The following is a 115343-nucleotide window of genomic DNA, read 5'->3' as shown; positions in this document are numbered from 1 at the left end:
CTCGACAAGCTGGTTTTCTCAGGATGGATGTCGCAGGTTGCGTGAAGCGCCGCATGAGTTGTTATGATGACCGGCTTCGTGGGCTTGTCCCATCGATAAACGCATGACGCCCCGCGAGGGGCATTTTTATTGATCGGTTACTGTTGCGTTCAAGCCCCGGCCGGCCGCCGGTCCACCCGCCGAACGTATCGCCCCTGTCGTGGTCTCACCGGGTTACGGTGAAATCGTTCCACCGTCCACCCTCCCACTCGAATCCCGATGCGCGCAACTTTCACCAAATGGCTGTTCATTGTCTATCTGCTCGGTAGCGGGACGCTGTATTCAATGATCATCCTGCCGTTGTTTCCGTTCGTCGGACGCGCCGGGCGATACTGGCTCGCCAAACAATGGTGCCGTGCGCTGGTGGGTGTGATGCGTTGGCTGCCCGGCGTGTCATGTTCGATCGAAGGGCTTGAACATCTTCCGGCAGGACCCGCGATCATCTTGTGCCGTCATGAATCGACGTGGGAAACCCTCACGTTCATGGCGCTCTTTCCGCGCCGCGTCAGTTTCGTGTTCAAGGAAGATCTGCTGCGCATTCCGTTTTTCGGCTGGGTGTTGCGGGGCCTCGACATGGTTAGTCTGAACCGTGGCTCCGCACGCCAGGCGCATCAGGCGGTAACGCAGGAAAGCGCCGAGAAACTGGCGAAGGGCGACGTCATCGTGATCTTTCCGGAAGGCACGCGTGTGGCGCACGACGCGCCGTTGCGCCTGACCTCGGGTGGCGTTCGCCTCGCATGCGCGACCGGCGTGCCGGCGGTTCCCGTGGTGTTGAATGCGGGCAAAGTGTGGCCGGCAAAAGGCTGGCCTACCGGCGGCGGACACATCCGCGTGGTGGTCGGACCCGCGTTCTCATCGCAAGAAATGTCGCAACAGGATTTGAGTCGCGCCGTTCACGAGTGGATGAAAACCGAATTGCAACAACTGTGACGATTTTCAGACGGGATCAACCGCACACCGACAGTCGCGACGCCGGCCGCAATTAATTTGCGGCGTCCGGCGTTCGCGTTCTGTCCGACACTCATTGCGCGGCTTTGGCGGTCTTCGTGGTGTCGTTGGCCGGCATGCTGGACATACCGGTATCCGTCATGCCCATATCGCTTTTCATGCCGCCGCCCGGCACGGTGCTCCACGGGCTGTTGACCGGCTCGCCGTGATACGTCATGCCGGCGGTCGCCGCGCCATGCGCGCCGCCGCTGCCATTGCCGCCGTTTCCATTGCCGCCCGCTTGCGCGACTGTCGCGGCGCACGCACAGAGTGAAACGACGGCGACACGGGCCAACAGGACTTTCAACGTGCTCTTTTCCATGATGATTCTCCGGCGATTTCGACGCGTGCAGGTGTACGCGTCGAGTTTTCATAGACCGCTAAAGGCTGACTGATTGCACAGCGGCTAAGCGCAAGCAGTTGCTCGAAGCTGGACAGGACGAACGTTGCTACTTCCAGATTCGTGGCATAGGGTTAAGTCGTGGTGCGCCACCGAAAATGACACTTCGTGGCATCCGGCTTTTTCGCGCCCAACGCCTGTCTCGTCACTTCGGCATCAACACCTTGTCGACCACCATGATCACGCCGTTGCTCTGCGTCACGTCGTAGGTCGAAATGTCCGCTGTGTGGCCGCCGGCATCCATCACGACGATGTTGTGCGGGCCGTTCTCGGTGAATGTCAGCGCTTCGCCGTTGACCGTTTTCAACTCGGCCTTGCCGCCGCCGGCTTTGATCGCCGCGTCGAGTTTGCGGAAGTCATAGCGGCCCGGAATCACGTGGTACGTGAGGATGCTGGTGAGCATCGCCTTGTTTTCCGGCTTGACGAGCGTATCGACCGTCCCGGCGGGCAACGCCGCAAAGGCCTCATTCGTCGGTGCGAACACGGTGAACGGGCCTGGGCTCTTCAATGTGTCGACCAGCCCCGCGGCTTTGACTGCGGCAACCAGCGTGGTGTGATCCGCCGAGTTAACCGCGTTGTCGACGATGTCCTTACTCGGATACATCGCCTGACCGCCCACCATGACCGTATCGCTAGCGGCAAAGGCGCCCGATACTGCAGTCGACAGTGCAACGGCGGCAAACATAGTCTTGTAGTTCATTGCCTACTCCCCCTGAGTCGCCATGCTTGATTGCCTGGCACGAACTCATATACGAGGATCCGCCGCGATTGGATTCGACTCGCCGCATGTCACGCTTTGTCACAATCGCTTGCTATACAGGTGAGGCAACCTGCGTAGGAGATCGATTTGTCCATGCGAAAGTCAGCCTTGCACATCGAAAGTCCGGCGAAACATCCGTTCGAAAGCTGTTTCGTCGACCTTGGCGGCCACTCGGCGGAACGGGCGCTGTCGGCGCTCACCGCGGCGGTACATGCGGCGCAGCGAGAGATGAACGCGTTCGTCTGGCTCGAAGAAGCCCTGCCCGGTGCAACCCTGAAGCCCGCGCTGGCGTTCGGAACGGTCGGTGAGCTCTACCGGTCGTACACGCGGCCAGCCGAATTCGGGCGACTGAAACAGGTCTGGCGAGCCTGATCCGGGGCGCGACCCGCGCGGACCAGTCCGCGCGGTGCAACGATGAGGTACCGGTTTTCGCATCGGCGCGCGATAACGTTTGCGCCCGATTTGCACGCGCTCACCCCGGCGCGGTCGGCGCCTCGTATTTCTTCGTAATCTTCGTAATACTCAAGAACTTCGCTCCGCAGGCCGTTATCCCGTCGACAGACGGACTCGAGGCCATCCATGGTAAAGCCGCATCCCAACCGCACACATAGCGGACCGTCGAGACGGCGCGACACCGCCAGCTTTGCAGGACTGGCATTGCATCGCGATCTCATCGGCAAGGCCTTTACGGCCATTGTCGTTGCGTTCATTCTCTGCGCGATCGGCCTGAATACCTTTCTGGCGCGCCGCCAGACGCACGAGCAGGAGAATTCCGTCGGCACGCTCCACGAGTGGGGCCGCCTGAAGCGCGACCTCGATCAGGTCCAGCAGATCATGCTGGACGAGCACGGCGAACTGAACACGCTGATCGGCACGCGCGCGTTTTATAAACGTGCGCCGTACTACTTTCCGATGGCGACGTTGCTCGACCTGACCAACGACGCCCGCTCCGGTTGCCGCGATCGTCAGGACTGCCTGTCACGGCTGGACGAACTCGACGATCTGATGCGTAAGCTCGGCGAACACAGCCAGGCGCTGGCGATACGCGTCAACGAGCGGCCCGGTAGCGTCAGTCTCGGCGATCCGGAACTCAACGAAATCGACGCGTATTTCTATAGCGTGCTCGAACACGTGGTCGACGTGCGGATGGAAGCGGACGCCACGCTCGATTCCGTCGTGAGCAAATCGTCGTCGGACTCGAAGTGGGTGTCCAACGCGCTGCTGGTCAGCGGCTTCACGGCCGCGGCGTTGTTGCTGGTGCTGCTGCGCTGGAACGCCCGCATCGCGCGACGGCTGCGCGCCGCGCTGCGTCTCGCCGACTCCGCGCGCGCCCGCTACCAGCGCTTCTTCGACGAACATCCGTTGCCGATCTGGATCTACGACAATGCGTCGCTTGGACTCGTCGCGGCCAATGGCGCCGCGCAGCGAAGCTTCGGCTATCAGGAAGAAGAACTGCTCGACATGTCGCTCGAAGACGTCCATTCGGCGGATGAGTTCAAGCGCCTCAAGACGTTCTTCGAATCGAGTGCCGGTGCCAGCTTCGGCGAAACTCGCGCGGCCGGCGTATGGCGCTACCGGACCCGCGCCGGCGAGCAGAAGTCGATGGACGTGCATCACCTGAACGTCGCATTCGAAGGCCGCGCGTCCACCATGGCCGTCATGGTGGACGTCACGCTCGAACTGGTGGCGCGGGCCGAACTGTTCGAATCGAAGCAGACGCTCGAATACGTGCTCGACCATATTCCGCAAGGCATCGCGTGGAAGAACGCGAAGCATAGCTACGTCGGCGGCAACGAGATCTACGCGCGCGACGCAGGCTTGCCGTCGCGAGAAGCGTTGATCGGCCTGAGCGATCACGATCTGCTGTGGGGCACCGACCCCAACGTCGCGCAGGACGAAGACGTCCGCGTCATGTCCGGCGAATTGACCCGCCGCCATTTCGAACGCAGCGCCATTGCGGTGAACGGCTCCGAAGTGTGGATTTCCGAAACCAAGCTGCCGCTCAAGGATCAGAACGGCAACATCGTCGGCGTGCTGATCGCCTATGACAACATCACCGCCCGGCGCAATGCCGAACTGGTGCTGCGCCTGCAGGGCCGTGCGATCGACGCCAGCATCAACGGCATCGTGATCGCGGAAGTGCGGGCCGAGCGCAACGTCGTGATGTTCGCCAATGCGGCGTTCGAGCGCATTACCGGCTATTCGTCCGCCGACGTGACCGGCTCGGACTGCAATGCGTTGTTCCAGCTAACCGGCGATCCGCAGAAATGGGCCGAGGTGCGCGCCGCGCTGGATCACCACACCGAGGCTAACGTCACACTCTCGTGTTTCCGCAAGAACGGCGAACGATTCTGGAACAACGTGCTGGTGGCGCCGGTGCGCGACGAGCAGGGACACGTCACGCACCATGTGGGTGTGATGAGCGACGTCACCGCGCTCGTCGAATATCAGGCCCGTCTGGAACACCAGGCGAAATACGACGTGTTGACCGAACTGCCTAATCGCACGCTGCTCGACGAGCGTCTGAGCGAAGCGATCAAACGCGCGTCGGACGCGAACAGTCAGGTCTCGGTCATGTTCCTCGACCTCGATCGCTTCAAGGAGGTCAACGATTCGCTCGGTCACCGGGTGGGCGACATGTTGCTGGCCAGCGTGGCAAGGCGGCTGCAACGGCTGGTGCGTTCCACCGATCTGGTGGCCCGCTACGGCGGCGACGAGTTCATTATCGTGGCCGCGCGTGCCAGCAGCGAACAACTGGTGCCCATGCTCGAACGCCTGATCGCCGCGATGACGGAGGCGTTTTACGTCGGTGAACGGGAGCTGTATGTGGAGGCCAGCATCGGCGTCAGCACCTTTCCGCAAGACGGCGCGGACGCCGACACCCTGATCCGCAATGCCGACGCGGCGATGTACCTCGCGAAGTCACGCGGCCGCAACGGCTACCAGTTCTACCGGCCCGAACTGAATCGCGCGGCGGCCGAACGCCTGCAACTGTCGACCCGGCTGCGCCGCGCCGCGAAAACGAAGTCGCTGCAGGTCGCCTACCAGCCGCAAATCGACATGGTGACGGGCCGCATCTTCGGCGCCGAAGCGCTGCTGCGCTGGCATGACGCGGAGCTGGGCGTGGTCTCGCCCGCGGTGTTCATTCCGATCGCCGAGGAAACCGGCCTGATTCAAGGCATTGGGGAGTGGGTATTGCGAACCGCGTGCGAACAGGCGAGCCAATGGCGGGCGCAGGGCCTGCCGCCGATCCGCGTGTCGGTGAATGTCTCGCCGGTTCAACTGGAGCGCTCCGATCTGGTCGGCGTGGTGCGCGCCGCGTTGCACGACAGCGGCTGCGACGCGGACATGCTCGAACTCGAAGTAACGGAAGGCGCGCTGATGCGCAACGCCGACGACGCCGCGCGCGTGCTGCACGATCTGCGCGAGCTCGGCGTGAAAATCGCGATCGACGACTTCGGCACCGGCTATTCCAGTCTGAGCTATCTGCAACGCTTCAGCGTGGACCGGATCAAGATCGACAAGGTGTTCGTCCAGGAGATCGGCAGGGGAACGGAATATGAAGCGCTGACGCTGGCGGTGATCGCGATTGCCGAAGCGCTGAAGTTCGACGTGATTGCCGAAGGCGTCGAAACGGATGTGCAGCGCGGCTTTCTGGTCGAGCACGGGTGCAGCGAAGGACAGGGCTTTCTGTACAGCGCCGCAGTGCCGGGCAACGCTATCGCGGGCATGCTGCGCTCCGCGGCAACCGAGGCGGATCTTCGAGAGGAAGGGGAATATGCGGACTGACTGGTAACGCTTTGCCCTGGGGACACACCAGATAACCGTATATACTGTTTATACCATTATTACCGTGGAGGCCCCATGAACGCACCGATCACCGCAAAACCGACCAAGAAAGCTTTTCATTTCCCGAAGACTGCGGACACTCAAAACGCGGTTAGCGCCGAGCCGGCAGAAGCCGCGGTTGCGGCAAAGCCCGCAGCGACCAAACCGTTTGCGGCACGAAAGGCCGCGAAGACCAAGCGTGCTTCGGCAAGCGCTGCGCCGGTGGCAGCCGCTGAGAAAGCAGTGAGCACCAAGTCGGCCAAACCGGCTTCGGCAAAGAAGGGGTCTAAAGCAAAACGCGCGGCGGCTCCGGTCAGCGCCGCACCGGTCACGGCAGCTGAAAAGCCAGCCGCAACCAAACCGGCCGCGACGAAGAAAGCCGCCAAAGCCAAGCGCGCCGTTGAACCGAAGGTGGAAAAAGTCGCCGCGCCGGTCGAAGCCAAACCGAGGCGCGCGAAGAAGGACAAGGTCGTGCGCGACAGCTTCACGATGCCCAAATCCGACTATGACAAGATCGCTTCATTGAAGCAGAAATGCCTCGACGCCGGCGTCTCCGTCAAGAAAAGCGAATTGCTGCGCGCCGGTCTGCTGATGCTCGAAGCCGCTGCACCCAAGCGTTTGCTGGCCGCGGTGGCGGCGGTCGAAGCGGTGAAGACCGGTCGACCCGTCAACGAATAAAAACGCGCCACTCTCGCAACTTTCGCGAGCCGCGTAGGGCTTGCGAACAGCGTGACACTTCACTCAGGTCCGCTGCTTCGTCAGCCCTATGAGCTGAAACACCGAATCGCTTCAGACCGCGGCTTCCGCAATAGCCTGGACCTGCGCGGAGCGCATCAAGCCTTCGATCATCCGCGCTTCCGCGCTCGCGATCTCGCTTAGCGACGCCACGGCCAGTTGCCCGTCCAGAATCGCCAGCGCCGTGCAAAGACGCGCATAGTCGCTCTCTTCGAGCGCCCAGCTACCCGTCTCGTGTTCGCGGGCGTCGAGCCGCACCATCGCCGCATGGGCGCTTTCAATTTCGGCGATCACGTCTTCGCCCAGACCGAGCCGCGCCAACTCTTGCGACACCAGCAAATGCCGGCTCAACGTCAGATGCAGATCGCGCGAACCGTGACCGCGCCGGAACGCGTCGAGAGCGGTATAGCACTGCATCAGCATCGCCGCCGTCACCGGCTCGTGGGCCGTACGGCTGAAGGTCAATGCACGCAGCAGCGGCGACATGGCCGGTTGGTGGTGCTTGCGGACTCGCGACTTATTGGGCATAACGGTTCAACCTCCATCACTCACTCTCGGCTTCGCCACCGAACGATCCAGCTCTCCGGTGGCAAACGCCGCCGGTTTCTCCGGCGGCCTGACAGGCCCTTCATGCGACTCTGTGAAGCCATCATGGCAAGCAACTATTAAGACAGACTTAAACACCTGAAAGGCGGGTCGAGGTGCGGCATGCTGCCGCCCTACCCGCTCGCGGCCGGCAATCGGGTGCGCAGTAAATTCAACGCTCGCATATCGGTGCAAACACGCTGAATACAAGTCAGGCCGCGGGTCGTCGACGAAAAAAAACCCTGTTCCCGCGAAGGAACAGGGCCGGACAGGATGGAACAGTCGCACATGCGCGTGGATGCTTGCCGACCTCTAACCATCAAAGCTAAAACGCTGTTGCTACTTGAACTGCTACTACAGAAGCGGTTGCTGCATCACATCAACATTTATTGCCTGAACTGCCACTACGTGAAAATCTGCTGCAAAAATCTTCGTTACCGACCTACCACTCCCTACCACTCAATCGCAGCCGGGTCCTTCGCCTTCAACATCAGCTAGCCGCAACCCCGTGCTACTTCGCGCGCTTATCGCACTCACTGCGCGCCGTTTTCCCTTGCTTCGACTTCCTGCTGCTTTACTGCCCTGCCGCGTTCGACAACCGCGGCACACTGCCATCAACGGTACGGTTCAAAACAACGCGGGGGGAGACCGCGTCGATGGGCTCGGTGATTTGTCGCGCCATGGAAAACAGTTTATGCGAGTCGTTGCGAATGCAATTGAGCGAAGCGAGGGGAATTGGCGGCCTAATTTGGCGAATCGGCGTAACACAATTTCAAACGCCGATTCGAACGCAAATTCGTCAGACGTGAGGGGGAAATATGAACAACGGCTTCCGTTCTTTGGTCGCGATATCGCGCAAGATAACGGCAATGTCGATGCGAGCGACAACAGCGTGATCGTCGCTCGCCAGATGGATACGCGTCTGAAACCGTGGGGCGTGAAGGCGGGCTAAAGAACCGCGATCGCAGTCAACCGCGCGCGACGAAATCGCTGATTGTCAGCAGCACTTTTTCGCCCGGGCGCGCGAGCATCTTTCTTTCCGCGACTGCGGTGATGCGTTGGCGCCCGTCCGCGAACGTCTTCAGAATGCGTGCCTCGCCCGCGCCGCGTTGCAGCCAGAAATGCTGCTCCAACGCTTCACGCGTGACGGCGCATTCGAGGTCGCGACCTCGCGTCGAAAGCTGGAAAATCACCGCGCGTCCGTCTGCCGAGACGCTGGGTTCAAGCTCGATAATTTCCATCGCCCACCTCGCAATGTTCGTTAAGCCGTTCGCCGTCTTGAACGAATGACAGCGCATAAAACTGAATGGAAACGCAGGCCAGGCGTTTCGTTATGTCGACTCGTCCTATCCGCGCGGTTCTGCCACCCCGGTCGCCGCAAGCGCCCCCACACCCACAAGCCAAGGTCGTGGCGAATGAATCCATGTCGGGATGAAGATCGGCGTGCGCGGTTCGACGTTTGGCAGGCGCGGTGTCGAACCCGCGCACGCCAATCCGCGAATCAGGCAAAAGCAAAGCCCATGCCAATAAACACCAAAGCGCTGGTGCCGACCTTGGTCACCCCGGCGGAAACGCCTCAGGTCGCGCGTGCGACCCGCCTCGCGTGCCGCAAACGCCGACCGCGCCGGGGGCCGCGCGTTTTGAATCGCGCCCGTCGGTGTCGGCGACCGTACGGCTATCGCGCCAGTGACGTCGTTAAAGCAGAAAGTTGAAAAGCCGAAACATCGCAGCATGGTAAAAAAGCGCCGCACACGCGACAATTCAGCGCCGTTCTTACCTGCCGCGTGAGCGCCGCCAACGCAATCCCCATGACCGTTCAAGAACCCGCCCTCACTTTGCGTCCCGCGACACACGCCGACGAAGCCTTTCTGTTCGAACTGCGCAAAGCCACGATGACGGAGCATCTGACCCGCGTCGGCGAAGCCGTGGACGACGCCGCCCATCGCGCTCGCCTGCTGCATCGCTACGATGCGGCGCAGGTGATCTGCATCGACGGCGCGCCGGCCGGCTTGCTGAAAGCGTACCGCACCGACACCGAGTGGGTCGTCGTGCAAGTACAAATCGTGCCGGCTCGGCAAGGGCACGGCATCGGAGCGCGCGCGCTGCAAGCGGTTTTGCGGATCGCGCAAACCGATGCGCTGCCCGTCACGCTCAAGGTGCTCAAAGGCAACCCGGCGAAGCGCCTGTATGATCGTCTGGGCTTCAAGATCGACGGCGAAGATGAGACTCAGTTTTACATGCGATACACGCCACGCGCGCCCGCGGAAACTGAAGCAGAATAAATGTCGGATAAAGACTGAACCACACCACGGACCCTGCCATGACACTTCGCGACACCTCAGCCATAGAAAGCTGGCACGCCCATATCTATTTCGACGCGAGCAGCCGCGACGCCGCGTGGGCCTTTCGCGAGATCGTGGAAGCGCACTGGAACGGCAAGCTGGAATTGGGCCGCTTTCACGAACGCCCGGTCGGGCCGCATCCTAAGTGGTCGTACCAGCTTGCGTTCGCGCCCGAACAATTCGCGGAGCTGGTCGGCTGGCTCACGCTGAATCACGGCGCGCTCGATGTTTTTCTACACCCGAATACGGGTGATGCGTTGCGCGATCATCGCGACGCGGCGGTATGGATCGGCCGTTCGCATGAACTGGTGTTGAGCGCGTTGGGGTAACGGCTCACCAGCCCGTCACATAGTCGAATACGAATCGCACCAGCCGCGCGCGGCGACCTGCTTGTCGCCGAACAGCGTGCAGCCGCCATACGCATCGGTGGCTTTGCCCTGAAACAGCGAACAGTTGCCGCAATTCTGTCCCGCCGCGTAGCCGGGATATTTCGCCTTGTCGATCTTCGAGGCGTCTTCTTTATAGCCCACGGCTTGCGCCTTGGGATCGGCCTCGCTGAGCGCGTTCGCGGGGTCGGCCAGCGCGACGCCCGACAGAACGAGCGATGAGCCGACGCCCACGCTGAGCCTCAACAGAAATTCGCGGCGCGATGTTTTCATGGTGTTCCGATAGGAAGTGGGGGACTCACTTCGAGCGCAACGATTTTAGCGCGAGCCGCCGCTTTCCCGCTGGCAAGCCCCGAGCGTCATCCGCCTAACTCAGCGGCGTTTTCAACGCATCGATCAGATCCAGCATTTCGTAGGGCTTGCGCAGCAGCATCGCGTGCGGCAATACCTTGCGCTGTTCCGGCGTCAGCACGAGGTCGTAGCCGGTCAGAAAGATCACGCGCAGATCGGGTCGTTCGCGGCACACGTCGAGCGCCAGATCCACGCCCGATTTGCCCGCCAGCCCCACGTCGGTCAGCATCACGTCGATCGCGTGATCGCGCAGTAGTTGCTTCGCGTCGTGCTCGCCTTCGGCCTCCAGAATGTCGAAATCGAACGTGCGCAGCAATTCCGCCGTGCTCACGCGGATCAGCTCGTCGTCTTCCACCAGCAGAATCCGCAGCCGCGCGTTTGCCGCAAAGGCGTCGGCACTGTCTGCCGCGAGAGGCGGATCGATATCCAGAAGATGCCGCTCCGCTTCGGCAATCTCAGCGGATTGCGGGTTCTGCGTCTGCAGCACGTAGCGGACTTTGCGCGCCAACGCCTCGTGCGTGTAGGGCTTGCTGAGCAACGCGATACCTTCGTCGAGCCGCCCGGAATGCACGATCGCGTTATCCGTGTAGCCCGACGTGAACAACACGGCGATCGCCGGCAGCCGCTCACGCGCCTTACGCGCGAGTTCGGTGCTGCGCAACGCGCCGGGCATCACCACGTCGGTGAACAACATGTCGATCGGCACACCGCTTTCGACGATCGCCAGCGCGCTCTGCGCGTCTTTCGCCTTCAGCACGCGATAGCCGAGATCGGACAGCATCTCGACCACGGTGGTGCGCACTTCCTCGTCGTCCTCGACCGCGAGGATCGTTTCCGTGCCGCCCTTGGCCGGCCCGGCGTCGATATTGGTTTCGAGGTCCTCTTCCTGGCGCACGCGCGGCAGATAAATGCGAATGGTCGTGCCATGCCCTTCTTCGCTGTAGATCTTCACGTGGCCGCCGGACTGCTTGACGAAGCCATACACCATGCTCAAGCCCAGGCCGGTGCCCTGGCCTTCGGGCTTGGTCGTGAAGAACGGTTCGAAGACGCGCTCGCGCACTTCCGGCGACATCCCCGCGCCGGTGTCCGTGACCGCGAGCATCACGTACTGGCCCGGCGTGACCTCGGCGTTACGCTGGGCATACGCGTCGTCGAGCGCGGCGTTGCCCGCTTCGATCGTCAGCTTGCCGTGCCCGCTCATCGCGTCGCGCGCGTTGATCGCCAGATTGAGCAGGGCGTTTTCGACCTGAAACGGATCGACCAGCGTATTCCACAAGCCGCCCGACACGATGGTTTCGATCTCGACGCCGTCGCCGAGCGCGCGCCGCAGCATGTCGTCGAGTCCACGTACGAAGCGGCCGAGATTGACGACCTTCGGCGCGAGCGGCTGACGCCGTCCAAAGGCCAGCAATTGCGACGAAAGATTGGCGCCGCGCGCCACGCCGGCCAGCGCATTGCGTACGCGTTGCTCGGCCTTCTCAGCGCCCGCGACGTCTTTCGCGAGCAGTTGCAGATTGCCGCCGATCACCTGCAGCAGATTGTTGAAATCATGCGCGACACCGCCCGTGAGCTTGCCGATCGCCTCCATTTTCTGAGCCATGCGCAGCGCTTCCTCAGCGTGACGCAGCGCCTCGGTGGTTTCCTTGTCGGCGGTGACGTCGCGGCCCACGCCGTGAATCCGCGCGGTGTCCGGGTCGAGCGCGAGCGTCCAGGCGACCCAGCGCCAGGTGCCGTCGATCCGCTTGAAGCGGTTTTCGTAGCGCACCGGCACGCCGGTGCGGCGCAGTTCGGCCAGATGCGCGGCGACCACGGCGATATCGTCCGGGTGCACCAGATCGACGTAAGAGCGCGACAGCAGCCAGTGCCTGTCGTGACCGAGCACCGTGCTCCACGACGGACTCACGCGCTGCAGCCGACCTTCGATGTCGGCCACCACCAGCAGATCCTCGCTCAACTCCCACAGACGATCGCGGTCCGCCACCGTTTCGATCACGCGGCGTTCCAGCGTCTCGTTCAGATCGCTCAGCGCATTCTGCGCTTTAGTGCGCTCGGCGATCTCGGATTGCGCGGCCTGATAGAGACGCGCGTTGTCGATTGCAATTGCCGCCTGCGCGGCGATCCCGGCGACGATCCGCTCGGCGCGTTCGGTGAACACGCCGGGCTCCGGGTGACCGAAGAACAGCCCGCCGACCACTTCGCCGCCGCGCGACTGCACCGGCACGGCCAGATAACTGCGTACCTTCAGATGGCCTTCCGGCATACCTTTATGCGGCGCGTTGTGGCCGTAGCGCGGGTCCTGCGTAATGTCGTCGACCCGTACAATCCCTTCGCCGCCGAACGTGGACGCGAACACCGCCGTGTTGCGCGGCATCGGAAAGCGGTCGAACGTTTCTTTCGGCACGCCGGACAGCGTGTAAAGCATGTAGCTGCCGCCGTGGTCGTCGAGCACGTTATAGAAGAACGAGCCGAACGCGGCGCCGGTCAGCTCGGTGGCCGCGTCGGTCACGATCTGCACCGCACGCTTCAGATCGAGTTCGGCCGCGACCGTCGAGCCCACGCGATTGAGAATTTCCAGCGTGCGCGATTCTTCGCGCAGCTTCATCTCGGTCTCGCGACGCAAACGGGCCAGTTGCAAATTACCGGCCACGCGAGCCAGCAATTCGCGGGCGGAGAACGGCTTGGTCAGATAGTCGTCGGCGCCGTGTTCGATACCGTCGACGCGCGCCTCTTCCCCCGCTCGAGCGGACAGCATCAGCACGGGCGTGTCGCGCAACACGGGATCGGCACGCAATTCACGCAGCAGGCCGAAACCGTCGAGGCGCGGCATCATCACGTCGGACAGCACCAGATCCGGCGGCGCCGCGCGTGCGGCGTCGAGCGCGGCCTGGCCGTCGGCGGCGAGCTGCACGTCGTGGCCTGCCGCGCGCAGAATCCGGCTCATGTATTCGCGCAAATCGGCGTTGTCGTCGACCACCAGCAGACGCGCGGCAGTCGCCGGCGCCGCGCCGGACCCTGTCGTCTCACCGAGCGGGCTGGCGGCAACCGGTGCGTCCGCGAGGATTTCGTTCTCCGGACTCCAGCGCAAAGCCGCGTCGACGTAGGTGCGCGCATGTTGGCTCATGGCGGCATGCACTGTGTCGTCTTCGGCCTGAGCCGGCACGGCGCCGCGCGGCAGCGTGACCGTGAAGCACGCGCCTTCGCCGAGTACGCTGTCCACTTGCACCGTGCCGCCATGCAGTTTGACCAGTTCCTGCACCATCGCGAGCCCAATCCCGCTGCCTTCGACCGAACGGCCCGGCGCGCCCGCCACGCGATGAAAGCGTTCGAACAGGCGCGGCACCTCTTCTTCGGCAATGCCAATGCCGGTATCCGTCACGCTGACCGCGACGCCCTCGCCTTCGAGCGCGCGCACCCTCACCCGGATCGTGCCGAAGAACGTGAACTTGTACGCGTTCGACAGCAGGTTCATCACGACCTTTTCCCACATCTCGCGGTCGATCTGCACGACCACGGGCGCCGTGGGAACCTCCACTTCGAGTTGCAAACCGGCCGTTTCGATGGCGGACTGGAACAGCGACGCGAGTTCGGCCGTGAAGGCGGCGATGTCGGTAGGCTGCGGGCGACTCTGAATGCGCCCCGCCTCGATCCGCGAAAAATCCAGTAGCGCGTTGACCAGCTTCAGCAAACGCAAGCCGTTGCGATGCGTGATCTCGATCAGCGCACGGTCGTCGATCTCGTTGCTGCTGCCGGGCGCTGCGTTTGCCGCGCCGGCCTCCCGCGGCAGTCTGGCGAGCAACTCTTCCAGCGGACCGAGCATCAAGGTCAGCGGCGTACGGAACTCGTGGCTGATGTTGGAGAAGAACGTGGTCTTCGCGCGATCGATTTCGGCCAGCGCCTCCGCGCGCCGCCGCTCTTCTGCATAGGCCTGCGCGTAACCGATCGCTGCACTGATCTGGCCGGCGGTCAGGTTCAGAAAGCCGCGGTAAGCCTCGTCGAACAGGCGGCAAGGATTCAGACCGGCGATCAGCACCACGGCTTGCGCCGTCTCGCTGCCCGGCGACACCGGCAAAATCACGGCCTGCTCGGGCGCGATATGCCACGGACCGCGCGGCGCCTCCGTGCCGAAACGCTGCGTCAAGCCGCGCACCATTTGCGGCACCTGGATCTTCAATACGTCGGCGACCGGCCACGCCGGCTGCCCCGTCAGACTCATGGATACAGGCGCCAGCGGATGACCCGGCTCGACGCCGCTCGACGCGACGAGCGTGACCGTGTCGTTACCGGGCTCGGCGGCGTACAGCAACGCGAAGGGGATATCTTGCGGATTCGACTTCAACGCACGCGCGCTCAGTTCGCAAGCCTCGCGCCAATCGCGGCCGTCCGGACTCGAGGCCGCCAGTTCCTTCAGCAGCGCCAACTGGCGTTCACCGACCACGCGCAGCGTATCGTCGCTATTGGCGCAGAGGATCCCGCCGGGCTCGCCGTCGTCGCCGGGAATTGGGCTGTACGAGAAGGTGTAATAGGTTTCCTCGGGAAAGCCGTTGCGCTCCATGATGAGGAACTGCTGTTCGACGAAGATACCTTCGGTGCCGGTCATCGCGGTGTTCAGCAGTGGCTCGATATCGTTCCAGATTTCGCGCCACACCACACGGGCCGGCTGACCGAGCGCCACCGGATGCTTGCCGCCGATGATCGACTTGTACGGGTCGTTGTAAAACTTGATGAGCTCGTCGCCCCAACCGATCCAGATGGGTTGCCGCGAAGTCAGCATGATGCGGATCGCGAGCTTCAGTCCTTGCGGCCAGCCCTCGGGCGCGCCGAGCGCTGTCTGGGTCCAGTCGTAGGCGCGAATGAGCGCGCCCAGTTCGCCGCCGCCGGACAAAAACGGCGGTACGGCGTGGGGCGTAGACGGCATATCCGACGTGAAACTGTCCGGCTCTTTCAACGCGATCTCCTCGACGCTGCGGTGTCACGACCGTGCGGCGCCCCGTTGCGGAACGGGTGCCCGAGACGATGAACGGCGGGTACCATACGGCGCAATTGTTCTAGCGCGATTCTCGCACGTCGCGAGCGGCAGGAGAAAGTCGGAAAGGCGTGTAAACGCCTGAAGCGGCGGGGTTTTCGCGCTCCGGCGCGGGCCGCGGGACAACGCTCTTCGCCGGGCGGGAGGAGATTGACGGTTGGCGGCAGGCTGTCGGTAAAACCTACTTCGACGACACGTAAGGACGAGGCGATCTTCCCGACCGAATCCCCGTCCGCGACATCGTTACATCAGCCCGACACAGACCGCCGCGACGATCGATCCGAGCACCAGCACAGCGCCTATCGTCTTGCGTTTGTTCAGTTCGGTCCAGAGCAGCACGCCGGTGAGCGACAGCAGAATGATGCTGCCCGCCAACGTGTCGATCAGCAGCACCCAGCCCACGCTCAAGCCGACGCCCTTGTGGAGATTCGTCAGCATCGCGAGAAACGTGTTGTCGCTGCGCTTGACCGTCACATAGCCGCTGCCGACCCAGTATTCGGCCGACGTATTTTCGTGCGGCGACGCAAAATTCAGTTGCCAATGCTCAGGCTGCACGACGCTGCGATCGCCCCATGCGACCGGATGCGACGGCTCCTTCTGCACGCGTCCCGGCGTGCCGGTCAGCTTCAATTCGTGCTTCAGCCATTTGCCCAATTCGCGCGGCGTTTCCGGTACGGGTTGCGGCAACGGCACTTGTATCGTCGACACTTGCGGCTCGCCGGTCGAGACTTTCAACGGGCCGCCGCGATGATTCAGCAGAAAGCCCGTGGTGCCGAACAACAGACCCAGCGCCGCGCCCCACAAGCCGATCCAGCCATGCACCTTGCGCAGCCATTTGACGAAGGTAGCGCGTCGCGAGCGCTGCTGCCGCGCCTTCAGTTCGCTGCCACCGAGCCGTTGCGGCTCGCGCGCGGCAGTATCGAGGCCCGTGGCCGGTTGAAGGTCGATTGCCTCGGGTACGCTCACGTTTCGCTCCAGGTACGCAACAGATTGTGATAACAGCCGACGAGGCTTCGGCGTGCGGCATCGTCGGCGTGAGTGGCATTGAGACGTTGAATCGCGGTGTCCATGTCGAACAGCAGCGCCCGCTGCGTGTCGCTGCGCACGAGACTCTGCACCCAGAAGAAACTGGCAAGCCGCGCCCCACGCGTGACCGGCGTCACCTGGTGCAGACTGGTGGCCGGATAGACGATCATGTCGCCGGCCGGCAGCTTCACCTGCTGCACGCCGTACGTGTCTTCGATCACCAGTTCGCCGCCGTCGTATTCATCCGGCTCGGAAATGAACAGCGTCACCGAGACGTCGGTGCGCAGCTTCACGCCGTTGGGCAATACCCGCACCGCACCGTCCACATGACTGCCGAACGTCATGCCGCTCTCGTAACGATTGAAGAGCGGCGGGTACGCCTGGTTCGGCAGCACCGCGCTGATAAACAGCGGATGCCGTTCGACCGCCGCGAGAATCACGTCGCCGAGTTCGCGCGCAAGCGGCGTGTGCTCGGCGATCTGCTGGTTACGCTTGACCGGCGCGCCCTGATAGCCCGCGGTTGCGCGACCGTCGACCCAGGCGTCGCCGGCCTGATCGAGCCGCTCGCGCACGAAGCGCAACTGCTCGGCGTTCAGTACATTCGGAATCTGCAGCAACATAAGTGTTTCCTTGGCGTGGGCTTGCCGTTTTCGAGCGAAAACGGCAAGCCTAACGCAGCCATTCGGCTTACATCAGAAGCGGTAGTCGAACGTGGCGAGCAGCGTGCGGCCGATACCCGGCACGGAACGGCCCCCGTCCGATTGAATCAGACCGTCGTAGTACTGCTTGTTGGTCAGGTTCAACAGGTTCAGGCGCACGTCGTATTTCTTCGCATGGTAAGCGGCGGTGGCGTCCCAACGCGTGTAGCCCGGCACCTGAACATAATTCGTGTTCGACGCGTAGCGCGGCGACATGTACGTCGGGCCACCGCCAATTTCCCAATGCGGCGTGATCGCGTAGGTGGTCCAGAGCGTCAGCGTGTTGCGCGGCGTATTGGCCGGCGTGTGCCCCTGCGTACCGTCGAGCGCCTTCAGAACGACGGCGTCCATGTACGTATAGCCGCCGAAAATCTGCCACTTGTCGGTGATGTGACCGGTGACGCCGGCCTGGAAGCCGTCCACGCGGATATCGCCGTCGAGTTCGTATTCGGTCGGCGACACCTGGGTGCGGGCGTTGGTCATTTCCTCGCGGAAGAACGCCGAATTCACCGACAGATTGCCGCCGAGCAGATCCCACTTGCCGCCCACTTCATACGACCTGGTCGACTCCGGCGCCAGATTCTGCGTGAGGTTGGTGACAGTCAACGCTTCGAGCGACGGATCGAACGACGTGCCGTACGACACGTAGTAGGACTGCCAGTCGGTCGGCTGATAAATCACGCCGGCGCGAACGCTGGTGAAGAAGTTGGTTTGGCTCGCGTAAGCCGGCAGACTGATCGAGTTGTGGATCTGTGCCTGGAAGCGATCCCAACGCAAACCGCCAATCACCTTCCAGTGTTGACCGAGCGAAACGGTGTCGTTCACGTAGCCGGCAATTTCATTCGAACCGGAGTTCGCGTAGTTGCCGACCGTCGTGGTGACACCCGCCGGCGAGGACAGATACGCCGGGTTCAGCATCGTTACGACCGGCAGATTGTTGCGCGTGTACGCCTGGTTCGAGTAGCTGTCGTGGCCGAGTTCAACGCCCGCGATCAGGTCGTGTTTGATCGGGCCGGTGTCGAATTTGTATTCGACCGTGGTGTCGTTGTACAGCGAGTGGTTCTCGATCACGCGGTCGTGGCTCTGCAACTTGATGAACAGTTGCGACGGCGACAACGTCGTGAAATTGCCGTTGACCAGCGCGGTGCTGCTCGACAGCGGGCCCGTCAGCACCGATTGCGGCGCGGTTTCGCGCGCGTCGGTCATGGAGTGCGAAAACTGCGTCTGGTTGGTGAGCGTGAGCGCGTCGGAGAACTTGTGCTTGATCGCGGCGGTGAACGTCTGCACGTCCTGGATCGTCCGGTCGGTGGTCAGGCCGTAGAACGTGTTCTTCGGCACCGGCGACGGCCGGCCGTTCAACGCCTGCACGCCGTAGTCGGGCATGTCGTCGTTGTGCTGGATCAGGGCGGACAGCGTCACTTCGGTCGGTGTGCCGATGCCGAAACGCACTTCCGGCGCGATGCCGTAATCCTTGTTCTTCATCACGTCGCGCGTCGAGCCGAGGCTCTGGCCGAATGCGTTCAGGCGAATCGCCGCGGTGTCGGTCAGCTTGTGGTTCACGTCGACGGTGCTGCGATAGCGGTCGTCGGTGCCGATCATTTCCGTGACTTCCGCCGAATCCTTCAGGTTCGCTTTCTTGCTGACCTGATTGATCACGCCGCCCGTAGAGCCGCGGCCGAACAGCATCGACGACGGACCGTACAGCACTTCGAGTTCTTCGAGGTCGAAGGTGTCGCGATAGTACTGGTTGCGATCGCGGAAGCCGTCCAGATAGATGTCGTTCTGCGCCGTGAAGCCGCGCAGGTTGATGTTGTTGCCGATCTGGCCGCCCTCGGCGCCGCCGATCGTCACGCCCGGCGCATTGCGCAGCGCGTCCTGGAACGACGTGGCGCCTTGCGAAGCGAGCACGTCTTTATTGATGACGGTGACCGTCTGCGGAATGTCGCGCAACGCGGTAGGCGTCTTCGCGCCGACATTCGATTTTTCCGCCTGGAAGTCCTGCTGTTCAGCCTGCGCCGCGACGCCGATGGTCGGCAGCGTGCCGCTGTCGGTGGCGGCCGTGGCGGCGCTCGCGTTCGCGGCTTTGTCGGTCGCCGGCTGCGTCGTGGCTTGCGCGGCGGTCTGCGCGACGGCCGGCGTCGCAAAAGGAATGGCAAAGGCTAGCGCTAACGCGGTCGCAAGCGGCGTGTGGTTGAACATGGAAATCCCGTCGGAGTTGCACTTGCCGGATTCGCATGTCTGCGCACGCGATCAATGACAAAGCTGCATTTGGCTGGCTGCCGGTCTCCTGAATGAAGCAGAGACGACGGGATGGCTGGCTGATGGTTAAATGAGAATCGCTATCATTCCATACGCATAAATTTGCATCAACGTCGGCGTCTCTTACTTCCTGTAATCGGTTTATTTCAGCACGTTACCAACGTAGGGATAACGTAATTTTCAACGTTATGGAGAATTCTCTTTATTACTTGTTTGTAAACTTTAGACAAGGCAGGAGTAAAGCTGATCAATATGATTGAAAGACAGTTGGCATAAGAAAGCTTTCAAATATACAACGATTCGTCAGCCCGATCGCCGACACGAAATCCCGACACGGTTTATCCTTTTTGCAACACCGCCTGTTCTCACCGTTCCGTTCACTTCGGAGTTGACCATGCAATACCGCCAGTTCGGCCGCACGGGCCTGAATGTTTCGCGACTGTGTCTCGGCACGATGACCTTCGGCCTGCAGACAGAAGAAGAGGCCTCGCAGCGCATTCTCGACACGGCCGCCGAGGCCGGCGTGAACTTCATCGATACGGCCAACGTCTATCCGCTCGGCGGCGGCGAGGATCTTGCCGGACGCACGGAAGAAATCGTCGGACGCTGGCTGAAGGGCAAGCGCGACCGCTTCATTCTCGCGACGAAAGCCGTCGGCAAGATGGGCCCATCGGCGTGGGACCAGGGCGCGTCGCGCAAACATCTGCTGGATGCGATCGACGCCTCGCTGCGCCGCCTCGGCACCGACTATGTGGACCTCTATCAGTTGCACTCCGACGACGCGAACACGCCGCTCGACGAAACGCTCGAAGCGCTGGACGTAATCGTGCGGTCCGGCAAGGCGCGCTATGTCGGCGTGTCGAATTTTCTCGCCTACCGGCTGGCGCGCGCGTTGGGCCGCGCCGACGTCTTGCGCGTGGCGCGCTTCGTTTCGGTGCAGCCGCGCTACAACCTGCTGTTTCGCCAGATCGAGCGGGAGTTGCTGCCGCTGGCTGCCGAAGAGCAGTTGGCCGTGATGCCGTATAACCCGCTCGCGGGCGGCCTGCTGACCGGCAAGCACAAGCTGGATGCCACGCCGACCACGGGGCGCTTCACGGAGACCGTCGGCAAGGCTGGCGCGATGTACCAGCAGCGCTATTGGCATCAGCGCGAGTTCGAAACGATCGAGCGCTTGCGGACGATCGTGGCGCCGACCGGCGAGTCGTTGACGCGCGTTTCACTGGCGTGGGTGTTGGCGAATCCGCAGATCACGTCGGCGATTATCGGCGCGAGCCGTGCGGAGCAATTGAGCGACACGCTCGCGGCTTCGGAGTTAGTGCTCGACGCGCAGATCAAAACGCAACTCGACGAAGCGAGCGTGGAATATCGCTGGGGCGCCGCGGCCCGACTTATCGCCCGTAGCGCAGCACCGTGCTCGACGCGGCGAGCACATGATCCTTCATGGCCGCGAGCAAAGCGTCGCGCGTCAGCCCGGCGGGCAACGCGTCAGGCGGCAGATCGAGCGCATAGACCTGCGCGACGTAGTGATGCGGCACATCGCCGACAGGCGGACACGGACCGTAGTACCCCGGGCCGCCCGTGCGATTCGTTCCAGAGACGCTGCCGGGCGGCGAACTAGCGCCGGCGTCGAGCGAGGTGGTCGACGCCGCCACGCCGTACACGATCCAATGCACAATGCCCAAGCCCTTCGCGCCGTCCGGATCGAAGATCGTCACCGCGTAACTCTTCGTGCCCGCAGGCACGTTGCGCCATTGCAGCGCCGGCGACACGTTGCCGCCGCCGCAATTGTTCGCGCTCGCGGCATGAGTCGAATCTAGCGTGCCGCCGTCGGCAAGACCGGGCGAAGACACGGCGAACGCTTCGGCCGCACGGCCATGCGTTGCCGCAAGCGCCAAGGCCGTGCACACGCCCACGGAAAGCAAACGTCGCGCGAGGTCGAAGCGGCCGTTCCGGATCATCGTGAATTCCCCTTTTTTATGCGTTCACGGCTTCAAGGTCATTTGAAGCGGCCCGTCCGCGCCGTCGCTTCCGGCAATTGCCGCGTCTCGCGGAACGACTTCGGGTGCCACAATCGCGCACCGCCTTCAATACCCGCGTCGTTGGAAACGGTGGCCACGTTGGCCGGCAAATCGAACGTGAGGCGTGCCGCGTTGCCGCCGCCGATCCACAGCTTGTCGTAGTTCACGAGCGCGCTGAGAATGCCGATCACTTTCTTAACGCGCCGGTTCCACGTTTTATTCCCGATTTTGTCGCGCGCGGCGTCGCCAATGTATTCGTCGTATGCGACGCCTTTCTTGCTGACCGGGTGATGGGCCAGTTCGAGATGCGGCATCAATTCGCCGTCGCGGAACATCGCCGTGCCCGCGCCCGTGCCGAGCGTCAGCACGAATTCCAGACCGTGACCTTCGATCGCGGCAAAGCCCTGCATCTCCGCGTCATTGATCATGCGCACCGGCAAACCGCCCAAACGCTGCGCCAACGAATCCGCCAGCGGAATGTCGTGCCACCCCTCCACGCCGAAATGCGGCGCCGTCAGGATGCGGTTGTTGCGCACCACGCCCGGAAAGCCGATCGACATCAGCGTGGGCGGTTCCTGTTCGATCAGCGGCCCGGCCAGCTTCGCCAGCGCGTCCACCAATTGATCCGGCGTACAGGGATGCGGCGTGGCGACCCGCACGCGCTCGGTTTTCATCTGCCCATCGGCGTCGATGATCGCGGCCTTCAGGCCGGTGCCACCGACGTCGATCGCCAGAATCCGCTCAGTGCTGCTCTTCACTTTCGTCTTACGCGTTGCCACGGTTTTGCGTGTTGCCACGGTGTCCCCCGATTATGTTGAACCGCGTGATGGAATCACTTCTTTTCGACTGGCGCCTGTTTCAACGGCCGCCATGCGTGACCGTCGCGTGCGAGTAGCGCGTCCGCTTGCGCCGGTCCTTCGCTGCCGGATGCGTAGCCGTGCACCGGCATCGCGCCGCCGTCTTTCGGATGCAGCACGTCCTCGACCGCCGCCCAACTCGTTTCAATGCTGTCGGCACGCTGGAACAGCGTCTCGTCGCCGAGCATGCAGTCATAGAGCAAGGTCTCGTAGCCGACGTTCGCGCGTTCGGCGAAGAAGTCCGCATAGTCGAACGACGACTGCACCGCGCCCACCTGCATGATCGGTCCCGGCGTCTTGACGTTGAAGTCGAAGCTCGTGCCATGCGCCGGATCGATACGCAAGGTCAGCACGTTCGGTGTGAGCGCGTCGACGGGCGTGTCGCGGAACAACCGGAACGGCACCGGCTTCAGTTGCACCGAGATTTCCGTGCGCCGCGCGGCCAGCCGCTTGCCGGTGCGTAGATAGAACGGCACGCCGGCCCAACGCCAGTTCTCGACGAACACGCGCGCGGCCGCATAGGTTTCCGTCGTGCTGTCGGGCGCCACGTCCGGTTCCTCGCGATAGCCGACACCCGGCGCGCCCTTTTCGTATTGCCCGAACACGACGTCGTCGGCGGTGAGCGGCTGGATCGCGTGCATGATGTCGGCCTTCTTGTCGCGCACGGCTTCGGCGTCGAACGAATTGGGCGGTTCCATTGCGACCATGCCGAGCAACTGGAACAGGTGGTTCGGCAGCATGTCGCGGAACGCGCCGGTCTGTTCGTAGAACTTGCCGCGCCCTTCCACGCCGATCGTTTCCGCCGCCGTTATCTGCACGCTGTCGATGTACTCGCGCCGCCAGATCGGCTCGAACAGGGCATTCGCGAAGCGCACCGCGAGAATGCTCTGCACGGTGTCCTTGCCGAGAAAGTGATCGATGCGGTACACCTGCGATTCGTCCGCATACGAGAGGATGTGCGCGTTCAGATCGCGGGCCGAAGCGAGATCGGTGCCGAACGGCTTTTCCACGACGATACGGCGGAAGCATCCCCCTTCGCCCTCGCCTTCTTTCAACAGACCTGCTTTGCCGAGACGCTCGACGATCGGTTTAAAGAAACGCGACGTGACGGCGAGATAGAAAATCACGTTGCCGCCTTGTGCCTGATCGAGCTTCTGCTTCAGCTTCGTGTAGACGTCGTCGGTTTCGAATTCGCCGGCCATGTATTCGAGGCGTTGCGCGACCCAGTCCCACGCTTTGTCGTCGAGCTTGCCGGCGTGGAAGGTGCTGGCCTTGTCGGCGGCGAACTGTTCGAGCGACTTGTGCAGGTCGTCGCGCCATGCGCTTGTCTCGCGCTCACCGTGATTCACGCCGACGATCTTCATGCCGTCGTCGAGCAGACCATCCACGGCGAGGTTGTAGAGCGCCGGCATCAGCAGCCGTTTGGTCAGGTCGCCGCCGGCGCCGAAAATCACCAGCGTGCAAGGCGGTGCGGGCCGCTTGCCGGCCGGCGACGCAGGGACGGACGGCGCGTCGTGCGGACTTACGCTGACTTTGCAGCTCGGTTCCTCGGCGGTGGCGGGGCGGTTGGAAGCGGAAGTATTCGGTGTAGTCGACATGGGATTCACTCAGGAAGCCAATGGAACGGACGTGGCGGTACATGAAAGACCACGCTTGAAGCCACACAGTTCAAAAACGACTCCACAAACGGGCTGGCAGGCTGGCGTGTAGGGCTTATGTAACCTGCACGTCAGGCGTCGCGACCTGCGCATTGGGCCCGGTCGGAATCGGCGCCTGGTCGCCCTCGCCCGTCAACGGCACATTGCCCGACGCCGCCATGGCACGCGGCTGCAACAGCAACGCCACCAGTCCGGTCCAGCCGGTCTGATGCGAAGCGCCCACGCCGCGCCCGTTGTCGCCATGAAAGTACTCATGGAACAACACCAGATCGCGCGAATGCGGATCAGCCTGCAACAGCGGATAAGCGCCCATCACCGGACGCTCGCCCGCTTTATTCTTGAGGAACAGCGTCGTGCAGCGGCGCGCGAGTTCGTCAGCGATCTCGCTGAGCGAGAATTTCTGCCCCGACCCGGTCGGATACTCGACACGAAAATCGTCGCCGTAATAGCGATGGAATTCGTAGAGCGATTCGATCAGCAGATAATTCATCGGCATCCACACCGGGCCCCGCCAGTTCGAATTGCCACCGAACACACGCGAGTCCGATTCGGCCGGCAGGTACTTGACGGTAAAGCTGTCGCCGTTGTGGTTGAACACGAACGGCTGGTCGCGATGAACCCGCGACAGCGCCCGCACCCCGTGATCGGACAGGAACTCGCTTTCGTCGAGCGCGCGGCGCAGCAGCGCTTTCATGCGATGCCCGCGCAACAGGGACAGCAACAGCGCATTGCTCTTGCCGGGTTCGTTCCAGCGCGAAACCAGCCGCGCCAGATCGGGACGATGCTCGAGGAACCAGGTCAACCGTTCGCGCAGCCCCGGCAAGCCGCCATGCAGACGATGCTCGAGCACGTGCACGGCGAACAGCGGAATCAACCCGACAATGGAGCGCAGCCGCAAAGGCACGTTACTGCCGTCAGGCAGACGCAGCTTGTCGTAGAAGAATTCGTCTTCCGAGTCCCAGAGGCCGGTGTCGCAGCCGTCGTCGCAACTCACGGCTTCGGCGATATACAGGAAGTGCTCGAAGAACTTCACGCCGATGTCGACGAACACGTGGTTCGCATAGGCGAGTTCCAGCGCGATACGCATGAGGTCGAGCGCGTACGCGGCCATCCACGCAGTGCCGTCGGCCTGATCGATGTGCCCGCCGGTGGGCAGCGGCGACGAGCGGTCGAAAATGCCGACGTTGTCCAGACCGAGAAAGCCGCCCTGGAAAATGTTGTGACCGTCGGCGTCCTTACGGTTCACCCACCACGAGAAGTTCAGCAGCAGCTTGTGGAACACCAGTTCCAGAAAATCGCGATCCGCCTTGCCGGTGAGCGCACGGTCGATTTCATAAACGCGCCACGCGGCCCACGCATGGACCGGCGGATTGGCGTCGCCCAAGGCCCATTCGTAGGCGGGTATCTGACCGTTCGGATGCTGATAGCGGTCTTTCACCAGCAGCAGCAATTGCCGTTTAGCAAACGCGGGATCGATCAGTGCGAAGGCGGCGGCATGAAACGCCAGGTCCCACGATGCGTACCACGGGTATTCCCACTTGTCGGGCATCGACACGATGTCCGCGTTGCACAAATGCCGCCAGTCGGTGTTGCGACCTTTTTTGCGGCTCGCGGGCGGTGTGGGTTGCAGCGGATCGCCGTCGAGCCAGCGCTGCACGTCGTACTGGTAGTACTGCTTCGACCACAGCATGCCCGCGAGCGCCTGACGCTGCACGAGGCGCGCGTCGGCATCCGCAATCTCGTGTTGCAGCGCGCCATAGAATTCGTCAGCCTCGGCGATGCGGTGCGCGAACACCGTGTCGGCATCGAGCAGCACGTCGTCGGGACTGGACTGCGGGCGCCAGCGCATGTACACCACCGCGCGCCCGTGCGGGCCCAGTTCGATCGCTGCATGCGCCGCGGCCTTGGTGCCTGTGTCGCGACGCACCGCCTGTTCGTCGCCATGGACGAGGTAGTCGTTGAAGCCGTCTTTGAACGGACCCGTGCCGTCCATATTGAACAGACGCTTGACGTTGGTGTCGTTCTCGCAGAACAGCCAGTTGACCTGCGGCGCGTCTTTCGACCAGGCCGTCACCACGATCGGCTCGTGGCCATGCTGATGGCCGACCAGTTGCGCGTTGCCGTTGTGATCCGTACCGGCCGTCAACGACGGTTTGTCTTTATTCTCTTTCCAGGACCACGAATTGCGCGCCCAGATCTGCGGCAGCACATCCAGCGAAGCGGCCTGGTCCGCGCGATTATGAATCGTTACGCGCATCAGGATGTCGTCGGGCGCGTGCTTCGCGTATTCGACCTGGACGTCGAAATAGCAGCAATCGTCGAACACGCCGGTATCGAGAATTTCATACTCCGGCATGTCGGCGCCACGGCGGGCGTTTTCCTGGACCAAATCGTTGTAGGGGAATGCGGCGATCGGATACTTGTAGAGCATTCGCATGTACGAATGCGTGGGCGTGCCGTCGACGTAGAAGTACAGCTCCTTCACGTCCTCGCCATGGTTGCCCTGCGCGTTGGTGAGGCCGAACAGGCGCTCTTTCAGGATCGGATCCTTGCGGTTCCACAGCGCGAGCGACACACACCAGCTCAGTTTGTCGTCGCCGAAACCGGCAATGCCGTCTTCGCCCCAACGGTATGCGCGGCTGCGGGCATGGTCATGCGGAAAGGAGTCCCACGCGGTGCCGTCCGGGCTGTAATCCTCCCGCACGGTGCCCCACTGACGCTCGCTGAGATACGGCCCCCAGCGCTGCCAGTGGGCACAGTCGGCCGAATGCAGGCGTGAACCTTCGAGAGTGGCGAGCAGATTCGCAGCGCGCAGCGGTGGCATGACTCCGTCCTTGCATCAGGCTTGGCAGCGGGACACACATCGTAGCGCGCTTTACACGCCAATGGGCTCCATGCGGGCAAGTAGCGTGTCGATGCGCAGCAACTCGCCGAGCGACCAGGCCTGAAACGGGGTGCCGGCCGGCGCGTGCGGGGCATCGCCGTCGGCGATTTCCGATAGATGGTCGAGCCCGGCGTGATCGAGATGCGCGACCAGCGGGTCGAGAAAGCGCGTTCTGGCTTCTTTGCGGGCGTCTGGTGCCGTGCCGTGAACCCGCAGCCACGCTTCGACGAATGGCCCGAGCAGCCATGGCCAGACCGTGCCTTGATGGTAAGCGCCATCGCGTGCGAGCGGCGCGCCGCCGTAGTGGCCGCAATAGGCGGGATCGGACGGCGCAAGCGTTCGCAAGCCAAGCGGCGTGAGCAACTGCGCTTCGACCTGATCGAGCACCGCGTGGGCCGCGGCGCCTTCGAGTAACGGAAACGGCAGTCCGCCTACCGCAAAAATCTGGTTCGGCCGGATCGCGCGGTCGACCGTGCCGTCGACGTGGTCGACGTCGATGTTGTCGAACAGCGCGTGCGTCGCCGGATCGATAAAGCGTTCACGGAACGCTTGCAATGCCCGGTCGGCGGATGCCTGCCATTGCGGATGCCAGATTGCTGCAATGCGCAACGCGTTGATCCAGAGCGCCTGGACTTCGACCGGTTTGCCGATGCGCGGCGTCACCACCCAGTCGCCGACTTTCGCATCCATCCACGTGAGTTGCACGCCGGGGACACCGGCGCTCAGCAGGCCGTCGTCAGCCGAGGCCTGAATGCCGAAGCGTGTGCCTTTTGTGTAGCCTGACAGGATGGTCTCGACGGCCTGTTGCAGGCGCTCCGTGGTGGCGGCGCTGGCGTGCTGCGTGGTCAGATAATCGTGGACGGCGACGATGAACCAGAGCGAGGCGTCGACCGAGTTGTATTCCGGCGTGTCGCCGTAATCGGGGAAGCGATTGGGCAACATGCCTTCGGACAAGGCGCCGGACCATTCGAGCAGGATCGCTTCGGCCTCGTCGAGACGGCCCGAGGCGATCAGCAGGCCGCGCATGGCGATGAACGTGTCGCGGCCCCAATCGGTGAACCATGGAAAGCCTGCAAGGATCGTGCGGCCTTCGTTGCGGGCGACGACGTAGGCGTCGGCGGAACGCTGCAGACGCGTGCCGAGCGCGGCGCGGCGTTGTTGTTCGATGCTGGCGAGCCTGGTTGCGAGTTCGATTGCGTGAGTGGCCGTGAGTTGGGCGTTCGATGCAGGCTGCCGCTGCGCCGGTGTGCTCGCGTTAGCGCTGCTTTCGGCGCTTGCGGTGAAAATCATCACCGCTTCCCCCTTCGCGAGATCGAAGCTGAACACGCCTGGCGTCGCGAGATCCTCGCTGAAATCCAGACCGCGTTCCCGCTCGCGAACGTAGCAGAAGTTGCGATACCAGTCGGGCGCGTGCGTGTACGCGCCGTTCGTCGCGGCATGGATCACCGGCACGTTGCCATAGGGTTGCCAACTGACGCAGGCATGATCGTCGCTGGTTTGCGCGTTGAAGTTGAATGCCGGGTTCTCGTGATGCAACGCGTGATAGTCGCGGCCCGAAAGCAGCGGCCTGACGTTGAGCGTCGGTGCGTTAAGTTCTGCAGAAGCCGCTCGCAAGTCCTCAAGCCGCCAACGCAACACCGTTTCGCGCGTCGCTTTGCTAACGAATACTTCTGCTATCAGCACGCTCTGCGCGTCGAGCTCGAAGCGCCACGTCGGCCACGGCGATGTGTCGAACGCGATAAGACGCGTGGTGAGGTCCGGATAGATCACGTCGGGCACATAGCGCTGCATGCTCAGCGGAAAGCGCTGCCCATTCGCTTCGACCCACGCCTCCACGCCATTGACCAGCACCATCCGCCCGCCTGGCGCGCGCGTTGCCGTCAGCAGCAGCGCGTGATAACGGCGCGTGCGCAGCGTGCCCACGGTGCCCGAAGCAAAACCGCCGAAGCCATCCGCCTCCAGCCATTCGTCTTCGAAACGCGTGATATCGAAAGGTCGTTCGATGCGTGTCATGAAGTTTTCGGTTACGCACAGCCGTCAATCGTTAGGGATGCCTCGACTGCCGGCATGTGGCGCTTCGGTGACCATTGTCCTTCTTATCACTTTCCATTTGCTTTCTAGAATCCAACGTACGTACGCAAGATTTACCACTCGCAAACGTTTCACAATTATTTCTTGAAAGGATTAGAGACTGCATCCGCTTTCAAAAAACTGGATGCCGACATGAGAAGAGACAAAAGCTTCGCGAGCGTCGTGGTGATGTCAATTGCCATACTGGCATTGACCGGTTGCGGAGCGGACGATTCCGCGCCGAACGCCGCGCCTTCGGCCTCTTCCAAGGGCATGACCGCCGCCAACGGTGATGCTGTCCAACGCGCCGCCTTACCCGCGACGCCAATCCTCAACACATCCTCAACGCTCGCCGCAAGCGCGACCGTGGCCACGTCCGATCCGATCGCGCAAAACATGCAGGCCAGCCTTGCCGCCGACAGCCAGCAGGTCGCGCCGGTCATGCATTACGCGCCCGGCGACAGCGCCACCAGCAACTGACCCGATTCAACCGGCGCGCCAGACGCGCTATTCTTCCTCCCCGCAGAAGGTGATATTCGATGACATCAACTAGCCGTCGCCGTTTCCTGCAGACCGTCGCTTCATCTGCCGGCGCTGCCGCCGCGCTGACCGCGCTGCCCGAGTCGATTCGCAATGCACTGGCCGTACCGGCGTTTTCGCGCACCGGCACGATCCGCGACGTCGAGCACATTGTCGTGTTCATGCAGGAGAACCGCTCGTTCGACCACTACTTCGGCCATTTGCGCGGCGTGCGTGGCTACAACGACCGTTTCCCGATTCCGCTGCCGGGCGGCAAGCCGGTGTGGTATCAACCGTCGAAGGAAGACCCCACGCAACCGGTGCTGCCGTTCCATCTGAACACGGCGACCACCAGCGCGCAATGCGTCGGCGATCTCGATCACACCTGGTACAAGACTCACGCCGCGATCGACGGCGGCCGCTACGACCAGTGGCCGGCCAACAAGACCGACATGACGATGGGTTATCACCTGCGCAGCGACATCCCGTTTCACTACGCGCTGGCGGATGCCTTCACGATTTGCGACGCGTACTTCTGCTCGTTGCCGGGACCGACGCACCCGAACCGTTCGTATCTGATGAGCGGCATGGTCGACCCGAGCGGCACGATGGGCGGCCCGCTGCTCGACAACAACGATTTCGTCGACGGCGACGGTCCGCCGAATTATCAATTGCTCTCGTGGACCACGTATCCGGAACGCCTGCAAGCCGCGGGAATTTCGTGGCAGGTGTATCAACAGGGGTTGACCGGCGCCGATCCGCTGAACGGCAATTACGGCACCAACATCCTGCAGAATTTCACGAACTTCATCAACGCGCAACCGGGTTCGCCGTTGTACGAGCGCGCGCAAACCGTGCGCACCATCGACGATCTGAAAGCCGACGTAATGGCGAATCAGTTGCCGCAAGTGTCGTGGTTGTGCCCGCCGGCCGCGTACTCCGAGCACCCGAGTTATACGCCGGCCTATGGCGCGGAATACACGTCGCAGATTCTGGATGCGCTGACATCGAATCTCGAGGTGTGGAGCAAGACCGTGCTGTTCATCATGTACGACGAGAACGACGGTTTTTTCGATCACATCGTGCCGCCGCAACCCGCGACGACGCCCGCGCAAGGACAGTCGACGGTCAGCACCGACGGCGAGATTCACAACGTGGTCAATCCGCAGCGCGGCGGCAGTTATACGGCGGATGGCTTGCCGTACGGCCTCGGCCCGCGTGTGCCGATGACGATCGTGTCGCCGTGGAGCAAGGGCGGTTTTGTGTGTTCGCAGGTATTCGATCACACATCGGTGATTCGCTTTATCGAGGCGCGTTTTGGGGTGTACGAGCCGAATATCACGGCGTGGCGTCGGGCGGTGTGCGGCGATTTGACGACCGCGTTCGACTTCCGCACGCCGGATTCGAAAGTGCCGCCGTTGCCGGATACGAGCAACTACAAGAGCGTTGCGGACAACCAGTGCGCGACGCAGCCTAAGCCCACCGTGCCGGCGACGCCGGGCGCAATCGATCCGCAGGAAAGCGGCATTCGTTTCGCGCGGGCCTTGCCGTACGAGTTGCATGTGAATGGTCATGCGGACGTGAAGCAGAACACGTTCGAGATTTCGATCGGCAATACCGGCGACCAGGGCGCGCATTTCTATGTGTACGGGACGAATCGTACGGATGGTCCGTGGCGTTATACGGTTGAAGCGGGTAAGTCGCTGAAGGAGACGTTCGATCTGACGACCACGAGCGGCGTGTACGCGTTCGAAGTGTTCGGGCCGAATGGTTTCGTGCGCAAGTTTGCAGGGAATGTGCAGTTGGCAACGGCGCAAACGTCTGCGGCTTCGCAGGTGGCGGGCTGGGGTGGGCATGAGAAGCCGGCGCATCCTGAAGTAAAGGCGCAGTACGACGTGGCCAATGGGAATGTGTTCCTGAAGTTCAGTAATAGCGGGGGTGGATTCGCGCGGCTGACGGTGACGGACAACGCGTATGGTGCGCGGACGCGTCCGGTGTTCGTGCCGGCTGGGGCGCATATCGAAGAAGCGTGGGTGCTGGCTTCGAGTCATCACTGGTACGACTTGACGGTGACGAGTAATGACGACGCCAGCTTCTCGCGTCGGTTGGCGGGCCATGTTGAGAATGGGCGGCCGAGTATTAGCGATCCGGCGGCGGTGGCGCCGGTTTTGGTGGGGATTTGAGGGGGTGGGCTCCGGGTGGGTGGACGGAGCCCCTTTAACCAATGGGGAAGGCGCGGATTTTTCGCGCCTTTTTTCCTGCAGCTATCTGCTCTCGACTACGGCTCGACCTTGAATTGCTCTGGCGGAGCAATAAAGAAGGGATAAAAATCCCTCGCACATTCCATGACGTCAGGCGGCCCGTAAAAGACGCCTGTGTCCCACGACCTGTCGCCGAAGGCGATCCAGTCACCCTTGATGGGCATGATCACGTAGTGTTCATGATTCACGCCTAACGCGTCGGCGATGTTGTCGCCGGGATCGCGCATCATGAGTTCGAAGAACTGGCTGTACGTGTTCCCGCTTCGGTGAACGAAGCCCGGGTATTTGCCAAAATGATGATGAAAATATTTGAATGGGTCTGGTTTAAGAATCAACGTCGCAAAGTCGGTAGCATTCTCGAAAGCGAGCAACGTCTGCCCCAACTCAAAAAATTTTAGAGTTGCAATGTCGATCGGATCGAAGTACAGCAGTTCCTCACGCGGAACGGTTGTGAGAAGCTGGACGTTGGCGGTCGCTCGCTGCCAAAGTGCCGTGAATGCCGAGCATTCATGGATGAAGTCAATTTCGGTCATTTCCGTATTCGAATTTTTGCGGATAAGAGGCCGTATGCCAACGGAAACAGCTCGGCTACCGGATATATCTGTTCGATGCGAGCGATTGCGTCGTATTGACGCTCGTATTTTGGAACGTCGTACACTGGTTTCATGAACCCGTCGTCATATCACCTGGTTGGGATTTTCGTAAAAGGCGAAAGATTCTCTTGCAAATTCCATGACGTCAGGCGGCCCAGCTAACACCCCTGTGCCCCATCCCACCCACGGTCCGCGTACATGAACCAGTCTCCCGACAACAGCAGAGCAACGTACTTCTCCGAGTAGTAACCGATTGCGTCGGCTGGACTATCGCCTGGATTGGTACAAAGCGCATCAAAGAACTCATGCTCGCCGTGGTGTGCTTTAACGATGAGCCCCGAATACTTGCCAAAGTGAAAGTGGAAATAGCTGAAAGGGTCCGGTTCCAGCACAACCACGGCAAATTCTCCATCGCCGTTGAAGTTCGCCAGTTCACGGATAAGATCGTGAAAAATTTTCATTCCCAAGTTTGAAAAATCAAAGTGAAGCAACTCGGAATCCGGGATATCCTTCAACTTTTCAACGCATTCGTTCGAACGCTGCCACAACAATCTGAACGTAACGTGGTCATGAATGTATTCAATTTTCTCCATTTTCCATCAACCACCTGGTTCCTTCCTGGACAAAGAAAAGACAGTCTGCCGCAATTTTTTGTCAAATTCTCGTGCACCTTTTATTTACGACATTTCTTCACAATATTGCCAAAAATAGAAGCAGAGCAAGCGTCCAAGAAAAAACATTTAGCCGGCTTTACACCGCTCTTATGCCGTATGGCTATACATTGATAATTAGCTAAACAGAACGAATTTCAAGAAAACTCAAGACCTATACTCTCGCAGTCGTCGACACAAAGACGGCCGGGTGTGAGAGCCCGAATGCTAGTACCCGTTCGGCCTGCGAGGCAGGTCGCACGTTTTCCTCTGCGCTTCATCCAATGGGTGGGCCCGTGGTGGGGGAGCCGCAAGGCTCACCGGTTTGGTCTAGCACCGGTCTCTCAACCTCGCTACGTGCCCGCCCACCCGTTTGCAACGAGTGCCGGGCGAATTCGAGAATCAACCGGAAATCTCGCTATGAGCAAACCCGCCGAAACACCTTATATGTACCCTCGCCTCGCGGTGAAGCCCGCCGAATTTAAACGGCTAGCCGCCGACGTATTGGAAACGACCCGCATTTACGTTGAGCGACTTTCAGCCCTGGCTGCGATGGCGAGAATTCTGCGCAACGGCATCGCGGGGAATCATTACGACCGCCGCGACCAGATTCAGCTCGCGGGGGTTCTGGAACAAACCGCAAAACACTATGAAACCGAGGCAAAAATCGAGCGCGGGAAGATGTCGATCGTCTTACACGACGCCGAGGAGAGCGAGGCCAATCTAGCGCGCCGTGAGCAAGGAACGCGTCTAGTCGCGTCTCGCACAAGCGCTCGCAAGAAGGCCGCCTTAAACGCGGAAGCGAAACCCGCTTAACGACAAGTGAGTGCGCAATACGACGTGGCAAACGGGAATGTGTTCCCAAAGTTCAGTAGTAGCGGGGGGTGGTTCGCTCGGTTGACGGTGACCGACAACGCGTTTGGTGCGTGAACGCGTCGGGTGTTCGTGACGGCTAGCGCATATATCAAAGAAGCCTGAGTGCTGGCTTCGAGTCATCACTGGTATGACTTGACGGTGACGAGTAATGACGACGCCAGCATTTCGCTTCGTCTGGCGGGTCACGTTGAGAATGGGCCGGCCCTGCTGCTATCGATTGCGGTTTGATTCGGAAACGCTGTCGGAGTCGCCCTCAATCAGGCCATGTGATTCTGCGAAGGTGCAGTGCTCACTTCCTCGCCATTGTTTCTTAGTCGACAATCATGGAGTTTGAATCGGGGCGTAAGAGATCGCGGGCCAGTCGCTTACGAGCAAACTCTACGACATTGGGCGTGCTCGAGAATATCGCGATCTCACTTGAATCATCCCCACAAGTTATCCAGCCACCTGATAGCGGCAAAACGACATAGCTCCATGTGTTGTAGGCCAACGCATCTGCAGGGCTAGCACCCGGGTCGGATTGCAGTAGTCTGCAATAGTCGGCTTCGCTGTGTGCAGGCTGAAAGACGATCGCCGGGTACTTAGAGAAATGACGGAAGAAATAGTTAAACGGATCGGGACGTAGCCCGACGAATGCGAACGGGTCGTGACTCGAATCAGTGAACCGAAGCAAATCTCTGACGAACCGATAGTAGTGGTGCGTGGTCACGATGCCTGGGTCGAAGTACACGAGATCGCTCGTAGCAGTTTCTTTGAGCAACCGTGTGCCGGCAGTGTCTCCCGTCCACAGATCATTGAACTCGCCATCGTTGTCTACAAAAATTCGTTGCTCCATATACGATTCCGGCTGCCAGAGTTAGGACGTCAGCGTTCGCCGACGCCTAACGTGGCTTAAGAGTCTCATTGCCGCGGATGTAATCCGGTAGGCTCTAACGTATCGAAAGGCGAGATCATTGGCGCATTTCGTATCGTTCATTCATGCCGCGATCAGCCAACAATCTTGAAATCCGCTGCGGGGTTCAAAAAAAATGGGTAGAAGCTCCGTGCAAATTCCATAATTTCTGACGGACCAGAAAGCACGCCCATATCTCGCTGCCGGTCCGCGTAGATGAACCACTGCCCCGGGATTGGCAACACGGCATACCGCTCGGAATTGGCCCAGAGACAATCCGCGGGGCTACCACCGGGGTCCATCATCAAGGCTTCGAAGAACTCATCGTCGGTGTGCTCAATACCGTGGACAAACCCCGGATATTTTCCAAAATGAAAATGAAAATAGTCAAACGGATCTGGCTTCAAGACCAACGTCGCAAAATCTTTAACACATTTTAACTTAAGCAGAGCTCGTATGAGATCGAATAATTTTTGCCCTGATATGTCAATCGAATCAAAATAAAGTAAATCCGTTGACGGGATATCAGAGAGCGTCGCAACTCCCTCATTCGCGCGATCCCACAGCGAAACAAAAGTTGGCGACTCACTAATGAAGTCAATAGCGCTCATTTTGGAAGCCTTATTTTGATCGTGCCGCGCGGCGCGCCGGCTGGAATATACTCAGCGGTGGGATATCCTGCGGTCGATTCGTCCCTAACCGTGTACCTGGCGCCGTCCTTTGTAAAGATATCTGCTTTACCATCTTTACTCAATGTCTGTACATAGCCGCTCTCGACAAGGTTTGCCTCAAACTCAGCTTTGCCAACATCGGTCTGAATGTTGCGCCTGCTGAAGCCCACCGTTATATCAGTGTATTCCGACGTAATCCTGCCCGGCGGAATCCCATCGACCTCCGTCTCCGCAGCAGGCTTGCACAACGCCTTGATGCGCTCCCAGTTCTCCGCCGCCTTCCTTGCGCCCTGCCCGATCCCGTATCTAACCGCCGGGTTCTGCGCGAGCCGCCAGACAAACGCAATCCCCCGAGCCGCGCCATCGATCAGCCCCGCGGAGAAATGGCAATCGCCGCAAACCGTGCCCGTCCCGGCAAAACCTCCAGCCCGCAGCATCTGCCGCACGCCCTGCAGATTCGCAGGCGGCCCAACCGGCGAATCGCCATAGTTGTAGTTATCGATCCACCGATCGGTTTCATCGCTACTGATCGGCAGATCCGTACCGTCATTCAGATCGAGGACACTGCCATTCCTTGCAACGGTCCCAACTCGCGAAACGACCTGACCATCCGGCGAATAACCCCACCGGACCTTGAATACCCGCCGAATGCCACCATTCGCCGCACTCGCGTACTCACTGAACTTGAAGAGGTCAATGCGTCCGCGACGGTCGTAATGCAGATAGAAATCACCCGTCGGGTTGTAGCCATTCAGAACGCGGTGTGCAGCGTCCCGCATGATCATCTCGGTCGCGTCCGGAATGCTCTGCTGGATCACGATCGCAAACACGTTCCCGGTCGCATCGCGCGTGACTTTCCACTGTCCCGCGACCTTGCCGTCCGCCAGTTGCTGGACGAACGCGAGCCGATTGGTCGCGTCGTACGTCATGCCGTAGGCCATCGTCGCGCCGTCGGACTTCGGCGCGTCGAACGCGCTTGCGCCGGTCAAATCGCGCGTCGGCGTTTCGGCGATGCCGGTGGTGTTGCCGTTAGCGTCGTAGACGAACGACTGGATCAGACCCGGCGATGCGATCATCGACGGACGCAGACTCGTCCCGTCCGCATAGCGCATCGTGCTAATCGTGGCGCCGGACGTATTTCTAATCGTCGCGCGAACAGGCCGCCCCACATCGTCGTAGCTATATTCGGTGCTACCTCCGCTCGCGTCCGAGTCCTTCAGCAGATTGCCGGACGCGTCCCATGTGGAAGCGGTGTTACCCGCGATCGACGAACTCCCGGTCGGCCGCAACATGCCGCCAATCGATGAGAGATTCAACGTCGTAGCACGTCGGCTGTCGGTGATAACCGTCGAGCCGGCGTTATAGGCAAACCGCACATTGCGCGACGCGTCGGGATGGCTGACCGCCACGGCCCGGCCTTGCGCGTCATAACTCCACGACGCAAGGCGATTGCCCGCTTCGTCGATCTCTCCGGTCAGCGCGTTTTTAAAACGGGTGTCGTCGTAGACATAGCGATGCACATAGCCATCGGGCCACGTGACGGAAACAAGGTTGCCGTTCGCGTCGTACCCGTACTGGGTCATTCCACCCAGCGGATCGTTCAGGCGTGACAGACGCCGCTTGTCGTCGTAGTCGAGGCGAAGGGTGATGTCCTGCTTCGCGTCCGTGCCAACGGCATGCTGCGTGATCGTGGTCAACAAGCCCGACGCTTCATAGGCGAGCGTCCGGACGAATCCCGTCTTCGTGCGCTCGGACAGCAGGACACCTTGGGCGGAATACGATTCGACGGTCTCGGAACGGAGGTCCGTTAGCGTCCAACCCGATCCATTCTGTGCGAGCGCAAGCCCCGTAAAGCCGGCTGAACGCCAACTGCCACTTGCCCATTTGAACGTGACCGGTTCGCCGTTCTCACGATAAGCAAGCACCGTCGACGAACTGCCGCTATTTGCATTGGCCAGTCCCAGACTGCGCTGCCAACTGTGGAACCACACCGGTCCCATCGCTGCAGACGAGGCACTCAACGACTTCGAGCGATAAGTCCGCGTGAACTGCATCGGCAGATCGTCACCGCTGACGAAATCGGCCTCTGTCAGCGTGACCGTGCCATTACCCGGATACACCGGATCAGCGATCGGACAACTCGCCTCCGGCTCGTTTTCCTTCGGCGCCGCGCACCATTGATCGATCAGTGCGAGGTCGTTGATACACGCGTAGTTGCCCATTCCACCGGGCGTATTGCCCACGACATCGAGACGGCACGTCTTCGATCCCGGCGTTGCACCGGACTGCGCGTAAAGCGTGAGACAGTCTGTCGCGTTCGCGCCGAATGCGATCAACAGCAACGCAAACATGGCGAAAACACGCGCCAGGTTTCCCGTCATTCCGCAAAACGGGTTCTCTTTTTTCATACGTCCCCTCCTTTGTCATGCGTCGTTAGAAATCCGTAACGAACAGACGCTGAATCAGGAGGATCAAACCCAGAATAAGAGAATTCGGAAAAACGAAAACTTGAAGCGCATCCTTACGAATATGCGAAATTAACGGGCAGCCCTCGGAAAAGAGCGGCGCGCGATGGCATCTATTCCTACACGGCACGCCCTGCAGAAAAACCCGCCCAGCGTTAAAGTAAATGCCCCCACTCCACGGCGAGAAAACCAGCATGGACCGCGAAACATTCACTGAAAGCCTGACGAAAGACGGTTTCCCAGAAGCCGTGGTGACCAGGAAAGAACCCAACGTCACGATGGCCGTCCACACGCATCCCTTCGAGGCCAAAGCCTTGATCCTGGAAGGCGAGCTGCACATCGTCTGCGACGACGAAGAACGGTTGTACCAGGTCGGCGACGTCTTCCACCTGGCGGCGAACAAACCGCATTCGGAGCGCTACGGTCCGAATGGTGTGACGTATCTGGTGGGAAGAAAAGAGTAGAGAACAACAGACCGGCAACTACGGGCGAGGCGATTCCGATTCCGGTTTCAATCTCAAACCTCGAAACACGCCACGCCCGCAGAGAGAAAACGAAGCTTTAAGCGCCCAACAACACTCCAGTCCTGAACGGACGCGTGCCTGTCACGCGTCCCAACGGCGCACCCGTCGTCACGAACCGAATCGCGCGGCGCATATAAAACACGCCTTCGGTATTGCTCGAAATCGTGGTGGTTTCATCCGTCAACGGATCGACGATATCGAACAATGCCTGCCCAACGCGGATCGTCTCGCCGATCTTCGCGCGATGAATCAGAATCCCGCTGACCGGCGCGTAAAACTGCTCACTGCCGGCGAGCGGCGTCGCCGGCGAGCGCAACGCCGGCATCGGTTTCACTTCACGCCGAATCGCCTTGCGCCACACCAGATAATCGACAATCGCATCTGCGTCCTCCTGCGCCACTTCGTAGGACACATCGCGCTGGCCGCGGCATTCCACGGTCACCGCAATCGCACCGTTTGGCACCGGTTTGTCCGCCGGCATGTCCTGCTGCAATTTCCACCACAAGAGGCTATGCGTCTCGTCGAACGATTCGCCGCCTGAGTTCGTCGCCAGCAACGACGCCTGCGCGCCGAGATATCGCGACAAAGGCTCGAACTCCGGCCACGCCGCCTCGCTGGTGTAGAGATGCATCGCTGCTTCCAGTGAGCAATGCAGATCGATCACCATGTCCGCATCGTAGGAAAGCTTCAGCGACGCCAATTGCAGCGACTCGAACTCGGTCAACGGTTTCTGCCCGGCCAGTTCCTCGGCAATCAGCTGCCGCACGAGCCGAACGTTTTCGGCAGCATCGGAACCCAACACCTCTTTCGCGCGTGCGCTCAGCTTCGTGAACTGCAGGAAATGGCGATTGAAGTTCTTGCCGCTGCCCAGATCGAAACGTCCAAGAAACTGTCCGAGCACGTATTGCCCGAGTCCCACCGGATTCGCCACCGGCACGAGCACGATTTCCGCCTCCAGTGCGCCCTGCTGGTCCAGCTCCAGCAAACGGCGCTTCAGTAACACCGTCGTCAACATGGCGGGGGTTTCGTCGGCGTGCAGCGACGACTGGATATAGATTTTTTGCCCACGATCGGTCGGGCCAAAATGAAACGACACCAGTTCGCGGTGGGTGCCAATAGCCGGCGAAAGAAGCGGAATCGATTGCCTGTTCATGAACGGAATGCCTGATGCGAAAGAGTAGGAGATAAAAAAATCAATTGCCGTACGGGTCGAAGTCGAAATACTTTTTCGCGATCTGCGCATACGTGCCGTCCTTGAGCATGGCGGCAATCGCCCCGTTGATCGAAGCCTGGAGCGCCGTCTCGTCCTTGCGTAAGCCGATGCCGACACCGTGATCGCCCATGGAAAGCGGCTCGCCGACAAACGCAAAGCCCTTGCCCGCCGGCGTGCGCAGAAAGCCGTAATCCGCTTCCACGGTGCCGAGCAGCGCGCCGTCGAGGCGGCCGTTCTGCAGGTCGGCGAAGACTTCGTCCTGGCTCTTGTACGCGACCACGTGCACGCCGTTCGGTGCCCAGTTCTTCAGCGCGTACGACTCGAACTGCGTGCCGGACTGCACGCCGATCTGCTTGCCCGACAGGGCGTTCATGCCGCCCGCGAGCGGCGAACCTTGCCGCGCAATCAGGTGCGATTTGAATTGAAACAGCTTCGACGAAAACAGAATCTGCTGCTCGCGCTTCTCCGTGATCGCCATCGACGACATGACGGCGTCGATCTTGCGCGCCTGCAGCGCCGGAATCATCCCCGAAAATTCGAGCTCCACCCACTGGCAGCGCGCGTGAATGCGCTTGCAGATTTCGTTACCCAGATCGACGTCGAAGCCTTTGACGCTGCCGTCCGGCGCCTTGGAGTCCATCGGCGGATAAGTCGGGTCGATGCCGAGGCGCAAGGTCTGGGGCTCGGCGGCGAACGCTGCGCTGCTCAAAGTCAGCGCGGCGCTCAGGATCATCAGCAGAATTTTCATGGGAGGCGGAGTGTGGGGTGGGCGGAGGACGACAGCCCTATCCTATGCCCCTCTTGCGCCTCCAAGAAGTCCCGTTCGGACTATCATGATCACTTTTACCGATCACCGACCCCGAACCGCCATGGCATTGACGATTTCCCAATTGCGCGCGTTCACCGCGGTGGCCGAGCATGGCAGCATCCGCGCGGCGTCGCGGGCGCTCGGCATTGCGCAGAGCGGCATCACGCAGCAGTTGCAGAACCTCGAAACGGTGCTCGGCGCGACGCTGTTCACCCGCACGAATCGCGGCATTGCGCTGACCGCGCTCGGTCAGCGCTTGCTGCAGCGGGCCGGCACGATCATCGGCGAATGCGAGCGCGCCGAGCAGGAAGTGCAGCAATTGCGCGGCGATTACGTCGGCGAAGTGACGTTCGGCATGACCACGGAACCGCTCGTCGACGCGCTCGCGCCGGTGTTGACGCAATTTCGCACGCGCTTTGCGCGGGTCGCGGTGCATCTGCGCACCGGCACCTCACGAATGATGATTTCGATGATTCGTGAAGGCACGCTGGACTTCGCGGTTGCGTTGGTGTCGAAGCAAACCGACACCGCCGACCTGTCGGTCACGCCGCTTTATCCGTCCGATCCGGTGGTGGTGTGCCGCCAGGGGCATCCGAAAGCGGGCGCGACATCGCTGGCCGAACTTGTCGACTGCACGTGGGTGGCCACGCGTTCGCCGAATCTCACGGACGATCCGCAGGTCAGCCGTCTGCATCACCTGCTCGCCAGTCACGGCTTGCCACCGCCGAACATCATTGCAACGATCGAGGGCCTGTACGAGACCCTGCATCTGGTCGGCGCGACGGATTGCCTGTCGCTGGAAGCGTCGGCCGTGGCCACGCGCGGGCCGTTCGCGAGCATGCTGACCGTTATTCCCTTGCGCGAGCGGGCGGTGGATCAGAACGTCTGCCTGTTGCAGCGCGCGGCGATTCCGCTCCCCCCCGCCGCGCAGGAACTCGCGACCATGATCGCGTCGTACACGCGCACCGTGAGGGCGCGTTGAGCGGCCTTTCGGCGTAGTGCGCCGTGTGGGCAGCCGCCGAGGTAGTCGAGCCGGAAATCAACCGATCGTTTCGAGCGCAATCAATTCGTCGACGGTTTGCCGCCGCCGGATCACGCGCGCCTGGCCGTTCTCCAGCAGCACTTCGGGCGCAAGCGGCCGGCTGTTGTAGTTCGATGACATCGCCGCGCCGTACGCCCCCGCTTCGTGAAACACGACGAAGTCGCCGATCTCCGGCGTGGGCATCGACCGGTTCAGGACCACACCGCCCTCCGCTTGCGTGAAGACATCGCCGGCTTCGCAGAGCGGGCCGGCAACGGCGAACGCGCGCAGCGTTGCATCGCTCAGCGTACCGTCTCGTTTCACCACGCTCATCTCATGATGACTGCCGTAGAGCGACGGCCGCATCAGATCGTTGAATCCGGCATCGACCAAAGCGAACTGCCGCGACGGGCGCCGATTCAACGCATGCACCTCGGCAACCAGCACACCCGCTTCAGCGGTCAGGAAACGTCCCGGTTCGATTTCAAGCCTCACGCGATGCCCGACCTGCGTCTCGATCTGCCGACGCGCCGCGTCCCACAACCGGAAATAGTGCTCAACGTCGATACGCGGGTCACCCTGCTTGTACGGCACGGACAAACCACCGCCGGCCGAGATCGCTTCGATATCGTGGCCTTGCAGGCGTTTGACCGCCTCGACCATCGCATCGCAAACCCGCGAGAGATGTTCGTAGTCGACGCCCGAGCCGATATGCATGTGCAGCCCAACCAGCTTCAACCCATAACGACGCACGGTTTCCAGCGCCTTCGGCAAGTCGTCGAGCCAGATGCCGTGCTTGCTGTGTTCACCGCCCGTGTTGGTCTTGTTGCTGTGCCCGTGGCCGAAACCGGGGTTGATCCGCAACCACACGCGATGACCCTCGGGCGCGTGCCGGCCGACGCGTTCAAGCATATCCACCGACCCGGCGTTGACCGTGATGCGATGCGCGAGCACGGTGGCCAGCGTCGCGTGATCGATCAGATCCGCGGTAAAAACCACGCCTTCCGGGTCGCCCTCTGGTGTGAATCCCGCGGCAAGACTGCGCGCGATTTCACCGTGCGACACCGCGTCGACCATTACACCGGCGTCGCGCATCAGCTTCAGAATGTGCAGGTTCGAACAGGCTTTCTGCGCGTAGCGAATCACGTCGAAACTCCGCAGTTCGGCGATCCGTTGATAGATCACGTCGGCGTCGTACACCCACAGCGGCGTGCCGTGCTGCTGGGCAAGGTCGACAAGTTGTAGCGGATTGAATGGCATCACGGTTCCCGGCTCTCGATAGTCAGGCGTTGGCATGCATGACATGATGCGGAGAAGTCGGCATTCAGTAAAATACCTATTTTTTTCTAACCCATTCACCGCTGATATACCCATCATGGCGCTCACCCACCGGCATATCGAAGTGTTCCGCGCGCTGATGACGGCTGGCAGCGTCACCCGCGCCGCCGAAATGCTCTTCACGTCGCAGCCCACCGTGAGCCGCGAACTCGCGCGCATGGAGCAGAGTATCGGCTTCGCGTTGTTCGAACGCGTGCATGGGCGGCTGCGTCCCACGCTGTCCGCGTTGACCCTGTTCGATGAAATCAAGCGCGCGTATGTCGGCCTCGAACGGGTGGCCTCCACGGCAGCGAGCTTGCGCGAATTCCAGGGCGGCCAGCTTTCCCTCATCGCGTTGCCTGCGTTTTCACATTCCATCCTGCCGGGTGCGTCGAAACGTTTTCACGACGCGCAGCCTGACGCGAGCCTGTCGATCGCCACGCAGGAATCGCCCTTCCTCGAAGAATGGCTCACCGCGCAGCGCTACGACCTCGGCCTCACCGAGCACGGCACGCCGCCTGCAGGCACCCGTTTGACGCCCTTGCTCGAAGTGGATGAAGTCTGCGTGCTGCCCGACGGGCATCCGCTGCTGGCGAAGCGGGTGATCGCGTTGAAGGACTTCGCGAACCAGCCGTTCATCAGCCTGTCGTCGAGCGATCCCTACCGGATCCAGATCGACGAGGCTTTCGCTCACGCCGGTATCGCGCGTCGTCAGATCGTCGAAACGCCTACCGCCGTTTCGGTGTGCGGTTTCGTGCGGCAAGGGCTCGGCGTGGCGATCGTCAATCCGCTGACCGCGCTCGATTTCGTGGGACGGCAGTTACATATCCGCCCGCTCGCCGTGTCGCTGCCGTTTCGCGTGAGCGTGGTGCATCCTGAGCATCGGCCGGGTCATCCGCTTGCCAGCGCGTTCGTTGGAGCGCTGCGAAGCGAGGCTGCCGCGCTGCGGCTACAATTGAAAAGTCACACCGGGCGCAGGCAGCCATAACGCCGTTGCCCGACCAGCGGCGCATACGAGACACACCGCCTTGACCGTCCCTTGCGGCCGGCAAGGCGCGTTAGGTCCCTTCTCAGCAACCGGCCGTTCGCATCGCGCGAACCCACGCCGACTCACCCGGCAATCAGACCGGGCACGCTTCACGCTAAGCACCGTAGCAAACCGATTGCGGATGTGGCTCGCGCATTGATTGCGCAAGCGCGCCGTATGAAGTGTTCCCAGGTAGGTCGTAGACCATCAACCGGAGTTTCCCAAATGATGAACCGAGACAATCCCGTCTGGCTGATCACAGGCTGTTCCACCGGCTTCGGCCGTGAACTCGCGAAGCTGGTGCTGGAGCGCGGCTGGCGCGCGGTGGTGACCGCACGCGACGCGTCGAAAGTGAAAGACATTGCCGAAGCGCATGGCGACCGCGCGCTGGTGTTGCCGCTCGACGTGACGAACCTCGCGCAGGTTGAGGACGTGGTCAGGCAGGCCAAGCAGCGTTTCGGCCGCATCGACGCGCTCGTCAATAACGCGGGCTACGGCTATCTGGCCGCGGTCGAAGAGGGCGAAGACGCCGAAGTCCGCGCGATGTTCGAGACCAACGTGTTCGGTCTGGTCGACATGACCAAAGCCGTGCTGCCGATCATGCGCGAGCAGCGCGGCGGCCTGATCGTCAATGTGTCGTCGATTGGCGGTATTACGAGTTTCGCGGCGACCGGCTATTACCACGCCACCAAGTACGCGGTGGAAGGTTTGTCGGAGTCGCTGGCGGCGGAGGTGAAACCGCTCGGTATCGACGTGCTGATCGTCGAGCCGGGACCGTTCCGCACGAACTGGGCGGGACCGTCGATCAAACAGTCCGCCACGCTGATCGACGATTATGCGAGCACCGCCGGCGAGCGCCGCAAGCAGACCGAAGCGCGCAGCGGCAAACAGGCGGGCGATCCGGTGCGCGCGGCGCAGGCGATCATCGACGCCGCGCTGTCGGATACGCCGCCGTTGCGTCTGCTGCTCGGCAAGATGGCGCTCGAACTGGCGCGCAAGAAGCTCGACTTCATGCGCGGCGATTTTGATGCGTGGGAAGCGGCGACCGTGGGGGCGGATTATCCGGAAGGGGCGGGTTAAGGCTGTTGGTCGGCCCGGCGTGGTTTGTCGGGCCGTTGTGTCGCTTAGGTTTTGCTGAAGCCGATCAACCTACCAACCGCTCAACCAGACTCAAAACTCAACCAGCGCAAAATCTTCCTTGCCCACGTCGCACAGTGGGCAACGCCAGTCCGCCGGCACGTCCGCCCAGCGCGTGCCCGGCGCGATGTTTTCTTCCGGCAGCCCCGCGGCCTCGTCGTAAATCCAGCCGCAGATCACGCAAACCCATTGCTTGAAGTCATCCACCGAGGCCGGCAGGTCGACGATCGGCGGGCCGTCCGCCGCTTGCGCATCCGGCGCCGCGTCGAGACTCACCACCAACGGCGCGGCAGTCCCGCCGTTCGGCCCGGCGAGACGCGCCTGCAGGTGTTCCAGCAGCCGCTGCGCCTCGGCCTGCGTCAAATCGATCCAGTACGGATCGCCGGCGCCGTCATTCAGACGCTCGGGCGAAAACTGGATCTCTACGGCTACGCCCTTTTTGTACATGGCCAATCGGAATATCGAGGAAGCCGGCAGCGCGTCCCGCAAGAAGGCTTCTCGGGGAGCACGCCGGCATAGGTCGGAAGCGTCGAGCTGAAACTTCGCGGCGGGGTCAGACGAACTGGTTCAGCACGATGGCGGCAATCAGGCCGGCGGCACCGATGAGGCCCAGCAATTGGAGCAGAGTGAGGGATTTACGCGATGCTGTAGGGATTTGTTGCGAAGTCACGGGCTGGGTCTTCAAAGTCGGAAAAAGCGAAATGGTACACGGGTCCGCGAGCGGCCCATGCCGTTTAGCGCAAACCCGCGTGCATCAGTTGCTGAAACAGATGCCATTATCGCCGCTCCGTGGCCGCTCATTACCTACCGAACGGAGATGGACTCATTCCCCGTTCGGCGCAAAGGCAACGGCAAAGGCAGCGGCAACACCCATTACGAGACCACCGCCTCGCTAGCGCGCTCCGACACCACGGCCACGATCTCGGCCACCGCCGCCGGTTCGAGCGTGAGGCCGATATGCCCGACGCCGGGCACGATCGTGACCGGCACCACTCGCCCCGCATCGGCGAAGTCATCGGCAAAAGCTTCCGCATAAAACGCTTCGTCGTTCGCGCCGACCAGCACTTCGAGCGGCCGCCGGGTCGCGCGAATATTGGCGCGGTAGTGATCGTGCGGGCGGAAATTCTGCATCAGGTTGTACGAGTACTGCGGCGTGAGTTTCGCCGCCGCCTCCGGTGTCAACGCGAAAGCCACGGTGTGCAGATGATTGAACACCGTGATACGCAGCTTGTTGAGCAGCACCAGCACGATGGTCCGCGGCAGACCCACGCTCGCCCAGCCGCCGCCGCGCACCGTGCTCGGCGCATTGTGGTGAAGCAACGGCGCAAGCAGCACGTAGCGCTCGAACGCCAGTTGCCGCGCATCGCCCGCATAACGCAGCACGAAGCCGCCACCTGCCGAAAAACCGGCCAGCGTACGCGGCCCACGCGGTTGCACTTCGTCGAGAAAATCGCTGAGGTCGTCTTCGAGCTGGCCGATATACGCGATCGTCCCTTTCCGGCCCGATTCGCCATGGCCGCGTACGTCGGGCACATAGACGTCGTAAGCAGCCGCGGCGAGCGCCTTGGCCAGCGTATGCATGCTCACGCCACTCGCCGACGAGCCGTGAATCAGCACCACGCTGCCGCGCGCCCGCTCGACGCGGCTCGGATAAAGCCGATAGGCGAGCGCGGTGTTATCGCGTGCGGTGAAACGTTCTAGAGGGGGTAAATCGGAGGTATCGATCGACTTGAACGGCGCATTGATCGAATCGAGCGGCGGCGGCGGTTTCGGACCGCCTTTCACCAGCGCCCACGCCACGAAGGCGAGGCCCACCAGGAATACGACAACCGGCATAACCGTATGCAGTTCGGTACTCATCGAATGAGCCTCTCAGGCGATTATTTATGTTTGTAGCTTTCCCGATCGATGAACCCGCGCCCCGCGCATGTGTGTTGTGCCGCCCCGCGCCGCCCGGCTCGCCGCTCATCGTCGCGGATGATTGTACGGTCCCAGGCGGCGCGAAAAAACTCGAATATCTGTTATTCGGTGGCGGCCCGGTCCGGCCGGTCGTGACGCGAATCCCAGAAGCGAATCACGGACGTGTCGCCCGTGCCGACGCCCACCACCTGATCCGGCGCACCGCTCTCGCGCAGCAACGCGCGCAGTTCGTTGATCACCGGAAACACCTCGTGATTCCAGTCCGAGCCCTGCGAATCGTGTGCGCGCTGTTCGGCTTCGACGATCTCGCGGTCTTCCTTGAAGATGCGTTCGGTGAACCACACGAGCAGCGGCCACGCCAGATTCAGCACGCCGGGAATACCCGGTTTGCGAATCGACAGCAGGCCGAACGTGCGGTTGGTGCGCTGCTCGCGATCGAGCGGCACATAGATGATCCACAGGTCCATGACCAGCGTGTTCTCCGACGTGCGGATCTGCAGCGTCTGATACGGATACTGCGTGCGGATCGTCATCACGTCTTTGTCGTTGTCGCCGCCGGTTTTGCGGCTCTGGCCGAACACGATCGCTTCGCCGATCGGCTGCTGGCCCGCCATGCGCGCGAACGTGTAATCGACCTCGACCCAGCCGTCGCCGCGCCGCCGGCCCAGCGAGCGTGCCCGCATCTGGCCCATCTGGCGGCGGTGCAGAAACTGATGGTTCATGTCCATCAGGTTCTCGTGCATGAACGAGTAATGGCAATTCACCGGACGGCCGAAACGGCGCGTCTTGTACTTCGGGTCCGAGACCGAGCCGAGCGGCGGCAACGCCCGTTCGTCGGCCAGCGCGGGATCGCCCGGAAAGACGAAGATCAGGCCTTCCACTTCGCGGCACGGATAAGCGCGCACGCCATTGGGCAGACGATCCTTGCCGAGATACGGCACGTCGATGCACTTGCCCGAGCAGTCGTAGGTCCAGCCGTGGTAACCGCAGCGAATCGATTCGCCCTCCACCACGCCCTGATGCAACGGCACCTGCCGATGCGCGCAGCGGTCTTCGAGCGCGAACGCCTTGCCGGTCTCCGTGCGCGCCAGCACGATCGGTTCGCCTGCGAACGTCACGCCGTGCGTCTTGCCGCGCTTCACTTCGTGCGACCACGCGAGCGGATACCAGTAGTCAGGGTGAATACCGACGCGGCGCAGATCGCGCACCGGCGCGTTAGTCGCGGCCTGGTCCGGCGTATGCGCGTCAGCGGACGCATGGGCGTTTTCAGACGATGCGTCATGAGCCGGCGGCGCATCGATAGTTGCTTCGACGGTGTCTTGTTCGAACGGGGGAACAGCATGCATAGGTGGGGCCTCCGTGCACGAGCGGATAGAAGGTAGCCGCCTCATTACCAGCGCGGCATCGCCCGTCAGTCTACTCGAAGCGGGCCCCGCCTGGGGTCCCCGGACGCACCCTGGGCCGCCCCGGCGGGCCGTCCAGCGATGCGAGCGCTGCCTGGCGCGCCAAAAAAGCCAGTGCTAGCTCTCGTCGTGCGCGACCAGCCCGGAGCGCCGTTGCACGCCCCATGACCTTCCTCCGCGCAGAAAATGCAGCCAGCCGAGCGCTGCGCCGACATGCCGCACCAACTGGAACGTAAAGGGTTCGGCGACGGCGGCGAGCATCGCCATGCCCAGGCTGGAGCCGCTGCGCTCGCCGGTCCAACGACGATAGAGATGAATGCTCCACAGATAGAACGCGAGGTCGATCGCCGTCTTGATGCCGATCACGCTGAAGATCGAGATGACGATCGCCCCATGCCCGCCGAATAGAAACGCGAGCAGCAAGCCGAACGCCGTCAGCCCGTAGATCGGCTGCATCGTGTCGATCGCCTTGACCGGCAGCATCAGCATGCCGAGCGTACCGTATCGCGGATTACCGGTCATGTCGCGGTTCCAGTACTGCGTTTGCAGAAAGCCCGCGAACCAGCGGCGGCGTTGCCGCAGGAAACTGCCGAGGTTGTCCGGCGCGTCGGTACGTGCATGCGCTTCGCCGACCACCCGCACATCCCAGCCGAGCCCGTGATCGACCGAGTAGCGGCGCAAACGGTGGATCAGTTCGTAGTCTTCCACGAGGCATGCCGGATCGAAGCCGCCCACGTCGACCAGCGCGTCGCGCCGGAACGAGGCGAACGCTCCCGAGATCAGCAGCAGACTGTCGGCGCGCATCCACGCAAAACGGGCGATGAAGTTGCGCATGTACTCGTAGGTCTGGAACCACTGGAACACGCGGCCCGACACCGTCTTGCCGCAGACCGGCACCAGAATGCCGGCGGCGGCGACCAGCTTCGGCTCGCTCGCGAACGCGGCGCGCATGGCGTAGGTGGCGTCGTCGTCGAGCAGTGTGTCGGCGTCGACGGTCATCACCGTTTCCGTGCTCATCAGCGTGATCGCGGCGTTCAGCGCGCGTGCTTTGCCGCCGTGCGGCACACGCAGCCAGAACAGGTTCGGATAAAGCGAACTCGGCGCGCTCAGCACACCGTCGGCGGCGGCCGTCAGCCCGAAGCGTTCGATCAGCAGCTCGCGGGTGTGATCGGTGGAGCCGTCGTCGGCAATCACGATCTGCGCGGGACCGTGCGTCTGCCGCAGCAACGCGGCCAGCGTCACCGGCAACACGCTCGCCTCGTTATGCGACGCGACGATCACGCCCATGGCCGGCAGGTCGCGCTGGTCGTAGTCGGGTTCGAGCGGCACCGTGCGGCGCATCAGCGGCAGCGACTTCCACGTGACGAACGCGAGCAGCAAGGTGTCGTACAGCACGTAGGCAATGCCGGTTGACCACGCCAATGCGCCTTTCAGAAAGAAGGCGCGCGCGAACAGCAGTACCCACAAGGCGAGCACGCTGAAATGAATCAGCGAGCTCAACGGCGTCGTGCGACGCGGCAGAATGCGTGGCGACGCGAGGGCGAGCGCCTGTTCCAGGGTTTTCTTCAAAATGACGACGAATTTTTCGAGGCTGCAGTTAAAGGGCTCAACGAAGCACGGTATCGCTCACGGCACCATGCGCTTCAGCACCGACTTGCGATCGATCCACTGATGCTTCAGCGCACCGCCAATGTGCATGGCCAGCAGCGCATAGAGCGCATAGCCGAGCCACGTATGCAGCGCGCCGAACCGATCGTGCAAGCTCTCCTTGAGCGTCGGATCGAGATTCATCACATAGCCGATACGCGGCCACGGAAACAGGTTGAACAGCCGCATGGGATGCGTAGCCGCGTCTTTCCACGCGGAATCGTGCAGCCAGCCGGACAGCGGCAACGCGATCATCAGCAGATACAGCAAAAAATGCGCGATATGAGCGGCAATTTTTTCCCACGACGGAAACTCGCGCGGCAACGGCGGCGGCTTGTGCGTCACGCGCCATAAGATGCGCATGAGCGCGAGCCCCAGCACCGTGATACCGATCGACTTGTGCGTATCGACCACCGGACGCACCCAGTCGTCAGGCAGCGAATCGGCGCTCAGACCGAGCACGACGTTGCCGATCATCAGCAGCGCGATCAGCCAGTGCAGCGTCATCGCGGTGCGCGTATAGCGGGTCGATGCCTCGTTCGAATCAGACAGAGAATTGGCGTGGGTGTTCATAGTTGTATTCCATTCGCGAGCGCAGTGCCGCGAAAGCTGTTTGAAATGCCGGCGATGCCGAAGCGATCAGGCGCTCGACTCAATTAGCCAAACGCCTAAGTGTGACCTTTTATTCCGCCGCGCGCGCAAAGGTGTGTTTCAGATTATTTCGATGCGGCGTTGAAGGCCCGGTGGACTCGTGGACTCGATGGGCTTGGCGAACTCGCCGGCTTCGACGAGATCATGACAAACGGCCGTAGCATGGTCATCGCGGCCTAAGCGGTCATGGAGCGCGCGTTTGCCGACGATGGCCGGCAATGGGCCGTAGCGAGCGGCAATTCGATCGTCGATCCGCTCCTACTGGTGCTGTATTGCCGGGCCAGTCATATCGGCTTGAAATGCGCCTGGCTTACCCAGCATGGGCCGCACATGGTATACGCGTGCTCGTGCGAGCCGCCGTCCAGCGCGTGATAGAACGTGAGGGCGTGTGCGTGGCCGTCCGACGTATCGGCGTCGGCGCACTCGCTCAGCGCTTCACGAACCGGTAGTGCCCGACGCCCCATTCGTTGCCGTTCGCGTAACCGAATAGCTCCGCGACGGCCATGTAGAACATGCGCCAGCGCTGTAACCACACGGTCGCGTCGCGCGCGCCGTAGGTGTCGACGAGCATCGGCATGACCCGTTCACGCGCGGCGTCGAGCGCGGCCAGCCAATGATTCGCCGTGCGCTCGTAGTGCGTACCGCTGACCCACCATTGCCGCTCCATCCGCAGATGGTCCTGGAAGTTCAGCAGCAGCGCTTCGGACGGCATGGTGCCGCCGGTGAAGAAGTACTTCGACATCCAGTCGCTGCCGTCCTGCACCTGGAAGTGATACGCGAGCGTGCGATGCACGAAGATATGCACGAACAGTTTCGCCTCGACATCGTCGCGCATCCAGCGTGAGATTTTCGCGAGCAGCAGGCCGTAGTTCTTCATATGCTCGAACATCTCGATCGACACCACGCGGTCGAAACCCTCACCCAGTTGCGCCTGATCGAATTCGAAGTCGACGACGTTGCCCGTGACCACGGTGAGGTTCTGCAGGCCTCGTTCCGCCGCGCGCGCTTCGATGAAGGCGCGTTGCCCATGCGAGTTCGATAGCGCGACGATGCGCGCGTGCGGATAGCGCGCCGCCAGCCACAGCGACAACGAACCCCAACCGCAGCCGAGGTCGAGAATCCGCTGACCGTCGGCGAGTTCCGCGCGTTCGGCATAGCGTTCGAGCATGGCGGCTTCGGCTTGCGCGAGCGTCTCGGCGCCGGTCGGATAGAGGCAACACGAATACTTCAGATGCGGTCCGAGATGCGCGTGGAAGAACGACGCGGGCACCTCGTAATGTTGCGTGTTGGCAGCTTGCGTTTCAATCGCGATGGGACTCGCGCGCAGTTCGTCGAGCAGACGGTTGAGCCGCTGCGCACGCACCTCGCCGTTGTCGAGCGCTTCATCGCGCAGACGCTGGCGCATCAATTGACGCATGCCGAAGCGGATCAGGCCGTCAGGCAGCCAGCCGCGTTCGCAACTGCGGATCAGCCAGTCGTCGCCGGGTTCGGCAGGCGCGGACGGCGGGATGGTGTGGTCGGTGGTGGAAAGGCTCATGAGGCTAACTCCCATCATTCATGTATTTGTCGGGACGCGCGCTAGCGCTTCGGTCGATATTTCAATGCCGCGGCGGCCACGGAATCAGCGCGCTGGTGGTACGCATGTACTCGGCGTAACCCGGTCGTCGTTTGGCCATGCTTTCTTCGAGCAGTGGAATGCCGGACAGCTTGAGCAGCAAAAACGCCATCAGCACCGGCGGCAACAAGGTGAACCAGGCCCACGGCGTCCCCACCGACAGCGCGATATAAGCCAGCCAATGCACGCATTCGAAGAAGTAATTCGGATGCCGCGAATAGCGCCATAAACCGGCACGGCACACGGCGTCGCGATTAGCCGGATCGGCCTTGAAGCGTTTCAGTTGCCGATCGGCCAGGGCTTCGCCGATCACCGAAGCGATCCACAGCGCGACAGCCAGCAACATCCAACCGATGGCCGGCGGTTCGATCCGATACGACGGCACCAGAAACGCGATCGACAGCAGCATCGACACCACCACCTGCAACTGGAAGAACCAGAACATCTTGCTCGCGGCCTCGTCGCCCCATTCCTCGCGAAAGCGGTGATAGCGTGCGTCTTCGGGCTGGCCGAAATTGCGCCGCCAGAGATGCGTGCCGAGTCGTACGCCCCACACCAGGCCGCCCAGCGCGGTCAGCGCACGCGTGAGCGGATCGCCGTTGCCGAGCACGGCGTAAAGCACGGCGACGAGACCCAGCGAATACGCCCAGATCGGATCGATCATGCCGGCGTTGTCGGTCTTCAACTGCCACGCCCAGGCGGCGCTGAAGATTGCGACGAGGCCGATCAAGGCAATCACGGCGGCGGCAAGTGGCGGCATAAGGCGCTCATTCAGTAACGATGCGGGTTATACGCGGTGCGAGCAGGATCGGATGCGGCACGCGGCATGTGACACAGGCGAGGCCAGGCGCGCCGCGAACGCGCTGCACGCGCTAGTTCTTGTCCCCCGGCGAAGCAAAGCCCGCCTTGCCCAACTGATCCGGATGCTGCGGCACGCGCCTGAAACGCGACGTGTCGTAGCCCATCGCATCGAGACGGGCGAGCATCGACCGGTAAGTGTCGTCGCTCATATCGGGCTCGCGCGAAAAAATCCAGCCGAGGTTTTTGCCCGGATAGCCGAGGATCGTGTAGCGATAGTCGGGATCCACATACAGCGTGAGTTGCGCGACGTGAACCGGCCAGAAGATCTGCACGCTCCACTCGCCGCCCTCTTTGCCCGGCACCGGCGTGTCCAGAAACTGATAGTGCTTCTCCGGCGCGTCGAAGCTTTTCTTGCGTCCGTAGTAGGAGTCGTCGATCTTGCCGTCCGGTCGCAATTGCCATTCCGCGCGGCTCCCCACCATGTCGCGTTCAGCAAAGTACGGAATATTCGCGATGATGTACCAGCGGCCCATATAACGCGGCAAATCGACCGGCACGGTGGCGAGCGGTTCGCTCGCGCGCGGGTTCGGATTGGGCGGATCGTTGGAACAGCCGGCGAGGGACAGCAACAGCACGGTCGCAACAGCGGCGGCGGAGAACAGACGGCGCATGGCAAGGGCCTCGAACGTAGCGTGAATAAACGTATTACGTTCGACGGGGCCGGATGGATGCGTGAGCTTTTCCGCACGAAGCGGTTTGACGGAATCGCCGCGCTCGGGCGAATGTCCATAGCGGACTAAAAGCCACCAGATAATGCTACATTTCGCCCATTCCAGACTTCAGTGCTCGAATCGACCGAATGGACAACCTCAGCGGCATCGTCGCCTTCGTGCAAACGGCGGAGGCCTCCAGCTTCGTCGCCGCGTCACAGCGGCTGGGCGTGTCGCCGTCCGCCGTCGGCAAAAGCGTGGCGCGGCTCGAACAGCATCTGGGCGTGCGTCTGCTGCAGCGAAGCACGCGCCGCGTCAGCCTGACCGACGACGGCGAACGTTTCTACGAGCGGTGCCGGCAAATCCTCGACGCGCTGAACGAAGCCGAATCGATGATGCTGGACGCCAACGCCGTGCCGCGCGGCCGGTTGCGCGTGAGCTTGCCGACTATCGGCTATCGCTTTCTGCTGCCGATCCTGCCGGCGTTCGCGGAACGCTATCCGGAGATCGACCTCGAACTCGATTTCAACGACCGCATCGTCGACGTGATCGAAGGCGGTTTCGACGCCGCGATCCGCAGCGGCAACCTGGCCGATTCACAGTTGATGGCAAAGCGACTCGGCCCGTTCCGCTTCGTGCTGTGCGCGTCGCCCGGTTATCTGCAACGGCGCGGCGTGCCGCTCACGCCCGCGGACCTCGCCGAGCACGCGTGCCTGCGGTTCCGCTTTCCGACTTCCGGCAAGTTGCAGCCGTGGGCGTTTCGCGGGCAGCCGGAAGAAGCGGCCGCGCGCTTTCCCACCGCGTTGACGTGCAACAACATGGAAGCGCTGCGGGCCGCCGCCGAACTCGGTCTGGGCATTGGCTATATGCCGGATTTTCTGGCCCGCGACGCGCTCCGCGCCGGCACGCTGCAAGGCGTGCTCGACGATCACCTGTCGGACCCCGGGCAATTTTCGGTGCTCTGGCCGTCGAGCCGCCAACTCTCGCCGAAACTGCGAGCCTTCGTGGATTTCCTGTCCGAACACGTATTCAGCGACCCATAACGCTCCAGGTCAGATCGCGCTATCGTGTCCGTCACGCCCGCTGCTCCCAACCAATTTGTCCACCATGTCCATCCGCTTTAACGCCGCTTTCACCGCGTTGCTCGCCGCCGCGCTGTTCGGCGCGACCACGCCGCTCGCCAAGGCGCTGCTCGGCGCGTTATCGCCATTTCTGCTGGCCGGCCTGTTCTACCTCGGCAGCGGCCTCGGGTTGGCCACGGTGATTCTGGCGCGCCGACTCAAAGGCCACGCCGCCGGACAACCCACCGATCACCCTCCGTTTCCGTTACGGGAAGCACCGTGGCTGGCCGGCGCGATCGTCGCCGGCGGCGTCGCGGGCCCGGCCTTGTTGATGTTGGGTCTGCAAACTACCCCGGCCGCCACCGGCTCACTGCTGCTGAATCTCGAAGGCGTGTTCACCGCGCTGATCGCGTGGGTCGTGTTCCGCGAAAACGTCGACGTACAAGTGTTTCTCGGCATGGCCGCGATCGTCGCGGGCGGCGTGGCGCTGTCGTGGCAACCCGGCACCGTGGGTCTGCCGCCCGGCACGCTGCTGGTGGTCGGCGCGTGCGCATGCTGGGCGATCGACAACAACCTCACGCGCAAGGTGTCCACGCACGACGCGATGTTCATCGCCTGTCTGAAAGGGCTCGTGGCCGGTTCGGTCAACGTGGCGCTCGCACTTGCCTTCGGCACGTCGTGGCCGACGGGGGCGACCGTCGCGTCGGCGATGCTGACGGGGTTTGCTGGCTACGGCGTCAGTCTCGTGCTGTTCGTCGTCGCGCTTCGTCATCTCGGCAGCGCGCGAACCGGCGCGTATTTCTCGGTCGCACCGCTGTTCGGCGTGACGCTGTCGTGGCTGCTGTGGCCGGAGTTACCGCCCGCGCTGTTCTGGGTCGCCGCCGCGTTGATGACGCTGGGCGTGTGGCTGCACATTCGCGAACGTCACGAACATGCGCATACGCATGAGCCGCTCGATCACACGCATCGTCACCGGCACGACGCGCATCATCAGCACGAGCACGACTTCGCGTGGGATGGCGACGAACCGCACACGCATCCGCATGAACATGCGCCGCTCACGCATGTTCATGCGCACTTTCCTGACATACATCATCGTCACTCACATTGATTTTCCGCGTCGCCGCACTGCGCGGCGACTTGCTGCGCCGCAAGACAAAAATCTCTGTGAAACAGTGCGCGCGATAGGGCGATTCAATTGGCATCGGCGCCGATCGCATCCTCTAATGAAACTCCCGTTGTCCGTGCCCGCTGTCCAACCCGCCCCCCCCCGGAGAGAGATTCATGTCCCAACCCGAGCCAAACGTAGACGAAGTGGTGAGAAGCATCGCAGAGGAAACCGACACGCCCACGGAAACAGTGTCGAAGATGTACGCAGACACCTTGGCCACTTATCGCGACGAAGCGCGCGTATTCGATTACGTGCCGTTGTTCGCGGCGAAAAAAGTGCGCAACCAGCTGCGCCATAACCCGCATCGCAAGCACTGACGCGGCGCGCGCGGAGACCACCGCCTGGCCGGGTTTCGCGTCGTGTCGGTCAGGGCATTCGCAGGCCGATCCGCACGAACCCTTACCGATTATTTTTTTTCCGCTGCTAGACTCTGTGCCGGAACCATCGACTCGGGGGAGTGGGCATGCGGGTGACAATCGTAGGAGCGGGTATTGCCGGGTTGAGCACGGCGTGGTCGCTCGCGAAACTGGGACACGACATCACATTGATCGAGCAAGGCTCGATTCCGAATCCACTGGCCGCCTCGGGCGACCGGACCCGCATGATTCGCCGCGCCTACGGCAACGCCGACGGTTATGCGCGCACCATGGCCGAGGCATTCGATAGTTGGGATTTGCTGTGGAACGATCTCGGCGTTTCTCACTATGCGAATTGCGGCGTGCTGGGCATTTCGCAATTCGCCGGCGACGACGCCGAACACTATCGCGCCGGCCTCGACCGTATGCAATTCGAGTACGAGCAACTCGACCCGCAAGATGCGGCGCAGCGCTACCCTTTTCTCGACCCCGCCACGTTTCGCTATGCGTACCTCGATCAGGACGGCGGGGCGCTCTTCAGTGAGCGCATTGCGCGCGACATGAAAGCGTGGCTCAAGATGCGCGGCGCCGACATCCGTACCCACACGAAAGTGCTCTCGGTCGATCCGCACACCGCTTGCGTGCGGATCGACGACGACAGCATCGTGCGCGCCGACCGCCTCGTGATCACCGCGGGCGCATGGACGCTGCAACTGTTCCCCGCGCTGGCCGAAACCTTGATGACGTTCCGCAACGTGGTTGCGTACATGGAGCCGCCCGCGGATCTCGAAGACGCGTGGGCGAATGCGCCGGCGATCGTCGACATAGGCGGATCGAGTGGAGGTTATGCCCTGCCGCCGCTCGACGGCATTGGTCTGAAGTTTGGCGCGGCCCTTCACAAGGTCCACGCGCTCGACCCGGATGCCGACCGCGTCGCGGCGCACGGCGAAGGCAACAGTGTGCGCCGGCTGTTCGCGCCGCCGTTCGGCCGCATTGGCGACTACACGGTTGCCGAAGTCAAAACCTGCATGTACACCTTCACGGCCGACAGCCGCTTCTTTTCGAAGCGGATCGGCAACACGCTGGTGGTGTCCGCGTGCTCGGGGCACGGTTATAAATTCGGCGCGGCGATAGGCCGGCGCGTCGCCCAGGCGCTGGATACCGACGACGACGCGATGTTCGCGCGCTGGCTTAGAGCCGAAGCGGCCTGAGCGCTTGAGCGGCTCGAGCGGCGTTCTGCGTCACGAAACTCACTGGGACGATGCGACAAACCTGCCGTGCCGTCACAACAAGCCGCGCACCACCGTAGCGAGTCGCGCCACCAGCGCATCCACCTCCTGCGGTTTCACGCCGGCGTAGCCGAGCATGAAGCCGTTGTAGTGCCCGGCGTCCCGCTCCGGATGCTGGCAGAACGCGCTCAACGCAGCAATATGCAATCCGTGCTCGCGCGTTGCGGCGCTCACGTCCTGATCGCGTAGCGGCGCGTCGAGTCGCACCGTCAGATGCATACCGCCGCCGTCGGACGACACCGTCACCAGATCGCCCATGTGCCGCTCGATCGCCGTCACCAGCGCACTGCGGCGTTGCTGATAAAGACGCCGCATACGCCGCAAATGCCGAGCGTACTTCCCGCTATCGATGAAATCGGCCAACGCGATCTGTTCGGCCACGCGCCCTTGCCGCGCGATCTCGCTGAGCGTCTCGTCGACCTGCGTCACGAGATGCGCGGGCACGACCATGAAGCCCATGCGCAGCGCCGGAAACATCGTCTTGCTGAAGGTGCCGAGATAGATCACCGGCGCGTGCTCGACGAGTCCTTGAATCGACGGGAGCGGCGGGCCGCTGTGACGCAGCTCGCTGTCGTAGTCATCCTCGATGATCCACGCGCCGCGCGCCACGGCATGGTCGATGATCGACCAGCGCCGCTCCAGGCTCAGCACGCTGCCGAGCGGATACTGGTGGGACGGCGTGAGATACAGCAAGCGCGGCGGCGTCTCCTGCCAGTCGGCGGGTGTCGGCGCCATCCCGGCGGCGTCGACCGGGATCGGCACCAACTGCAAACCAGCGGCCTGAAACGCCGCCTTCGCGCCGTGGTAACCCGGGTCCTCGACCCACACGCTGTCGCCGGCATCAGCGAACATGCACGCGCAGAGATCGAGGCTCGCCTGCGTGCCCGCCGTGATGAACACCTGCTCGGCGGAACAGCGCACGCCGCGCGACACGCGCACATATTCGGCAATCGAGCGACGCAGCGCGGGGTGGCCCGAGTTGTTGCCGTATCCCAGTTCGTCGGGCGCGACGGCACGCCATGCGCGCTCCATCGACGCGCGCCATTGCGCGAGCGGGAATTCGTCGAGTGCGGGCACGCCAGGACGAAACGGCGTGGGGTCGTCGGGACTGGTGCGCTCGCGCGGCAGGTCCGTGACGCGCTGCGACAGCCCGCCGCCGGACGACTGCAGCCGTCCCACAGCCTTGGAAGCGGCACTATCCGCACCGCTCACCATGCTGACGATCGAACCGTGCCGGCTCGCGGCGATAAAGCCTTCTTCAGTTAGCCGCTCGTACGCGTACAGCACCGAGTTGCGCGCAATGCCCAATTGCTCGGCGAGCGCACGGCTGGCGAGCAGACGGCTGCCGTGGCGAATCGCGCCGTCGAGAATCGCGCGGCGCAGGCTTTCGTAAAGCAGGTCCTGTTGCGTGAGCTTGCGCCCGCCCAGCGTTCGCTCGACGTTCGACATCAGCAGACCGTAGTCCAAATCGTGGCTCCAAATTTTGTTGTCATTGTGGAGCTAACAATGGTGCCACAAATTTCTTATGCTGACGGTTCGGGCGCTGCCGCCGCGCTGTACGCCTCGACACCTCCGCGCCAAGGGACGGGACCACGACGATGAATACGCAGACACGAGAAACCACCGCCGTACGGGTCAGCTACGGCGCCTCGGCAACGTGCTGCGTGGCGCTGGCTTGCGCTGCATGCATCTATGCCGCGCTCGATCCGGCCACGACCGCGCGCGCGAATCTGGACGCCTGCCTGCACGAACGTCTCTCGCAGCACGGCGACGCAGCGAATGCGGCTGCGTCGGGAGTCATCGCGCACGGTGCGCGAGCGGCCAGCCGTGATGAACGCGAGCAGGCGCTCAGCGCGGCGCTCTACGCCTGTTCGACTCAACCCTGACATCGTTTCGGCGGCTTACCCAAAAGACGTCACCCACTCACAAGGAACTCACACTCATGTCCGACCCGATCCAGATCCGTCCCGCCACACCCGCCGACTTCGACGCCTGGCTGCCGCTCTGGGACGCCTACAACGCGTTCTACGGCCGCTCGGGCGAAACGGCCCTGTCGCGCGACATCACGCGCCTTACGTGGGCACGTTTCTTCGACGCCTACGAGCCGATGCATGCCATGGTCGCCGAACGCAGCGGCCAGTTGCTCGGCATCGTGCATTTTCTGTATCACCGTCATACGACGATGTCGGCGCCCATCTGCTACCTGCAAGATCTCTATACGCTCGACACCGAGCGCGGCAAGGGCGTGGGCCGCGCGCTGATCGAAGGGGTGGTCGCGCGAGCCAGGGCGGACGGGCTGGAACGCGTCTACTGGCAAACCCACGAAACCAACCAGACCGCGATGAAACTCTACGATCAGCTCGCGGATCGCTCGGGCTTCGTGGTGTATCGCAAGGCGTTATAACGCCGCAGATTTCCGATTCCCGCCCGCCCACTGACCTCGTCGCTCAAGTTTTACGGCTGGCTTGCCGTTATCGCCATTGGACGGAGCTACTCGCAGCTCCCGCGCGGTTGATCCGCGGCAACCTGGGCGATCTCCTCATGGAGGGGCGCGAAACGGAATCGGAAACTGACCATGCCTTCGATCATCGGCATCGATCTTGGAACCACGCATAGTCTCGCGGCGGTCTGGCGCGACAACGAGGCTATGCTCATCCCGAATGCATTGGGTGAGACGCTCACGCCTTCGTGCGTTTCGATCGATGACGACGGTTCGATCCTGATCGGCCGCGCCGCCCATGACCGTTTGCATACGCATCCCGAGCGTACCGCCGCGAACTTCAAGCGCTACATGGGCACGAACCGCAGCGTGCCGCTCGACACGCAAACCTTGCGTCCCGAGGAACTGTCCTCGCTGGTGCTCAAGGCGCTGAAAGCGGATGCCGAAGCGTTCCTCGGCGAAACGGTCAACGACGCGGTGATCGCCGTGCCCGCCTATTTCAGCGACGCGCAACGCAAAGCCACGCGCATTGCCGGCGAACTGGCCGGGCTCAAGGTCCGGCGTCTCGTCAACGAACCGACTGCGGCGTCGCTCGCGTATGGCGTGCATCAGCGCGACAGCGAACGCAAATTCCTGATCTTCGATCTGGGCGGCGGCACGTTCGACGTCTCGGTGCTCGACTTCTTCGAAGGCGTGATGGAAGTGCGCGCCAGCACCGGCGACAACTTTCTGGGCGGCGAGGACTTCACCGAGGCGCTGGTCGAGCTGTTCTGCCAGCGCAATAGCCTGAAACTCAATGCCCTCTCGCCGATCGCCGCGCAACGTCTGCATCAGCAAGCCGAGCGCGCCAAACGGCAGCTCACGCAGCACGGTGCCGCCAGCGTCACGCTCAAACTCGCGATCGACGACCGCGACGCCACGCTCGAACTCGACACGGCCGCCGCCGAGCGTGCCTGCGAGCACCTGTTGCAACGGCTGCGCAAGCCGGTTGAACGTGCGTTGCGCGATTCGAAGATCGCCGTCGACGCGCTCGACGAAATCATCCTGGTCGGCGGTGCGTCGCGCATGCCGATGGTGCGCAAGCTGGTCTCGAAGATGTTCGGGCGCCTACCCGCCGGACATCTGAATCCCGACGAAGTCGTGGCGCTCGGCGCGGCCGTGCAGGCAGGTCTCGTCACACGCGACGCAGGGCTCGACGAGATGGTGCTGACCGATGTCGCGCCGTATAGCCTCGGCATCGATACCGCCATTCAGCTCGCGCCGAATCAGCTCGTGCCGGGGCATTTTCTGCCGATCATCGAGCGCAATACGATCGTGCCGGTGAGCCGCATGCAGCGGATTTTCACGGTGCGCGACCGTCAGCAGAAGCTCAGCATCAAAGTGTTTCAAGGTGAAGCGCGCCTGACCACGGACAACGTACCGCTCGGCGAATTTACGCTCGATGTGCCGCTACAGGCGGCAGGCGAAGCGGGCGCGGATGTGCGCTTTACCTACGACGTGAATGGCGTGCTGGAAGTGGAAGCCACCGCGTTTCCCGGCGGCGAAAAGCGCGCGATGGTGATTGAAGAAAACCCCGGCGTGATGACGTCGGCGGAAATTCGCGAGCGGCTGGCCGCGCTGAGCGCGCTGAAAATTCATCCGCGCGATCAACTCGAGAACCGCACGCTGTTGACGCGCGCCGATCGTGTCTATGAAGAAACGCTCGGCGACCATCGGCAGGTTCTGGCCGCGCATATCGCGCGTTTTCAGGCGTTGATCGAACGGCAACATGCCGATGAAATCGCCCTTGCGCGCAGCGACCTGAGCGCGCTGCTGGATCGCTTCGACGTGCATGTGACTTACTGATCGGCCATGACTACGAGTTCTGACAACGCCTGGCCGTGGGACGTGCTCGGCATCGATTCGAATGCCGACGAACGCGTGGTGCGCCGTGCGTACGCGAAGCTGCTGAAGCGGCAGCGGCCGGATGAGGATGCCGACGCGTTTCAACGTCTGCGGTACGCGTATGAGTCGGCGTTGCAGATGGTGAGCGGTAAGGCGTTTGCAGCCAAACCGGCGACCGCGTCGACGATGTCGACGCCGTCGCCCGAGATGCAAACCGTCCGCGAACCCGATGCGTTCGAAAGCGCGGTGCAACTCTGGCAGGATTTCGTCGCGCAACCCGATCAACTCGCGTCGCGCCGTTCATTGGAGGTGCTGTTCGGCTCCATCGTCAACATTCCGACGCGCGAAGAACTCGAATGGCAAGCGCTGTGTCACTGTCTGAACGAGGACACGCCGGCCGAACTGCGCATGAATCTGAACGCCGTGCTCGGATGGCGGGACCACACCGCGCATCTGCGCCGTCGCAATGCACCGATTGCGAATCTCGCGCTAGACCGCGTATTCGCCGACGAGGACTACAACGCGCTGCGTTTGCGCTTCACGAACGCGATGGCGCTACTCGAAGCGCCGTCGCCATCCATCGCAATTGGCGCGAGAGCGTTGCTGCGTGCCGGCATGCGCACGGAGATGGAGCAGTTGTTGACCGCGCTGGGCCGCTACCATCCGAGCGTGGTGCGTCTGCGGCTGGATCGCGAGAAGGTCGAGTTCTGGGGCCGCTGCCTGAAATTCCGCATCGGCGTGGGCCGTCTGCTGGGTCCGGCGCTCGCGCTGAATGCGTGGTGCGGCGTGCTGTTCGCCACCGCGTCGCTGAATCCCGCAAGCGACCGATGGTTAGGTCAATGGGCGCCGCCGCAACTCGCCATTCTTCTATCGACGCTGATGCTCGCGCTGGTCACGCTCGCCGCGACAAGTGTGCTTCTTTCGGAACCGCAGCAACAGCGGTTGCGCGCGTTGCGTTCCGTCGGCTGGCTGCGTTATGGCTGGATTCCCGTGTGGCTAGGCACCACCGCCGCAGCGCTGTGCGAAGACGGCAATGGCCGTTTGACCTCGATTGCGATGATCACGCTCGGCGTCTGCACAATCTGGGCGGCGCTGATCCACGGCTGGCCGTCAATCAAGCGGTTGGCGATTCTGGCTGTTGCCAACGCCAGTGCGTTCGGCTTCGTGGGCCACTGGATCGCTACCGACCCGCGTGCATGGCCGATGCCGTTCGCCCATGGCGTGCTGTTCGCGTTCTTCCTCTCGTTCGCGCAAGCCGAGTGGCGCGATTGGCTCGCGCGCCGGCCGCGTTTGTCGTGGGCTTATCTGCCGATCTGGTTTGCGGGCTTCGTCGCGTTGATCGTACTGCTGTTGCAGCGTGATGAGCGCTCGCAACAGTTCGCGTGGGCGCTCTTTGCGGTGATGTCGGCGGCGGGAGGCGTGCTGGAGGCGACTCGCTGGAATGAAATACGTGCGGCGGTGCCGGCGTTTTTTCGCGGTTATGTGAATATGTGCTGGATGGTGCTGGCGGTGGTGAAACCGGACATCGTTGCTTGTGTGGGCGCGGGGTTGATGAGTATCTGGATCATCGAGGGTGTGAGGCGGCGACGGGGGTCGGGTGGGAGTCGGCAGGAATAGCCGGGCACGGTGGCAGGTTGCTACGCGGCTTCGCTGTCCGCGTCGGAGAAACTGGTGCCTCGATCCCCTGGAGAGAGGCTAATCGACATCACACCACCCGAGTCGACAAAAACACGAATCAAAGTATCGGGATACTAGGCCCGACGATAACCGCTTCGCGCGCGCAAATGTCACAGACCTGAGACGTGCCAGTCTCGACACGATTTGCTAATCCCAAAATTAAGAAAATAAATCCCGAATCGTCAAATTTGTTTGCAGGCATTTGACAGCGTCATGGCTGCCTGATAATTTGCGGCCGCTTCCTTCCGAATATAAGTGACCACGTTTTTCTAATCAGCGGCCTCTACCTTATTTACTTCGCATGACTATTCAGTCATGATCCGGGAATCTGATCGTGAGATCCGTTCTTCAACGCGTATTTAGCGGCGCCCTGCCCTCGCAGGATAATCGGCCATTCCGTCTGTTCTGGCGGAGTTCGCAGAAACTCGCGGGTCTGTTGCTGATCCAGCGTCTCGATATCCGGGAGGAACTGTGCGATGGCATCGAGGGCCGCCTCTCCTGCATCTCGACCAGCATCGGCGCGCCTCTGGAGACATTCCTCGGCCAGCCCGTCACGGTGCAGCTTGTCACGGACCAAGGCGCTCTCCACTCGATTTGTGCAATCGTCACGGATGCCTATGAGGGCGAAGGGGATGGGTCGATTGCGACTTATCAACTGGTTATCCGCGACGCATTATCGATAATGGAGCGTCGTACCAATACGCGCATTTTCCGCACCAAAAACGTCATCGATATTATTCAGACGCTTGCGCGCGAATGGCGGCGCAAAAGCGTGACGCTTGCTAGTACGTTCGACGTCGATATATCCAATCTGGATATATCAAAATATCCGGCTCGCGAGCAGACACTTCAGTTTGACGAATCGGACGCTGACTTTATCCGCCGTCTTTGCCGTCGCGATGGCATTACCTGGTTTATTCGTGCCGGTGGGACACAAGGTGCCAACGTCTCAACGCAACCGTTTCACACACTGGTGCTGTTCGACAACGCGATCAAACTCACGCAGGCGAGCGCCGGAACGGTTACCTATCATGCCGATCCGGCGATCGGCACACGTGACGCGATCACCCAACTGTCGATGGGGCGGCAGATTGTTTCCGGTTCGATCCGGCGCGTGAGTTGGGACCTCAAGCCCAGTCGCGTCGATCAGGTCCAGGCACCCACGCGCGTCGACCAGGGAAGCGCCGGCAACGATCTCGCCGGCCTGCTGTCGGACTCACGGATCGACTCCCCGCATATGGCCGATTCATGGGGTGACTACGACCGCATCGGCATCGCGCGCCTGATGTCCCACGGTGCACGCGCGGTACGTGTCGACGGGACGAGCGGCGTGCGCGATCTTGCGATCGGCTACTGGATCACAGTGTCCGGCCATCCGGAACTCGACCAGTTACCGGAGCAGCAGCGTCGCATTGTCGTCACGACGCTGCATCACACCGGCGAAAACAATCTGCCGAAGGACCTGAACGAACGCGCGCAGGCGCTGTTTGCGGCGAGCCGCTGGCAGCCGGTGACCGCACCGGCCTCGGTCGACACACGCGAGCGCCCAACCCGTTTCGACGGCTCATCGCAGAGTCGCTATGAAAACACCTTCAGCGGTGTGCCTCAAGGCACGCCGCTCACACCCACCTACGATCCGCGCATCCACCTGCCGAAGGTGTATCCGATCACCGGCACGGTGACCGCGGTTCAGGGCGACCAGGTGCATTGCGACCCGTTCGCACGCATCAACGTGCAGATCCAGGGGCTTGACCCCGCAGACCACGACCACGCCGGCGGCGCAGGCACCAATGGCACGCCAGCGGACAGCGCGTCGGTGCGGGTGCTGTCCAGTTGGGCGGGCGACAACTTCGGGGCGCACATGGTCCCTCGTGCAGGCATGGAGGTGCTGCTGGACTTTGCGAACGGCGACCCCGACCGGATGTACGTGGCAGGTGTTTTCAGCAACGGCGACAACATGCCGGCGAGCTTCAGCCGCACGGGCTCGTTGCCGGGCAACCGCTACCTTTCCGGACTGAGGTCACGCGAAATCAATGGCGAGCGGTACAACCAGCTCCGGCTGGACGACACGCCGTCCCAGATCAGTGCCCAGCTAGCCAGTGAGCATGCTTCGTCCGAATTGAACCTGGGTTTTCTCACGCAACCCCGTGACAACGGGCAAGGCGCGAATCGTGGTGAGGGTGCGGAACTGCGCACGGACGCCGCCGCATCGCTACGCGCCGCACAAGGCATTCTGCTCACGACCTATGCGCGCGCCCAGGCGAGCGGCACTCAGCTCGACCGGCAGGAACTCGTGCAGTTGCTCGGCGAGTGTACTGAACTGTTCAAGTCCCTGGGCGACTACGCCGGTCAGCATGGCGGGCAGGCGACCGACGCGACCGGGCAAACCGCCGTTGCCGACGCCTTCAAGGAATGGCAGGCGGGCGGCAAATCCGGCTCGGACGCATCGCAGGCGCTGATGGCGCTCGGTGCACAGGCGGGGTCGGTCAACCTCACGCCGAAGACGCATGTCACGTATGCCGGTGAGAACATCGATCAGGTCGCGCAACAGAACGTACAGGTTGCGAGCGGCCAGCGGATCAGCCTTCAGGCCGGACAGGGCATCGCGATGTTCGCACAAAGCGACGGCGTATCGGCTATCGCGAACCAGGGCAAGGTGCTGGTCCAGAGCCAGGCCGACGACACTCAGATCGACTCGGCGAAGAACATCCATTTCACGGCCGCCGACGGCAAGATCGTGGGGATGGCCAGCGAGCAGATTACGTTCACCACATCGGGCGGCGCCTACCTGAAACTTCACGGCACGAATGTCGAACTAGGCTGCCCCGGTTTGTTCACCATTAAGGCGGCGGGACATAAGTGGGCCGGTCCAGCCAGCATGAGCAGCGATATGCCGACGTTTGACCAGGGGTCACTCGGACGTGTGCCGACGCTGGTGCGTCCGACCGACGGACAGGGCGTCCAGGGCATCGAGGCGGAAATCACGAAAGCATCGGGCGAACGCGTGAAAGGGCAATCCAGCGCAACGGGTGAACTCGCGCCGATCCAGGGCAACCAGTTCGAAAAGCTCGCTGTGCAATTCTTTAAAAATAAAACCTGATCGGGAAAATCGGTATGACGGACGCCACCGCCACGACACCCGGCACACCGGGAAGCGACCAGACTGCGCCGGCAGCGGACAACGACGCGGGCGCGCTCGACCCGCGCACGCCTGCCGCGTCGTCAGCAAGCGCGAGCGATAGTGAATCAAATCGCTATCGGGTCGCGAGCAGCGACGGCGTGACGCTACTCAGCCAGGCGAAACTCCTGTGCGTGTTGCAGATGCCATTGCCAAGCGTCGTGATCTTCGTGCATGGAGTGAATTCGGAGGGCGAATGGTTCAAGGCTACCGAGGAAGGGCTGTGCAAGGGCCTGAACCGAAGACTCGGCCGGATGGAGGAGCACCTGTTCTACTCCGGCAAGGCGGCGGGCCAGATGGCGCCGATGCAGTACACAGGAAGTCTCACGGCGGATGGTTTCATCAATCCGCAGATGTGGTCCGGCAACTATCTTCAGCCGACCAGCGACACCTTTTCTCCGGTGATTCACTTCCGCTGGGGTTATAAGGCGAACAAGGACGAACTCAAACGCTACGGCGACAAGATCTTCCTGAACGAGCAGGACTACTGGGGCGGCGGTCCGTTCGCGAACGGATGCGGCAGTCTGCCCGACCTGTGGAACCTGGGCGTCGATCCGCGCATCTTTGGTTTCCTCAACATCCAGGGCGTCAATCCGACCAACCGGCCGATCTTCGAAACACCGCCCCGCTCCTACAACGTGATGGCCGCGCTCCGCCTGGCCAAGCTCATCGAGTCGATCCGCAAGGCCCAGCCGGACGTGCCCGTTACGGTGGTCTGCCATAGTCAGGGAAACATGGTGGGCCTCGCCGCCGCCTTCCTCGGCGACCGGTTATCGAAGGATGCGGGTGTACGGTGCGTGGCCGATACCTATGTGCTCGCGAACCCACCGTACAGCGTGCTGGGCACTATTCCGGGCGACAACTCGCCGGCGATGGAGGTGTGGACGGACCGCATGGACAAGGACTCGTACGGTAACCGTGGTCGTGTGGGAAGCACGGCGCGAGCGGACACGCTGAAGAAATTCCTTGCTCTGATCGCGCAGGGCAAGGATCGGGAAGACCAGCGCGATCCGCTCGATTTCCGGATGACGATGGGCAACCAAAATCCCGGACCGGACGGCAAACCGTTATATGACCCGGACGCCGATCGCCAGAGCTACGGTGTACAGAATCACACCTATGGCCGCGTGACGCTGTATTCGTGCCCGCACGACCAGGTGATCTCCGCTGCGCCGTTGCAGGGCATGGGCTGGCGCGGCCTCCATCCGGACGAAGTCGCCAAGGTCAAAGGCGCCAGTCTGTTCACGCAGCGGGTGTTCGCGAGCGGCTTCAAGGTCGGCGAGTCCGGCGCCTCAGCACCGGCATCGATCCCGAGCACGCCCACGCCGGGGGTCTATCGTACCTGGCAGGATGACTGGCGCTTCACCAAGGGCTCGACGACGCTGTTCTTCTATCCGACATCGCCGCCCACCCGGTTCAATCTGGTCAAGAACCTGCGTGCGAACGAACATTGGGTCGCGAAAATCCTGGCCGTTGCGTCGGCGCCCGTGCTCTACGTCGTCACGATGGCGACGTCCGGTCTTGGACTCGCGCGTGCGAATGGCGAGCCGCCGAAGAACTGGTACGTGGTCTGTGATGCGCCGGCCTTGCCTGAGCCGTTCACGCCGCAGGCGATGCGCTTCAACAATGTTGTTCACGTGCAGGATGGAACGGCGACCAGTGACTTCAATGAGGAAAACGACCCGGCCGCCTCGTACCGTAACAAGGACAAGTCCGGCAACAAGGACGATCCTTACGACAGCTTCCAGCCGAGTACTAAAGACGCGATCTTGCAGGATCAGATGAAGCCGCAGGGTGATGTTGATTCCGAAGCAGGGCAACGCTATGAAGATCACGCGATCGCGCGGATGGAAGCGCGGCATGACAACAATCCTGATTGGGTTAAGGACGGGGTGGTGGTCGGTGAAGCGGGTCCCAATGCGCAGATGCCGGAGGGCTACAAGGCGTGGCGGGATAAAGAGATTACGCATCTTCTGGATGCTGCGATCAATAACCCGACGAATCATTCGACGATCATGACGAACGACATGCACGCCGAAAAAGCGCTCGCCTACGATGTTGCGATCGGCATTTGTAGGTTAACGGAAAAGGAGATGAACGATTTCAGAATCGAGGCGGACTGGCGATTTGGGAGCGGGCTAGATAAAGACAATCCAAATAGAATTTATTTTGAATATTTCTTGAAGGGAAAAATGAAAACCCAGTTCTTGCAAGACTGGATTAAAAATGACAGCGATGCAAAGTTCCCATCGGAAATCGACGATAAGCGCGAAGGCGGCAAGATTCTGGTTGTCGGGGAGGTCGTATGAGATTTTTGATTTCGACCTGGCCGAGACGATTGACGGTAACGTTTGTCACCGTCCTCCTGGTAACAAGTGTGGCGCTTATCAGCGCACATTACTATCGGAATGACATGGATGTCTGGAGTATGAGAGAAAGCATGAAACGACTGGTCGCATTACCGTTGCTGACAGGCATTGCCATGCTGGCGTTCACAACAGCATGGTCGGTGTCGGCCGCGCAGGCGGCGGAAGCGAGCGCAACGACGTACACAGTTCCTGTGGCGTCTGCAAAACCTTTCCTGGCGCAGGTCGTAGGTCTCGAATGGATGAATCCGTTGCAGCGTCGGGATTATCCGACCGAATGGCAATTGTTGTGGACCATGGGCCTTGTCAAGCCGAACAAGAACGACGATATGGTGAGAACAGATCCAAAGAGTTTTACAACGATCCAACCGGTTGCAGGAATTGCAAATGGCAACGACGGTAGAGAGAGTTTTGATGGTTTTTATGAAAAATACATTGAAATTCTTCTGGTCCTATTTGCCACAAAATACGTGATGAATGGCCACTATTTCTATACGGTTCAGCCCGAGAATCGTCGTCACTGGAGGGAGCTAGCGGGTATCCGTGTCGAATTAGCGATTCCTGCTCGTCTTAGCCCCAAGGAAGCGCAAGGTTATTTGGAATATCAAATAAAAGATTTTTTTGAAATCGGCAATCAATCCGCGAAAGATCTGTGGAGCAAGGATCTGCCCGCTGACGTTCGCGTGCACGTTGGTAGCGCCAACGCCGGCTTCACATCGCTGAACGCGGCGCTCGACTACCTGCAATCACACCCGCAAGAAAGCGTGTGGGTGATGAACTGGGACGCGCCGAGCTTCCCGCCCAAAGACCAGCAGATAAACGAAAACCTCACCCTACTGTTTCTAGCAGGCCCTGACCTGAAGACCGAGCGTGAGCCGCTCGCCTGGATCGGCCGCGCCGCGACAGGCACTGTGAGCGACTACGAAGCGAAGGCGGGCACGACCCGCGCTGTGCAAGCCTGGAAGAGCACGATTGCCCAGGCGGCCCAGAATGCGAATGTCGATCCCGCGAGCTTGCAGTTCGTCGTGCACGACGCGGGCAAGGGCGGCGAAGCCGCATCGACGCGCCTCGGATCGCTCTCGCAGACACTGACCGAAACGCTGCCGGAATTCGACTACGGGAAGCAGACGTTCAACACGCCGGCACTACTCGGCGACATGGGCGCGGGCACGGCCCTCACGGACATTGCGCTCGCGATCGGGCGGATCAATCACTTCGGCGGCAATGCGCTGGTTGCAGGCACCACAGACCCGAACCATCCGACCGCAATCGTGATCCTGCCGCCGTCGAAGCTCACCCCGATCGATCCGGACCAGGACTGGTTCCGCGCGCGCGGTGAAGACAACGCATACCTGCCGTGGTGGGGACGCCGCTACGACACGAAGTACGGCATGCAGGGCTATTCGTACTGAGGCGGCACACAACGAGGTCATGGCGCGGCGAGCGATCTCCCGAAAGGGTGACCGTTGTACCTACCTGCTCTCTCCACAGAATGAGCGTCGTGTTGGGTGCGTCGTATGAAATCGTTGATTTCGACGTGACCGGGACACGCAGCGATGACGCTCATCAGAGCACACCAGTATCAGAATGACATGGACGGCTAGAGCATGAGAGAAAGCATCAAACGATCGGGCGCATTACTTTTGCTTGCGGGCATTGCCATGCTGATGTTCACGAAAGCACAGGCAGCGGAAATCAGTGGGACAACGTCTGCAGTTGCCACCGCATCTGCAAAACCGTTTTTGGCGCAAGTCGTGGGTCTCGAATGGATGAATCCGTTGCAGCGGCGGGATTATCCGACTGAATGGCAATTGCTTTGGACGATGGGCCTTGTCAAGCCAAACAAGAACGACGACATGGTGAGAACAGATCCGAAGAGCTTTACGACGATCCAGCCCGTTGCAGGAATTGCGAATGGCAGCGATGGGCGGGAGACATTCCAAGGATTCTATGAAAAATACATAGATAAATTACTTGTTCTGTTTGGCACAAAATATGTGATGAATCAGCGTTACTTTTACACCGTTCAATCATCCAGAAAGAAACATTGGCGAGAGTTGGCTGGCATTCATGTCGAACTGGCAATTCCCAATAGATTGACCCCAGGCAACGCTGGACCTTATCTGGCAAAGGAGATCGCGTCTGAATTCAACATCGGTAACCCGAATTTCACGGATCTTTGGAGCAAAGACACGCCACCTGACGTTCGCGTGCACGTTGGTGGCGCCAACGCCGGCTTCACGTCGCTGAACGCGGCGCTCGACTACCTGCAATCACACCCGCAAGAAAGCGTGTGGGTGATGAACTGGGACGCGCCGAGCTTCCCGCCCAAAGACCAGCAGATAAACGAAAACCTCACCCTGCTGTTTCTGGCAGGCCCTGACCTGAAGACCGAGCGTGAGCCGCTCGCCTGGATCGGCCGCGCCGCGACAGGCAATGTAAGCGACTACGAAGCGAAGACCGGCACGACCCGCGCCGTGCAGGCGTGGAAGGCCACGATCGCCCAGGCCGCCAACAACGCGAACATCGATCCCGCGAGCCTCCAGTTCGTCGTGCACGACGCGGGCAAGGGCGGCGAAGCCGCATCGACGCGCCTCGGATCGCTCTCGCAGACACTGACCGAAACGCTGCCGGAATTCGACTACGGGAAGCAGACTTTCAACACGCCGGCACTGCTCGGCGACATGGGCGCGGGCACAGCCCTCACGGACATTGCGCTCGCGATCGGCCGGATCAATCACTTCGGCGGCAATGCGCTGGTTGCGGGGACCACGGACCCGAATCATCCGACCGCAGTCGTGATCCTGCCGCCGTCGAAGCTCACCCCGATCGATCCGGACCAGGACTGGTTCCGCGCGCGTGGTGAAGACAATGCGTATCTGCCGTGGTGGGGACGCCGCTACGACACGAAGTACGGCATGCAGGGCTATTCGTACTGAGGACAAACCATGCGAGGCATTATTCGTGTCGGCGATCCGCATAGCCACGGCGGTCGCGTGGAAACCGGGGCGGCCCACAGCGAGGTCATGGGGCGAGCGGTTTCCCGCAAGGGCGATCGCTGTACCTGTCCTCTCCACGGAGAATGCGTCATCGCCGAGGGCGATACGGATTTCATCGTGGACAACGAACCGGGCGCTTTCGAAGGTCATAAAACATCATGCGGCGCGACGCTGATCTCGAGCCTGCCGTCTTCCGGGCGAGAGTGACCGCCCTGCTCCCGCCCACCTTGATTGATGTTCCCACAGACACCGCGCTAGCGTGCCGCTCATCATCGGGTTGCACGTCGTCACGGTGCGCCGTCCACGTTCGCAAGATGCAGCTTTCCTGTGTCCCGATGCGCCCTGACACGCCCTGACGCAATTCCCGATGGACGAACTGTTACCCGACTACGAACACGAGCTGGCGCTGCTGCGCGGCTCCCTCGGCAGATTTGCACAGCACTTTCCCAAGGTAGCAGCGAGACTCGCCATATCGGGTGATCACTCGGAAGATCTGCATGTCGAACGGATGATCCAGTCGGCCGCTCTGCTCAATGCGAGGAGTAACGCCCGGATCAATGACGAGGTTCCGGAGTTCGCCCGCGCGTTACTGGAAGTCCTCTATCCCGAATACCTGCGCCCGTTTCCGTCCTGTTCGATCGCCCAGTTCATGGGCAGCAGCGCGCTGGAGAAGCTGACGGAGCCCTTTGTGATCAGACGTGGCGTTGAGCTCAAGGCGCGGGGCAGCGAGTACTGTTTCCGCACTGCGCACCAGGTGGTGCTGGCGCCCTTGCGCATTTCGCACGCGCGCTATGATCCGAACGCGACCGCGCCGGCCAACGTGCAGTTGTCGCAGAACACGACCGGGGTGATGACGCTCAGCCTCGCCGCACTCTCACCTGGGCAGCAGCTAGGCACGGCGATTCCGCAAACGGTCCGGGTGTTCGTGGAAGGGCCGCGAACTACGGTCGCCGCGACAATCGACACACTGCTGCAGCGCGCGAAGGTCGCCTTTGTCGAAGCCGACGGTAACGGGCGCTGGATCGAACTACCCACCGTACCGCTGTCTGCGGCGGGTTTCGGCAACGATGAAGCACTGATCGAACGAGCGGACGGCGGGCAGTCCCCGTTCCGGCTTCTTCTCGAGTATTTCGCATTCCCAGACCGGTTCGACTTCATCGACATCGATTTCGCCGCACTCCGACGAAAGACCGGTCCGTGCGAGCGGTTGAGCCTGCACTTGCCTGTCAGTGGTCTTCATCGGGACAGCGCCACGGCGCGCGCCATGCACTGTCTTGCCGCCGCAAATTTCAGGCTCTTCTGCACACCGGTCGTCAACCTGTTCAGACGGCCCGCCGAACCCGTCTCCCTGAAAGACACCCCGATGTCTTTCTATCCGGTTGTGCCGCAGGCATTGAATGCGCTGGAGGTAGCGGTCTATTCGGTCGATGCCGTTCGCGCCACCCAAGGTAGCGTGGTCACCCACATCGAGTCGTACCCGTCCCTATCCCATGGCGGGAACCTCTACTGGCTGGCCGAACGCGATACGCGGCCCGGCCGTTTCACTGCCGGGCAGGGCACGCTGCTTTCGCTGATAGACCGTGACGGTGAGCCGGTGCAGCCTTCCGCGGAGCAGATCGATGCCGAGCTGACGTGCACGAATGGCAATCTGCCGGCGTCGCTCTCATTCGGCAATCCCGCTGGTGACCTGATCTATGGTGACAAGGCACTGGCGGGCTCGATCATGATGTTGCGACGTCCGGGCGCAAGTCTGCCGCTTGCCGTCACCCGGGGAAGGCTGTGGAAGCTGCTTTCGATGATCTCGGCCGGACCCGTGAGCCTCGACCAGTCCGGGTTGCCCGCGCTGAAGGGACTACTCGCCCAGCACGTATCTTCGCCCTCAACCGCCACCGCCAGGCATATCGAAGGGATCGTCGGGCTCGCGCGCGAATCCGTCATGGAGTGGATGCCGATGAAGCCGTCGCCGATGATGGTGCGGGGTATCCGCGTGCGGGTCACAATCGACGACGCCGCCTTCGCCGGCCATGCGATCAGCACCTTCGTGCGCGTGCTCGAAAGCGTACTCGTGCGATACGCGCCGATAAACAGCTTCGCACAACTGGTCCTGATATCGCAACAGAACGGCGCTGAACTGGCGCGCGGTAGTCAGCTACCGGGGCAGATTCCGATGATCTGATCAGAAAGTAGTCGAACCACGAGTGAGGATCACCCCAAAAACAAAGGGCGCACCACCCGGTGCGCCCTTCGCCTTCCTACCATTGCGGTACAACACATCACCGCCCACCAAACTCATTACACGACCAAACCTCAAGCCTCCAACTGCTCTAGCACCTTCCCCTTGGTCTCGATCCCCAGAAAATGCACCGCAATCGCCGCGACGAAAGGCACCGCCGCGAGAATATAAAACGCCACCTGCAAGTTACCGCCGATCATCGTCTTCGACACGATAGCCGGCGCGAAAATCGCCGCCACCTTGAGCCACGCGCCGCCAACGCCGCAACCCATTGCACGGATACTGGTCGGATACAACTCCGGCGTGTACACATACGCCGTGATAAAACCGCAAGCCAGGAAGCCGAGCGAGAACGCACAGCACGTCGCCACCACGTACACCGACGCATCGTGGAACACGCCTGCCAGCAGCAACGAAATCGCGCAGGCCACGAACGACAGATTGATAATCGGCTTGCGGCCCACCTTGTCGACCAGCAACGCACACGTCAGCGACCCCACTACGCCCAGCACAGAAGCCGCCACCGCCAGGTTCAGCGCCAGTTGCAGCGGCGCGTGATAAACCGTGCGATAAATCGTCGGCAGCCAAGTCGACAGACCGTACTGAATGAAGCCGCAGGTCACCCACAGCATCGCCACGGCAAGCGTGCGCTTCAGATACGCCGGACCGAACAGGTCGCTCATGCGGCGCTTCGGGTGACGATTGACCATCGCTTCGAACTCAGCCGACTGCGTCACCGGCGGCAACGGCCCCTTCGCGGCACGTTCGAACGCATGCACGGCGGCGTCGGCGTCGGCCATCCGTTCACGTTCTGCGAGCCAGCGCGGCGATTCCGGCACGAGCTTGCGCAACACGAAGAACAGAATCAACGGCATGCCACCGATAAAGTACATGACCTGCCAGCCGAAGCGCGGCACGATCCACGCGCCCAACGCATTCGACGCCAGCAGTCCCACCGGAAAAACGATTTCATACAGCAGCACGAAACGGCCACGTCCATGCGCACGGCTGATCTCGTTGATGTAAGTCGCGGCCACCGGCAGTTCGCCGCCAAGCCCCAAACCCTGAATCACGCGCAGCACCAGGAAGGCGGCAAACGTCGGCGCAAAACCGCACGCAATACTGGTAACGCCGATAATCCCCGAACTCAACGCAATCGCCTTCACGCGACCTTTGCGTTCGGCATACCACGGAAACACGAACGCGCCGATCAGTTGCCCGACCGAACCGGAGCCGATCAGAAAGCCGATCTCCCAGGGCGTCAGATGCCACTTCGCGATCAGGATCGGCAAGGTGGCCGCGATGGCGATCACGTCGAAGCCGTCGAAGAACGTCGCGAGGCCGATCAGAATGCGCGCGCGTACCTGCATCGCGTTGCCGGGCAAACGCTCCAGACGCGCGATGATCGAGCCCCGGGTCACGGGGCCTGAGACACCGGCGCTGCTGCGGTCCCCCATGGTGTTGTCGATGGTTCTCATGCCGTGGTGCCGTCCGTAGGTGTGGTTAGGCAAGCGCCGTCGAGGCGTCGGTCAGGGTCGCGAGGTCGATCGTCCGGCCCTGGTTCATCCATTTGCGCGACAGTTTCAGTTCGCGCGGCGTGTTGATGGCGATCACGCCGCGAATCGCGCCGTCTTCCAGATGGAACAACGTGGCGCGTTTGCCCGGCAAATCGCCGCGTACGGCGAGTTGTGCATCGGCGGGAATGTCGCCGAGAATTTGCAGATTGACGTCGTACTGATCGGACCAGAACCACGGAATATCCGCGTAGGGTTCGAAGTGGCCGAGCAGCGCTTTCGCCGCGGAGATCGCCTGGTTCTGCGCGTTGGCCCACGATTCGAGCCGCACGCGGCGCTTCAGCCACGCGCTCGGATGATTCGCCACGTCGCCGCACGCGAAAATGCGCGGGTCGTCGGTCGCGCCGAAATGATCGACCACGATGCCGTCTGCCACCTTCACACCCGCCGCTTCAGCCAGCGCGGTATGCGGCGTCAGACCGATGCCAGCGACGGCAAAATCGGCGTCCAGCGTCGAGCCGTCCGCGAACGTCGCGCGAATCCGGTTAGCGTCGTTCGGATGATCGTCCAGCTTTACGAGCGACGCATTCAGGCGCACGTCCACGCCATTCGCGCGATGCAGGTCGAGCAGGAAACCGGACACCAGCGGCGGCAGCGAGCGCGCGCACAGACGCGGCGCGCCTTCGACCACCGACGCCTCCACGCCGAGCTTGCGCGCGGTGGCCGCGACTTCGAGGCCGATCCAGCCGCCGCCCACCACCAGCACGCGCCGGCTGGCGCGCAGCCGTTCGCCGAGCGCGACGGCTTCGTCGAGCGTGCGCAGATAGGCAATGTGCGAGGTCTTGACGAGCGCGTCCGGCAAGCGGCGCGCCGCGCCGCCGGTGGCGATCACCAGACGGTCGTACTGCACTTCGCGCCCCGACTGCGTGCGCACCACGCGCTGTTCGCGATCGATCGAACTCGCGCAATCCGGCTGCCACGCTTCCACGTTCAACGCGTCGAAGTCGTCGGGCTTCACGAGACGCACGGTGTCGATATCCGCTTCGCCGGCCAGCACGGCTTTCGACAGCGGCGGACGTTCGTACGGCAGATGCACTTCGTCGGCGATCATCACGAGACGGCCGTCGAAGCCTTCCTTGCGCAGCGTCTTGACGACCCAGCCGGCCGCCTGGCCGCCGCCTATCACGACGATCGTGCGCGGCGCTTCGAGTCCTGCGTGCGCGGCTTGCGCTTTGGCTGCAGCAGCGTCAGTCATTTTTCCGCTCCGTCATGAACTTGCCTTCCGGCGCCTTCGCGTTCTTTTGCCGGCGCGTATTGCCGTCGATACCGCCGTCGATCGCCCATTCGGCGAACACGGTCGGACCCGGTTCGAAATCACGCGGCTGCCATTCAGGCGTGAGCTGGTCTTCGTCGGCGTAATACTCGATCAAGCCGCCAGCCGGATTCTGGAAGTACCAGAAGTACGCAGACGACACCGGATGACGCCCCGGACCCAATTGCGTGTCCCAACCGCAACGGCTGATATGCATGCCGCCGCCGAACACTTCGTGGATATCGCGCACGGTGAAGGCGACGTGATTCAGACCGCGCTTACCGCCCGGCAACGCCAGCAGGAAAATGTCGTGGTGGCCGCCGTGCGGCGCGCAACGCATGAACGCGCCGCGGCCCGGATAGCGGTCCGACATTTCGAAGCCGAGCAGTTCCTGGTAGAACTTTTCCTGTTCGGCGAGCTGGTTCGTGAAGAACACCACGTGCCCCACTTCGACCGGTTCGGCGCGCTCGTAAATCGTCGACGGTTGATCGACGCGCAAGGTTTGCCCCCACACGTTCGACGGCGACCCATGAATGTCGAGCGCGCGCTTGCGAGTCACTTCCACGCGAATCGCCATCCCGTTCGGATCGATACAGCCGACCGCGTCGTCGGTTTCGAAGTGGCCCGGCTGGCCTGCGAAACGGCCGCGCAGTGCGTCCAGTTCCGCTCTCGTGGCGACGCCCCAGGTGACTTCGCGCAAGGTCGGGCCTGCTTCGAAAGCGGGCGGCAGCGATGGGTCATTCGCGTCCACAGCGAGCACCGTGCAACCGTTCAGCGTTTCGAAGCGCGCGTGCGTTTCGTCGTGCGCGACTTCCTTCAAGCCCCAGTCCGCGAAAAAGCGGCGGCAGGCGGCCAGATCCGTCACGCCGTAAATAATCTGTTCAATGCCGAGAATCGTCATAACGTGCCTCTTGCGTATCTTGCGTGTCTAGTTCGCGTGTCTGTTTAGTTGGCCCACGCCAGCGGCGCGTCGTTCAAGCCCCAGTAAAGGCTCTTCTGCTGCATGTATTCACGGATGCCGAGTCGGCCTTTCTCGCGACCCATCCCGCTCTCCTTCCAGCCGCTGAACGGCGTCGAGATCGAGAACAGCTTGTAGGTGTTGATCCAGATGGTGCCGGCTTCGAGCGCGCGGGCAATCCGGTAAGCGCGCTTGTAGTCGCGTGTCCAGATACCGGCGGCGAGACCGAACACGCTCTGGTTCGCGTCTTTCAGCAGCGAGGCTTCATCGTCGAACGGCATGGCGACCAGCACCGGGCCGAAGATTTCTTCCTGGCAGATGCGCGCGTCGTTCGTAAGCCCCTCGATAATCGTCGGCTGAAAGTAGGTGCCCTGTTCGCGGCCGTCGCCGACCGGACGCTCGCCGCCGCACAGCAGGCGGCCGCCCTCCTCGAGACCCAGCGCGACATAACGCTCGACGGTTTCGCGATGCGCCGCCGTAATCAGCGGACCCATCTGCGTTTCAGCGCGCGATGGATCGCCGACGCGCAACTTGCGCGCGCCTTCCGCGAGACGCTTCATGAACGCGTCGTAAATCGAGCGCTGCACGAACAGCCGCGAACCGGCAATGCACGCTTCGCCCGACGAACTGAAAATGCCGTACAGCACGCCGTTGACCGCATGATCGAGATCGGCGTCGTCGAACACGATGGTCGGCGACTTGCCACCCAGCTCCAACGACACCGGCATCAGCTTGTCCGCCGCGATACGCGCAATGCCGCGACCTACTTCGGTGCCACCCGTAAACGACACTTTCTTCACGAGCGGATGACGCACCAGCACATCGCCGATCACCGAGCCCTTGCCCGGCACCACGCTGACAACACCCTTCGGCACGCCCGCTTCTTCGCAGATGCGCGCCAACGCCAGCGAGATCAACGGCGTCACTTCGGCGGGCTTCAATACGACGGCATTTCCGCCCGCCAATGCGGGCGCCAGCTTCTGCGCGTCGGACGCAATCGGCGAATTCCACGGCACGATGGCCGCGATCACGCCGATCGGTTCGTAAATACTCATGGTCAGATAATCGCCGCGCGAGGGCGTGACTTCTTCGTCGAGCGTTTCGAGGCAGGCCGCGAAATAGCGAAACGTGTTGGCGGCGCTCGCCACCAGCACGCGCGTTTCGCCGATCGGCTTGCCGTTGTCGCGACGCTGCAAGTGCGCGAGCGCTTCGTGGCGCGCCATGATCAGATCGGCGATGCGGTACAGAATCAGCGCGCGTTGATGCGGCTTCAATCCCGACCAGTCCGCTTTGCGCCATGCAACGTCGGCGGCTTCGATGGCGTCGCGGGCGTCGTCGGCATTCGCCGTCGAAATTTCCATGTTGACCGACTGATCCGCCGGATACAGGCTTTTGTACGGGTTGCCACGCCCTTGCCGCCATTCGCCGCCGATGAAAATATCGCCGTTGGGCACGAGGCTGGTATCGAAGTGAGTCATGTCGGTCATTCCGGTTTGCTTGCTTCTGCTAAAGGCTGATGGCTTTAAGGCGTACGGCTCAAATCACGCAGCGTGCCGCGCGATTGCGCAGCGCGCGAATCGCGCTATAGGCGGTCAGCGCGGACGTCTTCGGGTTATCCGGCAACGGCTTGCCGCACATTTCCAGCGACATCTCACCGAATGCGCCGCGCGCGAGAATGCGGTGCACGTTGCGCGTCACGTTCGGGTCCGCGATCAGGCGCACCGTCGTGTGGTCCAGGCCGAGGCCAGCCAGCGCGATCGTCGCGGCAACATTGGCGTTCTTCGGATACAGCCGCGCCGCTTCGCGCGCGCTGCCTTCGAAGATCACCGTCTCTTCCGCCAGCGTATGCAGATCGCAGACCTGTTCGGCCGGCGTGCCGAGCCAGCCGGTGGGCGGCTTGCGGCCGGTGTACAGCACTTCGTCGAGGCCCCCCAGTTTCGCGGCGGCCAGCGCATCCACGCCGCCAATCGCGCCGGAAAGCAGCGTCAGCGTCGCGTCGCCTTCATCGGCGGCGGCAGACAGCGCGTCGAGCAACAGCATGTCGGACAGCGCACCGATCGAGGCCACCGCGCAATCGGTGCCGGCCTTCAGCAACGGCACCACGTGATCGACCAGCGCGCTGTGCCCCGCACATTCCAGTGCGAAATGCGGCTGGCTGCTCAACGCGGCCACGGAGGCCACCACGTCCACGGACGACCCCACCACTTCCCGCACCGACGCCATATGACGTTCCGGCACGATCACGTGCGACACGCGCACGGTCGGATCGGCGGCGACCGAGCGATACACCGCCTGGCCGATCGCGCCGAAGCCGATCATCGCGACGTCGACGGGTGCGTGATGCCCCGCGTAGCCGGCGTCATGCATGTTCCGGCTCCTCTTTCTTGACCGGCGGGCCGGCGAACGCGGTGGCGAACGAGCCGACCGACAACATGTCCACTTCGACCAGCACGGGGCCGGCCTTCGCCATTCCTTCGCGAATCACCGCATCGACCTGTTCGAGCGATTTGACGCGATAGTGCGTGAGCTTCAGGCTCTCGCAGAACTGCGCGAAATCCGGTTGATGCAGGTCGACGTAGCAGCGGCGGCCGCCGTACTGCGCGTCCTGAATGTTGCGGATCACGCCGTAGCACTGGTCGTTCATCAGCACGATCATCACGTTGGCGTTTTCCTGCACGGCCGTGGCGAGCTCGCCGACGTTGACCATCAACCCACCGTCGCCGACGAGACACACGGTCTTCGCCGCACTCCCCGCGAGCGCCGCGCCGATGCCCATCTGCATGCCCTGGCCAATGCCGCCACCCAGCGCATGCACGCCCGCGCGCGGCGAGAAGATCTGCAGCATCCGGTTGCCCCAGGTGCTGTTCGAGATCGTGACGTCGCGTACCCAGTTGTAGTCGCGGCCCACCGCGCCTTGCAACGCATCGACGAGTTGTTTGTACGGACCGAGGCCCTTGCCCACGTCGGCGACAGCGCTCACGCGCGCGGCGGCCAGATCGGCGGCGAAAGTCGGATCGACTTTCAGGCGGCCTTCGAGCAGCGTCGCCAGTTCGTCGAGCACGGCGGAGGCATCGCCGTGGATGAACATTTCGTTGCGATAGCCACGGTTGTCGGCAAGTGCGTCGGCGTCGATGCGATACAGCGGTTGAGGCAACGCGAGCTTGTACTTCAGCGTTTCATTGCCACGCAGACGCGAACCGACTACCAGCAGCGCGTCGCAGGTCTTGTAGAAACTTTCGACCGCCGCGTGCACATTGAACGCGCCGAGCGTCGCCGGATGGTCTTCCGGCAATACGCCACGGCCTTGCACGCTGGTCACCACGCCGAAGCCGAGAGCCACCAGTCGCTCCACCGCCTTGACCGCGTGACGCGTGCCGCCGCCGAGCCACAGCAACGGGCGCTTCGCGTTGGCCAGTTGCTCGGCGAGTTGCGCGACGCGCTGCCGGCAATGCGTGAGCGTCGTGATGTGCGGCGCGGCCATGTCGGCAGGCCATTCGACTTCCGCCGCTTGAATGTCGATCGGAATCTCGACGCTCACCGGGCCGCTCGGCGCGGTTTGCGCAACGCGCACGGCTTCGCGGATGGTCGGCAGCGCGGTGTCCACCGAGCGCACGCGAAACGCGGCTTTCGAAATCGACGACAGCATCGCGAGTTGATCCGGCGCTTCGTGGATATACGCGAGGTCCTGATCGAGGTATTCGGTTTCGATCTGACCGGTGACGTGCAGCAACGCAGTGCCTGCCGTCAGCGCTTCGACCATCGCGCCCGCTGCGTTGCCTGCCGCCGTGCCCGTGCTGGTGAACGCGACGCCGAGGCCGCCCGACACACGCGCCAGGCCGTCAGCCATATTCACCGCGCCGGCTTCGCCGCGCGCGCCGACGTAGCGGATCTTGCCGCGGTTATGGATCGCGTCGAGGATCGGCATGTTGTGGATCGAGATCACGCCGAATGCGGTTTGAACGCCGCATTGCTCGAGAAAGGCGGCGATCAGTTCGCCAACGGTGGTTTTATTAGACATGTCGTGCAACGCCTCCAGAAACATCGATATGACTGCCCGTCGTATAGGACGACAGCGTCGTAGCCAGATAAAAGAGTGCTTGAGCGGCTTCTTCGGGGCGACCGAAGCGGCCTAGCGGAATGTTTTTCTTGCGCGCCAGTTCGGCGGTCCAGTCTTCCCAGCTCTGGCCCGGCTGCGCTTCTTTCGCGTAACGGCGGCGCCACTGACCCGATTCGACAATGCCGATCAGAATCGAATTGACGCGGATACGTTGCGGCGCGAGTTCCACCGCGAATGACTTGATCAGGTTCTGCACACCGGCGCGTGCCGATGACGTCGCCACCATGTGCGGCTCCGGCTGCTGTGCCAGCAACGAGTTCACGCAGACGATCGAGGCGTTGCCGGCCGCGTCGCGCAGCATCGGCAGGAATGCGCGGGTCGGGCGGATCACGCTGAAGTACTTCAGGTCGAGTTCTTCGCGCCAGGCGTCGTCGGTGGTGTCGGCGAAAGTCGATACGCGACCCTGGCCCGCGTTGTTCACCAGCATGTCCGTGCGGCCGAAGCGCGCTTGCACGGCTTGAGCGAATGCGCCGACGTCGTCGGCATCGAGCACGTCACAACGGCGTGCGAGAAGCGATGCGTTAGGGAATTGCGCGTTCAGCGCGATTTCCGCTTGCGCGAGACGCTCGGTGTCCCGGCCGCAGATCGCAACCGAGGCGCCGGCTCGCAGAAACAGTTCGGCGGTCGCGAGGCCGATACCGGACGAACCGCCCGTCACCACCGCCACCTGCCCGGTCAAGTCGATTTGAATCATCAGAGCCCCAGTGCCTTCATGTATTTGCTGCCCGCATTCGGCCCGTTCTTCGGCCGGTAGTTGAGCCGCTGCGAGAGTTCTTCGGCTGCGCGGCGCACCTTGTCGATCAGTCCGCTGTCCAGCAGCGACGCGTCGATCTCGTGGCGCGGAATCGTCGTCGTGATCACGGCGACGATGCGGCCCGTGTCGTTGCGCACCGGCGCGCTGACCACCGAAATGCCGCGTTCGAACGACGACTCGCTGATCGCGAAGCCGCGCTTTGCGTCGTCGCGAATCCGTTCGTACAGGTCTTCCAGCGTGATCGGCGTCTGTTTCGTGAAGCGCTCGAGTTCCGGTTCGGGATACAGCTTCTTCAAATCGTCGAGCGTCATGTCGCCCATCAGCACCTGGCCGTGCGTCGTTGCGTACGCCGGCAGACGCGTGCCGACATTGACCTTCACCGAGCTGAAAATCGGCGCGTGGCTTTGTGCCTTGGCGACGAACACCACATCGCGTCCATCGCGAATCACGATATGGCTCGTCAAACCGGTGTCGTCGCGCAATGCTTCGATGATCGGCAGGCCGAGGTCGGTCAATTCGAGCGAGCTCAGATATTCGAAACCGAGTCTCAGCACCGCGACGCCGAGGCGATAGTTGCGGTCCTTGTCGGCGCGTTCGAGAAAGCCGAGCGATTCGAGCGTTTGCAGCAGACGAAACACCGTCGTGCGGGGAATCTTCAGGCGCTTCGATAGTTCCGGTGCGCCGAGAACCGGCTCGCGTGGCGAGAATTCCGTGAGGATCCTCAGACCGCGTTCGAGACCCGGCACCCGGTAGCTGGCTTCGCTACCGGTGTCGTTGCGGTCGTCGTCCGCGTCGCGCTCGGCGTTGATGAGGTCGGGCGTCATTCAGGGCTCCGTTGTCCGTCGCTCGCGCGGCAGAACGTGTCGATGATCGCGGTAAACGCGGCGGGAGCTTCGATATAGCCGGCATGCCCCGCGTGCGGCACGACCTGCAGTGGGATGCGCGCCGCCAGCGCGAGTCGCTCGCAGACGGCCGGGGGCGTAATGGTGTCGTCCGCGCCGACGGCGACATCGATGCGGCCCGTGCAGCGCGCGAGGTCGGCGGCGAGATCGGCGTTGGCCAGCAGATGCGTGGCCTGTGCGTAACCGTGCGGAATCACGCGCGACATGTTCCAGCGCACCCAGGCGCGCGCATCGTCGTTTGCTTGCGCGGACAACATGTTGGTGCTGCGTTGTTCGGCGAGGCCTTGCGGGCCGAGTTCGTTCAGCATCGCGAGGCGCTGATCGCGTTTTGTGTTGCGTACTTCGGCGGAAGCCGCGCCGTAACCGCCAGCGGGCGACAACAGCAGCAGGCCGGCCACGCGCTGCGGATAGGCAAGCGCAAACGCACCGGCGATGATCGCGCCCAACGAATGACCGAGCAGCACGCAGCGCTCAATGCCGAGGGCGTCGAGCCATCCGTTCAGGACGGTTACGTAATCCACGGCGTTCGGCGATTCGGCCGCGACCGGCGTGGACGCGCCATAACCCGGCGCGTCCCAGGCCAGTACACGGCGCGTCGCACCGAGCACTTCAAACTGCTGCACCCACGAAGCGGCGCCCGAACCGATGCCGTGCAACAGCACGAGGGGCAACGCGCCGCGCTTGCTTTCGCAGCCCGCGCACTCCGCTTCGCGATAATTTACCGCGCGTTGCGAAGCGAGCCAGATCTGCTGCGCCGGAAAGCGCGCAGCGCGTGCTTCGAGCGAGGCATGCTGATCGGCGGTTGCGGTCGGGACTGCGGACATGATTTCCTTCGCGAGTGTGTTCAGTGCAACGAGACGGGCTTAGCCAAGCTTAAAAGCCTTAACGCTTCAGCTTGGCAAGCGGCGAATCCGGCGGATACGTCGGGGTGATCGGCTTCGGCGAACCGAGCATCACGCACATCAGCGCGTCTTCTTCGCCGACGTTGATTTCCGTGCGGTAGACGCCCGGCGGCACCGAGATCAGATCGCGCTCGCCGAGCACGGCTTCCCACGTTTCGCCGTCTTTCTCGCAGACCACTTTCATCTTGCCGCGCAGCACGAAGAAGATTTCCTCGACGTCCATATGGATATGGCTCGGGCCGATGTTGCCCGCCGGAATCACCATCGTCGAAAACGTGAAGCCGCCCGCGGGCACCGTGTTCATGTCTTTCGCGACGCCCGTGCCGCCCGTGCCGACGTAGCGCATTTGCGCGCGGCGGTACTTCGGGTCGTAGTCGGCCTGGAACTTCAGCGCGTCCCAGTCGTAGCGACGCGTTTCCAGGCGCGCGACGCGGCTGTCCAGCCATTGGTCAAAGCTCGCGTCCGCGGGTTGTTCCCACGATTTGCGTTCGAGTTCGGCGTCCGCCATCTCTTTCTCCTTTCGATTCGACAAGATCAATTCATCACGAAGCCGCCGTTCACCGGCAGCAACTGGCCGGTCACGAAGCGCGCGGCATCGGACAACAGGAACAGCACGGGCCCGGTCACGTCGTCGGGCACTTGTGCGCGTGGTAGCGCGCGGCCTTGCAGGTAATACTGATGCCGCTCAGCGGGCACGTAGGCGGTCGCCTCGACTTCGGTGAGGCCCGGCGCGATCGCGTTGACGGTCACGGCGTGCGCGCCGAACTCACGCGCGAGCGAGCGGGTCATCGAGATCACCGCGCCCTTGCTCGCGACGTAGGCGAGCAGCTTCGGCGCACCCCACATCGCCGTGTCCGACGCGATGTTGACGATGCTGCCGCGGCCCGAGTCGCGCAGATACGGCAGCGCGGCGGTGCTCATCAACCAGGTGCCGCGCACGTTGACGTTCATCACGGCGTCCCACGTGTCGACCGACAACTCGTCGGCGAACTTGCCGCCGGAGTGGGTGATCGCCGCGTTGTTGATCAGCGCGTCGAGACCGCCGAGCTGCGCCACGGCCTGCTGCGCGAATTGCGTGATGCTGGCGGGATCGGCGAGATCGAGCGGCAGATAAGTCACCGCATGCCCTTGTTCGACAAGCGATGCAGCCAGCGCCTGACCTTCTTCGTGCAGCACGTCGCCGAACACCACGCTCGCGCCGGCTTGCACCAGCGCGCGCACAAACGCCGCGCCGAGACCGCGCGCGCCGCCCGTCACGAGGACGCGCCGGCCGGTGAGCGCTGCGAGCGCGTCGTTATGCATGGCTGTGGCCCGCTTCGGCTTGCGCCGCTGCTGCTGCCAAGCCGGACGCAGCCTCCGCCGCTTGCGCGCGATGCGCCTCCAGCGCGGCAAAATCCTGTTGCGCGCGCTGACGCAGCATGCGGCGCACACGCGTCATGCCGACGTCGTGCTGATAGAGGAATTCCTGATCGCGAGCGTTCGGCGCCATGCTTTCCAGCACGTAGCGGTCTTGCTCCAGCACGGCCCAGTGCAGGCCTTCGAGACGATTGCGATACATGAAGCGCCACGCGTCGCGCTGCCAGCCCGACACTTTGCGCGTGCGCCAGAAGTACACCTGGCAGTTGTTTTCATCGACGGGAACGGCGAAGCCGATGATCCCGAAGTTGCCGCCCGGGCCGAACTTCTTCTTGTACGGAATCGCGAGGCGCATCCACAGGCAGCCGGTTTCGCCGAGTTCCACCCAGTCGAAATTCACGTCGCGCTGGCCGACCTTTTCGAACATCAAACCGGTTTCGGTTTTGCGCACACGCATATCGGCCTGCTTGTCGCCTTCGGCCATGGAGTGCGACGTCGCATGGAGATACGCACCGTGCATCGGGTCCATCACGTTGTCGATCGCGTACTGGTAATTGCACTTCCAGTTCGACATGCACAGGAAGTTCGCGTACTCCTCGCCGACCAGTTCTTCCGGCAGCGCGAGCGGTGCAGGCTCTTTATGCGCGTCGTCGCCGAACCACAAGAAGATCGCGCCGGCATGCTCTTCGACCGGATACGACTTCACGCACTTCTGGCCTTCCAGCGGACAGTTCGACACCGCCGGCACTTTGGTGACCTCGCCGCTGCCGTCGATTTCGATGCCGTGATACCAGCAGGCGACGCTGCCGCCGAGATTCCAGCCGAGCGACAGACGCGCGCCACGATGCGGGCAGCGGTCTTCGAGCGCGCGAACCCGGCCTTCCTTGTCGCGCCACAGCACGATCTGATCGCCGAGGCGCGTAATGCCGACCGGCGCATCGCCGACTTGCCAGCTCGGCGCGACGGGATACCAGTAATTGCGCAGACCTTTGTCCAGATAGGACTGGATCGGATCGGCTGCGCCGTGAGTCGTTGTATTGGGGGACGTCATCAAAAGACTCCGGAGACGAGAGCGAAGAAACGTGTTCGGGAAAGCGCGCTTATTCGGCGAGCAGGCGGAATTCGGCGGCGAGGCGGTCGGCGTCCCACGTATTGCCTTCCGGCGTACGGAAGCCGACGCGATTCAAACCGTCCACCACTTCCTGCAACTCCACCGCGCCGGCGTCGAACACTTTTTCGAGTGCGTCGCCGAAGTCGTTCTCGTATTGGGTCGGCTCGGCCTTACGGGTTTGCCAGATGAAGTTGCCCGTTTCGCCCGGCTTCTCGATCACGCCCTTGCCGGCGACGTTGTTCGGCTGCGGCGCGAGCCACGGCTTCAGGAAGGGATTGAAGTTCACGATTTGCTCTCGCATGTCATTCCACCTTGATCTGGATTTCTTCGCCGGCGAGTCGCACCGAGTACATCTTCAGGTCGCGGCCACCGGGCTCTTTCAGGCATTTGCCGGTCGGAATATGGAACACGGCTTCGTGCAGCGGGCATTCGACGGTGTCGCCGTCGATAAACCCCTGCGTCAGCAACGCGTACGCATGGGGGCAGACGTTTTCCAGCGCGTATAGCGCATCGCCCACCTTGTAGATGCCGATCTCGGTGCCGTCGAGCTTGAACTCGATCGGCGCGTCGTCGGACAGGTCGCCGGCATGGCCGGCGCAGCGCCATTGTTCAGTCATTTCTCGCCTTCTCCTGAAGCCTTATGTTCCATATAAGGAACATCAGTTCGTGTATGGATAATTATAGGAGTGGCTTTCGCGAGAAAAAATAAAAATCTGGATCGCCTGGGGAAAACACCGACTGTGGCATTCGCAACACAGCATTGCGCAATCCGGCCGGAATCCTCGAATCGTGCGCAGCGCCTTCTGGCGTCTGGTTCAGCGCTTATTGGCAGACAAATCGGAACGGCCCGATGCGGGTTTGTACGGGGTCCGAAAATTTATTTTGACCACTTCTAGACTCACTATACTTTTCCATAGGCGATACAAACGCCCATAGGTGGAACACAAAGCGGTGCGGTTTTGGCGCATAAACCCAGAGCTGCAATCAACCCCAAAGCAAGGATCAGGGACGACGACATCGGCGCAGGCCAATCCGTCGTGAGATCAGGAGAACCAACGGTGAAGCACATCATTGCGGCCGGCTTGACGGCAATCTGCGCAACGACTGGCGCATGGGCGCAGAGCAGTGTGACGCTATACGGCAGTCTGGACGCCGGTATCGCGTACATCAGCAATGCGGGCGGCAGTTCGAAATGGATCGAGGAACAGGGCAACATGCAGCCGGACCGCTGGGGCCTGAAAGGCGTCGAAGATCTGGGCGGCGGACTGAAGACGGTTTTCCAGCTGGAAAACGGCTTCTATACGAACACGGGCGCCTTCGCTAAAACGGGCGTGCTATTCAATCGGCAGGCGTTCGTGGGATTGAGCTCGGACAAGATCGGCACGGTGACACTCGGCCATCAGACGCCATTCAGCTTCGACGTCCTGGGTCCGTTGAGCACGGCTTATCTCGCCGCCAGCTGGTATGCGTTCCATCCGGGCAATATCGACGAACTCGCCGACACGGGCGTCGTACCGTTCGACAACTCGGTGAAATTCCGCTCGGCGAGTTTCAACGGCTTCTCGGTCGGCGCAATGATGGGTCTTGGCAACACGACCAATTTCTCCACCGGCAAGACGCTGAGCTTTGCGCTTAGCTATGCGAACGGCCCGTTCAAGGCGGGCGCAACGTATGCGAACGAGCACGACCGTACGCCGTCGATCGTCACGACGGGCATTACCAACTTCCAGGGCGTGGCAGCGGCGACCTACACGGCGGACAAGGTGGAGAACATGGGCGCAGGCGCGTCCTACCAGTTCGGCAAGCTGCTGGTGCACGGTCTGTACACGCGGGTGAAGCTGGAATACGCCGGTCATTCGAACACGTATCAAAGCTACGATGCGGGCGCGAATTATCAGTTCACGCCGTTCAACAGCATTGCCGGCGGCGCCGCGACCACGACGCTAGCAGGACACCGCTGGACGCAGTTCGAGATCGGCGATATTTACGCGTTGTCGAAGTCGACACAGTTGTACGTGAATGCGCTATATGAGCGCGCAGGCTCGAACACGGACGCCGCGTTCTTTACCGCAGGTGTGTCGAGCGGTCGCAATCAGACGATTTTCCTGACGGGGATTCATCACTCGTTCTGATGCGCTGATCGTCGGATGCAGGACGACAGCGAACAGGCAAAAGCGCGCGAGTCGGCTGTGAACTCAGCCTGACTCGCGCGCTTTTTTTCGTTGATCCAGCGGCTAGATCAGTTCGCCGCAACCGGCCTGCGGCGAGCTTGCGCCGCGGTCGGATCGTCCGGACGCGGACGATAGCTCAGACGCTCGGACAATTCGAGCGCCGCCTGGCAGACCGCGATGACGAGCGGCTCGCGCTCCTCCGCCTCGCCGATATCCGAACGCGGAATCGTGACGGTCAACGCGGCGGCAATCTTGCCGCTCTGATCGCGCACCGGCGCACTCACCACCGAAATACCCCGCTCGAACGACGCTTCGCTCAACGCATAACCCAGCGCCGCGCTTTCGCGCACTCGTCCATACAGTTCTTCGACGGTGTTCGGCGTGCGCTCGGTGAAGCGTTCGAGTTGCGACTCGGGATACAACTGACGCAGTTCGTCGAAACTCAGATCGCCCATCAGCACCTGGCCATGCACGGTGGCATGCGCCGGCAGACGCGTGCCGACATGCACCTTGACGGAGCTGAACATCGGCTCGTGGGTTTGCGCCTTGGCGACGAACACCACGTCGCGCTGATCGCGAATCAGCAGATGCGTGCTGAGGCCGGTCGCGTCGCGCAGACGTTCGAGAATCGGCGTGCCGACGTCGGTCAGTTCGAGCGAACTCAGATACTCGAAGCCGAGCCGCAACACCGCGACGCTCAGCCGGAAATAACGATCGCCATTCACGCGTTCGAGAAACCCGAGCGCTTCGAGCGTCTGCAACAAGCGGAACGTGGTGGTGCGCGGAATGCCGATCCGCTTCGACAATTCGGGGGCGCCGAGCACCGGTTCGCGCGCGCTGAACTCAGCGAGAATCCGCAGGCCGCGCTCGAGACCCGGCACGAGATAAGTCGATCCGCCGGCGCTCTCTTCGTCGGTGGAATCGGAGGACTCGGCGCCTTCCATCTGGGCCCGCGACAACGCGTCGTGCTGCGAAATCGAGGCCGCCGCGCCGCGTGGCTTTGCCTGCTTGCGTCCCACTCCTGTTTGCTCTTCTTTTGCCATCTTGGCTGCCGTTTCTGCGGTTCATCGTAGTCAGATCAGCATCATAGCGCGAAGCACCCGGCGGTCATTTATCGGCGCCGCAGCCCATTCGCGCGGTGCTATCCTTTGATGCGGTCTACTGCGCGCCGCCTCAGCGCCGCGCTTTCGCTCCGCTCAAGCGTACGGAGGCCACGCTCATGTCCGATTCCATCCAGATTCAGGTTGCCGACTCGCATCTTTACCCCGGCTGCGCGGTCCGCATTCCGCATTTGCCCGAGTCGGCCCGCGAGGCAACCGCCGTCATCGAATTCGCAGATGGCTCGGGCGCGAATGCAACCTGTCACCGCCGCGCGCTCGACGAACTCGAATTGGCCGTGGACCGCTATGCGACACAAAAACGTCACCCTATTGATAGTAGACAATGGCTGCTGCTCGCCGTCGATGCAACGCACCATAGTTGGCGCGTGAAGCGCCGATTGCCTTAGGCCGCCTCTTGCGGCTCGCCCGGATCCGCCACCGTTGGCGCACGCACCCGTTTTCGCGGTGCGACGCCCCAGCGCCCGTCACGCCCACTTCGGAAACGACCGATGAACGACCACGACTCCACCCTGCCGCCCCACGCCAACAACGCTGATCACACCGACAACGCCCCCGACGATCCCGACCGCAGGCGCGTTCTCACCGGGCTCGCGGCGGTCGGCCTCGGCATCGCGCTGGCGGGTTGCAAGACCGAGCAAGGTTTGTCGAGCGACGGCGCGCCGCGCAGCGCCGCCGACTTGCGTCTCGACGCCGCGCTGCACGACCAGGTCAAGCACATCGTGGTGATCTACGCGGAAAACCGCAGCTTCGCGAATCTGTACGGCAACTTCCCCGGCGTGCAGCATCCGCTCGACGCCGTCAGCGCCGAGCGCTATCTGCAAGTCGACCGCGACGGCAAAACGCCGTTGCCGCGTTTGCCGGCCATCTGGGGCGGCCTCGTGCCGCAAGCGCAGGAAGTGGACGGCAAGCGTTACATGATCGCGCAGAAGGACATCGGCAATCTGCGCAACCAGCCGTTTCATATCGCCGACGCGCAAGGCGCACCGCTGCCCAATGGTGTGATCACGCGCGACCTGGTGCACCGCTTCTATCAGAACCAGATGCAGATCAACGCCGGCCGCAACAATCAGTTTGCCGCGTGGGGTGATTCCGGCGGCCTCGTGATGGGGCATTACCGCAATTCCGCCGACACGCTGCGTCTGTGGAATCTGGCGCAGCAATACACGCTGTGCGACAACTTCTTCATGGCGGCTTTCGGCGGTTCGTGGATGAACCACATCTTTCTGATTTCGGCACAGCCGCCGTTCTATCCGGACATTCACAATAGTCCGGCGAAAAAGCTGGCTTCGGTGGTGGAAGGCGACGATCCGACCGGCACGCGGCTGAAGCTCGCGGAAGACTCGCCCGCCTCCGCGCTCGACGGTCCGCCGAAGTTCGTGAACGACGGCGCGTTTACCGCCGACGGCTACGCCGTCAACACGATGGCGCCGCCCTATCAGCCGAGCAACGTGCGGCCGGCCGAAGGCGGCAATCCCGCGTTCGCGGATCTGTCGAATCCGCGTGTGCTGCCGCCGCAAAATTACGCGACGATCGGCGACCGGCTGACGGACAAGGGCGTCGATTGGGCGTGGTACAGCGGCGCGTGGCAATACGCGCTGGATCACCAGGACACGGGCGCGGTGCCCGACTTCCAGTATCACCATCAGCCGTTCAACTACTTCGCCAATTACGCGCCGGGCACGGCCGCGCGCCGCCAACATCTGCGCGACGCGGGGCTCGGCAACGACGCGGCGAGCAATCGTCTGATCGCGGATATCGACGCGGGCCGTTTGCCCGCGGTCGCGTTCTACAAGCCGCAAGGCGACCTGAACATGCACGCGGGTTACGCGGACGTCGAATCGGGCGACCGCCACATCGCGGCGGTGATCGACCATATCCAGCGCGGGCCGCAGTGGGCAAATACGGTGGTGATCGTCACCGTCGACGAAAACGGCGGCTGGTGGGACCCAGTGGCGCCGCCGAAGGGCGACCGTTGGGGTCCGGGTTCGCGCATTCCGGCGCTGGTGGTGTCGCCGCTCGCGAAGAAGGGCTACGTCGATCACACGGTGTATGACACCAATTCGATTCTTCGGCTGATCACGCGCGTGCATGGGTTGACGCCGCTGGATGGCGTGGTGGCGCGCGACCGCGCGTTCGCGAGTAATGGGCTCGCGCCGCTGGGGGATTTGACGGGGACGTTGGATCTGGCCTGAGCGAGCGGGTTAGCGCGGGGTTTGGTTTTTCGCGCGTTGCGCCTGCGGCAGTGCCGCAGGCGCGTCACGTCACGTCGCGCTATTGCGCCGCGCCACGCAATTTGGCGATCACCGCGTCCGAGATTTCCTGAGCGGTTTTCTCGATCGTCTTTTTCTCGTCGCCTCTCGACATCATGAACTTCGCGGCGATCACGTAGGGATTCAGCTTGATGACCGCGCCCGGCTTGTTCTTGCTGTCGGCCTCTTCGACGGCCTGGTAAAGCGGCGGCAGATCGGCCGCGCCCAGGCTATCGCACGACACCGCCACCTGAATGTCGTTCTGACCGGCGCCGAACCCGACCATCGCCCGACGCAGGCGATTGCCGTCGTCGACATTCAGAAACACGCCGCGTACTTGCCAGCCCGCTGCCGGCAACGGTTGACCGGGCGCGCTGCGACGCGCATCCGCGCCGCCCTTTTTCAAATCCTCGGTCAGCGCATCCGCCATTTCGTCGACGATGTGTTTCGCGTGGTCCTGCGGATTCTTATCCTGCCCCAACGGGCCCGGCCCGCTCGGCAGCAATCCGCGCAGGCGACGCACGCGCTGCCCTGGGCCGCTATCCGGCGACACATTCGCGACGTCGAGATCGAAGTCGGCCACGTAGACAACCGGCGCCGGCGCGGCGAACGGCGCATTGTTCGCTGCGACGCCAGGAATCGCTGCCGCAGTCAGACATCCCGTCACCACCGTGTACCGCAACAATCGATGCAGCATGGCGCGCCTCCGCAGACGTCATCACGACGCGGCTATCGTACCGCCGCGTGCGTGGCGCGTTCGTTTTTTTCGTGTCGGAACCTGATACTTCCAGACTTGAATAACACACGCCGCCGCCTAGACTGGTATAGCCAAACTTCGCAATCTGTACGGAACTGCCATGCGCCTAACCATTCTCATCAACGGTTCGGATCCCACCGTCAGCCACGACTACGCCGTGCTCTGGCTCGACACCGAAGAACATCGGTGGTCGAGAGAGGCGCATCAAGGGATCGATCTTCCGCCGTGGGGCGAATTGCACGACGAGGACGGCGTGACGACGCTCTGTGCGCCCAGCACGGACGCACCGCTGTGCACGCTGCGCGGCTTGCATGTCGACCGCAAGCAGCGTGTGAGCGCGGCGCAAGGCGCGGCCGCATGGACCGCGCTGCCCACGCGCGCACCGACGAGCGGGTTCTGGCGTCTGCAGGCGGTGGATCGTCAGACGGTTCGCGCTGAGAATAGTGTGTTCGGTAATTGAGCTCTGGCGCTTTCTTTCTGTCGGTCGGAATTGCTTCGTGACGGTGCGTATGAATGAGATTTGAGCGGCGAGAAATCGCACGCGCGTTCGCGCCTTCGCTCGCCGAACCTCTCTTGTTGAATTTCGCCATTTATGCGTTTAAGCCCATCTTAAGTTTCCATCCGTAGAGTTGGAACTCCACGCATTAGGGTCGCTGCAAAGCGGCCCGTTTTTTTTGCATGACGCGCTTGCGATCGCGCCACCCACTTCGCACCTGCGCCGCTTTCTTAACGCGACGCACGGCACACCACTCCACCTTTCTTCTTCCGGTTTTTCGCAGTGTTTGGCTTCGCTCGAATCGCGCTTACGACGCTATACTTGCGCCCCCATCCCTCGACCGATCGACACATGAAGAAGTGGTTTGCCTGTCTGTTATTCGCTGTTGCCGCGCACTCGAACGCGGCGCCCTCCTGCACCGAGTTCACGCCAAACGCGCAATGGCCGGTTCTGACCAATCAGAAGATGGCGCCGAAAACGCGCATGCTTTGCTATAGCGACTTCGCGGTACTCCATTCCGGTCTCACTCACGGTCCGTTGTGGTCCGCCGAGCATCTGACGGCCGACCATATCGAAGCGGCCAAAGAAATGGTACGCACCAACAAATTCTTCGAAGACGCGCGCTTGCCGGACGGCGAAGGCGCCACTCTCGCGGACTATAAGCGCAGCGGCTTCGATCGCGGTCACATGAGCCCGGCGGGAAACCGCTGGAACCAGGAAGCCATGGCGCAGTCGTTCTCGCTGGCCAACGTCGTGCCGCAGAATCGCGAAAACAATCAGCGGTTGTGGGCGCGTATCGAAACCGCCGTGCGCAAAATCGCGGTGTCATATGGCGATACGTACGTGGTTACGGGGCCGCTCTTTAACGGTCAGCAGTTGCAGACCATCGGACCGACGCGCGTGTTCGTGCCAACCCAATTGTTCAAGGTCGTCTATGTGCCGTCGCGCAAACTGGCCTTCGCGGTGATGGTGGACAATGTGTCGACCAACCGTTACGACATCAAGACGATTCACGAACTCGAAGCCGCATCGGGCATCCGTTTTCCGGGCATTCCGGAGAACCTCAAAGATCAGCGACCGGGAGGACTAAAAGGTGTTTAAACCCTATTCGAACGACGACGACGTGCTCAACATTCAGGGCGACGCGTTCACCATCAGCAATGGCACCACGCGCGTCGTGCTGAACGGCACGCTGGAATTGACGCAGGATCAAGCGGGGCTGAAAGCGGCGCTTGCGCTTAAGGCCGCGGCGGATGCGGTCGTCGCCGCGTTGCAGGCGCAAGCGAATCTGCCCGCGAAAGTGAAAGACGAGCCGGATGTGAAACCGGGCGTGGTGCGCAATCCGTTTCAATAAGGCGAAGGCTTAGCACGGCGATGGGTGGACCCGTAGCCAATCACCGCCGTCGCGTTGATTGGCTCGTGCCACGCCCCTTGATTCAGTACCCCGACATGTTTCAGCCGTTACGTTTTGTCACCAGAGCGTCGTCAACTCCTGTCTTCCGGCCAACGTTAAACCGGCAGCGCTGAGCAAAATCAGCCGCGATACAAGAAACCACCGGTTTAACCAGGAGTAACACCATGAAGACGCTTTTCGCCGCTCTCGCTTCCGCTCTCGTCGTGTCGACCGCATTTGCTCAAACGGCCGCACCGTCCGCCGCGCAACCGGCACAACCCGCGCAAACGCAGGCCGCCGGTCAAGCGAACCTGAAGGCCAGCACCGCCGTGCAAACCGGTGCAACGGACGAAGGTGCCGCGACCACGAAAGCGCCGGCCAAGGCCGCGAGCAAGTCGCATGTGAAGAAGGTTGCCGCTCACCACACGGCCAAGCCGCATAAGGTCACCAAGAAGGCCGCAGTCGAAACAAGCGCCGCGAAGAGCAAGACGGAGAGCGCGAAAGAGGCCAGCAATGCCCCGGCGAAAGTCGACGGCGCAAAGACCGACACGACCAAGACGCAATAACACGTGATCGGTTTCGGCACGCATCGGCCATGCATGGGTAGTTAGTCGAAGCCGCACCGTGCCGTTCAGGGAGGGCGAGTCCAAGGACTCGCCTTTTTTTTTGTGCGTCTCGCGAGAGAGCACGCGTTCATCGCGCGGCGAAAAACGCCGCATGATTTTTTCAGTCGATGGGTGAATCTTTGCACCGCGTTTACCTGCGGAAGTCTAATCTCGAACTGTCTTGATCAACCCTGGCGTCGACGAACGCCGGATTAAATGGCACTCACACAAACCATCGATAGCTTCGCTCGACAGCCGTTCAACGCGCCGCCGGCCCCATCGCGCAACAACGTGATTCCCTTTCCCTCGGCGCGCGTGCGCCTGCAAGTCGGTCTGCCGCATCTCGCGCATGATGTTCCCGGCGCCCAGTTGCGCGCACTGCTTCATTCCCCGCTCGGCGTGTACGTGGTCAGTACCGAAGCCGATCGTGACGAAGTACGCGTGCAACTCGATATCGCGCACGCCGACCTCGACTTCACCCTGCATACGCTGATCTCGACCCTCCCCGCCGCGTTGATCGGCCCCGTGAAGCGCCGCAGCGCGGCCGCAAAGGTGCGCTGATCATGTTCTCCGGTATCTGGCTGCCTATCGTTACGCCGCTGCGTAACGGCGAGGTCGACGTCGACGCGTTGCAGCGCCTCGCCGACTACTATCTGCGCACCGAAATCAGCGGCTTTGTTGCGCTGTCCACGACAGGCGAAGCCGCTTTGTTACAGGAAGCCGAACGCCTCACCGTGCTGCAGGCGCTCACGGAAGTGGTGGGCCAGCGATTGCCGATGCTGATCGGCGTCGGCGGCTCGAACACGCGCGATGTGCTGCACGACATTCAGCGCTACGAGCGCTGGGACTGCGCGGGCTATCTGGTATCCGCACCGTCGTATGTGTGTCCCGATCAAGCCGGTGTGCAATGGCACGTCGAGCAGGTGGCGCTCGCCACCGAACGCCCGATTGTGTTGTACAACGTGCCGCACCGAACCGGCGTGACGATCGCACCGGAAACGGTCGCGCGGCTCGTCGAACACGCGAATATCGTCGCGATCAAGGAGTGCGTGAAGGAACACTTCGAGAAGCTGAGCGTACTGCCCATCAACGTACTTTGCGGCACCGACGAAGCCTTCGACGACTGCCTGCATCATGGCGGCGCAGGCGGCATTCTGGCCAGCGCGCACGTCTGCGCGGATCTGCTGGTGGCGGTGCAGGAACTGATCCATACCGATCGCGCGACGGACGCGCGCACGCTATTCGCCAGTTTGCTGCCGGTGTTGCGACTGCTGTTCGCGGCGCCGAATCCGTCGGCGATCAAAGCCATGCTCGCTTTCGATCATTCGCTCAGCGACGAGACACGCATGCCGATTACGCGTGCATCGGCTCAACTCGTCGAGCGGTTGAGCACGGCGCGCGACCGCTTGCAGGATCTGCGCGCCGAGTTTGCCGGGGCGACGAGCTAACCAATAACGCGCCGCGAATCGCTTCTTCAGTCGCGGCGCAGACTTGCGTCGAAACGTTGCATGCGCAACACGACACGCCGCGCGTAGCCGCGGCCGCCACCGCTGTAGCGCAGCAACGCCGCGTCGAGATCGCCACCGCTCGCGTCGAGATAGTCGCGCAGAATCGTCGTGCCGATGCGCACGTTGATCGCCGGATCGGACAGATCGGTGGTGCCGGCGATCAATTGCGGATGTGCCGCGGGCAGCACCTGCATCAAACCGCGCGCGCCGGCGACGCTCACCGCGTGGCGATCGAAGCTCGACTCGACCGACATCACCGCGAGCAGCAATACCGGCGAGATCGCATGGCGGTCGGCTTCGGTCAACACGGCACGCGCGATCTTCATCGATTCCACCGGTGCAACGCGGAATTGCGCACGTAGCATCGCGGTGATATCGCTGAGCGAAGGGAGTGCGGACTCGGGCGTCGACTCGCCCGGAGAGTTGCTCATCGATGCGCTGATCGGATTGCTTGCGACCGCAACCGCCATCGGTACAGCCACCGCCGATTGTGCTTCGACCGTCTGTGCGGCAACGCCGAACGACAGCGCGATCGCCGTGAGCATCGTCGTCACGCGGGCTTTTCGTTGTAGTTGCACAGCATCCAGAACGCTATTTCCATGCATGTTTTCGCTTCCTGACCCGGAGTGTCTCGACCTTACCGGGCTTGGTATAGCGAATCGCCAAAGAAACAGGGGTGCGCCGTAAAATGCGTATAAAGACGCTGCGCGCCGCGGCACACGACGTATACGCATCTTTTGCGCGGTGTAGTGCGTTATTGAGGCATTCGATATTTCAGGAATGTCAGACTTCGATGATCGGTTATCGGGAGATCATCATGTCCAGTCTGAACGTTCGTCCGTACGCCGCCGCATCACAAGGCAGCCTCGACGACACGCGGCATCGCGCCTCGCTCGTCGGACGGCAAGCGGCCCGGCGACGGACACTCACCCTGGCATTAGCAAGCAGCGCGGTGGCCGCGATTGCGATTGGAGCGGGCTTGCCTTCAATGGGTATCGCGGTTTATCTCGCCGCAACGCTGCCGTTCGCATTCTTCTCCTGAACGGTGGCGGCGCGTGTTTCACCCGGCGGCCGGATCGAGCTCCGCTAGTGCGCCGAGTTTCTTCACATCGGTGATTTCGATCTCGGCGTAGCCGAGCTTCAACGCCCCTTGCGTTTCGAACTGCTTCAGCACCTGGTTGATCGTCTGTCGCGACAACGCCAGCATCATCGCCAGATCCTCCTGCGGCACCTTCAGCACGCGCCGCAGTGCGCCGGGTTCACCATAGCCGCCGGCCATCAGCAGCAGGCGGCGCGCTACGCGCTGCGCAGCAGGCAGTAACGCGGCTTCTTCGATAGCCTCGAACGCGAGGCGAAGCTTTTGCGTCAGCAGCAAACCGAACACGTGCCAATACGCGGGCGTGCGTTCGAGCATCGCGGCAAGCACGGCGCGCGTCACATGAAACAGCACGGAATCGCGTTCGGCATACGCGTTATGGGTTCGCGGCCGATTGTCGAACAGCGCGATCTCGCCGAACCAGTTCACCGGCTCGATCACCGCCAGCAACGCTTCCTTGCCGGCCGAACTGGCCGCGCCAATTCTCACCAGACCGTCGAGCACGCAATAGAGGCCGTCGTCGGTATCGCCGCGCGTGAAAAGCCGCTGCCCGGCAACGAGACACTCCACGCGCCCCGCCTCGATCAGCTGTGCCTGCATGTCGGCGGGCGCCGAGCGGAACCACGCGCTACGCGCCAGCAGCGCGGTCAATTCATTCTCGTTCGGTGAAAAACTCGCAGTCATAAGACGGCATCCGTGTCCGATTGTCGGCTACCCGATGGTTTCAAATTCCGCTGCCCGCGATTATGCTGACTTTGACGGACGAGGGGCATCCATGAGAACGCTGACGCAACAACTGACGCAATACGCGGCTTACCATCGCGACCGGCGCAATATCGCCACGCATTTCATCGGCATTCCGATGATCGTGCTGGCGCTCGCAGTTTTGCTGAGCCGTCCCGCTTTCGCAGTCGGCGCGCTGCCGTTCATGGCGTCGCCGGCGTGGCTGTTATTCGGCGCGGCGACCGTTTATTACCTCGTGCTCGACGCGCCGCTCGCCGTGATGATGGCCGTCGTTTCGGTCGCGTGTGTCACGTTCGGGCAATGGATCGCCGCGCAATCCACGTTGATCTGGATCGCGACCGGTGTTGGTTTGTTCGTGGTCGGCTGGGTGTTCCAGTTCATCGGCCACGTGGCTTATGAACACCGCAAGCCGGCTTTCGTCGACGACGTGATCGGCTTGATGATCGGCCCGCTGTTCGTTCTCGCGGAGGCGTTGTTCGGCTTGGGCTGGCGTCCGACGCTGCGCGAGGCGATCGAGGCGCAAGTCGGCCCGACACGTATCAACGCGGAGCGGGCGGCGGCGCATCGCTAATGCGGCATGGCGTAGCGCGGCGCCGCGCGACCCGCCAACGCGGGTCAATTCGGTGCGAGTCGAACCAGCCGCACACTATGCAAGGCCGTCAATGCGACTGCGATCCAGATCGGGATATACGTGGCCAGTTGCGCGGCGTTCAGCGTTTCGCCGAGCAGCATGATCGAAACCAGCACGAGCAACACCGGCTCGACATAGCCAAGAATCCCGAACAACGCGACCGGCAACAAGCGGCTCGCCTTCAGATACGAAGCGAGCGCGAGCGTACTCAATGCACCGAGACCCGGCAGCAATAAAAACCACATATCCAGACGGCCGCCAATCACCGTCAGCGAACCGCCGCTGATGGCGAACGCGATCGCCGCCGGCAATAGCAACGCCATTTCGACGGTGAACATGCCGAGCGAATCCTGATTGATTCTGCGGCGCAGCACGAAGTACGGCGGGTAGCCGAGCGCAACGAGCAAGGTCGGCCACGAAAAAGCGCCGGTCATCCACAGTTCATGGGCGACGCCCGCCGCGGCGCAGATCACCGCGAGCCACTGCAAACCGTCCAGACGCTCGCGATAGTAGAAGCGGCCAACCAGCACCATCACCAGCGGCAACAGAAAGTAGCCAAGCGAGACTTCAAGCATGCGCCCGTGCAGCGGCGCCCACAGAAATACCCACAGTTGCGCGCCGAGCAGAACGGCGCTGACGATCATCGCCACGCCGAGTTTCGGCTCGGTCACCATGCGGTAAAGAAGCTGCCGGAGAATCGGCAGGCGCTTGCGCAACGCGACCAGCAAAAGCGCGCCGGGCACGGTCCAGATGATTCGCCACGCGAAGATATCGAGGCCGCTGAGCGGTGCGAGCAGCGTTGCGTAAGCGGACAGTAATGCGAACATCGCGGACGCGCCGACAGACAACGCAATGCCGCGCTTTGGGTCATACTGGTTCATTGCATTGTCCGTAATGCGATCGCGATTACCGGCCAGGCAGTTGCGAGCAAGGTTGTTTGCAGCGCAGTATCCGGCAGCGCGGCGTGGAGGTTCTTCATTGGCGAGGTGTCTGTTAAGCGGGCAGCGCAAGCCGGCATTCTAGACGGGTTGGTCGTACGCGGCTTTGCGCGTTCCCGTCGACAGGCTGCAAATTATTCCGTGCGCATCGAGTATCGATGCACTAGAACTTAACTTCACGCGCGACGAGCCACGCGAGGCTGTTCGACCGGCAGCGTCTCTCGCAGCCGCCCAAGCCGGCTCAAGCGCGAATCTTGCTACGAAGTCTTGCGACGCTGTTCGCCCTGTCGTTCGCAACGCCCCGCTGAAATGTCCCATGGGCGACACAGCTTGTGCAGCATCCCTGAGCCGGGCCGGCCAACACGTCCAACCGACAAGCCCGCCCGCCTCTTCCGCGGCATGCCTCGACAGCGCGTCCAATGCGCCCGTCGCTGCCCTGCCGGCCACTCCGCTCATCGAATGTGACTACTGGAGCCACCATGACCCAGCCAGCCCTCTCGCACGACGCCTCACCCGACTTTCGCACCACGTTCGCCGCCGAAGTCCGCGCCGGACTCACCCACACGCCGCAAAAAGAACTGCCGTCGAAGTATCTGTACGACGAAGTCGGCTCCGCGCTGTTCGAAGTGATCACCGTGCTGCCCGAATACGGCGTGACGCGCGCCGAAGAGCGGCTGCTCGCCAAACACGCGGCGGATATCGTCGCGCATTTGCCGCATGACGTGACCGTTGCCGAACTCGGCAGCGGCAGCGGCCGCAAAACGCGGCGCATTCTGGAAGCGCTGTGTAAAAAGCGCCCCACTTCCTACTGCCCGATTGAAATTTCGCGCAGCGCGTTGCAGTTGTGCCGGCGCGAACTCGGGGACATCGAGCGGATTTCGATTGTCGGTTATGAACGCGATTACCTCGCCGGCCTGGCCGAAGTCAGCAAGGACCGCGCGGCGGATGACCCTCTGCTCGTGCTGTTTCTCGGCAGCACGATCGGCAATTTCGGCCGGCTCGCGGCCACGCGTTTTCTGCGCGACATCCGCAACATGCTCGCCCCCGGCGACGCGCTGCTGCTCGGCACCGATCTGATCAAGCCGACGCCCGTGCTGATCGCCGCGTACGACGACGCGGTCGGTGTAACGGCATCGTTCAATCTGAATCTGCTGGCGCGCATCAACCGCGAACTCGATGGCGATTTTCCGCTCGATGCGTTCGAGCACGTGGCGCGTTTCAATCCGGACGCGCGCAGCATCGAAATGCATCTGCGCGCGAAGCGCGATCTCACAGCGCACGTCGGCGCCGCGCAGTTGACCGTGTCGCTGAAAGCGGGCGAAACGATCTGGACCGAGAGCAGCCACAAATATCGCGCGGAAGAAATGCCCGCGATTGCCGACGCCGCCGGCTTCGTGTGCAGCCATCAGTGGGTCGAGGATGAATGGGGGTTTGCGGAGAGCCTGCTGGTGGCACGCTGAGCGCGGCAGCGGATACCGATGTCGATGCCTACGCTCGCTGAACCCCGCAGCGAAGCCGATTCACCTGCGCAATGAAAAAGGCGGGCCGCCATCGGTGTGATGGCGGCCCGCCTTCTTCATTCAGCGCGGTGGCGACTCGCTCAGTGCTGCTCGAAACGCTCGTAACGCTTTTCGGTCGCGCGCTCTTCGCCGGCCACCTCGGTGACGCGCGCCGCCGGCGGCCCATGCCGCAGCCACGACAGCATCCGGTCGACCTGATTGGCCGAGCCCTGCAACATGGCTTCGACCGATCCGTCGTCGAGATTGGCCACCCATCCTTTGATACCGAGCGCGTGAGCCTGGCGCACGGTCGCGTGGCGAAAGCCGACGCCCTGCACGGTGCCGCGCACGCGCACGTAATACGTTTCGATCCGCTGATCCAGATCCGGGGACATGCCGTGTTCTCCTCTATCGACCCGGAATCAGCTCGTCAACGCTAACTCCGGTTCCATGCGACGCAAAACTTTCAAGCCGGCATTCTAGCTGCGTCGCGACGAGCTTGCTCGGCAATGTCCGTCCTCCACCCGCCTGTCCGGCGCACCCGGCGCGACACATGGCGCGCGCGGCACGTACAATCCGTCGACTGTCATGCAGGGAATGGAAACAGAATGAGCGAACAGAATCGCGATCTCGTGCTCGTCACCGGCGCGTCCGGCTTCGTCGGCTCGTCGGTGGCACGCATCGCGCAACAGAAGGGTTTCAAGGTGCGCGTGCTGGTGCGCGCCACCAGTCCGCGTCAGAACGTCGAGGCACTGGACGCGGAAATCGTCGTCGGCGACATGCGCGACGAAGCGTCGATGCGCAACGCGCTGCGCGGCGTGCGTTATCTGCTGCACGTGGCGGCGGATTATCGGCTGTGGGCGCCGGACCCGAGCGAAATCGAGCGCTCGAATCTCGAAGGCACCGAAGCGACCATGCGCGCGGCGCTGAAGGAAGGCGTCGAACGCATCGTCTACACGAGCAGCGTGGCGACGCTGAAGGTGACCCATTCCGGCCAGTCCGCCGACGAAACCTCGCCGCTCAAAGCCGATCAGGCGATCGGCGTGTATAAGCGCAGCAAGGTGCTGGCCGAGCGCGCGGTGGAACGCATGATCGCCGAAGACGGTCTGCCGGCGGTGATCGTCAATCCGTCGACACCGATCGGTCCGCGCGACGTCAAGCCGACGCCGACCGGCCGCATCATCGTCGAAGCGGCGCTCGGCAAGATCCCCGCCTTCGTCGACACGGGCCTGAATCTCGTGCACGTGGACGATGTGGCCGCCGGCCATTTTCTGGCGCTGGAGCGCGGCAAGATCGGCGAGCGCTACATTCTCGGCGGCGAAAACCTGCCGTTGCAGCAGATGCTTGCGGATATCGCGGCCCTGACTGGCCGCAAGGCGCCGACGCTGAGCCTGCCGCGCTGGCCGCTCTATCCGCTCGCAGTGGGCGCCGAAGCGGTCGCGAAGATCACCAAGCGTGAACCGTTCGTGACCGTCGACGGTCTGAAGATGTCGAAGAACAAGATGTACTTCACGTCGGCGAAGGCGGAACGCGAGCTCGGTTATCGCGCGCGGCCCTACCGCGAAGGCTTGGGCGACGCGCTCGACTGGTTCAGGCAGGCGGGCTATCTGACGCCCGGCTCGAAGCGCTGAAGCCCGCTTCATTAAGCGGCCCGCGCCCGGCAAACCGGCGCGGCCGCCAGCATTTTGTTACAACGTCACTGTGTTTGCGACAGGTAAAAGCCTACGCGCAGCAGGTAAAATCGTAGGTCTTACCAGAGAAACCTCGCATGAATCTTCACGAACAGCTCGGCGCGCTGGAAATGGGCGTCGACCAGCTCATTCAGGCTGTCGTGGCCCCGCAGGCCGACACTACTCCCAAGACACCCGCAGAGACCGTTGCGCCGCAGGCGTCGGCGGAATACGTTGCGCCTGAATCGCACGCGCATGAAGCTGCGGTGCTCGAGCAAGCGCTGGCGGCGGTGGCCGAAGAACCGGCCGAACCGGTTCAACCCACGCTCGAAATCAATCGTCCCGGTCAGAATGAGATCACCATGACGATCGGCGGCCAGACCGTCGCATTGCGTCCGGACCAGATCGGCAAATTGATCGAAGAACTGTCTAATGCTCGCGCGTCGATGACGCCGGAACCGCCGCCGGGTATCCCGCCGGGCTGGCGTTTCGTGTCGACCAAAAACCCGGTCATGGCGGTGCAGAAGCAGTCGAACGGCGACCGTTTGCTAGTCATGCGCCATACGGGGCACGGTTGGGTGCCGTTCACATTCTCGCCCGACATGGTGATTCAGCTTTACATGATGCTCACGCAGAGCAAATAAAAAATGGCGCCTTAAAAAGGCGCCATTTTCTTGCTCACTCGCTGCTTAGTCTGGACAGACCCACATCAGCGTTCCTGCACCGGCGCCTGAACCCGCGCCTTCCATTGGCCTCCCTTGCCGCGCCAGTAACGCACCGCCGACGCAAACGTCGCGCCGACGTAAAACAGCGCGATCAGCGGCAGAAACGGCGCCCACAAGGGCGAACGGCGGTAATAACTGAGCATCGGTGCATACGCGCAGCACATGGCTGCCCACGCGAGCCACGCGGGCCAGCCCATCGGCCCCAGCACCAATGCGGCGAACGGCGGCATCAGATAGATGATCGTCATGCCCAGCAGCGTGCCCGCGAGCAGCAGCGGCGAGTAGTGAAGCTGCGTGAAGGCCGTGCGTGCAATCATGTTCCAGATCTCGCGCCAGCTATCGTACGGACGCAGCGAGACGCTGCGCGCCGCCACATCCAGCCGGATCGGATGAAGTCCCGTACCGCGATGTTTAATACGCGCGGCCAGGCTGCAGTCGTCGATCAGTTCGGCGCGGATCGACTCGATGCCACCCGCTTCCTCGAGCGCGCTGCGCCGCACCAGCATGCAGCCACCGGCCGCCGCCGCCGTGCGATTGCGCGGGTTGTTGACCCACGCGAACGGGTACAGCTTGGCGAAAAAGAAAACGAACGCCGGAATCAGCGCCTTTTCCCAGAACGAATCGCAACGCAAACGCACCATCAGCGAAACCAGATCGCGCTGTTCCGCGTCTGCCCGCGCGACGAGTTGCGCGACCGCGTCCGCGGGATGACCGATGTCCGCGTCGGTCAGCAGCAGGAAGTCCGCCGGCAGCCCGAGCGTGCGCACCGCCTCGATACCTTGCGACTGCGCCCAGACCTTGCCCGACCAGCCCGGCGGTAACGGCTTCGCGCTCAGCACCGTCAAACGGTCGGGGCATTGCAACTGCAACGCCGCGGCGCGCGCGGCGTCGGCCGTGCCGTCGGTGCTGTGGTCGTCGACCACGATCACGTGGAAGTCGCCGGGATAGTCCTGCTGCAGCAGACTCGTGACCGCCTCGGCGATCACCTCGACTTCATTGCGCGCCGGCACCACGGCGGCCACCGCCGGCCAGACTTCGCGCGGCGCAAGCGCCAGCGGCGCGGCAGGCCGCGCGCGCCAGAAACCGCCGCGCGCGAACAGCAGCACGCACCAGATCAACAGGGAGAGACACGAAAGAAGAAACAGAACCACCGCCATTAAGCATTACCCTCGATTGAACGCGCCGCCACACCGACGCGCCGCGATAGCCACATCACCACGGTGCGCGCCGCGACGACGCACCAGTCAAACGTATTGAGTTCCAACCGCTCGCGAAACACGTTGTAGCCCGCGCGCTCGATGCGCTCGAGAAAGCGCAGGCCGCCGTGCACGGCGCCGCACAGCTCGAACCCGAGCCGCCCCGGAATCCGCAACGCGAGCGGCGCGCCGCGCACCAGCGTGCTCCGGACAAACGACACCTCATGCGCCATCAGCGCGCGCCAGGCGTCGTCGGCGAGGCCTTGGGCAATCTGCGCCTCGGTCACGCCAAAGCGCTTCAGATCTGCGAGCGGCAGATACAGCCGATCGTTTTTCCAGTCGTCGGCGACTTCGAGCCAGAAACTGATGAGTTGCGACGCGGTGCAGATCGCATCGGCGTCGGCGAGATTCTCCGGCGTGGCCGCACCCACCAGATGCAGCATCAGATGCCCGACCGGATTCGCCGAGTGGCGGCAATAGTCGAGCAGCGCGGCCCGATCCGCATAACGGCGACTGTCGATGTCTTGCGCGCACGCTCGCAGTAGGTCGTAGAACGGCGCGAGCGGCAGTTTATACTGCGCCACCACGCCGGCAAGCTTGCCGAACAAAAGCGGATGAACCGGCGCCGCACGCCGCTCGGCAACCGCGTCGAGACCGGCGCGGAAGTCGGCGAGCCGGGCGTGTCGCTCGGCGGCGCTCCAGTCGCCTTCGTCGGCGATGTCGGCCGCCGTGCGGACAACTTGATAGATAATGCCGACGGGCGCGCGCAGCGCCTTGGGCAGCAACACGCTCGCGACCGGAAAATTTTCGGACTGATCGACTTCCATCCAGCGAGCCTCGAAACCATTCTGTAATGTGGGCGCCCGAGCGCGCCGCAGGACCACGTAGTTTAAGGGTTCCGCCAATCCGGCGCAGCGTGTAATCATTGCCGCATGCACCGGCGGCGGCGCCGAACCCAAGCTGGCAATGCAGCGCTCGCCCAACACCGGGCGGGCCCGCCAAAGCAAAGCCGGCCCGATAGCGTTAGAATGCGCGTTTGGTTTTGCTGTACCGGCGGTCGCCGGGGCTCAAGACGTCAACTAATTAGATGGTCGCGGCGATAAAGTCAGACTTACCGACTTCTTCGAAACCCGCGTCAGTCGGAGTTCGCCAACTTATGCGAGTCATCCTTGCTCAACCCCGCGGCTTTTGTGCGGGTGTTGTTCGTGCAATCGAGATCGTCGATCGCGCGTTACAGCAACACGGCGCCCCCGTGTACGTACGCCACGAGATTGTCCACAATCGTCACGTGGTCGACAATCTGCGCCAGAAGGGCGCGCGCTTCGTCGAAGAACTCGATGAAGTGCCGCAAGGCGCGGTTGCCATTTTCAGCGCACACGGTGTTGCGCAAACCGTCGAACGTGACGCGGAAGCGCGCGGTCTCGACGTGCTGGACGCAACCTGTCCGCTGGTCACCAAAGTGCATGTGCAAGGCCGCCAGTACGTCGGCGCCGGTCGCACGCTGATCCTGATCGGCCACGCCGGGCATCCGGAAGTGGAAGGCACGATCGGTCAAATCCCCGGTAAGGTGATGCTGGTGCAGAGCGAAGCCGAGGTCGCGCATCTGGACCTGCCGCTCGATACGCCGCTCGCTTACGTCACGCAGACCACGCTGTCGGTGGACGACACGCGTGGCATCATCGACGCCTTGCTGCGCCGCTTTACCGACATCGTCGGACCGGACACGCGCGACATCTGCTATGCGACGCAAAACCGCCAGGCCGCGGTGCGCGAACTGAGCAAGCAGGTCGAAGTGCTGTTGGTGGTGGGCGCAACCAATAGTTCAAACTCGAACCGGCTGCGCGAGATCGGCAGCGAAAGCGGCGTGGCGAGCTACCTCGTCGCCGACGGTTCGGAAGTGAAGCCGGAGTGGTTTGCGAATGTGCAGACGGTGGGCATTACGGCCGGCGCTTCGGCGCCGGAAGAGATGGTCAGAAACGTCATCGATGCGCTGAGCGCATTGGGGCCCGTCGATGTCACGACGATGTCGGGTCGTGAAGAGAAAGTCGAATTCAAGTTGCCGGCGAAACTGCTGCAACCGCTCGCCGCACGCGAGGTTTAAAGACAAGCTGTTGGCTGTTCCGCTGCGGCAAAAACGTGCGGACCGCGACAGCGGCAACACACTTTAAGCTTAAGCGGTACATCGGGCGGCTTTGCGCCGAGTCTGATCGATCGTGATGCCGGAGACATAAAAAAAGCGCGGTGGCTTTCGAGCCACCGCGCTTTTTCTTTGGCCGCACCGCCAAGGCGCTACGTTTAAACGTAGTCGGCCTTATATATAGGCCGAAATGCTTGGCCTCACCTTATCCCGCGCTACGCGCGTTATGCGCGGTGAGGAACTTGATCAGACCGTCGATGCCGCCCTTCGAAATCTGATCGGCAAACTGCGTCTGATAAACCTGGATCAGCCAGGCGCCCATCATGTTGATGTCATAGACCTTCCAGCCGGACGGACCCTTGGTCAAACGGTAGTCGATTGCGTCGTCACCGCCGTTGCTGATCACGTGCGACTGCACGACGATGTCTTTAGCACCCGCCGACGCATCGACCGGCAAGAACTTGAACTTCACGTCCTGATCGCGCAATTGCGACAGCGACGCCGCATAAGTGCGAACCAGCAGTAGCGTGAATTGGTCATAGAGCTGCTTCTGTTGCTCGGGCGTGGCGGTCGACCAGGCTTTGCCGACGGCAATCCGCGTGGTGCGCTGGAAATCCGTGGCTGGCAGGAAGCGGGTTTCCACGAGTTGCGTGATTTTGCCCATGTCGCCGCCGCGCGCTTGCGGGTCGGCCTTCATGGCAGCGACGGTGCCCTCGACGGCACCTTTTACCACCGTATCAGGCGCGCTTTGCGCAAAAGCTGCCGTGGAAACAAGGGCCGCGGCCAGAAAAGCAGACAGATAACGTTTCATACGCTCGTCAAAACCTGAAAGAAGTAAGTGCCGGCAGCCTTGTCAGCCGTGGCGAAAGCAGGATAGACCAGTATACCGATATTGCGTTCCCACCCCGATGCGCCGCACCGGGCGCCGTACTTGCTACCGAATACGGCCCGGATCCCTCGGGCTCTGTATACTTGTGCACTTTCGTCAAAAACAACGTCCCGTGATAAGGCCAGTTTCGCCTACATGCTGAAGTCATCTATTGTCCGTCTCGTCGCCTACTCGGTGCGGTATCCGCTACGGATCGTCGCCGCATCGCTCGTGCTCGCCGTTCTGAGCGGCATCTACGTCGCCCATAACTTCAAGATCAACACGGATATCAGCCGTCTGATCGACACGGACAAGCAATGGTCGTCGCTCGAACACGCGATGGACCAGGCGTTCCCGGATCGCGGCGACACCGTGCTGGTGGTCGTCGAAGCGCGCGCGCCCGAGTTCGCCGACGCCGCCGCCAACGCCCTGACCACCGCATTGAAAGCCGATCCGAAGGAGTTCGTGCAGGTATCCCAGCCGGCCGGCGGTGCGTTCTTCGACCACAACGGCCTGCTGTTTCCGTCCACCGAAGAAGTCCTGTCCACCACCTCGCAACTCGTGCAATCGCGCCCGCTGGTCAATGCGCTGGCGCACGATCCGAGCCTGACCGGCCTCGCCGGCACACTCACCACGAGTCTGTTGCTGCCGCTGCAATTGGGTCAGGTGAAGCTCGCCGATATGAGTCATTTGCTGTCCACCAGCGCAACCACGCTCGATCGCGTACTGGCGGGACAGCCGGCGGCGTTCTCGTGGCGCGCGCTGGTCGACAAGGGCGTCGCCACCAACCCGGCGCGCGCGTTCGTCGTCGTGCAGCCGGTCGTGAACTACGACGCGCTGGAGCCGGGCGCGAGCGCGTCGAAGTCGATCCGCGCGACCGCCGTGGCGCTGCACCTCGAAGCGCGCTATGGCGCGACAGTCCGCCTGACCGGCGAACAGCCGCTCGCGGACGAAGAGTTCGCCTCGGTCCAGGACGGCGCGGCGCTGAACGGCATCGGCACCTTTGTCGTCGTGTTGATCATTCTGTGGCTTGCGCTGCGTTCGGGCCGCATGATCGCCGCCGTGTTCATCACGCTGTTCGTCGGGCTCGCGATCACCGCGGCGCTGGGTCTGATGCTGGTGGGCGCGCTGAACATGATTTCGGTCGCGTTCATGGTGTTGTTCGTCGGGCTCGGGGTCGATTTCGGCGTGCAGTTCGGCGTCAAATATCGCGAGGAGCGCAATCGCGACAATCGTCTTTCCGCCGCGCTCATGCATACGGCGCACAGCATCGGCGTGCCGCTGACGCTCGCGGCCGTGGCGGTCGCGTTGAGTTTCTTCTCGTTCCTGCCGACCGCTTATCGCGGCGTCTCGGAGTTGGGAGAGATCGCCGGCGTCGGTATGTTCGTCGCGTATTTCACCAACATGACGCTGCTGCCGGCTCTGCTGAAGCTCTTCAATCCGCCGGGCGAAGCCGCGTCGCCGGGTTTCAAGCAGCTCGCGCCCGTCGACGATTTTCTCGATCATCACCGCAAGCCGGTGCTAATCGGCACGCTGATCGTCGTGATCGGCGCCTCGCCGCTGCTCACGCATCTGCGCTTCGACTTCAACCCGCTGCATCTGAAGGACCCGCATACGGAATCGATGGCAACGCTGTTGTCGCTGAAGGATTCGCCGGAAGCCGCGGTCAACAACGTGCATGTGCTGGCGGCGTCGCTCGCCGACGCGGACCAGAAGGCCGCGCATCTGCGCACCTTGCCGGAAGTGGGCCGCGTCACGACGCTCGATACGTTCGTCCCCACTGAACAGCAGCAAAAAATGATGCTGGTCGCCAGCGCCGCGCAGCAACTACTGCCGGCTCTGCAGCAGCAACCCGCGCCGGCCGCCACGGACGCGGTACGCGTGGCGACGCTCAAGCGCGCGGCGAACCAGCTCTCGCTCGCCGCCGAAGATCATCCGGGACCCGGCGCGGCCGAAGCCCAGCATCTGTCCGCGACACTGCAAAAGCTCGCCGCCGCCGACGCCGCCACGCGCGACCGCGCCGAAACGGCGCTGTCCGAGCCGTTGCGCATCGCGCTGAAGCAGTTGGCGGATCTTTTGCAGCCGACTCCCATCACCCGCGAGAATCTGCCGAAGGAAATCTCCAGCGGCTGGGTCTCGAAAGACGGCCGCGCGCTCGTCGACATCGCACCGAAAATCAAACCAGGCGCCGATCCGAACGACGACACCGTGCTCGCGAGCTTCGTCCATGCGGTGAAGAAGGCGGAGCCGGACGCGATCGGCGGGCCAATTTCGATCCTGCATTCGGCCGACACGATCATCAAAGCGTTCCTGCAGGCCGCCTGCTGGGCGCTGCTGTCCATCGCGATCCTGCTGTGGATCGCGCTGCGGCGCGTCGGCGACATGCTGCGCACGCTGGTGCCGCTGCTGGTCTCGGCGCTCGTCACGCTGGAGTTGTGCGTGGTGTTCGGCATGCCGCTGAACTTCGCGAATATCATCGCGCTGCCGCTCATGCTCGGCGTCGGCGTAGCATTCAAGATTTACTTCGTGATGGCATGGCGTAACGGCCAGACCGGCCTGTTGCAGTCGAGCCTGACGCACGCCGTGCTGTTCAGCGCAGCGACTACGGCGACGGCGTTCGGCAGTCTCTGGTTGTCGCATCATCCGGGGACGTCCAGCATGGGACGTCTGCTGGCGCTCTCGTTGTTCTGTACGCTGATCGGCGCGGTGGTGTTCCAACCTGTGTTGATGGGCAAGCCGCGTCCACGTCGCTCGAAGCACAAAGGAATCTAAGCATGAAGCTGCGTAACACCGTGTTGGCGCTGGCCGCTACCGGTCTGATCTCTGGCTGCGCCACCGGTCCCGACCGCAAGCCCGGCGACCCATTCGAACCGGTCAACCGCGTGGTGTTCAAATTCAACGACGGACTGGACACCTACGTTGCGCGGCCCGTCGCGCAGGGCTATCAGAAAGTGACGCCGCAGCCGTTGCGTACCGCCGTCAGCAACTTCTTCTCGAACCTGGGCGACCTGAGCAACGCCGCGAACGCGTTGTTGCAATTGAAGATCACGGATGCGACCGAAGACCTCGTGCGTTTCGCGTTCAACTCGACCTTCGGTTTGGGCGGCCTGCTGGACTGGGCAACGCCGGCCGGGCTGCCGAAACATCATCAGGATTTCGGGCTGACGTTGGGCCACTGGGGTGTGCCGTCGGGTCCGTATCTGGTTCTGCCGCTGTTCGGTCCGAGCACGGTACGAGACAGCATGGGGCTGGTGGTCGACGTGAAGTTCAACCCGTTGAACTACATGGAGCCGGCCCTGCGCAATCCGCTGTACATCCTGCAGTTCGTGAGCGTGCGGTCCGACTTGCTGGGCGCGACCGATTTGCTGCAGCAGGCGGCGCTGGATAAATACTCGTTCGTGCGGGACGCGTATACGCAGCAGCGCAAGGCGCGTTTGCGCGGGACGAGCGACAACGCGGCGCCGTTGCCGAACTACGACGATCAGGGCGATTCGGGCGCCTCGGCCGCGCCGAAGGGCACGGCGGGCGGATTGCCGAACTATGCGGACCCGGGCGATGCCGCCGAAGCGCCGAATGCGGCGTCTGGAGCGGCTACGGGCGTGCCTGCGGGCGTACCGAACTACGCCGACCCGGGCGATGCGCCGGCTAGCGGTGCGGCGGGCGCTATGCCGGCAGCGCCGGCGGCGGCTTCGGGCGCGGTAGCGCCGACGCCGCAACCTGTGCCGGAAGTGGGTAAGCAGCCGGCGGCGGTGCCCAGCACGCAGTAGGGAACAAGAGATCGTCGTAGTTCACTTTGGCGGATTGTAAAACGGCTTCCTTCACTTATAAGGAAGCCGTTTTTTATTGTTTTCTGGAAATTCAAAGTGATCCCTCGCGCCGTACTGGCTATCTTTTTTCACCAAACCACCCATATTGTTATCGGGATACCGCATTTGCATAACGACACTACATTTACCAGTTAAGATGAATTCTTCACCGCCATCATTTCCATGCAAAAATGCCGAACAGATATGCGGCCGAACGCGGAATACCGACCGTTCCGAACTGCGCGCGATCGCAGATATCGCTCAGGTTTGATGGCCGCTTTCTATCCATGATTGGTCTCAATGGGCGAGCTTATGCAGTCGTTTCTGGGAGTCCCAAATATAACGGTGCGTTCGACTACTCTGTCGGTCGGCAACGTGAAATCAATGCAGGTCCCATCCCGCAAGGTCAGTACTGGATTCAGCCGTCGCAAATGTGGACAAATCGTTGGTACAGCCTTGCGCCTCGAGCAGCATGGGGAAATCATCGGATCACTATTCACGTTTTTCCCGGCACCCAAACGTATAATCGCGAAGGCTTTTTTATCCACGGTGGCACCCATGCGGGCAGCGCTGGCTGCATTAATCTGCATGGCCGAATGGAAGATTTGTTGCGTGACCTAAAGGCAGCTACCTCGTCATCTCCAGATTGTTATATACCGCTGAACGTCAGGTATTAATATGGTTCGCAATAAAATTTTTAATATTATTCTGGGTGGCCTTTTGCTACTCCTGCTGTCGCTAGTCATCGCGTTCAACGTACTTAATCTGCAAGAAGCGTATGGCGGCGGTCCTCCGTTTTACTCACGGACGACCAATATGGACAAGTGGACAAATCCCCTACCCACACTCGGAATCATTGACGGAATTACCGTACTGATCATTACCGCCTATGTCTACGCCCAAAGAACAGCACAAAGAAAGCGCTAAACGCTGGCGTGCTGCGCTGAGCGCCGTAGAAGGCGGACAAAGAAAGAGCCCCGCGCAAAGCGGGGCCAAGCTGAAACGGTAAAACGGGCGTGACGCCTTCCGAATGCAACGCCGCGCGGCCGGCCAGCAAAGCGCCACCGGTTGCGCATCCAGCCTCAATGCAGGCTATCCACCTCGGCTCTCGCCCCAGCCATTTCTTCTTCAGCGGCTGCCACCCCTTGCGGTACCGCCACCGGCCGCGACCCTTCGCGATACCTCGCAAACGCCTCTTCCGCATAACGGATCTGCGTACGTCCGTGGGGTGCCGGTTCGCCGTTTTCGTCCAGATTGACGAACACCATCTTTTCGACGGTCAGGATGCTCTTGCGTGTGATTTTGTTGCGCACTTCACAGCGCAGCGTCAGCGAGGTGCGGCCAAAGTGCGTGGCGGTCATGCCGAGTTCGATAATGTCGCCTTGCCGCGCAGAGCTGACGAAATTGATTTCAGACATGAACTTGGTCACCACCCGCTGGTTGTCCAGTTGGCAGATTGCGTAGATCGCGGCTTCTTCGTCGATCCAGCGCAGCAGGCTCCCGCCGAACAGCGTGCCGTTAGGGTTGAGATCTTCGGGCTTGACCCACTTTCTGGTATGGAAATTCATTTGGTACTCCGTGTTCGAGGCGCCAGGTGGAGGCTCGCCGCCTCAACCTAGGGTTAACACTGACATTGTACCAAATATAAGGGTTTTCCCTAGTTATTCAATATCTACTGAATTCTTAGGGAAAATCAATCGACGCCAAGCCCAGCGGGCGAAACCGCCTGCTCACACCGCCGCGACCATCCGCAAAGCACCCGCCTCGGTCATCGCGCGCCGCGCTTGAACCAGCGAACCTCGCGCCGCCCGCGCATCCACCGCCACCTGGATCAGTGCGCCAAGCTGCGACGGCTGGCGCAGCAATTCCCGCAGAATCGGCCCGAGCGCCGTGCTGCCATCGTCGCGCAGACCCGCGGTCGCGGCCGACGGCAGTGTCCGCCAGGCTGGATCGACGATCGCGCGGCACACCGCGAACGGCACGCCCTGTGCGGCAGCCGTCGCACCGGCAATGTGCGACTCCATATCTACCGCCAACGCGCCGGTCGAGCGGTGCAGCACGCTCTTGTCGTCCGCGCTCACCAGCGGAGCAGTCACGGCAGCCACGAGACCGCGTTTCAGACGCGCCTTGAGCGGTCCAGCCGTCAGCGCGGCCGCCAGCCTGTCAGCCCACGCCCGATCGGTCTGGAGACGCCCTAACGGGCCCTCCACGGCATCCGCGACGATGATCGAACCCGGTTCCAGATCCGGCGCCAATCCGCCCGCAGTGCCAAAACTCACGATACCCGCGCAACCGCGCGCCACCGCCGCGCTCAACGCGCGCTCCAGCAGATCGGCGCGCGCCGCGTAGACCACCTCGACGCCCTCGCCGCGCGCGATGCGCGCCTCGAACGCCATGCCCGTCACCACGATCACCGGCAAGCCGGCGTGGCCAGCCGCGCCGGACGGCGTTGTCGAAAGCGGCATCCGTTACATCCCGACCGCGACGCGCGTGAGTCCGTTGCGCTTCAAATGACGGAAACGCGCC

Annotated in this window: 105 protein-coding genes and 1 pseudogene (1 of these 106 only partly in view); 48 read left to right on the top strand and 58 right to left on the bottom strand. The window is 62.3% G+C overall.

Annotation, left to right across the window (positions count from 1 at the left end):
- Nucleotides 1-258 precede the first annotated feature (258 nt).
- Nucleotides 259-969, top strand: a complete 711-nt coding sequence (locus BX591_RS18275; RefSeq protein ID WP_111932778.1) for a lysophospholipid acyltransferase family protein — start codon at nucleotides 259-261, stop codon at nucleotides 967-969.
- 91 nt (nucleotides 970-1060) lie between these two features.
- Here BX591_RS18275 and BX591_RS18270 read toward each other — a convergent pair whose 3' ends face one another.
- Entirely contained in the window at nucleotides 1061-1348 is a 288-nt protein-coding gene (locus BX591_RS18270; RefSeq protein ID WP_244147048.1) for a hypothetical protein, read from the bottom strand.
- 223 nt (nucleotides 1349-1571) lie between these two features.
- The gene (locus tag BX591_RS18265) at nucleotides 1572-2126 is read right to left on the bottom strand and encodes a fasciclin domain-containing protein (RefSeq protein WP_111932777.1); all 555 of its coding nucleotides are present in this window, start codon (nucleotides 2124-2126) and stop codon (nucleotides 1572-1574) included.
- 153 nt (nucleotides 2127-2279) lie between these two features.
- On the opposite strand from BX591_RS18265, the gene BX591_RS18260 reads away from it, so the two are divergent.
- Both BX591_RS18260 and BX591_RS18255 read left to right on the top strand, forming a co-directional pair.
- Nucleotides 2280-2558 carry a hypothetical protein gene (locus BX591_RS18260; RefSeq protein WP_105505479.1) on the top strand — a complete coding sequence of 93 codons (279 nt, stop codon included), beginning with the start codon at nucleotides 2280-2282 and terminating at the stop codon, nucleotides 2556-2558.
- A 285-nt stretch (nucleotides 2559-2843) separates the two neighbouring features.
- Complete coding sequence (locus BX591_RS18255; protein WP_167444579.1) at nucleotides 2844-5975, top strand: sensor domain-containing protein; 3132 nt, start codon at nucleotides 2844-2846, stop codon at nucleotides 5973-5975.
- Between the two features lie 140 nt (nucleotides 5976-6115).
- Here BX591_RS18255 and BX591_RS37370 read toward each other — a convergent pair whose 3' ends face one another.
- Nucleotides 6116-6502 carry a hypothetical protein gene (locus tag BX591_RS37370; protein WP_420849392.1) on the bottom strand — a complete coding sequence of 129 codons (387 nt, stop codon included), beginning with the start codon at nucleotides 6500-6502 and terminating at the stop codon, nucleotides 6116-6118.
- Here BX591_RS37370 and BX591_RS37365 point away from each other — a divergent pair.
- Nucleotides 6486-6692 (top strand): hypothetical protein, encoded by a 207-nt coding sequence (locus tag BX591_RS37365; protein WP_336298144.1) that lies wholly within the window; start codon nucleotides 6486-6488, stop codon nucleotides 6690-6692. The two genes, BX591_RS37370 and BX591_RS37365, sit on opposite strands and share 17 nt — an antisense overlap.
- A gap of 111 nt (nucleotides 6693-6803) precedes the next feature.
- On the opposite strand, the gene BX591_RS18245 is transcribed toward BX591_RS37365, so the two are convergent.
- Nucleotides 6804-7277 carry a hypothetical protein gene (locus BX591_RS18245; RefSeq protein WP_111932774.1) on the bottom strand — a complete coding sequence of 158 codons (474 nt, stop codon included), beginning with the start codon at nucleotides 7275-7277 and terminating at the stop codon, nucleotides 6804-6806.
- Nucleotides 7278-8139: 862 nt separating this feature from the next.
- On the opposite strand from BX591_RS18245, the gene BX591_RS36530 reads away from it, so the two are divergent.
- Complete coding sequence (locus tag BX591_RS36530) at nucleotides 8140-8286, top strand: hypothetical protein (RefSeq protein ID WP_167444578.1); 147 nt, start codon at nucleotides 8140-8142, stop codon at nucleotides 8284-8286.
- A 16-nt stretch (nucleotides 8287-8302) separates the two neighbouring features.
- Here BX591_RS36530 and BX591_RS18235 read toward each other — a convergent pair whose 3' ends face one another.
- Nucleotides 8303-8575, bottom strand: coding sequence for a DUF1488 family protein (locus BX591_RS18235; protein WP_105505475.1), 273 nt, complete (start codon nucleotides 8573-8575; stop codon nucleotides 8303-8305).
- A gap of 567 nt (nucleotides 8576-9142) precedes the next feature.
- On the opposite strand from BX591_RS18235, the gene BX591_RS18230 reads away from it, so the two are divergent.
- Nucleotides 9143-9616 (top strand): GNAT family N-acetyltransferase, encoded by a 474-nt coding sequence (locus tag BX591_RS18230; RefSeq protein WP_111932772.1) that lies wholly within the window; start codon nucleotides 9143-9145, stop codon nucleotides 9614-9616.
- Between the two features lie 38 nt (nucleotides 9617-9654).
- Entirely contained in the window at nucleotides 9655-10005 is a 351-nt protein-coding gene (locus tag BX591_RS18225) for a DOPA 4,5-dioxygenase family protein (RefSeq protein ID WP_111932771.1), read from the top strand.
- 15 nt (nucleotides 10006-10020) lie between these two features.
- On the opposite strand, the gene BX591_RS18220 is transcribed toward BX591_RS18225, so the two are convergent.
- The 5 genes from BX591_RS18220 to BX591_RS18200 form a co-directional block, all read right to left on the bottom strand.
- A complete protein-coding gene (locus tag BX591_RS18220) occupies nucleotides 10021-10335 on the bottom strand; it encodes a high-potential iron-sulfur protein (RefSeq protein ID WP_111932770.1) in 315 nt (104 codons plus the stop codon).
- Nucleotides 10336-10429: 94 nt separating this feature from the next.
- Entirely contained in the window at nucleotides 10430-15328 is a 4899-nt protein-coding gene (locus BX591_RS18215) for a response regulator (RefSeq protein WP_111932799.1), read from the bottom strand.
- 351 nt (nucleotides 15329-15679) lie between these two features.
- Nucleotides 15680-16402: a PepSY-associated TM helix domain-containing protein gene (locus BX591_RS18210; RefSeq protein WP_111932769.1), complete on the bottom strand. Its 723-nt coding sequence runs from the start codon at nucleotides 16400-16402 to the stop codon at nucleotides 15680-15682.
- On the bottom strand, nucleotides 16399-17082 hold the full coding sequence (locus tag BX591_RS18205; protein WP_035560337.1) for a Fe2+-dependent dioxygenase: 684 nt from the start codon (nucleotides 17080-17082) through the stop codon (nucleotides 16399-16401). The genes BX591_RS18210 and BX591_RS18205 overlap by 4 nt, the downstream gene beginning before the upstream one ends.
- A 72-nt stretch (nucleotides 17083-17154) precedes the next feature.
- Nucleotides 17155-19359, bottom strand: coding sequence for a TonB-dependent receptor (locus BX591_RS18200; RefSeq protein WP_111932768.1), 2205 nt, complete (start codon nucleotides 19357-19359; stop codon nucleotides 17155-17157).
- 454 nt (nucleotides 19360-19813) lie between these two features.
- Between BX591_RS18200 and BX591_RS18195 the strand changes: the two are divergent.
- Nucleotides 19814-20806, top strand: a pseudogene (locus BX591_RS18195) (aldo/keto reductase); the annotation flags it as partial.
- Nucleotide 20807: 1 nt separating this feature from the next.
- On the opposite strand, the gene BX591_RS18190 reads toward BX591_RS18195, so the two are convergent.
- The 5 genes from BX591_RS18190 to BX591_RS18170 form a co-directional block, all read right to left on the bottom strand.
- Nucleotides 20808-21377, bottom strand: a complete 570-nt coding sequence (locus BX591_RS18190) for a YbhB/YbcL family Raf kinase inhibitor-like protein (protein ID WP_111932767.1) — start codon at nucleotides 21375-21377, stop codon at nucleotides 20808-20810.
- Between the two features lie 38 nt (nucleotides 21378-21415).
- On the bottom strand, nucleotides 21416-22216 hold the full coding sequence (locus BX591_RS18185) for an ROK family protein (protein ID WP_111932766.1): 801 nt from the start codon (nucleotides 22214-22216) through the stop codon (nucleotides 21416-21418).
- A 53-nt stretch (nucleotides 22217-22269) separates the two neighbouring features.
- A complete protein-coding gene (zwf, locus tag BX591_RS18180) occupies nucleotides 22270-23892 on the bottom strand; it encodes a glucose-6-phosphate dehydrogenase (protein ID WP_111932765.1) in 1623 nt (540 codons plus the stop codon).
- Between the two features lie 115 nt (nucleotides 23893-24007).
- Nucleotides 24008-26776, bottom strand: a complete 2769-nt coding sequence (locus BX591_RS18175; protein ID WP_111932764.1) for an MGH1-like glycoside hydrolase domain-containing protein — start codon at nucleotides 26774-26776, stop codon at nucleotides 24008-24010.
- A 51-nt stretch (nucleotides 26777-26827) separates the two neighbouring features.
- Nucleotides 26828-28849: an amylo-alpha-1,6-glucosidase gene (locus BX591_RS18170; protein ID WP_111932763.1), complete on the bottom strand. Its 2022-nt coding sequence runs from the start codon at nucleotides 28847-28849 to the stop codon at nucleotides 26828-26830.
- Nucleotides 28850-29011: 162 nt separating this feature from the next.
- On the opposite strand from BX591_RS18170, the gene BX591_RS18165 reads away from it, so the two are divergent.
- Together BX591_RS18165 and BX591_RS18160 are read left to right on the top strand one after the other, a co-directional pair.
- Nucleotides 29012-29386 (top strand): hypothetical protein, encoded by a 375-nt coding sequence (locus BX591_RS18165; protein WP_244147047.1) that lies wholly within the window; start codon nucleotides 29012-29014, stop codon nucleotides 29384-29386.
- A 59-nt stretch (nucleotides 29387-29445) separates the two neighbouring features.
- The gene (locus BX591_RS18160; protein WP_111932761.1) at nucleotides 29446-31608 is read left to right on the top strand and encodes a phosphocholine-specific phospholipase C; all 2163 of its coding nucleotides are present in this window, start codon (nucleotides 29446-29448) and stop codon (nucleotides 31606-31608) included.
- Nucleotides 31609-31703: 95 nt separating this feature from the next.
- Here the strand turns inward: BX591_RS18160 and BX591_RS18155 are convergent, their stop codons facing one another.
- Together BX591_RS18155 and BX591_RS18150 are read right to left on the bottom strand one after the other, a co-directional pair.
- Nucleotides 31704-32219: a hypothetical protein gene (locus BX591_RS18155; protein WP_111932760.1), complete on the bottom strand. Its 516-nt coding sequence runs from the start codon at nucleotides 32217-32219 to the stop codon at nucleotides 31704-31706.
- Nucleotides 32220-32437: 218 nt separating this feature from the next.
- On the bottom strand, nucleotides 32438-32872 hold the full coding sequence (locus BX591_RS18150) for a hypothetical protein (protein WP_111932759.1): 435 nt from the start codon (nucleotides 32870-32872) through the stop codon (nucleotides 32438-32440).
- A gap of 477 nt (nucleotides 32873-33349) precedes the next feature.
- Here BX591_RS18150 and BX591_RS36770 point away from each other — a divergent pair, with 477 nt between their 5' ends.
- The gene (locus BX591_RS36770; protein ID WP_208459631.1) at nucleotides 33350-33745 is read left to right on the top strand and encodes a hypothetical protein; all 396 of its coding nucleotides are present in this window, start codon (nucleotides 33350-33352) and stop codon (nucleotides 33743-33745) included.
- A 370-nt stretch (nucleotides 33746-34115) separates the two neighbouring features.
- Here BX591_RS36770 and BX591_RS18140 read toward each other — a convergent pair whose 3' ends face one another.
- The 3 genes from BX591_RS18140 to BX591_RS18130 all read right to left on the bottom strand — a co-directional run bounded on the left by BX591_RS18140 (nucleotide 34116) and on the right by BX591_RS18130 (nucleotide 37719).
- Nucleotides 34116-34640: a hypothetical protein gene (locus BX591_RS18140; protein ID WP_111932758.1), complete on the bottom strand. Its 525-nt coding sequence runs from the start codon at nucleotides 34638-34640 to the stop codon at nucleotides 34116-34118.
- A 152-nt stretch (nucleotides 34641-34792) separates the two neighbouring features.
- A complete protein-coding gene (locus BX591_RS18135) occupies nucleotides 34793-35308 on the bottom strand; it encodes a hypothetical protein (protein ID WP_111932757.1) in 516 nt (171 codons plus the stop codon).
- Nucleotides 35305-37719 (bottom strand): DUF6531 domain-containing protein, encoded by a 2415-nt coding sequence (locus tag BX591_RS18130; RefSeq protein WP_244218696.1) that lies wholly within the window; start codon nucleotides 37717-37719, stop codon nucleotides 35305-35307. Before BX591_RS18130 ends, BX591_RS18135 begins: the two co-directional genes overlap by 4 nt.
- Before the next feature lie 308 nt (nucleotides 37720-38027).
- On the opposite strand from BX591_RS18130, the gene BX591_RS18125 reads away from it, so the two are divergent.
- Nucleotides 38028-38297, top strand: coding sequence for a cupin domain-containing protein (locus BX591_RS18125; RefSeq protein ID WP_111932755.1), 270 nt, complete (start codon nucleotides 38028-38030; stop codon nucleotides 38295-38297).
- A 97-nt stretch (nucleotides 38298-38394) separates the two neighbouring features.
- Here BX591_RS18125 and BX591_RS18120 read toward each other — a convergent pair whose 3' ends face one another.
- Both BX591_RS18120 and BX591_RS18115 read right to left on the bottom strand, forming a co-directional pair.
- Nucleotides 38395-39510 carry a succinylglutamate desuccinylase/aspartoacylase family protein gene (locus BX591_RS18120; RefSeq protein WP_111932754.1) on the bottom strand — a complete coding sequence of 372 codons (1116 nt, stop codon included), beginning with the start codon at nucleotides 39508-39510 and terminating at the stop codon, nucleotides 38395-38397.
- 40 nt (nucleotides 39511-39550) lie between these two features.
- Nucleotides 39551-40318, bottom strand: coding sequence for a transporter substrate-binding domain-containing protein (locus tag BX591_RS18115; RefSeq protein WP_111932753.1), 768 nt, complete (start codon nucleotides 40316-40318; stop codon nucleotides 39551-39553).
- 121 nt (nucleotides 40319-40439) lie between these two features.
- Here BX591_RS18115 and BX591_RS18110 point away from each other — a divergent pair, with 121 nt between their 5' ends.
- Nucleotides 40440-41360 carry a LysR substrate-binding domain-containing protein gene (locus BX591_RS18110; protein WP_111932752.1) on the top strand — a complete coding sequence of 307 codons (921 nt, stop codon included), beginning with the start codon at nucleotides 40440-40442 and terminating at the stop codon, nucleotides 41358-41360.
- Nucleotides 41361-41417: 57 nt separating this feature from the next.
- Here BX591_RS18110 and lysA read toward each other — a convergent pair whose 3' ends face one another.
- The gene (gene lysA, locus BX591_RS18105) at nucleotides 41418-42659 is read right to left on the bottom strand and encodes a diaminopimelate decarboxylase (protein WP_111932751.1); all 1242 of its coding nucleotides are present in this window, start codon (nucleotides 42657-42659) and stop codon (nucleotides 41418-41420) included.
- 115 nt (nucleotides 42660-42774) lie between these two features.
- Between lysA and BX591_RS18100 the strand changes: the two genes are divergently transcribed.
- Together BX591_RS18100 and BX591_RS18095 are read left to right on the top strand one after the other, a co-directional pair.
- Complete coding sequence (locus BX591_RS18100) at nucleotides 42775-43704, top strand: LysR family transcriptional regulator (protein ID WP_111932750.1); 930 nt, start codon at nucleotides 42775-42777, stop codon at nucleotides 43702-43704.
- Nucleotides 43705-43968: 264 nt separating this feature from the next.
- Nucleotides 43969-44823: an oxidoreductase gene (locus BX591_RS18095; RefSeq protein WP_111932749.1), complete on the top strand. Its 855-nt coding sequence runs from the start codon at nucleotides 43969-43971 to the stop codon at nucleotides 44821-44823.
- A gap of 90 nt (nucleotides 44824-44913) precedes the next feature.
- Here BX591_RS18095 and BX591_RS36965 read toward each other — a convergent pair whose 3' ends face one another.
- From BX591_RS36965 to BX591_RS18045, 8 genes are all read right to left on the bottom strand, one after another.
- Nucleotides 44914-45327 (bottom strand): rubredoxin, encoded by a 414-nt coding sequence (locus BX591_RS36965; RefSeq protein WP_111932748.1) that lies wholly within the window; start codon nucleotides 45325-45327, stop codon nucleotides 44914-44916.
- A 426-nt stretch (nucleotides 45328-45753) separates the two neighbouring features.
- A complete protein-coding gene (locus BX591_RS18080; protein ID WP_111932747.1) occupies nucleotides 45754-46740 on the bottom strand; it encodes an alpha/beta hydrolase in 987 nt (328 codons plus the stop codon).
- A 161-nt stretch (nucleotides 46741-46901) separates the two neighbouring features.
- Nucleotides 46902-48146 (bottom strand): aromatic ring-hydroxylating oxygenase subunit alpha, encoded by a 1245-nt coding sequence (locus BX591_RS18075; protein WP_111932746.1) that lies wholly within the window; start codon nucleotides 48144-48146, stop codon nucleotides 46902-46904.
- A gap of 174 nt (nucleotides 48147-48320) precedes the next feature.
- The gene (locus tag BX591_RS18070) at nucleotides 48321-49772 is read right to left on the bottom strand and encodes a glycosyltransferase family 2 protein (protein WP_111932745.1); all 1452 of its coding nucleotides are present in this window, start codon (nucleotides 49770-49772) and stop codon (nucleotides 48321-48323) included.
- Between the two features lie 57 nt (nucleotides 49773-49829).
- On the bottom strand, nucleotides 49830-50423 hold the full coding sequence (locus BX591_RS18065) for a cytochrome b (RefSeq protein WP_111932744.1): 594 nt from the start codon (nucleotides 50421-50423) through the stop codon (nucleotides 49830-49832).
- A 505-nt stretch (nucleotides 50424-50928) separates the two neighbouring features.
- On the bottom strand, nucleotides 50929-52038 hold the full coding sequence (locus BX591_RS18055) for an SAM-dependent methyltransferase (RefSeq protein WP_111932742.1): 1110 nt from the start codon (nucleotides 52036-52038) through the stop codon (nucleotides 50929-50931).
- A gap of 61 nt (nucleotides 52039-52099) precedes the next feature.
- The gene (locus tag BX591_RS18050) at nucleotides 52100-52876 is read right to left on the bottom strand and encodes a DUF1295 domain-containing protein (protein WP_111932741.1); all 777 of its coding nucleotides are present in this window, start codon (nucleotides 52874-52876) and stop codon (nucleotides 52100-52102) included.
- 112 nt (nucleotides 52877-52988) lie between these two features.
- Nucleotides 52989-53588: a lipocalin family protein gene (locus BX591_RS18045; protein ID WP_111932740.1), complete on the bottom strand. Its 600-nt coding sequence runs from the start codon at nucleotides 53586-53588 to the stop codon at nucleotides 52989-52991.
- A 188-nt stretch (nucleotides 53589-53776) separates the two neighbouring features.
- Between BX591_RS18045 and BX591_RS18040 the strand changes: the two genes are divergently transcribed.
- From BX591_RS18040 to BX591_RS18025, 4 genes are all read left to right on the top strand, one after another.
- Nucleotides 53777-54670 carry a LysR family transcriptional regulator gene (locus BX591_RS18040; RefSeq protein WP_111932739.1) on the top strand — a complete coding sequence of 298 codons (894 nt, stop codon included), beginning with the start codon at nucleotides 53777-53779 and terminating at the stop codon, nucleotides 54668-54670.
- A gap of 64 nt (nucleotides 54671-54734) precedes the next feature.
- On the top strand, nucleotides 54735-55799 hold the full coding sequence (locus BX591_RS18035; RefSeq protein WP_111932738.1) for a DMT family transporter: 1065 nt from the start codon (nucleotides 54735-54737) through the stop codon (nucleotides 55797-55799).
- A gap of 173 nt (nucleotides 55800-55972) precedes the next feature.
- Nucleotides 55973-56176 carry a DUF3562 domain-containing protein gene (locus BX591_RS18030; protein WP_111932737.1) on the top strand — a complete coding sequence of 68 codons (204 nt, stop codon included), beginning with the start codon at nucleotides 55973-55975 and terminating at the stop codon, nucleotides 56174-56176.
- A 146-nt stretch (nucleotides 56177-56322) separates the two neighbouring features.
- Complete coding sequence (locus tag BX591_RS18025; protein ID WP_111932736.1) at nucleotides 56323-57426, top strand: NAD(P)/FAD-dependent oxidoreductase; 1104 nt, start codon at nucleotides 56323-56325, stop codon at nucleotides 57424-57426.
- Between the two features lie 72 nt (nucleotides 57427-57498).
- Here BX591_RS18025 and pdxR read toward each other — a convergent pair whose 3' ends face one another.
- The gene (gene pdxR, locus BX591_RS18020) at nucleotides 57499-58971 is read right to left on the bottom strand and encodes a MocR-like pyridoxine biosynthesis transcription factor PdxR (protein WP_111932735.1); all 1473 of its coding nucleotides are present in this window, start codon (nucleotides 58969-58971) and stop codon (nucleotides 57499-57501) included.
- A 131-nt stretch (nucleotides 58972-59102) separates the two neighbouring features.
- Here pdxR and BX591_RS18015 point away from each other — a divergent pair, with 131 nt between their 5' ends.
- The 10 genes from BX591_RS18015 to tssF all read left to right on the top strand — a co-directional run bounded on the left by BX591_RS18015 (nucleotide 59103) and on the right by tssF (nucleotide 74224).
- A complete protein-coding gene (locus BX591_RS18015) occupies nucleotides 59103-59390 on the top strand; it encodes a hypothetical protein (RefSeq protein ID WP_111932734.1) in 288 nt (95 codons plus the stop codon).
- A 56-nt stretch (nucleotides 59391-59446) separates the two neighbouring features.
- Nucleotides 59447-59908, top strand: coding sequence for a GNAT family N-acetyltransferase (locus tag BX591_RS18010; protein WP_111932733.1), 462 nt, complete (start codon nucleotides 59447-59449; stop codon nucleotides 59906-59908).
- Between the two features lie 171 nt (nucleotides 59909-60079).
- Nucleotides 60080-61789, top strand: coding sequence for an Hsp70 family protein (locus BX591_RS18005; RefSeq protein ID WP_111932732.1), 1710 nt, complete (start codon nucleotides 60080-60082; stop codon nucleotides 61787-61789).
- A 6-nt stretch (nucleotides 61790-61795) separates the two neighbouring features.
- Nucleotides 61796-63445 carry a J domain-containing protein gene (locus BX591_RS18000; protein WP_111932731.1) on the top strand — a complete coding sequence of 550 codons (1650 nt, stop codon included), beginning with the start codon at nucleotides 61796-61798 and terminating at the stop codon, nucleotides 63443-63445.
- A gap of 394 nt (nucleotides 63446-63839) precedes the next feature.
- Nucleotides 63840-66605, top strand: a complete 2766-nt coding sequence (locus BX591_RS17995) for a type VI secretion system Vgr family protein (RefSeq protein ID WP_244147045.1) — start codon at nucleotides 63840-63842, stop codon at nucleotides 66603-66605.
- Between the two features lie 14 nt (nucleotides 66606-66619).
- Nucleotides 66620-68992, top strand: coding sequence for a T6SS effector phospholipase Tle3 domain-containing protein (locus tag BX591_RS17990; RefSeq protein WP_244147044.1), 2373 nt, complete (start codon nucleotides 66620-66622; stop codon nucleotides 68990-68992).
- Nucleotides 68989-70461 carry a virulence factor gene (locus tag BX591_RS17985; protein ID WP_111932730.1) on the top strand — a complete coding sequence of 491 codons (1473 nt, stop codon included), beginning with the start codon at nucleotides 68989-68991 and terminating at the stop codon, nucleotides 70459-70461. The genes BX591_RS17990 and BX591_RS17985 overlap by 4 nt, the downstream gene beginning before the upstream one ends.
- 195 nt (nucleotides 70462-70656) lie before the next feature.
- Nucleotides 70657-71988 carry a virulence factor gene (locus tag BX591_RS17980; protein WP_111932729.1) on the top strand — a complete coding sequence of 444 codons (1332 nt, stop codon included), beginning with the start codon at nucleotides 70657-70659 and terminating at the stop codon, nucleotides 71986-71988.
- Between the two features lie 9 nt (nucleotides 71989-71997).
- Complete coding sequence (locus tag BX591_RS17975; protein WP_111932728.1) at nucleotides 71998-72255, top strand: PAAR domain-containing protein; 258 nt, start codon at nucleotides 71998-72000, stop codon at nucleotides 72253-72255.
- Between the two features lie 160 nt (nucleotides 72256-72415).
- A complete protein-coding gene (gene tssF / locus BX591_RS17970) occupies nucleotides 72416-74224 on the top strand; it encodes a type VI secretion system baseplate subunit TssF (RefSeq protein WP_111932727.1) in 1809 nt (602 codons plus the stop codon).
- Between the two features lie 131 nt (nucleotides 74225-74355).
- Here the strand turns inward: tssF and BX591_RS17965 are convergent, their stop codons facing one another.
- Genes BX591_RS17965 through BX591_RS17900 form a run of 14 tightly spaced genes read right to left on the bottom strand, consistent with a single transcriptional unit; the run spans nucleotide 74356 to nucleotide 87824 of the window.
- Nucleotides 74356-75759, bottom strand: coding sequence for an MFS transporter (locus BX591_RS17965; RefSeq protein WP_111932726.1), 1404 nt, complete (start codon nucleotides 75757-75759; stop codon nucleotides 74356-74358).
- Nucleotides 75760-75784: 25 nt separating this feature from the next.
- On the bottom strand, nucleotides 75785-77050 hold the full coding sequence (locus tag BX591_RS17960; protein WP_111932725.1) for an NAD(P)/FAD-dependent oxidoreductase: 1266 nt from the start codon (nucleotides 77048-77050) through the stop codon (nucleotides 75785-75787).
- Nucleotides 77043-78008 (bottom strand): VOC family protein, encoded by a 966-nt coding sequence (locus BX591_RS17955; RefSeq protein WP_111932724.1) that lies wholly within the window; start codon nucleotides 78006-78008, stop codon nucleotides 77043-77045. The genes BX591_RS17960 and BX591_RS17955 overlap by 8 nt, the downstream gene beginning before the upstream one ends.
- A gap of 44 nt (nucleotides 78009-78052) precedes the next feature.
- The gene (locus BX591_RS17950; protein ID WP_111932723.1) at nucleotides 78053-79543 is read right to left on the bottom strand and encodes an aldehyde dehydrogenase; all 1491 of its coding nucleotides are present in this window, start codon (nucleotides 79541-79543) and stop codon (nucleotides 78053-78055) included.
- A gap of 58 nt (nucleotides 79544-79601) precedes the next feature.
- A complete protein-coding gene (locus tag BX591_RS17945) occupies nucleotides 79602-80432 on the bottom strand; it encodes an aspartate dehydrogenase (RefSeq protein WP_111932722.1) in 831 nt (276 codons plus the stop codon).
- Nucleotides 80425-82083, bottom strand: a complete 1659-nt coding sequence (locus tag BX591_RS17940; protein WP_111932721.1) for a thiamine pyrophosphate-binding protein — start codon at nucleotides 82081-82083, stop codon at nucleotides 80425-80427. The genes BX591_RS17945 and BX591_RS17940 overlap by 8 nt, the downstream gene beginning before the upstream one ends.
- Nucleotides 82076-82876 carry an SDR family oxidoreductase gene (locus BX591_RS17935; RefSeq protein ID WP_111932720.1) on the bottom strand — a complete coding sequence of 267 codons (801 nt, stop codon included), beginning with the start codon at nucleotides 82874-82876 and terminating at the stop codon, nucleotides 82076-82078. The genes BX591_RS17940 and BX591_RS17935 overlap by 8 nt, the downstream gene beginning before the upstream one ends.
- Entirely contained in the window at nucleotides 82876-83760 is an 885-nt protein-coding gene (locus tag BX591_RS17930) for an IclR family transcriptional regulator (RefSeq protein WP_035560451.1), read from the bottom strand. Before BX591_RS17930 ends, BX591_RS17935 begins: the two co-directional genes overlap by 1 nt.
- On the bottom strand, nucleotides 83757-84662 hold the full coding sequence (locus BX591_RS17925) for an alpha/beta fold hydrolase (RefSeq protein WP_111932719.1): 906 nt from the start codon (nucleotides 84660-84662) through the stop codon (nucleotides 83757-83759). Before BX591_RS17925 ends, BX591_RS17930 begins: the two co-directional genes overlap by 4 nt.
- Nucleotides 84663-84720: 58 nt before the next feature.
- On the bottom strand, nucleotides 84721-85248 hold the full coding sequence (locus tag BX591_RS17920) for a cupin domain-containing protein (RefSeq protein WP_111932718.1): 528 nt from the start codon (nucleotides 85246-85248) through the stop codon (nucleotides 84721-84723).
- 26 nt (nucleotides 85249-85274) lie between these two features.
- Nucleotides 85275-86042: an SDR family oxidoreductase gene (locus BX591_RS17915; protein ID WP_111932717.1), complete on the bottom strand. Its 768-nt coding sequence runs from the start codon at nucleotides 86040-86042 to the stop codon at nucleotides 85275-85277.
- A complete protein-coding gene (locus BX591_RS17910) occupies nucleotides 86035-87147 on the bottom strand; it encodes an aromatic ring-hydroxylating dioxygenase subunit alpha (protein WP_111932716.1) in 1113 nt (370 codons plus the stop codon). The genes BX591_RS17915 and BX591_RS17910 overlap by 8 nt, the downstream gene beginning before the upstream one ends.
- Before the next feature lie 49 nt (nucleotides 87148-87196).
- Nucleotides 87197-87508 carry a recombinase-like helix-turn-helix domain-containing protein gene (locus BX591_RS17905; RefSeq protein ID WP_105505422.1) on the bottom strand — a complete coding sequence of 104 codons (312 nt, stop codon included), beginning with the start codon at nucleotides 87506-87508 and terminating at the stop codon, nucleotides 87197-87199.
- 1 nt (nucleotide 87509) lies between these two features.
- A complete protein-coding gene (locus BX591_RS17900; RefSeq protein WP_105505421.1) occupies nucleotides 87510-87824 on the bottom strand; it encodes a non-heme iron oxygenase ferredoxin subunit in 315 nt (104 codons plus the stop codon).
- Between the two features lie 441 nt (nucleotides 87825-88265).
- Between BX591_RS17900 and BX591_RS17895 the strand changes: the two genes are divergently transcribed.
- On the top strand, nucleotides 88266-89339 hold the full coding sequence (locus BX591_RS17895; RefSeq protein ID WP_111932715.1) for a porin: 1074 nt from the start codon (nucleotides 88266-88268) through the stop codon (nucleotides 89337-89339).
- Nucleotides 89340-89446: 107 nt separating this feature from the next.
- Here BX591_RS17895 and BX591_RS17890 read toward each other — a convergent pair whose 3' ends face one another.
- Nucleotides 89447-90421 carry an IclR family transcriptional regulator gene (locus BX591_RS17890; RefSeq protein ID WP_111932714.1) on the bottom strand — a complete coding sequence of 325 codons (975 nt, stop codon included), beginning with the start codon at nucleotides 90419-90421 and terminating at the stop codon, nucleotides 89447-89449.
- A gap of 176 nt (nucleotides 90422-90597) precedes the next feature.
- Between BX591_RS17890 and BX591_RS17885 the strand changes: the two genes are divergently transcribed.
- Nucleotides 90598-90885, top strand: coding sequence for a hypothetical protein (locus tag BX591_RS17885; protein WP_111932713.1), 288 nt, complete (start codon nucleotides 90598-90600; stop codon nucleotides 90883-90885).
- Between the two features lie 102 nt (nucleotides 90886-90987).
- Nucleotides 90988-92691, top strand: coding sequence for an acid phosphatase (locus BX591_RS17880; RefSeq protein WP_111932712.1), 1704 nt, complete (start codon nucleotides 90988-90990; stop codon nucleotides 92689-92691).
- A 79-nt stretch (nucleotides 92692-92770) separates the two neighbouring features.
- Here BX591_RS17880 and BX591_RS17875 read toward each other — a convergent pair whose 3' ends face one another.
- Nucleotides 92771-93445: a DUF4410 domain-containing protein gene (locus tag BX591_RS17875; RefSeq protein ID WP_111932711.1), complete on the bottom strand. Its 675-nt coding sequence runs from the start codon at nucleotides 93443-93445 to the stop codon at nucleotides 92771-92773.
- Nucleotides 93446-93605: 160 nt separating this feature from the next.
- On the opposite strand from BX591_RS17875, the gene BX591_RS17870 reads away from it, so the two are divergent.
- From BX591_RS17870 to BX591_RS17845, 6 genes are all read left to right on the top strand, one after another.
- Nucleotides 93606-93965, top strand: coding sequence for a DUF3564 domain-containing protein (locus BX591_RS17870; RefSeq protein WP_035560487.1), 360 nt, complete (start codon nucleotides 93606-93608; stop codon nucleotides 93963-93965).
- 387 nt (nucleotides 93966-94352) lie between these two features.
- Entirely contained in the window at nucleotides 94353-95102 is a 750-nt protein-coding gene (locus BX591_RS17865) for a DNA/RNA non-specific endonuclease (protein ID WP_111932710.1), read from the top strand.
- Nucleotides 95095-95355: a hypothetical protein gene (locus BX591_RS17860; protein WP_111932709.1), complete on the top strand. Its 261-nt coding sequence runs from the start codon at nucleotides 95095-95097 to the stop codon at nucleotides 95353-95355. The genes BX591_RS17865 and BX591_RS17860 overlap by 8 nt, the downstream gene beginning before the upstream one ends.
- A 224-nt stretch (nucleotides 95356-95579) precedes the next feature.
- On the top strand, nucleotides 95580-95960 hold the full coding sequence (locus BX591_RS17855) for a hypothetical protein (protein ID WP_111932708.1): 381 nt from the start codon (nucleotides 95580-95582) through the stop codon (nucleotides 95958-95960).
- Between the two features lie 255 nt (nucleotides 95961-96215).
- Nucleotides 96216-96560: a hypothetical protein gene (locus BX591_RS17850; protein WP_111932707.1), complete on the top strand. Its 345-nt coding sequence runs from the start codon at nucleotides 96216-96218 to the stop codon at nucleotides 96558-96560.
- A 2-nt stretch (nucleotides 96561-96562) separates the two neighbouring features.
- A complete protein-coding gene (locus BX591_RS17845; RefSeq protein WP_111932706.1) occupies nucleotides 96563-97447 on the top strand; it encodes a 4-hydroxy-tetrahydrodipicolinate synthase family protein in 885 nt (294 codons plus the stop codon).
- 26 nt (nucleotides 97448-97473) lie between these two features.
- Here the strand turns inward: BX591_RS17845 and BX591_RS17840 are convergent, their stop codons facing one another.
- The gene (locus BX591_RS17840) at nucleotides 97474-98052 is read right to left on the bottom strand and encodes a lytic transglycosylase domain-containing protein (protein WP_244147050.1); all 579 of its coding nucleotides are present in this window, start codon (nucleotides 98050-98052) and stop codon (nucleotides 97474-97476) included.
- 272 nt (nucleotides 98053-98324) lie between these two features.
- Here BX591_RS17840 and BX591_RS17835 point away from each other — a divergent pair, with 272 nt between their 5' ends.
- Nucleotides 98325-98549, top strand: coding sequence for a hypothetical protein (locus tag BX591_RS17835; RefSeq protein WP_111932796.1), 225 nt, complete (start codon nucleotides 98325-98327; stop codon nucleotides 98547-98549).
- Nucleotides 98550-98567: 18 nt separating this feature from the next.
- Here BX591_RS17835 and BX591_RS17830 read toward each other — a convergent pair whose 3' ends face one another.
- Entirely contained in the window at nucleotides 98568-99287 is a 720-nt protein-coding gene (locus BX591_RS17830) for a Crp/Fnr family transcriptional regulator (RefSeq protein WP_111932704.1), read from the bottom strand.
- Nucleotides 99288-99378: 91 nt separating this feature from the next.
- On the opposite strand from BX591_RS17830, the gene BX591_RS17825 reads away from it, so the two are divergent.
- Nucleotides 99379-99918, top strand: coding sequence for an Mpo1 family 2-hydroxy fatty acid dioxygenase (locus BX591_RS17825; RefSeq protein WP_111932703.1), 540 nt, complete (start codon nucleotides 99379-99381; stop codon nucleotides 99916-99918).
- A 44-nt stretch (nucleotides 99919-99962) separates the two neighbouring features.
- Here the strand turns inward: BX591_RS17825 and rarD are convergent, their stop codons facing one another.
- The gene (gene rarD / locus BX591_RS17820) at nucleotides 99963-100859 is read right to left on the bottom strand and encodes an EamA family transporter RarD (protein WP_111932702.1); all 897 of its coding nucleotides are present in this window, start codon (nucleotides 100857-100859) and stop codon (nucleotides 99963-99965) included.
- Nucleotides 100860-101395: 536 nt separating this feature from the next.
- Here rarD and egtD point away from each other — a divergent pair.
- Nucleotides 101396-102376, top strand: coding sequence for an L-histidine N(alpha)-methyltransferase (gene egtD / locus BX591_RS17815; protein ID WP_111932701.1), 981 nt, complete (start codon nucleotides 101396-101398; stop codon nucleotides 102374-102376).
- Between the two features lie 140 nt (nucleotides 102377-102516).
- On the opposite strand, the gene BX591_RS17810 is transcribed toward egtD, so the two are convergent.
- Nucleotides 102517-102810, bottom strand: a complete 294-nt coding sequence (locus BX591_RS17810; RefSeq protein WP_111932700.1) for an acylphosphatase — start codon at nucleotides 102808-102810, stop codon at nucleotides 102517-102519.
- Between the two features lie 213 nt (nucleotides 102811-103023).
- Between BX591_RS17810 and hpnA the strand changes: the two genes are divergently transcribed.
- A complete protein-coding gene (hpnA, locus tag BX591_RS17805) occupies nucleotides 103024-104046 on the top strand; it encodes a hopanoid-associated sugar epimerase (RefSeq protein ID WP_111932699.1) in 1023 nt (340 codons plus the stop codon).
- 137 nt (nucleotides 104047-104183) lie between these two features.
- Complete coding sequence (locus tag BX591_RS17800; RefSeq protein WP_111932698.1) at nucleotides 104184-104729, top strand: hypothetical protein; 546 nt, start codon at nucleotides 104184-104186, stop codon at nucleotides 104727-104729.
- A 65-nt stretch (nucleotides 104730-104794) separates the two neighbouring features.
- Here BX591_RS17800 and BX591_RS17795 read toward each other — a convergent pair whose 3' ends face one another.
- Together BX591_RS17795 and hpnC are read right to left on the bottom strand one after the other, a co-directional pair.
- Entirely contained in the window at nucleotides 104795-105967 is a 1173-nt protein-coding gene (locus tag BX591_RS17795; protein ID WP_111932697.1) for a glycosyltransferase, read from the bottom strand.
- Nucleotides 105967-106833 (bottom strand): squalene synthase HpnC, encoded by an 867-nt coding sequence (gene hpnC, locus BX591_RS17790; protein WP_111932696.1) that lies wholly within the window; start codon nucleotides 106831-106833, stop codon nucleotides 105967-105969. The genes BX591_RS17795 and hpnC overlap by 1 nt, the downstream gene beginning before the upstream one ends.
- A 329-nt stretch (nucleotides 106834-107162) precedes the next feature.
- Here hpnC and ispH point away from each other — a divergent pair, with 329 nt between their 5' ends.
- Nucleotides 107163-108107: a 4-hydroxy-3-methylbut-2-enyl diphosphate reductase gene (gene ispH, locus BX591_RS17785; protein ID WP_111932695.1), complete on the top strand. Its 945-nt coding sequence runs from the start codon at nucleotides 107163-107165 to the stop codon at nucleotides 108105-108107.
- A gap of 241 nt (nucleotides 108108-108348) precedes the next feature.
- On the opposite strand, the gene BX591_RS17780 is transcribed toward ispH, so the two are convergent.
- A complete protein-coding gene (locus BX591_RS17780) occupies nucleotides 108349-108954 on the bottom strand; it encodes an MlaC/ttg2D family ABC transporter substrate-binding protein (protein ID WP_111932694.1) in 606 nt (201 codons plus the stop codon).
- 213 nt (nucleotides 108955-109167) lie between these two features.
- Here BX591_RS17780 and hpnN point away from each other — a divergent pair, with 213 nt between their 5' ends.
- The 4 genes from hpnN to BX591_RS17760 all read left to right on the top strand — a co-directional run bounded on the left by hpnN (nucleotide 109168) and on the right by BX591_RS17760 (nucleotide 113744).
- A complete protein-coding gene (gene hpnN, locus BX591_RS17775; RefSeq protein WP_111932693.1) occupies nucleotides 109168-111783 on the top strand; it encodes a hopanoid transporter HpnN in 2616 nt (871 codons plus the stop codon).
- Nucleotides 111784-111785: 2 nt separating this feature from the next.
- Nucleotides 111786-112778, top strand: coding sequence for an MlaA family lipoprotein (locus BX591_RS17770; RefSeq protein ID WP_111932692.1), 993 nt, complete (start codon nucleotides 111786-111788; stop codon nucleotides 112776-112778).
- Between the two features lie 230 nt (nucleotides 112779-113008).
- Nucleotides 113009-113494, top strand: a complete 486-nt coding sequence (locus tag BX591_RS37165) for a tlde1 domain-containing protein (RefSeq protein ID WP_111932691.1) — start codon at nucleotides 113009-113011, stop codon at nucleotides 113492-113494.
- Between the two features lies 1 nt (nucleotide 113495).
- A complete protein-coding gene (locus tag BX591_RS17760) occupies nucleotides 113496-113744 on the top strand; it encodes a hypothetical protein (RefSeq protein WP_111932690.1) in 249 nt (82 codons plus the stop codon).
- Between the two features lie 155 nt (nucleotides 113745-113899).
- Here BX591_RS17760 and BX591_RS17755 read toward each other — a convergent pair whose 3' ends face one another.
- The 3 genes from BX591_RS17755 to shc form a co-directional block, all read right to left on the bottom strand.
- Entirely contained in the window at nucleotides 113900-114385 is a 486-nt protein-coding gene (locus tag BX591_RS17755) for an acyl-CoA thioesterase (protein ID WP_111932689.1), read from the bottom strand.
- Nucleotides 114386-114547: 162 nt separating this feature from the next.
- Nucleotides 114548-115282, bottom strand: a complete 735-nt coding sequence (locus tag BX591_RS17750) for a phosphorylase (protein WP_111932688.1) — start codon at nucleotides 115280-115282, stop codon at nucleotides 114548-114550.
- Nucleotides 115283-115285: 3 nt separating this feature from the next.
- On the bottom strand, nucleotides 115286-115343 hold the 3' portion of the coding sequence (gene shc, locus BX591_RS17745) for a squalene--hopene cyclase (protein ID WP_111932687.1). It continues 1982 nt past the right edge of the window; 58 of the gene's 2040 nt are visible here — the last part of the coding sequence; the start codon falls outside the window, past its right edge; its stop codon occupies nucleotides 115286-115288.

The organism is Paraburkholderia bryophila, from assembly GCF_003269035.1.
GTDB lineage: Bacteria > Pseudomonadota > Gammaproteobacteria > Burkholderiales > Burkholderiaceae > Paraburkholderia > Paraburkholderia bryophila.
The sequence above is the reverse complement of the archived record's forward strand: the minus strand, read 5'-3'. Positions and strand labels throughout refer to the sequence as shown.

Coding starts and splice junctions, on each gene's coding strand:
- BX591_RS18010 (WP_111932733.1), top strand. CDS start 59,447: ATGTCCGACCCGATCCAGATCCGTCCCGCCACACCCGCCGACTTCGAC.
- BX591_RS36770 (WP_208459631.1), top strand. CDS start 33,350: ATGAGCAAACCCGCCGAAACACCTTATATGTACCCTCGCCTCGCGGTG.
- BX591_RS17905 (WP_105505422.1), bottom strand. CDS start 87,508: ATGCGAGAGCAAATCGTGAACTTCAATCCCTTCCTGAAGCCGTGGCTC.
- BX591_RS18100 (WP_111932750.1), top strand. CDS start 42,775: ATGGCGCTCACCCACCGGCATATCGAAGTGTTCCGCGCGCTGATGACG.
- BX591_RS17835 (WP_111932796.1), top strand. CDS start 98,325: ATGTCCAGTCTGAACGTTCGTCCGTACGCCGCCGCATCACAAGGCAGC.
- BX591_RS18230 (WP_111932772.1), top strand. CDS start 9,143: ATGACCGTTCAAGAACCCGCCCTCACTTTGCGTCCCGCGACACACGCC.
- BX591_RS18125 (WP_111932755.1), top strand. CDS start 38,028: ATGGACCGCGAAACATTCACTGAAAGCCTGACGAAAGACGGTTTCCCA.
- BX591_RS18205 (WP_035560337.1), bottom strand. CDS start 17,082: ATGTTGCTGCAGATTCCGAATGTACTGAACGCCGAGCAGTTGCGCTTC.
- BX591_RS18045 (WP_111932740.1), bottom strand. CDS start 53,588: ATGCGCCGTCTGTTCTCCGCCGCCGCTGTTGCGACCGTGCTGTTGCTG.
- BX591_RS17845 (WP_111932706.1), top strand. CDS start 96,563: ATGTTCTCCGGTATCTGGCTGCCTATCGTTACGCCGCTGCGTAACGGC.
- BX591_RS36965 (WP_111932748.1), bottom strand. CDS start 45,327: ATGTACAAAAAGGGCGTAGCCGTAGAGATCCAGTTTTCGCCCGAGCGT.
- BX591_RS17915 (WP_111932717.1), bottom strand. CDS start 86,042: ATGCATAACGACGCGCTCGCAGCGCTCACCGGCCGGCGCGTCCTCGTG.
- BX591_RS18190 (WP_111932767.1), bottom strand. CDS start 21,377: ATGATCCGGAACGGCCGCTTCGACCTCGCGCGACGTTTGCTTTCCGTG.
- BX591_RS17955 (WP_111932724.1), bottom strand. CDS start 78,008: ATGACGATTCTCGGCATTGAACAGATTATTTACGGCGTGACGGATCTG.
- BX591_RS18080 (WP_111932747.1), bottom strand. CDS start 46,740: ATGAGTACCGAACTGCATACGGTTATGCCGGTTGTCGTATTCCTGGTG.
- tssF (WP_111932727.1), top strand. CDS start 72,416: ATGGACGAACTGTTACCCGACTACGAACACGAGCTGGCGCTGCTGCGC.
- BX591_RS17975 (WP_111932728.1), top strand. CDS start 71,998: ATGCGAGGCATTATTCGTGTCGGCGATCCGCATAGCCACGGCGGTCGC.
- BX591_RS17750 (WP_111932688.1), bottom strand. CDS start 115,282: ATGCCGCTTTCGACAACGCCGTCCGGCGCGGCTGGCCACGCCGGCTTG.
- BX591_RS18115 (WP_111932753.1), bottom strand. CDS start 40,318: ATGAAAATTCTGCTGATGATCCTGAGCGCCGCGCTGACTTTGAGCAGC.
- BX591_RS17920 (WP_111932718.1), bottom strand. CDS start 85,248: ATGGCGGACGCCGAACTCGAACGCAAATCGTGGGAACAACCCGCGGAC.
- BX591_RS17930 (WP_035560451.1), bottom strand. CDS start 83,760: ATGACGCCCGACCTCATCAACGCCGAGCGCGACGCGGACGACGACCGC.
- BX591_RS17755 (WP_111932689.1), bottom strand. CDS start 114,385: ATGAATTTCCATACCAGAAAGTGGGTCAAGCCCGAAGATCTCAACCCT.
- BX591_RS17925 (WP_111932719.1), bottom strand. CDS start 84,662: ATGTCCGCAGTCCCGACCGCAACCGCCGATCAGCATGCCTCGCTCGAA.
- ispH (WP_111932695.1), top strand. CDS start 107,163: ATGCGAGTCATCCTTGCTCAACCCCGCGGCTTTTGTGCGGGTGTTGTT.
- BX591_RS17880 (WP_111932712.1), top strand. CDS start 90,988: ATGAACGACCACGACTCCACCCTGCCGCCCCACGCCAACAACGCTGAT.
- BX591_RS17870 (WP_035560487.1), top strand. CDS start 93,606: ATGCGCCTAACCATTCTCATCAACGGTTCGGATCCCACCGTCAGCCAC.
- BX591_RS18245 (WP_111932774.1), bottom strand. CDS start 7,277: ATGCCCAATAAGTCGCGAGTCCGCAAGCACCACCAACCGGCCATGTCG.
- BX591_RS17825 (WP_111932703.1), top strand. CDS start 99,379: ATGAGAACGCTGACGCAACAACTGACGCAATACGCGGCTTACCATCGC.
- BX591_RS18015 (WP_111932734.1), top strand. CDS start 59,103: ATGAATACGCAGACACGAGAAACCACCGCCGTACGGGTCAGCTACGGC.
- BX591_RS18170 (WP_111932763.1), bottom strand. CDS start 28,849: ATGACACGCATCGAACGACCTTTCGATATCACGCGTTTCGAAGACGAA.
- BX591_RS17950 (WP_111932723.1), bottom strand. CDS start 79,543: ATGACTCACTTCGATACCAGCCTCGTGCCCAACGGCGATATTTTCATC.
- BX591_RS18035 (WP_111932738.1), top strand. CDS start 54,735: ATGTCCATCCGCTTTAACGCCGCTTTCACCGCGTTGCTCGCCGCCGCG.
- BX591_RS17855 (WP_111932708.1), top strand. CDS start 95,580: ATGAAGACGCTTTTCGCCGCTCTCGCTTCCGCTCTCGTCGTGTCGACC.
- BX591_RS17780 (WP_111932694.1), bottom strand. CDS start 108,954: ATGAAACGTTATCTGTCTGCTTTTCTGGCCGCGGCCCTTGTTTCCACG.
- BX591_RS18135 (WP_111932757.1), bottom strand. CDS start 35,308: ATGAGCGCTATTGACTTCATTAGTGAGTCGCCAACTTTTGTTTCGCTG.
- lysA (WP_111932751.1), bottom strand. CDS start 42,659: ATGCCATTCAATCCGCTACAACTTGTCGACCTTGCCCAGCAGCACGGC.
- BX591_RS18120 (WP_111932754.1), bottom strand. CDS start 39,510: ATGAACAGGCAATCGATTCCGCTTCTTTCGCCGGCTATTGGCACCCAC.
- BX591_RS17990 (WP_244147044.1), top strand. CDS start 66,620: ATGACGGACGCCACCGCCACGACACCCGGCACACCGGGAAGCGACCAG.
- BX591_RS37165 (WP_111932691.1), top strand. CDS start 113,009: ATGCCGAACAGATATGCGGCCGAACGCGGAATACCGACCGTTCCGAAC.
- BX591_RS18025 (WP_111932736.1), top strand. CDS start 56,323: ATGCGGGTGACAATCGTAGGAGCGGGTATTGCCGGGTTGAGCACGGCG.
- BX591_RS17985 (WP_111932730.1), top strand. CDS start 68,989: ATGAGATTTTTGATTTCGACCTGGCCGAGACGATTGACGGTAACGTTT.
- BX591_RS18030 (WP_111932737.1), top strand. CDS start 55,973: ATGTCCCAACCCGAGCCAAACGTAGACGAAGTGGTGAGAAGCATCGCA.
- BX591_RS17910 (WP_111932716.1), bottom strand. CDS start 87,147: ATGACGTCCCCCAATACAACGACTCACGGCGCAGCCGATCCGATCCAG.
- BX591_RS17945 (WP_111932722.1), bottom strand. CDS start 80,432: ATGCATGACGCCGGCTACGCGGGGCATCACGCACCCGTCGACGTCGCG.
- BX591_RS18095 (WP_111932749.1), top strand. CDS start 43,969: ATGATGAACCGAGACAATCCCGTCTGGCTGATCACAGGCTGTTCCACC.
- BX591_RS17840 (WP_244147050.1), bottom strand. CDS start 98,052: ATGCTCACGGCGATCGCGCTGTCGTTCGGCGTTGCCGCACAGACGGTC.
- BX591_RS18005 (WP_111932732.1), top strand. CDS start 60,080: ATGCCTTCGATCATCGGCATCGATCTTGGAACCACGCATAGTCTCGCG.
- BX591_RS17940 (WP_111932721.1), bottom strand. CDS start 82,083: ATGTCTAATAAAACCACCGTTGGCGAACTGATCGCCGCCTTTCTCGAG.
- BX591_RS17885 (WP_111932713.1), top strand. CDS start 90,598: ATGTCCGATTCCATCCAGATTCAGGTTGCCGACTCGCATCTTTACCCC.
- BX591_RS18225 (WP_111932771.1), top strand. CDS start 9,655: ATGACACTTCGCGACACCTCAGCCATAGAAAGCTGGCACGCCCATATC.
- BX591_RS17865 (WP_111932710.1), top strand. CDS start 94,353: ATGAAGAAGTGGTTTGCCTGTCTGTTATTCGCTGTTGCCGCGCACTCG.
- BX591_RS18040 (WP_111932739.1), top strand. CDS start 53,777: ATGGACAACCTCAGCGGCATCGTCGCCTTCGTGCAAACGGCGGAGGCC.
- BX591_RS17830 (WP_111932704.1), bottom strand. CDS start 99,287: ATGACTGCGAGTTTTTCACCGAACGAGAATGAATTGACCGCGCTGCTG.
- BX591_RS18050 (WP_111932741.1), bottom strand. CDS start 52,876: ATGCCGCCACTTGCCGCCGCCGTGATTGCCTTGATCGGCCTCGTCGCA.
- hpnC (WP_111932696.1), bottom strand. CDS start 106,833: ATGGAAGTCGATCAGTCCGAAAATTTTCCGGTCGCGAGCGTGTTGCTG.
- BX591_RS18130 (WP_244218696.1), bottom strand. CDS start 37,719: ATGTTTGCGTTGCTGTTGATCGCATTCGGCGCGAACGCGACAGACTGT.
- BX591_RS17980 (WP_111932729.1), top strand. CDS start 70,657: ATGAGAGAAAGCATCAAACGATCGGGCGCATTACTTTTGCTTGCGGGC.
- BX591_RS18160 (WP_111932761.1), top strand. CDS start 29,446: ATGACATCAACTAGCCGTCGCCGTTTCCTGCAGACCGTCGCTTCATCT.
- BX591_RS18275 (WP_111932778.1), top strand. CDS start 259: ATGCGCGCAACTTTCACCAAATGGCTGTTCATTGTCTATCTGCTCGGT.
- BX591_RS17795 (WP_111932697.1), bottom strand. CDS start 105,967: ATGGCGGTGGTTCTGTTTCTTCTTTCGTGTCTCTCCCTGTTGATCTGG.
- egtD (WP_111932701.1), top strand. CDS start 101,396: ATGACCCAGCCAGCCCTCTCGCACGACGCCTCACCCGACTTTCGCACC.
- BX591_RS18000 (WP_111932731.1), top strand. CDS start 61,796: ATGACTACGAGTTCTGACAACGCCTGGCCGTGGGACGTGCTCGGCATC.
- rarD (WP_111932702.1), bottom strand. CDS start 100,859: ATGAACCAGTATGACCCAAAGCGCGGCATTGCGTTGTCTGTCGGCGCG.
- BX591_RS17900 (WP_105505421.1), bottom strand. CDS start 87,824: ATGACTGAACAATGGCGCTGCGCCGGCCATGCCGGCGACCTGTCCGAC.
- hpnA (WP_111932699.1), top strand. CDS start 103,024: ATGAGCGAACAGAATCGCGATCTCGTGCTCGTCACCGGCGCGTCCGGC.
- hpnN (WP_111932693.1), top strand. CDS start 109,168: ATGCTGAAGTCATCTATTGTCCGTCTCGTCGCCTACTCGGTGCGGTAT.
- BX591_RS18155 (WP_111932760.1), bottom strand. CDS start 32,219: ATGACCGAAATTGACTTCATCCATGAATGCTCGGCATTCACGGCACTT.
- BX591_RS18235 (WP_105505475.1), bottom strand. CDS start 8,575: ATGGAAATTATCGAGCTTGAACCCAGCGTCTCGGCAGACGGACGCGCG.
- BX591_RS18175 (WP_111932764.1), bottom strand. CDS start 26,776: ATGCCACCGCTGCGCGCTGCGAATCTGCTCGCCACTCTCGAAGGTTCA.
- BX591_RS18200 (WP_111932768.1), bottom strand. CDS start 19,359: ATGTTCAACCACACGCCGCTTGCGACCGCGTTAGCGCTAGCCTTTGCC.
- BX591_RS17760 (WP_111932690.1), top strand. CDS start 113,496: ATGGTTCGCAATAAAATTTTTAATATTATTCTGGGTGGCCTTTTGCTA.
- BX591_RS17965 (WP_111932726.1), bottom strand. CDS start 75,759: ATGAGAACCATCGACAACACCATGGGGGACCGCAGCAGCGCCGGTGTC.
- BX591_RS18270 (WP_244147048.1), bottom strand. CDS start 1,348: ATGGAAAAGAGCACGTTGAAAGTCCTGTTGGCCCGTGTCGCCGTCGTT.
- BX591_RS17935 (WP_111932720.1), bottom strand. CDS start 82,876: ATGATTCAAATCGACTTGACCGGGCAGGTGGCGGTGGTGACGGGCGGT.
- BX591_RS18150 (WP_111932759.1), bottom strand. CDS start 32,872: ATGGAGAAAATTGAATACATTCATGACCACGTTACGTTCAGATTGTTG.
- BX591_RS17770 (WP_111932692.1), top strand. CDS start 111,786: ATGAAGCTGCGTAACACCGTGTTGGCGCTGGCCGCTACCGGTCTGATC.
- BX591_RS18220 (WP_111932770.1), bottom strand. CDS start 10,335: ATGAAAACATCGCGCCGCGAATTTCTGTTGAGGCTCAGCGTGGGCGTC.
- BX591_RS17875 (WP_111932711.1), bottom strand. CDS start 93,445: ATGCTGCATCGATTGTTGCGGTACACGGTGGTGACGGGATGTCTGACT.
- BX591_RS17890 (WP_111932714.1), bottom strand. CDS start 90,421: ATGGCAAAAGAAGAGCAAACAGGAGTGGGACGCAAGCAGGCAAAGCCA.
- BX591_RS18055 (WP_111932742.1), bottom strand. CDS start 52,038: ATGAGCCTTTCCACCACCGACCACACCATCCCGCCGTCCGCGCCTGCC.
- zwf (WP_111932765.1), bottom strand. CDS start 23,892: ATGTCGACTACACCGAATACTTCCGCTTCCAACCGCCCCGCCACCGCC.
- BX591_RS18075 (WP_111932746.1), bottom strand. CDS start 48,146: ATGCATGCTGTTCCCCCGTTCGAACAAGACACCGTCGAAGCAACTATC.
- BX591_RS18110 (WP_111932752.1), top strand. CDS start 40,440: ATGGCATTGACGATTTCCCAATTGCGCGCGTTCACCGCGGTGGCCGAG.
- BX591_RS18215 (WP_111932799.1), bottom strand. CDS start 15,328: ATGCCGTCTACGCCCCACGCCGTACCGCCGTTTTTGTCCGGCGGCGGC.
- BX591_RS17800 (WP_111932698.1), top strand. CDS start 104,184: ATGAATCTTCACGAACAGCTCGGCGCGCTGGAAATGGGCGTCGACCAG.
- BX591_RS17810 (WP_111932700.1), bottom strand. CDS start 102,810: ATGTCCCCGGATCTGGATCAGCGGATCGAAACGTATTACGTGCGCGTG.
- BX591_RS17960 (WP_111932725.1), bottom strand. CDS start 77,050: ATGACTGACGCTGCTGCAGCCAAAGCGCAAGCCGCGCACGCAGGACTC.
- BX591_RS17850 (WP_111932707.1), top strand. CDS start 96,216: ATGGCACTCACACAAACCATCGATAGCTTCGCTCGACAGCCGTTCAAC.
- BX591_RS18065 (WP_111932744.1), bottom strand. CDS start 50,423: ATGAACACCCACGCCAATTCTCTGTCTGATTCGAACGAGGCATCGACC.
- BX591_RS18260 (WP_105505479.1), top strand. CDS start 2,280: ATGCGAAAGTCAGCCTTGCACATCGAAAGTCCGGCGAAACATCCGTTC.
- BX591_RS18140 (WP_111932758.1), bottom strand. CDS start 34,640: ATGGAGCAACGAATTTTTGTAGACAACGATGGCGAGTTCAATGATCTG.
- BX591_RS18265 (WP_111932777.1), bottom strand. CDS start 2,126: ATGAACTACAAGACTATGTTTGCCGCCGTTGCACTGTCGACTGCAGTA.